Source organism: Actinomadura violacea (genome assembly GCF_017573465.1).
GTDB lineage: Bacteria > Actinomycetota > Actinomycetes > Streptosporangiales > Streptosporangiaceae > Spirillospora > Spirillospora violacea.
On sequence record NZ_JAGEPF010000041.1, the window covers coordinates 1 to 90,005 of the forward strand.

Genomic DNA, 90,005 nt, shown 5'->3' on the forward strand with positions numbered 1-90,005 from the left:
GTTGATCGAGTTCGTGGTAGCTGTCGGCGGACTTGGTGATCAGCAGTGCGATGCCGGCGGGTTTGAGGGTGCGGGCGATCTCGGCGATGGCATGGGCGGGCTGGACGGAGTGGTAGAGGCAGAAGATCGCGGTGGCGGCGCCCAGCGTGCGGTCGGCGAGGGGGAGGCGGTGAAAGTCGCCCTGGAGGAACAGCGGCCTGTTGACGTGCGGTCGGGTGGTGGTGAGGTGACTACGGGCTTCGGCGAGCATGGCGGCTGAGGCGTCGACGGCCAGGACCCGCAGGTGCGGGAAGCGGTCGAGGAGCGTGCGGGTGGGGCGTCCGTTGCCGCAGCCGATGTCGCCCAGCACGGGCGTGAGGTCACCGCGGCCCGTGGCGAAGGCGGGCGCGGCGGAGAGGAGCAGGTCCGCGGCTGTGTGAGCGACGTGCGACCCGTGAATTTTGGCGCTCAGTAGTGCGTTGCTGCGCCGGTCGACGCGGTTCCGGTCGGCGTACAGGGACGGGACCACGGCTGGGTCGGTGAACGGTCGTTCGGGGTGTTCGTGCGGCCGGGGCATCAGGCCACCGTCCGTCGGCCGGTCAGCGGGCGGCGCGTTCCAGTTCGTCGGCGATCCGGTTGGCTTGGCGGCGGGACTTGGCGATGAGGATCCGGGCGTCGGCGCCGTGCTCGGCGAGCAGCGCCCTGACGCGGGGTGCCATGCTCTTGCGATAGCCCCAGACGTACTTGATGAAGCCCCAGTTGATGGTGTCGTAGACCCCGTCGGCGTGCTGTCCGCCGCGGTAGCGCCATCGGCGCTGGAGGATGCCCCAGAGGCAGGTGGTGGCGGGCAGGTCGAGGAAGACGACGTGGGTGGCGCGATGCAGGCGGATGGGCAGGGTGCCGGCGTAGTTGCCGTCGATCACCCAGCGGTCTGCGGCGACGAGGTCGTGTTGGAGCTGGGCGAACTTGTCCTGGGGCAGCTTGTTCCACTCGTCGTCGTAGTAGACCGCGTCCAGGTGCGTGATGGAGGTGCCGAGGGCATCGGCGATGCGGCGGCCGACGGTGGTCTTGCCGCTGCCGCCGCAGCCGATGATCGCTACGCGCTCGACGGGTTCGTTGAGGGTCACGTGCATCGAAGGTAGCGACTGTCGAGGGATGCGGCGGCCATATGCGCCTCTCGTTGCGGACACGTCCAGGGCGAGGCGATGCCGTGATGCGGGCACCGCGGGGTGGGGTGGTCATAGCGGGCACCGCCGCTTCCACGGAGGCACGGTTGCCTGGTTGAGAAGCCGGTCCAGTGTGCGGAGTTGCTTTGAGAGGCGGAACGGGTCCAGGCGGGTGATGCAGCGGTCGATGAGGTCGATGTGCCAGCCCTTGCCGGTATCCGCGAGCAGGGCGGAGAGCACGTCGGCGGCGTGCTCGGCGTTGTCGATGATCAGTTCGCCGGGGACGGTCCGGTCCGCCGAACGCAGGTAGGAGGGAGCGAGGGGCAGGCAGCCGGCGAGGACGGCTTCGGGAAGCCTCTGGGTGAACTGTCCGCGGGCGGCGAGCCGGTCCGGGGCCAGCAGCACCGTGGCGAGCGATCGGCGATAGAGAGGCTGCACGGCGGCGAAGGGGATGCGGCCGGTGAAGTTCACCTTCGGCCAGCGTTCGGTGGCCGTCCATTTCCCTGCGACTTGATGGTCGAAGGACGGAGCGAGCGGCGCGAAGTACTGGTCGAAGGCTTCGTCACGGTCGTATTGGTTGCCGATGTAGACCAGCGGGAGATCTCGCTGTTCTGCGGCGAGGCCGAGGGGGTCGGCGGTATCGATGGCCTGGTCGGCGACTGGGAAGAGCAGGCTTTCGGCGCCGCGACGGGGGTGCAGGGCGGCCTCGCACACGGTGACGTGGGGAACCGCGCGGAGCGGATGCGCGGCGGGCAGTTGTAGATCCTTGTCCCACAGCAGCGTGGGCGTGTGCCGCCGGTAGGTGTAGTGGTTCAGCAGTTCGTGCTGGCGGTGCAGGTCGCAGGTGTGGCCGGGGGTGTTGCAGCTCGTGGTGTTCCGGCCGGGGATCGGCCACCGCCATTCGCAGAACAGCACGTCGATGCCGGGGAAGCCGGAGTTCCAGGAGTAGCGGCCGCCGAGGTCGTCGTCGGCCTCGTCCAGGTCGCGGTTGGTCTGCAGGAACACGACGTGGTGGCCTGCGTCGAGCAGGCCGTCGATGAGGGTGGCGCGGTGGCTGCGTCCGCCGTCGGGGGTGTCGGTGATGCCCGCGCCGAGGAAGCCCCAGAAGCTGTAGCCGATCTTCATGGTGTCGGCTCCGCTTTGACAGTCGGACGCACCACGGAGTTCTTGACGATCCACCAGTCCTCGATCAGCAGCGCGTCCAGGCCGGATTCGGTGAGGCAGTCCAGCGCGGCGTCCGGGGTACCGCAGATCGGCTTTCCCTTGATGTTGAGGCTGGTGTTGATCAGAACGGGGTGCCCGGTGATCGCGGCGAACGCGGCCAGGACTTCGGCCAGGAACGGGTTCTGCTCAGCGGTCACGGTCTGGACGCGTGCGGTGCCGTTGGCATGGACCACCGAGCCGAGCGTCCGGATCGTGCGGGCGGTGACGTTCGAGGCGATCGACATGAACGGCGAACTCTGCCCGAGGGTGAAGTACTCGGCGGCGTGATCGGCGAGCACGACGGGTGCGAACGGCCGGAACGGCTCGCGATACTTCACCGTCATGTTCAGCCGGTCCACCACTGTCGGCTTCAGCGGGGACGCCAGGATGGAGCGGTTGCCCAGTGCGCGAGGCCCGACCTCAAGGCGCCCTTGGAACACCCCGATGATCTGGCCCTCGGCCAGCCGCAGGGCGATCATCGCGGCGGGTGAGGCGATCTGGACGGCGGTCAGCCCGGGGCGGGGCCGGAAGGACATCTCGGATCTGGAGTACTCGGGGCCCAGGTAGCAGGCTCCGGCCCCGGAAGGAAGACGGCCGGTCAGACGATGCGCGACGGTGAGGGCGGCCCCGGCGGAGGTACCGGCGTCGCCGGGAGAGGGCGGGACCGTGACCTGTGCGAATCCGGCCTGCTGGCAGATGCGTCCGATCGCCACGCAGTTCATCGCGACGCCTCCTCCGAGCGCCAGATGCTTCGCTCCGGTCATCTCCCGTGCACGGCGGGCCAGATGCACCATCACCTGCTCGACGCGTTCTTGCAGCGCCGCTGCGAGGTCCTTGTGAACCTGCTCGATCAGGGTGCCGGCCAGCCGGGGCGGGCAGGTCGCGGCGATGAACTCGTCCGATACGCGCGGCCAGCGATGCGACAGCACCCGCAGCGGGAAGAGGCGGGTGTCGGTGCCGAACCCGTCGGCGTCGATCGGGATCGCACGGGCGAACAGGGGCCTGAACCGCGCGGGATCTCCGAGGGCGGCCAGCGCCATGACGGTGCCTTCCTCGTCGCCGCGCCGCCAGCCCAGGTGCTCGGTGACCGCGCCGTAGACGTAACCGAGCGAGGCCGGGTCGGTGATGTTGTGCACCCGTCTCAGCTCGACGCCGGTACGGCTGCGGTGGGCGCGCGAGATGCTGGTGGTCACTCGCTCGCCGAGGCTGTCGACCACCAGGACCGCGGTGTCGCCGGGGTTCTCGTCCTGGTCGTCGATTCCAGCGGCCAACGCGTACACGGCGTGGGCGAGGTGGTGTTCGACGTCGACCACCCGCGACATGGGGAACCGCTCGCGGAACTGCCGGAACCGAGCGCGGCCGTTGCGGTGGACGCGCGCGAACGAGTACGCCCGGGGCAGCGCCCGCCGGGCCGTGGACGGACGCAGCAAGTAGGGAAGTGCCTGAGCGGCGCCCGCCAGGTAGCGGCGCGGGCCGAAGTTGTAGGCCACGTGGGTCACCGCATCGGGCGTGAGCCCGGCCCGCTGCAGAAGCCAGTCGGCGGACTGCTCGGGATAGACGTTGGTGTGCTTGACGCCGTTGAGTCGCTCCTCCTCGACCATCCCGACGAGCTGGCCGTCGACGACGAGGGCGGCGGAGGAATCGTGGGTGCCCGAACACAGCCCGAGCACAACCGGCGAGGAGGTTCCGGTCCGGATCATCAGGCGGTTCCTCCCGTGCTTCCCGTCGTGTGCAGCAGGCCGGCCGCGCGGTCCAGGTGGGCGTACCAGGCCGTCAGAGCACGACCGAGCGGCCCGTCGATGCCCTGCGCGTGCGCGCGACCGTCGCTGGTGTCGCCGGACTTGTAGATGCGGTAGCTGCGCATCACCTCGGCCATCTCCGTCCAGCCCGGGTGCCCGCATTCGCGGCCGTGGATCACCGCCTGCAGAAGCTGGTCGAAGTCCTGCCAGGGCACGGCGAGCGGCGCCATGTCGGTGTGCGCGTCAGCCTGGGGAGGTGCCGCGGTGGCCAGGTCGCGGGCGTAGGGAAGGTGCTCGTCGTAGACGTGGAGCGAGCCGATGTGGTGGTGGTAGACGCCGAGTTCCGCACCGACCCAGCCGGCCACCAGCTCGTGCACGACCGTGTTGACGTAGAGGTCGTAGCAGAACCCCAGCCACAGGTCCTGGCTGCGCATCGTGGTGTGCATGTCGAGCCGGCCGCCGCGGAGGCTGAACCAGTACCCGAGCGTGCAGGGCACGTCTCGATGGCCCTGATGGTCGCGGGCCGGGTCCCACAACTGCACGACCGCGCGCCGCGTGGACGGGTCGGCGAGGAGTTCGCGCCGGACCAGGTCCAGCTGGTCCACCCCGCTCGCCCAGGAGCGCAGTCGGGGACCGTAGGCGCCGCGCAGGACGTGATCGTCGGCGAACTGCTGGAGCCGCTGGTTGTAGGTGTAGATCCAGTCGTCGTCGACTCCCGCCAGGATCCACACCGTCTCGGCCGCCGCGAACGCCGCGTTGATCACCCGCGTCGGAGGCGCGCACACCAGCCGCCGCCGGGGCCGGGCCAGCGACAGATGCGCATCGACGATCTCCCGGGTGCGCAGCCCGCGCGGTGCGTGCGGCGTGCCACTGCGGACCACGGCGTCGACGGCGGCCAGCCACAGCGTGGTGGCCGAATCGGCACTCACATTGATCATTGGTCTCCGCCTTTCTTCGGGCCGTCGTTCAGACCGCCGATGTCGACGCGTTGGTGCCAGAGCTCGGGCTGGGGTCGCTGGACATGTGCTGCCACATCCGCACCAGGCCCTCCCGCAGCCGGACCTGGGGGACGAAGCCGAGCACCCGGCCCGCGCGGGTCAGGTCCGCGCGGGTGCCTGCGGCGTCGCCGGCGCGTTCGCCGTAGGGCTCCAGCGCGACGCGTCGTCCGGTGATCTCCCCCACCAGGTCGGCGACCTGGATCAGCGACGCCTGGTCGGCACCGGCGACGTTGATCACTTCGGTCGAGCCCGCGTGCATGGGGACCTCGGCCGAGCGGATCACGGCGTCCACCAGGTCGCTGACGTAGGTCCAGGTGTGCAGCGCGTTGCCGTCGCCGAACAGCGGCATTGCCTGACCGGTGCGCGCCGCGTTGAACAGCCGCGGGACCACCATGGCCGGATTGCAGCCCGGCCCGAACGCGGTGAAGAAGCGCAGCGCTACCGCGCTGAGCGTCGAGCCGGGACGGCGGGCGTAGGCCAGCGCGAGGCGCTCGGCGGCGAGCTTCGACACCCCGTAGGGGGACGTCGGCTCCACCGGTTGGTCTTCGCGTGCGATTCCGCCGCAGGCGGGGCCGTACACGTGCGAGGACGACGCCACCACGACCCGCGGCACCCGCTGGCTCGCGCAGCCGTCCAGAAGCCGCTGCGTTTCCAGGACCGAGGTGGCGTGAGCCGAGAAGCCCGCTCCCCACGAGGCGGCCACGTCGGTGGCGGCGGCCAGGTGAACGACCGTGTCAACGCCGTACAAGGCGTTGGCGACCTCCGGGTCCGCCACCTTCGCCGTGAGGAGACGGAAACCGGAGTAGTCGTAGAGCCGGCGCAGCTGCCCGGAGGTGAGGGGGCAGGCGTTGACGGGCCTGGCGTCCACACCGACCACCGCGACACCTCGCTTCAGCAGCGCCAGCGCCAGATGCGATCCGATGAAGCCGCACACGCCCGTCACCAGCACCGTCCCGGGTAGCGGCGTGGTCAGGGGCTCGTCGACCCGCCGCCACGCGCTGGTGAGCGCGGCACCGTTCGAGGGGTTCGAAGAGGAGGCTGGTTGCGCAGGCATCGTGTCCGCTCTCTCTCGATGGGAGGTCCAGCGCGTCTCTGCGGTGGACCAGGAGGTCACGAACTCAGCGAACTACTTCGGCGTGTTCCTGACAGCAGTGCGTACAGTGCGGTGAAGAGCCGATGGTGCGGCCGGTAGCGGACCGGTGCGTATGTAGTCGGCGTGCAGCCGGTGGCCCTACTGTTCTTGACAGGCGGGATCCAGGAGGTGTCATGTCCGCCGCATCCCCGCTAGGCGAGCTGCTGGCAGTGTTCGGGCTGCGCACCGACCAGCTCGCGCGGCGCCTGAACGACATGGCCGAAGCCCTCGGCCGACCCGAACGGGTGCATACCAAGACGCCCTACAAGTGGCTTCGCGGCGAAGTGCCCCGATCGCCCTGGCGCTCCCTGACGGCGCTGCTCCTCGAACAGGAGCTCGGCCGTCCGATCAGCGTCGCCGACCTCGGATGGCCTCCGGACGACCTGGAGTGCGCCCCGGCGACCACGGGCCTGCAAACCGCATGGACGGCCGCCGGGACCTTGCGCGCGGTGCGCGCGGTCGCTGACGCTGGCTACATGGATCGCCGTAGCTTCCTCCTGCTGCTGGGGGCCTCACTCACCTCCCCAGCCCACGAGTGGCTCGTCGCCCACCCCACGACACAACTTGCCCGAGCCGGCGGGACGGCCGTTCCCGTCCATGTCGTCGACGACCTGGACGCCATCACGGCCCGGCTGCGCCACATGGACGACCAGCTCGGCGGCGGTCCCCTGCTCCGGCTGATCCACGAACACCTGCGCTACGTCACCACCCTGCTCTCCCACGGCCGCTACGACGACACCACCGGCAGGCGGCTCCACGCCACCGCCGCCGAGCTCCTCCGCCTCGCCGGATTCACCGCCTTCGACAGCGGCCAACACGGACTCGCACAGCGCTACTGGGTGGCCGGCCTGCACGCCGCCCACACCGCAGGCGACCGGGCCCTCGGCGCCAACATCATCGGATTCATGTCCTGCCAGGCCAAAGACCTCGACGGCGGACGCGAAGCCGTACTGCTCGCCCAAACCGCCCGCACCGGCTACCCCGGAGCCAGCGGCCGCGTCACCGCCATCCTGGAGCTGCGCGCCGCCGAAGCCCACGCCAACGACCAAACCGCCACGACCACCCGACGCGCGACCGACATCAACCGGGCGATCGACACCGCCTTCGAGGCACTCCAGGCCACCAGCCCAACATCGGGCGACCCCGGCTGGAGCTACTGGATGACCACCACTCACGCCCACGGCCAGGCCGGCTATTGCTACCTGCGCAGCGGCGACCACCAACGCGCCCGCCACCACCTACGCCGGGCCGTCCAGGACGACCCCGCATCACGCGAAGGCGCACTACGGCAGATCTTCCTCGCCACCACCTACATCCAGCAGCCGCAGCCGGAACTCGAACCCGCCCTCTCCTACGCGCACCAGGCACTCGGCACCCTCGCCGACCAGGTCGACTCCGCCCGCTGCCGCAATCACCTATCGCGCTTCGCCGAACAGCTGGCCCCCTACCAGCGCAACAACAACGTCCGAACCTTCCTCAGCCAAGTCAAAGAGACCAAGGCGCCCAACAGCCGCCAGCACGCGTGAGGCTTGGTGGGACAGCAGGGGATGATCTTCCTGCCGCCCATCTACCCACCAAGATCAATCTCCGCGCTAGGAGAGACACTTCTACTTCAGCGCGGAACGACCCGTAGGTTGCCGGGTGTGAGCGGTTATAACTTGATCGCGTACGCGGGGAACGCGGAGGACGCGGTGCTGATGCGCGCCTTCGCCGGCCGGCTGGGCGGGTTCTTCGTGGACGTCGGGGCCGGCGACCCCGTCAGCGGTTCGCTCACCAAGAACCTGGTGGACCGCCTGGGCTGGCGCGGGGTCAACATCGAGCCGTTGCCCGAGCGCCACGCGCGTCTCACGCGGGCCCGGCCGGATGACGTCTGCCTGCGGACGGCCGTTGGGGACGAGCCCGGCACCGCGAGATTCTTTCGGATCGTTCCAGGGCGGGGAAAGACGGGCGGCGGAGGCCTCAGCACGCTGCGCCGGGACGTGTTGGCAACCCACCTGGCGGACGGTTGGCGCTATGAGGAATTTGACGTCGAGGTCGTCACACTGGAGTCGGTGCTCAGCGCGCACGCGAAGCCGGGCTTCGACCTGCTGAAGGTCGACGTGGAAGGCGCCGAGGCAGCCGTGCTGCGGTCGACCGACCTGAGCAAGTGGCGGCCGCGGGCGATCGTGGTCGAGGCGACCTTCCCGCTGACGAGGCGGCCGAGTCATGAGGATTGGGAGCCGGGGGTTCTCGCCGCCGGGTACAGGCTGGCGCTGTTCGACGGCCTCAATCGCTTCTACGCGCGCGACGACGAGCCGGAGTTGCGCGAGCAGCTCGCCGTACCGGCCAACGTGTTGGACAACTACATCCCGTACGCGTGCGCCCGCCGGGCCGGGCTCATCGAGCCAGAGTGAGCAGGTCGGGGCGGTGGTCTCGCAGCCATCGCCTGATCCACGCGCCATCGGTCTCCGCGAGGCCGAGGGCCGGGGTATCGATGAGGCGGCGCAGCATCATCAGCGGCAGCAGCGCATCCAGGGATTCGGGGTCGACGGCGTCCTCGCCGTAGCCGTCGATGAGCGGGCCGGGTTCACCGCCGCGCGGCATGTCGACGGCCAGGGACCAGGCCAGGTCGAGCATCGGGGGTCCGGATTCGGTTGCCCCTGGGTCGAGTAGTCCGGTGAGGGTGTCGCCGTCGAACAGCGCGTTGTGGCAGACCGCGACGTCGCCGTGGATCGCGGTCATCGCAAGTCCTTCGCAGACCGCGCCGAAGTGTTCCGCGAGGGTCGTGTAGGCGGCCGGGGCGGCGGATCGGGCCCAGCCCAGCAGGACGCCCAGCGCGCCGGGATCGTCCAGTCGTAGCCCGTCACCAGGGGACCGGGAGTGCCAGAGCCTGAGCTGGTGGCCCAGTGCGCGCTGCCGTGCGGCTGTCGGACGGTCCGCGTGGGCGCCGTCGAGGCGCTCCAGGATGGCCCACCATGCCTCCCCGTTGGTCCCGGCGTCCAGCAGTCGGGGTGCGCGGAGACCGGTCGCGGCGCGTATGTCCTCGAAGTGGCGGACGGTCTCCAGCCGTTCGTGCAGCCGCCGGCGAACCTTGGCCACCGTCCGGACACCCGGCACGACGCCATCGGAGCCGAGCGTGGCGAGCGCGGCGGCGAGGTCGCGTGGGCCGTCGAACGCTGGACTGGCCAGCGCGGCCGCCACCGCGGTCTCCGCGAGCGCCTCAGGTACCCGGCCGGTCGTGATCAGGGCCCGGCGGTCACCGACGTCCAAGGGGCCGCAGACCGGTGCTTTCAGGCGGGCCAGCGCCGCGCGCCAGCGGTGCCGCGCGGAGTTCGGATCGTCCAGCCACTCGACGGCGCTGAAATCGGCGTCCAGCGCCGCCCATGACCGCGCCACCGGTTCCCAGACGGGAAGGCAGTCATCGCACAGGTTCTGTGCGGCGCGTGCGGCCTGGGCGGTCTGACCGGCGGAGGCGTCCAGGAGAACCTGCAACGCCTCGACGGGCAGTAGTTCACGCGTGGCCCCGAGGTCACTGAAACGGCGCGCCGCGGCCTCCAGAAGGCCGGCGGACTGGCGGCGTTCGCCGCGTAGTGCCCGCGCCATGGCTTCTGCCATGTCGCACTGGGCGAGGCCGATCGGCTCGCCGGCAGAGCCGTTGAGGTCACGCGCCCGACCCAGTAGCGACAGCGTCCGGTCGGGGTCGTACCACATCAGCGCCAGCAGCAGATGCCGCAGGGCCCGGGCCTCCCACAGCGGCGCGTTCGCAGCACGGGCCGCCTGCAGGGTCGACTCGAAGAACCCGGCCGCTTCGGCGAATCGCGCGTTCTGTAGGTAGGTGTGACCGAGCAGGTCGGCGGCCCGCACCTTGTCGGGTCCTGTCGGTGATGCGTCCTGCATCAGCCGGGCGACGGTCTTGTAGTCGCTGCGGCGCAGCGCGTTGTCGGCCAAGCCGAACCGGGCGCTCCCGCCGATGAGGGACGCGGCCTCGATCCCCGACAGGTGGTCGGCGGCCTGGTCGACCTGGCCGATGACGTGTGCGCGGCTGGCCAGCTCGTGCCGGTAGTAGTCGGCGAAGGGCCCGTCCGGCTCCCCGACCAGCTCGCGCAGCGCCCGGTAGCGATCCTCGGCGTTGACGTCTCCCCGCGCCGTGACGCGCGCGAACTCGGTCAGCCGATCCAGTTCCGGCGAGCCGGGCAGTTCGGGGAGAGACACCAGGACTTGCCAATGCCCAAGGACGGTGAGGCTGTAGGCGATGTCGCCGAGGGCCGACGGCACCAGACGATGCTCGTCCGCCGCGCGCAGGACCAGCAGGAACGCCGCCACGCATCGCCTGCTCCGCACCCCCAACGCCAGAGGGTGGTCGGCGTCGTCGTCCCAGACCTCCAGCGCGGTGGTCGTCAGTTGCGCAATCGCACGTTCGGCGTTGCGCCTCCGTTCGGCGTCCGTCCAGCCGTCGTCGATGTCGGCGTCGCATTCGATGACGCTGCGGCGCAGGTTCTCATGCAAGCGATACGGCGGCCAGACAGTCTCGTCCCGCCGGACGAACGGACGTTGCACGAACCTCTCGATCTGCCGCAGCCGCAGATGCGGCAGCACCGCGTGCAAGACGTCCTCGTCGAATGCCTCCAGCAGCGCGGCCGCCCGCAGCAGGTCGCGGTCGGTCGCCGACAGGTCCCGCATCGTCCGCAGCACCAGCTCGGGGAAACCGACCCCGAACATCTCAGCGAACGGAGTTTCGCCACGCGCGAGGTACTGCCCGAACAGCTCGGCGGACAGGTCGAGATAGAGCGGCGACCCGCCCGAACCCGCGATAATCCGTTCCCGGATCGCCGGCCCGATCGCCGGCGTCCCGTCCACCGTGAGACGGGTCGACAGGTACGCCTCGGCCGACACCCGGTCGAACCCGTCGAGGCCGAGCTGGTCACCGCCCGCCAGGCCCGGCCAGCGGCGCTCACCGCCGTAGGTCAGCGTGGCGGCCCGGCCCGGGTCGTGCCAGCGCAGCGCCAGCCGCCCGGCGGCCACGAACACCACGTTGGGCATCAGGTAGACCAGCCGCGACACCAGGTCCTCCAGGCCGCCCCGTTCAGCGGGCAGGCGCTGGACGTTCTCGAGGGTGTCCAGCACGCACAGCGCCAGCGCCGGACGTTTGCGGCGTGCCCGCTCCAGGTCGGCGGCCAGCAGGACCGGCATGTACCCCAGCATCCGATCCGGGTCCTGCTCGCTGAGGATCGGATCGAGCGCGGGCAGCCCGTTCCGAAGCCGCTTCAACCTCGTCTTCTGCGCGGCGGTCCGGCCCAGAAGGTTAAGCGCCCGGTACGCCACCGACAGCGCACCGAAACCGCCGAGGAGCTGGTCGACGGTGTCGCCGACCTGGTCGGCCACGCCCAGCGAATCGGCCGTGGACTCCTTGCGCAGGAACGTTGTCAGCGACTCGCCCGGATGCTTGCGCTGCCAGTACACGGCCAACGCCACATCGAACGCCGACCACGACCGCGCCAGCGGCGCGAGCGCCGCACGCATCCGCAGCAGGCCGGCCTCGAAGCTGGAACTGGCCGGGTCGGCGAAGTCGAGCACCGCGCGGGCGCCGCGCCGCGGCAGACCGTCCAGCTTCCCGGACACCGCCAGCTCCACGACGTGCCGGGTCAGCGTCGACTTGCCGATGCCGCCTTCACCGCACACGGCGATGAGGTTGGACGCCGGCCGTTGGAAGTCCAGCAGCTCATCCACGGTCCACGCCCGCCCGGCAGCCTCCGCGAACCGCTCCCGGAAGGCCCGAATCTGCGCTTCCCGGTTAGTGAACACGTGCTGTACTTCGAATGGAGCGCGCGGCCCGAAGCTGAAGAACTGGTCGACGTCCACCTCGACAGCCGATCACATCCGCCGGACCGTGACAACGCCGCTTCTGCCCTCAGGCGTTGCCCGATGCTCGCGCGGCACCGGCACATACGCATCTCGCGAACGCTCGCTCACGCCCTCAGCCCCGTTTCGACGGCCGCAGCAAGAAGTGAAAAAGCTGAGAGGTTTCCTCTTCGGCTTCGGCGTCGATGTCAAAGAGGCGGCCCTCGAGAAGTCCGTAGGTGCGGCGGATGGCGTCCGGACGGCCGAGGCGGGCTTGCAGCCGCATGATGTGGCGGTACAGGGGCTCTGCGAAGGCGTCGTGCTCGATGGCCCGTTCCAGCACGGCCAGCGCTCGTTCCGGATCGTCCTCTTGGATGATCCGGGCGAGGTTCGCAAGGGCTTCGCCGATGGTACGGCGGAGGTATTCGCGCTGGTTCTGGGCCCAGATACCGTCCAAGCCGCTGGCGAACTCGCCGGTGTAGAGGTCATCGACTCGGAAGAGCGCCTCGGTTCGGGCGTCGTCGTCGGTACCTGGCCCGGCGTCCGCGAGCGCAGCCATCAGCTCCCAAAGGTCGACGTCGAGGACGGCGGAGTCGATGCGGTAGCGGCCCGCGCTGTGGAGGATGTACTTGGGTTCTTCGAGACCGGTGGCGTTCCGAAGGACGCCACGGGCGTTGTTGACCGCGGTGTTGAACTGCGCAACGAGCCCGCCGGGGCTCTCGTCCGGCCAGAGGTCGGCGATGGCCTGGTCACGGGTGACGCCGTCCGGATGCAGGCTGAGATAGGCGAGCAGGTCGCGGGCGCGCTGACGGAGTCCGGTGTTGATCGGGCCGTCCGGGGTGTGCAGGCTGACGTGCCCGAGCACGTTGAGGCGGGCCGGGCGGCACCGCTCCTCTCCGGAGGGACGCGGAGGCGGCACCATGGCCGAGACGGGTTGTGCTTCGGGTTCCGGCGCGTCGTCCGTGCTCGCGGGCGGAGCCGGAAGGTCGGGTTCGTTGCCGGTGGCGGTGCGGAGGGTCCGCAGCAGGTCCGTGGCGTCGTCGGCGGTCAGGTGGAACATGCGGGTCCCGGTGAACCGTGCGGCGTCGGGGCCGTCGGCGTCGGTGACGGTCGCGTCCGCGGCGAGTTCCACGGTGGTGCCGGACGGCCAGGCGCCGAGCACCAGGACGCCGATGCAGTAGCGGCGGCCGAGGGCGGCGATGACGGACAGGACTTCGCTGCCCGGCGGTGCCGACGCGACCAGAAGGATGGTCTCCAGAGGTTCGCACTCGTCATAGGCGCGGAAGCCGGGCACGTCAGAGACTTCACTCGTGAGTATCAGGCGACCGCGCCGGAAAAATTCGGCCTCCGCGCGGTCGGTGGCCTCCCGCAGCGACGGCGTGACGATCAGCCCTTCGAGCTCCGTGCCCAAGCCGATGATGTCGTCGCCGGGGAAGAGCGTCTGCGCGTCGGCGCGCGGAATGATGACCTCGGCGCGGTAGCGGCGAGCCTGGGCCAGAAGTTCGGTGGTGATGGCGCGTGCGACGGCGTGGCCACCGTCACCGCTCAGACCGAGGTTCAGCCCGGCGAACGACACCGCGATGGCATTGCCATCGCGGGTTCCGAGGACGATCTGGTCCGGGTGTGCGGCCAGCATGTCCTTGTACGCGATGTCGGTGTCGGACGGGACAGGGGCGCCCCGGTCGGCGTGGGTCTTCAAGTGGGCTTGGTGGGCCTTGAGGACCGGGGCGGGAATCGGAGGCTCCTCGGCGGGGCGCGGCGGCGAGCCGGGGTCGAGGATCAGCGGGCGTCGACGGCGCCGGTGCAGGCGGGTCGCGGCCACGGCGACACTGAGCACTGCAGCGAGACCGAGACCGATGCGGGACCCGGACGGCAGGGAGATCTCCAGCGGCGAATGGTGGTCGTCCTGGTGGTGGTGCGGTGCCGCGGGCGCGACGCTACCGGAACGCTCGGCGGGCGGCGCCACGACCGGAGCCTGCACTTGGGGCGGCTTCGACGCGCTGGACGGTGAGCCTGTCGGGGCCGGCTGCCGAGCGCCGCTTGAGTGCCCGGCCTCGTGCTGTGAGCGTGTTCCCGTCTTCGATGAAGGTGCCTCATGCGTGCCGGGTCGGGGAAGCAGGACACGTTGGCCTGGGCGGACCAGGTCCGGGTCGGTGAGCTCGGGGAGCCCATGGGGCTGGTGGACGTCCTGGCTGGTCTTGAAGATCTTGGGATAGAGGGTCCCGGAACCGTAGGTGCGTCGGGCGAGATCCCAGAGTGTTTCGCCTCGCTTGACGATGTGCGTCCGCCAGGGGTGCGGGTCCGGCTCCGGCTCGCTGGGGGTCTCGTCGGCCAGCAGCGGCGTCCACTCGGACGCACCCGTCGCCGGTGCCGGCGTGCTCATTCCGGATGTCGAGTGCCCCTGCTTGCTCGGTGCGGGGTCGGCAGCGGCTTGGACACCGGTCGCTGTGTGCATGTGCGTCGCGGCGGAGGCGGACGAGGCGAGAGACGCAGCGGCGCTGAAGGTGAGCGTCGCCGTGGCGACCAGGTCACGGATCAGCTTCTGCATCGGCCACGCCGAACTCAGCATGGCGGGCTTGGAGCGCCCGCGGAGGTAGCGGACCAGTTCGGCGCAGACGGTGACGATGAACAGGCACCATGCGCCCCAGCCGATGAGCCGGATCGTGGCGATGAACACGGTCTGGTCGGTGTCCGGCCGCATCAGCGTCGTGCTGATCTCAGCCCAGGTCGGGAGCTTGTCCGGGAGGGGCGAGCCGAACATCTTGTACATCGCGACCGGGAATCCGACCAGGAGGAAGGCAAAGACCGCCAAGGCGCCGAGTCCGCGTACGAAGTCGGCGAGACGGCTGTGTCCGGTGTAGGTCACGGTTGGCGGGGTCCTTCCACTCCAGAGGTCAGGTTCGCGGTCGCTCCACCGTCCGCATGCAGGGTCGAGACGCCGATCAGCGATAGGAACCGCGCGGGTCGCGTGACGGAGACGTGGACACGGATGGAACGCCTCCCGGACCTGGTCACGGTGCCGGTGTAACCGCTGGTCCGCAGGTAGTAGCGGGCCGCCTGCATCGCGGACTGACGGTCCACGAGGAACTGTCCACGGTCATAGGCTCGGTCCCGGTCTACTTGTCCGGCGCCGGCGCGGGCGGCCTCTTGCGCGGCGGTGTTGGCGTCCTGTCGAGCTTCCAAGACCTGCTCGAAGTCGACTACGGCGCCGAAGAACACCACGACGACCAGCGTGATGATGACGGCGAAGACGCTCACGCTCCCGCGTTCAGGCCGTGCCCTATGAACGCGTCCCGGTGTCCTTCTCATTGAGCCGTCCGGTAGGGGTCGATCGGCGAGCGATGGGTCTTGGTGACGGTTCGGGCGCCTGGCATTCCCGGTAGCCCGACGTCGCGGAGCCGAACCGTGCAGGTCACTCGCGCGGAGACCGTGGCGGGTTGTCCGACTGGACGATTGAATCCGGACAGGTCGAGCCGGACGGACGGCGTGCAATGCAGTCCCCGGTCGTGCAAGGTGCGCATGGCGCTGGTGCTCGCGGCGGCTTGGGCTTGTCGGGCGGTCCGGGCGATGGAGGCTTGCCGTGCGGCGTCGGCGGCGGCTTGCGCGACCACGGCGCTGCCGTGAACAACCCGCATCACCACGAGCAGCCCGGCGAGGAACGTGATGAACACCGGCGCCAGGATCGCGGTCTCCACCACCGCGTTTCCCGCGTCCCGCGTCCGGCCCGGCGTCCGGTTGTTCCTTGGGTTCACGCCGGTCCCGGTGTCGTGAACCGTTCACGGGCGCCGCGTACGGTCCTGGACACGGTGATGTCGACGCCGGGCAGCAGCGACGGGGCGTGCCCGGTGACCCGGACGACGATGGTGTTCGTGCCGGACACGGTGACGGCGGGCGTTTGCAGGACGGGTTCTCGGCGGGCGAAGGACGCGGCGACGGCGCGTCCTCCGCTGAAGGTGCCCTGGCGGGCGCGGGCCACGCGGAGTCCTTCCTCGGCGGCCGCCTGTGCGACGTCGCGTGCGACCGACACCATCACTGCCTGCGCCAGCGCGAGGAACAGCAGCCCCACCGCCGGGAAGGTGATGGCGGTTGCGACCGTCGCCGATCCCGCATCCCTTCGCCGTTGTGGTCGTCGAGGCGTGTTCACGGGCCGGAGGCGCCGGGGATCTTGCCGATCCAGCCGTGCACCTTGCTGGACACGGCCATGTAGACGACGAACGCCAGCCCGGCGAAGCCGGCAACGATGATGATCGTCTCCACCACCCCCGAGCCCCGGTCGTCTCGCTCCCGCAGGGCGGTGGCGAGGCGGCGGCCTCGGTCGTGGACGGCGAGGGCTGCGCGGAGCATGGCGGCGTTGAGTGTGTTCATGGTCCCCCGATGAGCTGGTGCGTGAACGCTCCGGCGTGTCAGCCGGACGCCAGGAGTTTGGAGAAGAAGGGGAAGCCGACCAGGATCACGAAGCCGAGCATGAGCAGGCTGGTCGGCACCCACATGGCGGTGGTGCGGGAGTTGGCCTCGGCGCGTGCGGAGGCGGACGCCTCGTGACGCATGGAGGTGATCTTGGCGACCAGGACGTCGTGCATCTTGGCGCCCTCGCTGCCCGCGATCTCGGCGGTGTGGGCCAGGTCGATCAGGTCGCGGACGCCGATCTCCTCACCGAGCCGGGACAGGGCCCGCCAGGGCTGCTCCTGGCCGTTCCGGGCTCTGGTGAGCGCCTGGTGGACGTGCTGGAACGGCCACCCGTCGGTGATCTTCGCCGGGTTCTCCAGCGCGGCGTTGAGCGCGGCGCCGGCTTCGCGTTCCAGGACGACGAGCTGCAGGTAGGAGGTGAAGGCGTACCGGAAGTCACGGCGACGCTGACGAGCCTGGGACCGTACGTTCCAGTCCGGTACCAACCACAGGATCACAGCCAGGACAACCCCGGTGACGATGGGGAACGTCCAGGGCAGCGAGCCGCCCGTCAACGCGACCAGGCCGCCGAAAACCGGAGGCACGACGAGCCCGGTGACGAGCAGAACGAGCTTGTCGAGCATGAACCGCTCGGCCGGACGTCCGAGCAGTGCCAGGTCGGCTCGGGGTACGGCGAGCGTCCCGGCCGGACGTGCGACACGATCCGCCAGCCATCGGCCGAGGCGCTCGCCGGTCTTCAGGTCGTTGGTCGGGGGCGCGGGGAGCAGTGTGGGCTGGATCCGGGCCATAGCAGCGTCCAAGCGCGGAGGCGCCGGCCACACCCCACGAATGAACATGAGGATGCCCACAGCGCCCAAGACCCCGCTAAGGGCGGCGAGAACGATCACAGCTCGGCTCCTGGGACGGCGGATGTCGGGTGGGTGGTGTGCATGAATCTCGCTCCGGTCGACAGGACGACGAGGCGCCGCATCCACCACAGGCCGGCCCCGTAGATGGCCGCGACCACGGCGAGCACCGTCTGTCCGAGCGCGGTGCCGTAGGGGGCGGCGAGTGTCTGCGACGAGGCGAACAGCACGCTCAGGGCCATGACCGAGCCCACGATGACGATCAGCGTCGTGCGCAAACCGGCTCGTTCGGCCTCGACGTCCCGGCGGACGAGAACCTCCTGCTCGACGGCGTCAGCCAGCAGCCGCAACGCCTCACGCGTCCCCGGACCGCGCCGGCGGGCGGCCAGCACCAGCGCGCAGGCGATCAGATCGGCGATCGGGTCGTCCAGCTCGTCGGCGAACGCCCGCAGCGACTGCTCGGGATTTGCATGGTTGTTCAGTCTCCTGGCCAGCACGGTCACCGGCCCGCGGATCGCCTCGGGCGCGATACGGGCGCTGTCGGCCAGCGCCTGCTCCAGGCCCCGGCTCGCGCCGATCATCTCCGCCAACCGCCGCGACCACTGCGCCAACGCGTCCAGCCGCGCGATCCGGCTCTGCGGCCCACGTCCCGACAGCATCGGCGGAACCGCGTACACCCCGGCCCCAGCAGCAACGGCCGCGACCGGCCACCCCGACACCAGGAACACCGCCAGCGCCGCCACGGCACCGGCGACCAATCGATTACGACGCCCGGGCCAAGCCGACGAACGCACGAGCGTCCGCAGGCGCGAAGGCGGACGCCCCTGCCGCGTCGCGGGCTCGGTTCCCCGCAGCCCGGCCACGAGGCTGATGACCGCACCGGCGGCGCAAAGGCCGGCCAGCGCGGCGAGGACCACCATCACACCCACGCCTCCGCCCCGGTCCTGAGCAACTCGGGATCAAAACCTTGCACCACCAGGTCGTCGAGGAGTGCGGCGCTGATGTGCCCACCCGCAGGGGTCGCCCGGCCGTCCGGGCCGGGCCGGAAGACGAGGTTGCGGGTCGGTTCCACCGAGTCCCCCGGCGGGCCGATCTCCATCACCTGCGACACGAACCGCTCGTTGCTCGCCTGGTCGCGCTCCAGGTAGACCACCAGGGGCTCGGCCAGCCCGAACATCAGATGCACGTCATCGGCGCCCAAGCCGAGGTCGGCGCGGCGGCCGAGCTGGACGACACGGCTGAACACATGCTCGGGCCGGTGAACGTGAAGGGTGCACATCGAGCCGCGCGCCCCGGAGTACATCACCTCCAGCATCGGAGCCAGCTCCCCCTGCCGCGCCTCACCGACGATCACCCGGTCAGGGTTCAGCCGCAGGCACGCCGGCACCAGATCCTGCAGACGTACCTCGCCCGCGCCCTCTGCGTTTGCCTGACGTGCTTCCATCGCGACGACATCGTGGTGCCGGTGCGCCAGGCGCGGGTCGTCCAGGAACAACTCGAAGTCGCTCTCCAACGTGATGACCCGCTCCTGCGGCGGGATCTCGTTGGCCAGCGCGCGCACCAGTGTGGTCTTACCGGTGTTGACCTCACCGCAGACGATCACGTTCCGACGCGCCCGGATCGTCGCCTTCAGGAACGCCTCCAGCGGCTCGGTCAGGGTCCCGAGCTCGGTGAGCTGCCGCAGGGTCACGTCGACCAGGCGGTGAACGCGGATCGCCAGATGCGGGCGCCTCGACACCCAGCCCACCACGGCCAGCCGGACGCCGTCGGAGAGCGCGACGTCCAGGAGCGGCGACGCATGGGAGAACTCCCGGCCGCTGTTCCCGCGCCGCGCCAGCAGCTGCACCCACTCGACAAGGTCGTCGTCGGTTTCCGCCACCGACGGCCCCGGCCGCTTGCTGCCGTCGGTATAGCTGATCCAGGTCTGCCGGCACCCGTTGACGACGATGTTTTCCACATCGGAGCGTTCCAGGTAGGGCTGCAACGGACCGAGGCCGAAGCGGCGGTCGAACACTGACCGCGCGACCCTCTGCAACTCCTCGGCCGACATCACACGGCCGACCGCCAACTGGTCATCACCCCACGACCGCACCTGGGCATCGATCAACTGCCGCGCCCCTACGCGGTCGACACCGTCCCGCAGAACGTCCGCGAGCTGGACGGACACCGCGCGGACAGCCGCCCACAGATCCGCGTCGTCCGCGCCATCGTGCGACGACGCGGGTCCTACGGCACGTGCCCCGTCCGGCCCGGCGAACGTCCATCCCGGCGCGCTCACCACTCACCCCCAACGACGGCACCCGCACCCGACAGAACCGTCCCGCCCACGTCCCCGCCGACTTCGGACGCGGCGCGGTCGGTCGCGCGGAGTCGCCGCCCCATACATCTCAACGACCGCAGGAGCAGCGACGTCTTGAATGTCCTCCGAGCTGGAGCCCCATCCGAGAGCACGGACGCATCGTCAGGCGAGTACGGCAGTTCGGCCAGTACCGGTGTTCCGAGGACCCGCTCGACCTCCGCCGCACGATGCGGGCCGTGCGAGATCAGGCACAGGCCGATAGTCCCGCGGCCGCCCCTGAGGTCCTTCAAGGCGTCGATCCGCGCCCGGGCGGCGTCAACCTGCCTCAACGTCGGCTTCAGGACCATGACCAGGGTGTCCGCCGTCGCCAGCAGTTCAGTGGGGGTATCGCGTCCACCGATCCGGCCCAGGTCGGCGACCACGTCGCCTTCTCGCAAAGTCAGGGCCTCGGCCAGGCGACCCCACAACGTCCCGAGCCGCACCCCGTGCCGAGGATCGCGAACGCCGTGCAGCAGCTCCACGGTGCCCTCGCCGGGGACAGGAAGCACATAGTCGTCCAGCGGAAGCCGCGCGCGCGTCCCGGTCTCGGCGGTCATCGCGAGCCCGAGCAGCCCCGGCCCGGCGGATTCGCTGAGCCGATCCGCCATGAAGCCGGGCAGGATACCTCGCCCCATGGGATCGCATTCGGCCAGCAGCACCTTCGTCGGCCACGTGACCGCGAGCCCCAACGCGGTGGTGGTGACGCCCGGTGAACCGCCCGCCGAGACCACGCAGTACAGCGTCACGTTCCGTCCTGTCTTTCCGTGGCCACCAGGACGACCATCCCGGCCGCCGCCTGCCGCGCGACCTTGCCGCTGTCGGCATCGGGCACCATCAACGACACCGTCGTCGACCCGTCGGTGTCCGGCTCGTCCACCTGGTCGACCACCGCGGCGACCTCCCGAGGAACGATGGACTCGGCGCGGCTCTGCTGAGCGCCGTCCGCGGGTTCCTGGCCCTGGCCGCCGGCGGTGAACACCACGCGGACCTTCCACCCCGGAGCTAACCCGGGCGGCATCGCGCCGGGCTTCAACGACATGCCCACGAGCGTTCGCCCCGCCGGGGGACTCTGCTGCGTCGACAGTTGCGACACCGCGAGAAGTGTCCCTTGACGCAACGCCACCGCAGCCCGCCGCCCGACCACCTGGTCCAGCTGACGGGCGGGAATCACCGCCACACCAGGCTCCACTGCGACCCTGGCCCGCTCAAGATCAGCCTGCGTGATCTCGTGGTCCGCCGCGACGTCACGCGCCACCTTCACGACCGACACCCGCTCACCCGAGGAAACGAACAGGTAGACATTGGTCGCCACGGCGAACAGCACCAACATGGCCGCCCCGATGAGAAACCCCGGACGCCGCTGCCGCGGCAAAGGCTTGAACGCCCTGGAATCGACCCCACGCGCAGCCTTCGGCCCTGCCAGCACACTGTTACTCGACCTCATACCAACCCTCATCCGTAGAGCGCCTGCGCCTCGGCCACCCGCAACCGGAAACTCGTCGACCGGCTCAACGGCGGAAGCGCACCACCAGACCCATCCGAACCCCGCCACGTACCGCCCCACACCACCGTCACTCGCACCCGGTAGGCATGGCCGGGCTGATGAAGCGAAGACCGCCCGAACGTGTACGAGCAATCGGTGTGCTGTGCCGCGGCCGGCCGCGACTTGTCATAGGCAGTGCCAGGACCCGCGCATCGAACGACCGGCTCACCAGGCCCCGGCGCGATCGTCATGCTCTGTGGCCGAGCGGTCACCTCGACCCACACACTGCGAGCCGCGACGCGATCATTCAGCGGACGCCAGTTGGTCACCCAGAACCACTCCGGCAGCCCCACCAGCCCATCGCTCCGGCGAGGCGGTGCCGTCCGCACCACCGGCGCCGGAATCGGCATGGTCGCCCACCTGGTCAACGCCAACTCGGCTGGCGACACCTTCGGCGTCTTGCCGCCCTCGTGCACCGGCGGGCAGACCACCTGCACGTACTCGCTCAGTTCCTGGCAATTACGTGGCCCCGCCTTCTGCAACACGCTCGCGCGGTCACCCTGCGGCGCAGCAGCAGGAGCTCGCCCGCCCTTCGCCGGCGCCCCACCGTCATGAGCGCCGTAGTCGTAGGCGAACGAGTTCGTATTCGGCGGCATCGGATCCAGCGGAGGCGGTGCAGCAACGGATGAGGCGGCGGAGAGCAGCCCGGCAACGAGCGCAGGCCCAACGGTTGCCACCCCGTCAGCACCCTTCACCGATCGCAATGGATTTACTTACCCGCCACTGCCCATAAGCATCCTTAACCAGCAGAGCCTTCTTACTCCCCTGCCGAACCCCACGGATGAGCTTTTTCTGCGTAACAGAGTTCAGAAGCCCCGAGTCGCGCGAATCCTGACAGTCATGGACTGTAGCGCCACTAGCGGTAAGCTGAACGCTCTTCACGTGGACGATGATGTGACCGTAGGTCGCGATGTGATGCTTCTTCATCGCGTCGATGCGTTGGAGCACCCGCGAGAGTTGAGGATCGGCCATAACGGTCGCGAGTTGCTGCCTACGAGATTCCGCGGGGAGCGAATCTGCCCGCTCCAGCATCGCGACGAACTTCGCATAAGCCGTAGCCACAGCCTTCTCCTCCGCCGCCGTGGACGACGAAGGCGAAGACGCACTACCAGGCGCCGAAGGCAAGGCGACCGCCTTCGGCGCGCTGCCGCACGCGGAGAGGGCCAAGGCAGTACCTGCGAGGCTTAGCCAGTGGATCCCAACAGCTACCCGCCGACCAATACTCGCCAACTCTCCACCCTCACATGCTCGATCAAATGTTTCACTGCCACAGGCGCCGCGATTAGGACGTTGAGTGATCGTAGAGCAGGCGAAGCGACTCGTCTTCCCAACGCAATACCAAGGAAGGTAGATCTATCCACAACCGAAGGGCGCCAAATTCCGCTCATGCAGCGATCGAGTTCAAGCGAGCACACAACGGACCATCCGGGACGAAAGACTCAAATCGTAAAACCTAACTGGAAAGCGCGTCGGGTCGAACATCGAACCATCTGAACGCCCGTCACGCCGCCGGACCTGGAAGGTGACCAGAAGTCAAACCACGACCACAGACGGCGAGTCACACAGTGACCAATCAGCCGCTCCTGGTAGCCACAAGGCATGCCGTCCCCAGCCCCTGAAGCACACCCACCTCTGGAACCGCACGAGCCTTGGCGTGTTGCCCCTCGCCAGCGACGTCACCAGCGCCAGCACCGCCGCAGATGGCTGGTTTCCGCGGTCGCCGGCGTACTGGCCTCCTCCGTGGCAGCCCTCGCCTTGATTCTCACCGAGCACTCTCACACGACGCCGTCACCCACCGGCGACGCCACCACGAGCAGCGCGATCAAGCGCCCGCGGTCGAGTACATCCGCAGATCCCGCACACCCGGCGCCATCCCCGCCGCGCCACCAAGAACCGAGCCACGAGGCCCGAAGGCACCAACGGCTCGATGTGTCCCCCAGCCCGTTTACGGCCCAGACGCCAAGGCCAGCCCGCCGCAACGCCGCAAACCTGCGACGGGAAACGGGGAAATCCCGGCACGGAACCCACGGCCCCCACGCCCGGCCTCGCAAGGCAGCCCACAGCCGTAAGCCACCGGCCTGGATCGGTCGCGAGTGCCGCCGCCGCTTCCCACACGACCGCATTCGGCAGGCCGCCTGCATCGCAGCCCTCCACAGCTACTTCAGCAGATGACTCCCGCCGAAGCCCAGCGACGCAGCGACAAAGAGCGCTCGGGCGCCAACTTGATCAAGGCTGTGAGGTCCGGACTACCTCCATGGCCGTGGGGAGCACTCACCACCACCAGGGGCGCGATCCCCCACTCCTCAGCATCACACACAGCGTAGCCAGGCGCCAACCGCCGCGTCGAAGGCGCGGCTGGGCGCCGGGGGAGAATCCCGGCTGGATCAACATCCGACGGCCATGGCGTGACCTTCGCTGGTTACGATACGGCACCCCCGGGCGTGTCGGCTGAGCTCGCCCAGTACCGTCTCCTGTTTGTGGTCACTGGTAGACGGGCGGAGCGGATGCGACGTGGTGGACAACTCGACCTGCTCGAAGCGGATCGAGATCGGTTGACTCTGGCCGAACTGGAGGCACACCTCTGGGAGGCGGCCCAGATTCTGCGGGGTCCGGTGGATCAGGCCGACTTCAAGAGCTACATCTTCCCATTGCTGTTCTTCAAGCGGATCAGTGACGTGCACCGAGAGGAGACTCAAGCGGCTCTGAGGGTGTCCGGTGGAGACCCCACCTTTGCAAGGTTCCCGGAGAATCACCGCTTCCAGATTCCTGGTGAGAGCTTCTGGGAGGATGTGCGGGCCGCCGAGGAGAACGTCGGCTACCACCTGCAGGGCGCCCTGCAGCGTATCGAGACGGCAAACCCACGGGCGCTGCGCGGAATCTTCGGAGACACGCCTTGGACAAACAAGGAACGGGTCTCGGACGAGGTCATCACCGATCTCCTGGAACATTTCTCGAAGCGAAGACTCGGCAACGCTGACGTTGAGCCGGACGTGCTCGGCCAAGCCTACGAGTACTTGATTAAGAAGTTTGCGGACCTATCCAATCGTAAGGCTGGCGAGTTTTATACCCCTCGCATGGTCGTCAAGCTCCTCGTATCGATCCTCCAGCCGACGGATCGCGACATCGTTTACGACCCGGCCTGTGGGACGGGGGGCATGCTGATCGAAGCCGCACACCACGTGGTCATCAATGGCGGCAGCCTAGAGAAACTGTCAGGGAGACTGTTCGGTCAGGAGAAGAACCTCACTACCTCGGGCATCGCCCGAATGAACCTCTTTCTGCACGGTATCGAGGACTTCGAGATCGCCCACGGCGACACCTTGCGCCATCCCGCCTTCTACGATCACGACCGGCTGGCGACCTTCGACTGCATCCTGGCGAACCCACCGTTCTCCCTCAAGGGCTGGGGCGACGATATGTGGGCCGACGACCTTTTCAAGCGTTCCGAGACCGGGGTGCCGCCGTGGAACTCGGGCGACTTTGCCTGGGTGCAGCACATGATATCCTCGATGGAACTCGGCACCGGCCGCATCGGCGTAGTTCTGCCGCAGGGAGCGTTGTTCCGGGGCGACTCTGAGGGCGCGATCCGACAGAATATCCTTGCCTCCGGGAAGGTCGAGACGGTCATCTCGCTCGCCCCGAACCTCTTCTACGGAACCGGACTCGCGGCCTGCATCCTAATCCTCCGTGACCGCCCGGCGTACCCGGGGTACGTCCTGTTCATCGACGCGTCCGACCAGTTCCGCAAGGGTCGCTCCCAGAACACTTTGGAGTCCGAGCACGTTACGCGAATTCACAACTGGTATCGAGCGGCGGCCGACATCCGGGGCCGGTCGCGCCTGGTGAGCTTGGCCGAGATCGGCCGCAACGGGGACAGCCTCTATTGCCCGCTGTACCTAGAGTCCCGTGCCGTCGCAGAGCTACCCGAGATGTCGGACGCGCTCTCGAGGCTGCGGGCCGCCCGCGCGGAACTGTCGGAGGCCGAGGCCTCACTAGGGGAGAAACTTACGGAATGGGGACTGTGAACGAACAGCGACTCACCCAAGGCGAGCTGGAGAACTACCTGTGGGGCGCGGCGACGCTGCTGCGTGGTCTCGTCGATGCGGGCGACTACAAGCAGTTCATTTTTCCGCTGCTGTTCTTCAAGCGGATTAGCGACGTCTACGACGAGGAACAAGCAGCGGCGCTGGCGTTGTACGGAGAGGAGGAACTGGCGGCCAAACCCGAGAATCACCGGTTTCAGATCCCTGATGGCGCGCATTGGGAGGACGTCCGAAAAACTGCCGAGAATGTCGGAAAGGCAATCGCGGAGGCGATGACACAAATTGAGTCGACTAATTCTGGACGACTTGACGGAGTATTCGGCGACACTCAATGGACGAACAAGGAAAGGTTGCCGGACGCAACACTGAAAAATCTAATAGAGCACTTCTCGAGCCAGACCCTTTCAATCGCACGAGTGCCCGAGGACGGGCTCGGCCAGGCATATGAGTTCCTGGTGAAGAGTTTCGCTGACGATTCCGGGCACACCGCCCAGGAGTTCTACACCAATCGGACGCTGGTGCGGCTCATGACCCTCATGCTCAAGCCGCGCCCCGGGGAGAGCATATACGACCCGACCTGCGGCACGGGTGGCATGCTGGTCTCGGCCGTTGCACAGTTGCGCAGGGAGGGCTTGGAGCATAGAAACGTTCGTCTGTGCGGACAAGAGCGCAACGTGATGACCTCCGCGATCGCTCGAATGAACCTCTTCCTGCATGGCATCGAAGACTTCGAGATCGCCCGTGGCGACACTCTCGGGGCACCCGCTTTCCACACCGGTGATCGGCTGGCGAGATTTGACGTGATCCTCGCCAACCCCCCGTACTCGATCAAGCAGTGGAACCGCGCGGCATTCGCGAAGGACAAATGGGGCCGCAATCTCTGGGGAACGCCACCGCAGCCTCGCGCCGACTACGCCTTCTTCCAACACATCGCTGCCTCGCTCGACCCGGTGACCGGCCGCTGCGCTATCTTGTTCCCGCACGGCGTTCTGTTCCGTAACGACGAACGCGCTCTCCGCGAGAAGCTTGTCCGCTCTGGCCTCCTGGAGTGCGTGCTTGGCCTCGGCCCGGGCCTGTTCTACAACTCGCCGATGGAGGCCTGCGTCGTCGTCCTCCGCACGAACCGCTCCGCCGCACGCCACGACAAGGTTCTATTCATCAATGCAGTCGCCGAAGTCGAACGCGCCCGCCGTCAGACTTTTCTCAGTGACACCAACATCAGCCGTATCCACGCCGCCTTCGAGTCCTTTGAAGATCAGGAAGGTTTTGCGGCTGTCGTCAGCACTGACGATATCATTGCAAATAACTCCACGCTCTCAATACCGCAGTACGTGGTCAAGTCGTCCGCCGGCTACGAACGTGCCGATATCGGGGAACTTCTCGCGAACTGGCGGCAGACGGGAGCCGTGGCCCGGAGCTCTGTAAGGCGGCTGATGACTTCCATGGAGGACTCTTGAATATCGATCGCTTCAATTGGGGGACCGTCCGATTCGGCGACCTCGTCAAGCAGGCGACTAGCACAGGTAAGGGAAGGACGGGCGATCGTGTCGTGGGACTTGAGCACCTCGATTCCGACGCACTCGCCGTTAGGAGATCTGCGCCAGAGAAGACTGATCACGCGTTTACGCGTAGATTTCGGGCCGGGCAGGTTCTTTATGGCAAGCGCCGGGTCTACCAGCGCAAGGCGGGACGAGTTGGGTTCGACGGGGTCTGCTCGAACGACATTATAGTTATGGAGTCAGCCTCTGAAGCACTGCATGCCGACCTGTTGCCGATTATCATTCAGACTCAATCTTTCGTGGAGCATGCCCTTGCGACCTCGGTCGGTTCCCTCTCCCCTCGTACAAACTGGAAGAGCATCGCCGATTTTTGTTTCAATCTACCCACGATCGAAGACCAAGTAAGAATCGCAGATCTGGTGTGGGCTTCCGAAGAGGTAGCGGTCAGGGCGCAGGCTGCGGTTGATGCGGCGTGGGCGGTCGAGAAGCGTGCACTGGAGGATGCTTACAAGAGCTCAACCTGGCCCATTGTTCGACTGGATTCTGTTGGTGAAGTGCAACTCGGTCGGATGCAACATCGCAAGTATCAAACTGGTCGATTTTCCCGACCATATGTTCGGGTGGCAAATGTTCAGGATGACCACCTCGATCTAGCAGAAGTCTTCGAGATGGATTTCGACGATAAACATTATCCGAAATTTGCCCTCATGCCTGGCGACGTTCTGACTGTAGAGGGCAACGGCTCACTGGAAGAGATCGGTCGCTCGGCCATGTGGAGCGGCGAGATCGATGAATGCTGTTTTCAGAAAGCTCTTCTCCGTTTTCGGCCGGGCCCTGGGGTGGTACCGGAGTTCGCGTACGGGTGGCTGCGTCGAAAGTACTACCGTGGTGACCTTGCGAAGATGGCGACGCGCACGACCACGTTGGCGAACATCACTGCTGTCCGCTTTGCGGCAATGGACTTTCCGCTACCCGGGCTGGAGGTGCAGAATGAGGTGGTTCGCCGTGTCGCCGAGGCTCGGGAGGCTCGGCGCGCGTTGGAGGAGCATGCGCGTGCGTCCCGCAGGCTCGTGCGTGGGTTGATCGACCGGATATTCAGCGAGGACGTTCCCTCAGATGACCTTCAGCGAAGCCAACAGCGTCCGTGATCTGATTCGCGACCGGCTGGTAGAGGCCAGCAGCGGCTGGATGTTCACCGCAGGTCCGGCCCTACCCCGCAAAGATACAGATGTGCTGATCAAGCCGCTGTTGCGGGACGCGCTGTTGCGCCTGAACCCAATGCTGGCGGCTGAGCCACACCGGGCCGATGAGGTGATCTACGAACTGAGGGCGCTCACCCTCGCCGCTGGCAGCGTGGGTCTTGTGCGAGCCAACGAGGATTTCCGGCGATGGCTGCTCGGTGAGCATTCGCGGCCGTTCGGGCCCGAGCGACGCCACCAAACCGTCCGGTTGGTTGACTTCGAAGACCTGAGCCGTAACACCTATGTGTTGTCGACCGAGGTGACCTTCCGTGTCGGGCCGGTCGAGCGCAGGTTCGACCTGGTGCTGTGGGTCAACGGGATTCCGATGGTTGTCGGGGAGGCCAAGACTGCTACGCGGCCGGGAGTGAGCTGGCTCGACGGAGCCGTCCAGATCCACGAGGGATACGAAGGCGACGTACCCGACTTTTTCGTCCCGAACGCCTTTTCCTTCGCCACTGACGGGCGCGATCTACGGTACGGAGCGGTCCGGGCGCCCGACGAGTCCTGGTTCCCTTGGCGCAGTGAGGGCTGCGACGGGCCGCTCGACTCGGTCGGGCGGGCAGCTTGTGAGCTGCTGTCGCCCACGACGCTGCTAGACATCGTGAAGCACTTCACCGTCTACGGGACTGACGGCCGGCATCAGAAGATCAAGGTGATCTCCCGTCAGCCTCAGTATCGTGCCGGAAACAAGATCGTCGACCGCGTGCTGGCCGGCCGGCCACGCAAGGGCCTCATCTGGCACTTCCAGGGGTCGGGCAAGTCGCTACTGATGCTGTTCACCGCCCAGAAGTTACGCAATCATCCCTGGCTCGGCTCACCGACCGTGCTGATCGTGGTCGACCGGATCGATCTGGACACCCAGATCACCAGCACGTTCAATGCCTCAGACGTCCCCAATGTCGAAACCGCAACCAGCGGTGCGGAGTTGCGTGACTGGCTCGGCTCCGGCCAGCGGAAGATCATCATCACCACGGTCTTCAAGTTCGCCGATGCGGACCCGGAGCTCTCCGACCGCGATGACATCGTTTGCCTGGTGGACGAGGCCCACCGGACTCAGGAGGGCGACCTCGGTGACCGGATGCGTGCCTCCCTGCCCCATGCGTTCTTCTTCGGTATGACCGGGACTCCGATCAACCGCACCGACCGCAACACCTTTCGGAACTTCGGCGCTCAGGAGGACCCAGGTCGCTATCTCGACCGGTATCCCCAGTCGGAGTCGATCGCGGACGACGCCACGCTCCCGATCCACTTCGAGCCGCGGGGAACCGAGTTCACCCTCGATCCCGAGGAGATCGACCGCGAATTCGACCGGCTAGCCGGGACGTTGAATGAGGAAGAGACGAAGCTCCTGACGAAGCGGACCGTGCGCATGGAGCGGCTGTTCAAATCCTCCGAGCGAATCCGGCTCGTGTGCGCCGACGTCGTCAGGCACTTCACGGAGCACGTTGCGGCCAAGGGTTTCAAAGCCCAGGTGGTCGTCTACGACAAGGAAACCTGTGGCCTTTACAAGGCCGAGCTCGACCGGCTGATCGGTGAGGACGCCAGCGCCGTCGTCATCTCCAAAGGCCAGGGGACCCCGGGATCAGTGCAGCCACACCTGCGATCGAAGCTGGAGGAGGAACGGCTACTCGATCGGTTCCGCGATCCGGACGACCCGCTCCAGATCATTATCGTGACGGCGAAGCTCCTCACCGGCTTCGACGCGCCGATCCTGCAGACGATGTACCTGGACAAGGTCATGAAGGACCATACGCTGCTGCAGGCAATCTGCCGAACGAACCGGCCCTACACACTGGGCGACCAGGAGAAGACGCATGGCACGGTCGTCGACTACATCGGGGTCTTCAGGCATCTGGACAGGGCGCTCCAGTTCGACGAGGCCAAGATGCAGGAGACCCTCACCAGCATCCGGGCGCTGGCAGCGGAGCTACCAGCCGCACTCAATGCATGCCTAGCCTTCTTCCCTGGTGTCGACCGCAATGTAGAAGGCCACGACGGGTTGGTGGAGGCACAGCGACGCCTCAGTGACCTGACCGTCCGGGATCTGTTCGGGTTGGAGTACGTGAGGCTGCAGCGGTTGTGGGAGGCGTTGTCCCCGGATCCGGAGCTGGCCCCGTACCGCGACGACTACACCTGGCTGACCCAGGTTTATCAGTCGGTCAAGCCTCGAGACACGACAGGCCGCCGTGTCTGGAGAAGGTTGGGAGCGCAGACGCGAGCGCTGATCGACCAGCACCTCCACGTCGACGCGATCCGCGATGATCTGGAAACGCTAGTGCTGGACGCGGCTGTGGCGGAGGCCATGGAAGGAGCGCCCGAGCAGCACATCGACCGTGTCCAAGCAAGTATCGGGGCGCGGCTGCGGCTGCGGGCTGGCAATCCAAGATTCGCCTCGATCGGGGAGCGGCTTGAGGCCCTGCGCCGTGAGTACGAAAACGGACAGATCACCAGTCTCCTCTGCTTGAAGAGGCTACTCGACCTCGCCCGAGAAATTGTCACTCTCGAACGTACAATCGATAACGACGAGGCTGGGAAGGAGGCGCTCACCGCACTGTTCGAGCGGGTTCACCAAGATCGTTCGGCCCCGGAGCGTGTCGGGCGCATCGTCTGGGAGATCGATGACATCGTCCGTTCCGTGCGCTGGGAAAACTGGCAGCGCACAGGGCTCGGCGATCGGAGGGTCAGGCAGGCTCTGCGAGGCGTCCTACTCAAGTACAACCTGCATCGCGATGACGAACTGTTTGAGAAAGCCTACGACTACATCCGCCAGTACTACTGACCCCCAAGCGGAGAGTCACTAGTGAGAGAGAGTTAGGCGATGGCCTCACCCCGGTCGCTGCGCGGGCCGGCGCGTCCCCGAACGGCAACGCTTCGCGACGTACTGTCGGAGCTCGCCGAGGGCAACCTGCGGATCGACTCCGACAGGATGGGGACGCCGCCGTGGCCGCAGCATCGACGGCGGATGGTGGTGGACTCAGTGCTGAGAGGCTGGCCGATCGGCCCGGTATACGTCATCACGACAGGGCGGATCCCCAGGGTGATCGACGGGGCTCAGCGCCTCACAGCCCTCCTGGACTTCGTCAAAGGGGCCTTCGCGGTGGACGGGCTTCTGTCGCCGGTCGATCCCGTACTACGAGAACTGGACGGGGCGCACTACGCCCAGTTGAGCACCGGTATGCGGCAAGCCGTCGATGATTATCCGATCGTGGTGATCGAGCTGGACGGTATCCCACCCGAGCACTTGCGGCCGATTTTCGTCCGACTCAATGGTGTGGACTGGCTCACCCCTGAACAACGGCTCTTTATTGAGGCCGGAGGGCTCGGTGAGCAGGTCAGAGACCTGGTGAACCAGGCGGCGGACCGGGGCCTGGAGCCAGGACGGATCGGATTTTCCAACGTTGGCCTCGCCTATGACGAGGTCGTCATCAGGCTACTCGCCGCTACCGAGGCCCGGCAGGTTAGCGCGGCGGCGGATGAATTTGAGAAGCGGGCAAAGACGGGTGAACCCGTTGTTGACGAGGTCAAGCGAAGGGCTGCGGGCTCACTCGCCTCTCTGCTTCGTCTCCCGTCCGTGGACGGGGCGGGAATCAGATTCAGCAAGGCGACGCTGCTGTCCTGGTTGCTGCTCCTGGTTCAGGCGGACCAGCGATTCGGCCCTGCGTCGGCCCACCACATCGGCCGACTGCTGGAATGGTTCGAGCGGCAGCGACGCAGGATCTCCGCTGGTCTCAAGCTGAGTGACCCCCCGCCGGTCATCTCGGAGTACCCGGCCCTACCGTACCCGGAGCTTCTCAACCTGTTCAACGAGTACGCCGCCATCGATGCCCTTGGGGCCACGCAGATCCTGCACCGCGATGTCGTCCTGTGGCTCTTCCTACTGGCATGTGGTGGGTTGCCATCGGAATCTGTCAGCCCAGGGCCTCGACTGTTTCGGCTCTATGCGGCGCTCGCCGACGGGGCCGACCCGGACACGGCTGTCACCGAGGTCGTCAGCGAAGGCTGGGGCGCCTGGTGACCCGGCGAGCGGCACTGGCGAAGTGCCATGAGAGGCTGCGCTCGGGGCGACTGGGTTACCCGTTACGCCGAATAAGCATCGACGGCCACGAGTTGTTCGGCAAGATCGGGTTCGAGTTGGCTCCCCGGATCACAGTGCTCGTCGGACCCAGCGGCGCCGGCAAGACCCAACTGCTGACCGCCGTCCATGGCTGCCTCACGCAAGGAAACGACCCCACGATCACAGCCGAGGTAGATACCGGGAAGGCTGAGATCACTTGCAGGTTCGTTGACCCGGCCGAGGAGAGCTTCATCGTTCTGTCACACGTCCGATCGGTTGAGGGATTGGAAGCCAAACGTGACGCGGTAGAACGGTCGACCCTGGATCAGGCTTCGCTGAAGCAACTCGGTTACCTGCTCGGCCGCGACTACGAAAGAGCCGCGTTCGCCGAACTCGGCCGCGAGGACGGCGTGACCGGGCGATGGCGTTACTATGAGCTCACGCATCGAGGACGGACCTACGGCCCTGCCAATATGAGCATGGGAGAGCTGGTCGCATTCTCGATCATCATGGCACTGAAAGCGCTACGGCCGGGCCATGTGCTGCTGCTGGACGAACCCGAGAACTTCCTGTCCCCCCGAGCCCGTGCACGATTGGCCGACATCCTCATCGAGACCGCAGCCACCAAGAGCAAGGTGGTCTCCCTGGTCGTCGCTTCCCACTCGGCGGAGTTGGTCGAGCGGTTCCCGTCCCCCTACCTGCGGTTGCTCGGGCGGAACCCAGTCGCGGGGATCACCATTGAGGAGATCTCGCACACCACACCGGCACTGGAGCGGCTCGGACTTCGGCCTAAGCCAAAGGTGCTAACGGTCGTCGAAGACGTGCTCGCCAGCGCCATGCTCGCCGCGCTGTTGGCCTTGACAGCGCCTGAGTTGAGCACGGTGGTCCGCATCGTCCAGGTCGGCGGGGACGGCAATGTACCCAAATTCGTCGGTCCGCTGCAAAGCTGTGGTTTCGGACTGGAGGTCCTCGGCGTTCTCGACGGCGACTCCCGAGAAAAGGTCGCTAACGGAACCCTACAGTTCCCTGCGGGCCGGGTTGCCTTCCTACCAGGTCAGGTGCCGCCCGACGCGTTACTGATGAACATACTCTCTGAGGCGAGCAGCGAGGTGGCCCACCACCTCGGAGTAGAAGTCGATGCTGTCTCCCGAGCATTAGTTTCGGCCGAAGGGCTCGATCATCACGACCGGCTCGCTGCGGTGGCGGACGCGGTCGGCCTGCCGATCGGCCACGTTACACAGACCATCATACGTGCCCTGGCGAACCGAGACCAAGAACGTGCACAGATCACCGAACTCATATCGGTGATTAGGAGCTTGGCCCACACCGACGACTAAAGCGACGCGATCCGACAGCATCTGATCGGGAATCAGGACGAAATAATTCGGCGGATGCCGAAGGTGGGGGGAGCCGGTAGGCGGACATCCCCGTACAGGTGCCGCACCGGCGCAGATGGGCTGAGCATGCCGAACGTTTGCAGTCGATAGGCTGTCAGGCCGTCGTGGTCCTCGATAACATTTGACCTGTACGGTACAGGCCGGGGTATTGCAGCACAGGATCGTCGGTGGCTAACCTGCGACTGTGACGCGGTAGACGTCGCCGATCGGGGTTGCGGTCGATATGTGTAATTGTCTGTGGTCGTCCCAGCAACACGGCCCCGCGGTTAGGGGATCGTGAATCGGGACGGGATCGTCAGTTGGCAGCGGTGGGCGGTGGGGTTGTGCGTGCAGCCATGCGCGCGGTTCCCCGTAGGGGGTACAACGGGAACCGGCTCGACCGGTTCCGATCACCACATGCGCGACATCGCGCTGCATGTCGCATGAACGGGCGTGTGCCCGGGTCGTGCGGGCTCGGGCTCATCGGAGGCGGCCCCGGCGCACGCGCGACACGGCTCCGCACCGAGTACGTCGAAGACGTCCACTCGATCGCACGCCGCGAAGCCGCGGGCGCTCTCGACACCATGTCGGCCGAGGCCGCCGACGCGCCGGACGACCGCGGGCCCGCGCCGCGCACGTTCATCGTCTCCGCGATGCCCCGAGAGATTTCCTCCCGCTCGTGCAGCGTCAAATGCCCGGCGGCATGGCGCTGTAGTCCCGCACCACACCTCCGCGATCAAGATCATTGAAGGTGATGTGCCGCCCCTTGAGTCCAAGATCATTCCTCGACATGGCGAATCTCGAAATCGGGCGCGAACGCGTTCGGTATCGCCCCGGCTCTGCTCATGGGCCTGGTCGACGAATTCCTCTCCCGAACGGGCGTGCGCTGATCGACTTCCGTCGTGACCTGCACGCGCACCCGGAAGTGGGGTACAAGGAGCACCGCACGACCACGGCCCTCCTCGCCCGTCTGCGGGAGATCGGCCTTGACCCGCAGGTCCTGCCCGGTGGCACCGGCCTGATCTGCGACATCCGCGGGGGCGAAGGGCCGATGGTCGCGCTGCGCGCCGACATCGACGCTTTGCCTCAGCACGACACCAAGAACGTCGCCTACCGCTCGACGGTGGAAGGCGTGGCACACGCCTGCGGCCACGACGTGCACACCACCATGCTGCTCGGCGCGGGCCACTACCTGTCGATGCTCGCCGACAGCGGGTTCCCCGGCACGGTGCGGCTGATCTTCCAGCCCGCCGAGGAGGTCCCCGGTGGGGCGCGGGACGTGATCACCGCCGGCGGTCTGACCGGTGTGGAGCGCATCTTCGCGCTGCACTGCGACCCGGCGGAGGAGGTCGGATTCCTCGGTCTGCGGACCGGGGCGATCACGGCTTCCTACGACAAGATCCGGGTGGAGGTCACCGGGCCGGGCGGGCACACCGCACGGCCCTACCTGACCGCCGACCTGGTCACGGCCATCGCCGCCATGGCAAAGGACGTGCCGGCGGCGCTGGCCCGCGAGATCGACCCGCGTATCGGGCACGTGCTGGCCTTCGGCCACATCTCGGCGGGCACGGCGGCGAATTCCATCCCCACCACCGGGCTCCTTGAGGGATCACTTCGCCTCCTGGACCTGGCGGAAGTGCCGTCCGTCATCGAGAAGCTGCGGAGGCTGGTCGCCGCGGTGGCCGCGACGTACAAGGTCGAGGCGACGCTGCTCACTTCGGTGGGCCTGCCGCCCACGGTCAACGAAGCGACGAGCGTGGAGATCTTCCGGGACTCCGGGATCCGAGCGCTCGGCGAGGTCAAGGACGGCTCCACCGGCCAGAGCTTGGGTGGAGAGGACTTCGGCTACTACACCGTAGAGACGAAGGGCGCCCTTGCGCGCTTCGGCGTGCGCACGCCCGGCATGCCGAAGTACGACCTCCACAAGGGCGGCTTCGACGTCGACGAGGACTGCATCGCGCTCGGCGTCCGGCTCTGGGTGGCCACGGCGCTGAGGGCCCTCCACTGGTGAGGGTCTGAAAGCCGATGCACTGACCGGCCGTGATCGGCCACTCGCCGGTCACGGCCAACGTGGGGCCCGGTCCGCACCGGGCCCCACCTGATGATCAACGCCAGGGGCCCGGTTCGCGCCGGGCCCCTCTTGATGCCCTTTACGCGGGGTTTGTGCACCTTGGTCGGTGCGTGCTCGTGCGAGTGGACCGAAGCCTGACGCCACGCCCTACTGGGGGCGTAGGCCGCTGAGGGTGTATTCGAGGAGCTGCGGGGTGTCGCGGACGTCGAGGGCGTCGGTGCCGAACAGGAGCCGGTAGTACACGACCGAATAGAGCATCTCGGTCATGACGCGGGTGGGGACGTCGGCGCGGAGCTGGCCGGCGGTGATCGCGGCGGCGAGCCGCTTCTCGCAGAGGCGGGTGCGGGGTTCGGTGATGCTCTCGCGGAGGGCGGCGCCGATGGCGGGGTCGCCCTGCGCGTCGGCGACGACGCCGCGGAAGACCGTCCCGATGGGGCCCTTGAGCAGGCGGGTGACCTCGTTGAGCTGCTGGACGAGGTCGGCGGCGATGTCGCCGGTGTCCGGGAAGTCGATCGCCTCGCCGACGAAGTCGTTGATCGCCTCCAGGGCGAGGGCGGCCTTGGAGGACCACCACCGGTAGATCGTCTGCTTGCTGACCCCGGCCCGGGCGGCGATGGCCTCGATGGTGACCTTCGCGTACCCGCGGTCACCGACCAGCGCGATCGTCGCGTCCAGGGTCGCGCGCCGGGAGCGTTCGTTGCGGCGTTCGGGGTTGGGTGCGGGCGTCATGCCTGCGAGCTTAACGGAACGAGACGTCTCGTGTTGACAGGTCGGCGCAGGTCGGCTTATGTTCCTCGACATCAAACGAGACGTCCCGTTCCGTCGGGACGTCCATCGATGGGGAGTGAATCTCATGAGCAGGCTCGTCGTGTGCACGTTCGTGTCCCTGGACGGCGTCATGCAGAGCCCCGGCGGGCCCGCCGAGGACGGCTCGGGCGGCTTCCGGCACGGCGGATGCTGAAGGGCGACGCGGCCCGGACCGTCGCCGACCTCAAGGCGGGAGGAGCCGGCGAGATCCTGGTGCAGGGCAGCAGCGACCTGATCCGCACGCTGCAGGAAGCCGGACTGATCGACGAGTACCGCCTGCTGACCTTCCCCGTCGTACTCGGCGACGGGAAGCGGCTGTTCGCCTCCGGTACCGTCCCCGCCGGGCTGAAGTTGACCGAGGTGACCAGCACCGCCGCCGGCGTCGTCCACAGCGTCTACGAACGCGCCGCCGTCCCCGCCTACGGCACCGTCGCCTGACCCACGTCTACAGAACGGAACGCAGGACATGACCGCACCGGCCAAGGGCAACCCCGCCAGCTACTTTCCCGCGATCGAGAAGAAGTACGGCCGCCCCGTCCAGGAGTGGATCGACCTCATCGGCTCCTCGCCCCTGACCAAGCACATGGAACTCGTCGGCTGGCTCAAGACCGAGCACGGCCTCGGGCATGGCCACGCCAACGCTCTGGTCGCCCACACCCTCGCCAACAGGGCATAGCGGCGCTTCGACGTCGTTCGTCGGTGGGCGGCTCTAGGGTGTGGCGGCATGGACGATCCCCCCGCCATTCCTGCCTTTCTCGTCGATCCGCCGTGGGCCAAGGCCGCGGAGAGCGACACCGCGCCCGTCGTCGTGCCGGGGCTGACGCCCCCGGAACCGGGGCCGCTCGCCTGGGAGGAGGGCGAGCAGGAGAGGTGGATCGAGAAGGCCAGCCTGATGGTGTTCGTGCACCGCGCGGACGACGATCCGTTCTGGGACGGCGCGCGGGAGCGGTTCCTGTCAGGGGAGCCCGAATTCACCTATCAGGCGAGAGAACTGGTGCACGGGCCCGAGCGGGTGTTCGCCGATCTGCTCCCGCTGTTCCTGGAGCGGGCCGAGGAGCCGTCGTGGCAGAGCATCAAGCTGCACGACCTCGGTGAGTACGAGCTCCAGCCGCTCGTGGGGCGCTACGGCATGCAGGTGCGGGACCTGGTGCTGCGGGCCGCCAAGCGGCGGCCCGTCGACTGCGGCGAGGCGCTGCTCCCCTACCTCGACGTCGAGGTCGCGCGGCTGATGGCGGACTGGTTCGTCCGGCTCAAGTCCGCCAAGGAGATCGGTCACAAGTGGCTGCTGCGGCACGGCGCGAACGCCGTCCCGTATCTCGTGCCGGACGCGCTCGGCAAGCGGCGCGCGGCGCGCGACAAGGCCGCGGCCGGGCTCCGGCTGATCGCGCAGGAGCTCGGACGGGACGCGGTCGCCGAGGCCGCCGCCGTCCACGGCGAGCGGGCCGCCGCGGCGGTGGCGGCGCTGGCCGGCGCCGGCGTCCCGGCCGTGCCGGTGAAGGCGCCGAAGATCCCGAACTGGCTGGACGTGGCGGCGCTGCCGCGTCCGGCGACGGCGGCGGGCGAGCTGGACGACACCGCGGCCGGCAACCTCGTCGGGGTCCTGATGCTGGCGGAGGAGCCGCCGCTGCCCGGGCGGGACGCGCTCCGGGCGGCGTGCACGGGGCTGCCGGAGTTCGCCTGGGCGGTCTTCGAGGCGTGGCGGGCGGCGGGCGAGCCGAACGGGCACGCCTGGGTGCTGACCCAGCTCGGCGAGCTGGGCGACGACGGGACGGTCCTGCGGGCGGCGCCGCTCGTGCGGGAGTGGGGCGCGGCGCGCAAGTTCGTGAAGGCCGGCCGGGTGGTCGAGGACGTGCTGGCGCGGATCGGCACCGACGCGGCCCTCACCCAGCTGAACCTCATGACGCGCCGGTCGTTCCCCGGCGGGTCGCGCGACGACGCGCGGCTGGCGCTGCTGGACGCGGCGCGGCGGCGCGGCCTCACCGAGGGGCAGCTCGCCGACCGGCTCGTGCCGGGCCTCGGCCTGGACGCGGACGGGACCCTCACCCTCGACTACGGCCCGCGGCGGTTCGTCGTCGGCTTCGACGAGCAGCTCAGGCCGTTCGTGACGGACGAGGACGGCAGACGCCGCAAGACACTCCCCAAGCCGGGTGTGAAGGACGATCCGGATCTGGCGCCGGCCGCCCACCGCGCCTTCACCGCGCTGAAGAAGGACGTCCGTGCCGTCGCCGCCGACCAGATCGTCCGGCTGGAGACGGCGATGGTCACGGGCCGCCGCTGGACGGCCGGGGAGTTCCGGACGTTCGTGGTGGCGCACCCGCTGCTGCGGCATCTGGCGCGGCGGCTGGTCTGGACGGCGGGCGCGGACGCGTTCCGGATCGCCGAGGACGGCTCGTTCGCCGGTGCCGACGACGCCGCGTACGTTCTGCCGGAGGACGCGTCGGTCGGCGTCGCGCACCCGCTGCACCTCGACGTCCCGGCCTGGTCGGAGGTGTTCGCCGATTACGAGATCCTGCAGCCGTTCCCGCAGCTCGCGCGTCCGGTGGCGGAGCTGGAGGAGGGGGAGCGCGGCGGCCGGCGGCTGGCGCGCCTCGAAGGCGGCAGGGTCCCGTTCGGTGCGGTGCTCGGGCTGGCGGGGCGGGGCTGGGAGCGGGCCTTCCCGCTGGACAGCGGGGTCGAGCCGGGCATCTACCGGTCCGCCGGCGAGAAGCTCCACATCGCCGTCGAGCTCGATCCGGGGCTCGTGGCGGGCGCTCCGGACAGCGCTCCCGAGCAGACGATCCGGCGCGTGCAGGTCGTCACCGACCTCTACTCCTGGTGGTGGGACGACCGGTACGCCGAGGACCCGGACGCGCCGTGCCTCGGCGACCTCGACCCGGTGCTCGTCTCCGAGGTGCTGGTCGACCTCGCCGCGCCGCGCTAGCCCCGGCTCGCCGCGCTACTTGAGGACGGCGACGCCGATGACGGCCTTCGCCGGCACCGTCCCGTGGCCGTCCTCGCCCTGGTGGGACCGGGAGTCCGCGGAGGACTCCCGGTTGTCGCCCATGACCCAGAGCCGGCCTTCGGGCACGATGACCTGCCCGAAGGCCGTCTCGGGGGTGCCGGGCGCGAGGTAGGGCTCGGGCAGCGCGGCGCCGTTCAGCAGCACCCGGTGGTCGGGCGAGCAGCAGGCGACCCGGTCGCCCGGGATCGCCACGACCCGCTTGACCTGCGGCCTGCCGCTCCCGCCGGTCCACGCCGGCTGGGTGAAGACGACGACGTCGCCGCGCTTCGGCCGGTAGTCGCCCGGATCGACCGGGCGCGCGTCGAAGGTCCCGCCCGCGTGGATGGTCGGTTCCATGGCCACGCTCGGGTCGCTGTACCGGTGGTATCCGTGCACCGCGGAACCCACCGCGCCCGAACCCGCCGCGCCGCAGCCCGCCACCAGCCAGGGAACCGCCGCCAGCGCGATCATCCGCCTCCGCATGGCGGCACATGCTACTGACGGAACCTCCGCACGCATGCCGAAAAGCCCGAATCGTTCCTCGCTTGCAGGGGCCGGTCCGTCAGCCGGCGGACATCCCGCAGTCGACCGCGATCGACTGGCCGGTGATGTGCCGGGACGCGTCGGAGCACAGGAACGCGAACGTCTCCGCGACGTCCGCCGGGTCGATCAGCACGCCGGTCGGGTGCAGCCCGGCCGCCTGCTCCTCGGTGAACATGCCGCCCTGGATCGCCTGGTCGAGCAGCGCCGTCCGGACGACCCCGGGGCAGACCGCGTTGATCCGGATGCCCTGCTTCACGTACTCGATCGCGGCGGTGCGGGTCATGGAGATGACGCCGCCCTTGGTCGCCGAGTAGTCCGAGATGCCGAGCGGCAGGCCCACCAGCCCGGCGACGGACGCCATGTTGACGATCGTCCCGCCGCCCTGCGCGAGCATCTGCCGGATCTCGTACTTCATCGACAGGAAGACGCCCTTGAGGTTCACCGCGACGAGCTTGTCCCACGCCTCCTCGGTGACCTCGTGCAGCGCCGAGCCCTGCTCCTCGATGCCCGCGTTGTTGACGGCGCAGTCGAGCCGGCCGTAGGCGCCCACCGTCGCGGCGACCGCCGCCTCGACGTCCGCCGCGGACGTGATGTCGGCCCGGACGAAGATCGCCTCGCCGCCGTCCCGCTCGATCGCGGCGACGGTCTCCTTGCCGCCCTCCTCGTTGACGTCGGCGACCACGACCTTCGCGCCGCGCGCGGCGAACAGCCGCGCCGTCGCGGCACCGATGCCCTGCGCGGCTCCGGTGATCAGCGCGGACCGGCCTTCGAGCACTTCACTCATATCGCTCTCCTTCTCAACGGGGGGATCCCGGGCGGCGGCTCGCCGCCCGTCCGGGACGCGCGGCAGGACGGGCCCGGCCGCGCGTGCTCTGCCAGGGGCGGCCCGGGGCTGCTCAGGGGCGGGCCGCTCAGGGGCGGGCCGCGGCCTGGGCCAGGACGTGCTCGACCACGGTGATCAGCACCCGCTTCGCCGACTCCCGGTCGCGCACGTCGCACATCAGCAGCGGGACGCGCTCCTCCAGGTCCAGCGCGATGCGGACGTCCTCGGGGTCCTTGCGCTCGGCGCCGTCGAAGCAGTTCACCGCGACCACGAAGGGGGTGCGGCGGTCCTCGAAGTAGTCGACCGCGGCGAAGCTGTCGCCGAGGCGCCGCACGTCGGCGAGCACCACCGCGCCGAGCGCGCCGAGCGCCAGCTCGTCCCACATGAACCAGAACCGCTGCTGGCCGGGCGTGCCGAACAGGTACAGCACGAGGTCGTCCGGCAGCGTGATGCGGCCGAAGTCCATCGCCACGGTCGTGCTGGTCTTCCCGTCGACGCCGCTGATGTCGTCGACGCCGACGCTGCGGTCGGTGAGGACCTCCTCGGTGCGCAGCGGCCGGATCTCGCTGATCGAGCCGACCATGGTGGTCTTGCCGACCCCGAAACCGCCCGCGACGAGGATCTTCGCGGCGACCAGCCGGCCGCCGCCGGACGCCGCGGCCGGGGCGCCGGCGGCCGCGTCAGAGTGCACGTAGTCCATTCAGCAGCTTCCTTAGTACGAGCTCGTCAGGGACGTCGCCGGTGCTGGTCGGGCGCAGCGCCCTGAGCAGGTTCTCCTCGCGCAGGTCGTCGACCAGGACGCGGACGACCCCGACGGGCAGGTCCACCTCCGAGGCCAGGTCGGCGAAGGTGATCGGCCGGCGGCACAGCGCCAGCAGGGTGCGGTGCTCGGGGTCGAGCCGCATCCGCCGCGACACCGGGACACCGGTCGCCTCCAGGACGGAGATCAGGTCGAGGCCGTCGTTGCGGAGCCGGGTCCGGCCCCGGGTGAGGGTGTAGGGCCGGACGACCGGCCCCGCGTCGCCGTCGAGCCAGCGGTCGTTGCTCACCGGGGTCTCACCTCGGGCCCGTGCCCGACAGGCGGGCGACCGCCGGCGGCCGCTCCGCGAGCCGCTCGGCGAGGTCGGCCATCTCGTAGGCGATCGCGCCGGCGTCCGCGTGCGGCTGGGCCACCAGGGCGAGGCACGTGTGCTCCCCGGCGGGCACCATGAACACCAGGAACGTGTCCATCTCGATGAACGTCTGCAGCAGCTCCCCGCCGCCGAACCGGCGGCACGCGCCGCGCGCGAGGCCCTGGACGCCCGCGACCAGCGCGGACAGGTGCTCGGAGCTCTCCCGGCCGAACCGGGTGGAGGCCGCCACCAGGAGGCCGTCGTTGGACAGGACGACCGCGCCGCGCACCGGACCCGCGCGCAGCACCATGTCGTCGAGCAGCCGTTGCAGTTCCCGCTCCGTCATCGGTGCCGGACTCATCGGTTCCCTTCACCGTCCTCGGGTCTCCCGGGCTGGCCGGGCGCGGACGACTCGCCCCGGCCGCGCCGCCATCCGCTCTGCATCGATGTCATGACCGAACGGGCCCGCTCCGGCGAGCGGCCGGTGCCGCGTCCCGGCGGGCGCTGCTCGCCGCTGTCCCGGCTGGACGGGGGCGCGTCGCGCAGCTGCGGCGCGAGGTTGGCGCGGCGGACGCGGCGCGGCATGCCGGCGTGGCTGCCGCCGGGGTGGCCGGCGCCGGGCTGGGCGCCCGGCTGCTGCGGCGCGGGCCCGGCGGGCGGGCCGCCCGCGGGCCCCGACGGGGCGGGCGGCGGCACGGACGGGGGTCCGGTCAGCGGCACGGACGGCGGCGGGGCGCCCGGCGTCGCGCCGAGCGGGTCCTCGGCGGACACGATCCGGTGCCGTCCGGTGGAGTCGTCCGCGTGGCCCGGCAGGTCCCGCCCGGTGACGGGCAGCGGACCGGTTCCCGTGACGGGCAGAGGCCCGGTTCCGGTGACGGGCAGCGGGCCGGTCCCGGAGGTCGGCAGCGGACCGGTTCCGGTGGCCGGCATCGGGCCGGTTCCGGTGACCGGCAGGGGGCCCGTCCCGCCCGGCGCCGGGTGGCCCGGGTCGCGCGGCCCGGGGTGGGCGCCCGCCATCGCGGGGGCGTTCGCCGGGGCGTTCGCGGCGGCGTGCTCCTCGGCGCGCGAGTCCGCGGCGCCGCCCTGCCCGATCCGGTCCGCCGGCACCACGAGGGAGTGCGGCAGCAGCACGATCGTCTTGATGCCGCCGTAGGCGTTCGGCTCCAGCACGACCCGGATCCCGTGCCGGTACGCCAGGCTGGTGACCACGAACAGGCCGAGCTGGTCGCCGTCGGCCAGGTCGAACTCCGGCGGCCGGGCGAGCCGGTGGTTGATCGCCGCGAGCTTCTCCGGCGCCATGCCGAGGCCGCGGTCCTGGATCTCCACCACGAAGCCCTGCCCGACGAGCCCGGCGTCGACCTCGACCGGCGTGTTCGGCGGCGAGAAGACGGCGGCGTTCTCGATCAGCTCGGCCATCAGGTGGATGACGTCCGCGACGGCGGCGCCGACGATCCCCTCCTGCGCGGAGGTCACCACGTCGACGCGGGAGTAGTCCTCGATCTCGCCGACGGCGCCGCGCAGCACGTCGACGATCCCGACGGGGTGCCGCCAGCCGCGGCCCGGCGCGGCGCCGGACAGGATGACCAGGCCCTCGGCCTGTCGCCGCATGCGGGTGGTGAGGTGGTCGATCGCGAACAGGTCGGCCAGCGCCTCCGGGTCGGACGCCTTGCGCTCCAGCGTGTCGAGCATCGCCAGCTGGCGGTGCAGCAGCGACTGGTTGCGCCGGGCCATGTTCTGGAACACCTGGTTGACGGCCTTGCGCAGGTCGGCCTGCCCGACGGCCGCGACGACCGCGGTGCGCTGGACGCTGGAGAACGCGTCCGCGACGTTCGCCACCTCGGCCGTCTTGCCGAGCCTCAGCGGCGGCGCCTCGGCCGCCACGTCGACCTCGTCGCCGCGGCTGAGCCGGCCGACCAGGCCCGGCAGCCGCTCCTCCGCCAGCGAGCGGGCGGCGCTCTGCAGGCCGAGCAGGTCGCGGCCGATGCGGCGGGCGAACCGGATCACCAGGACGAGGGTCAGCAGGACCGCGACGAGGCCGAGGCCGCCGACGAGGGCGAGCCGCCACAGCGTCCGGTCCGAGGTCTTCTTGGCGTCGCCGGCCAGCACGGTCCGGGACTTGAGCAGCGCGCCGTCCAGCGCGCCGATGAACCCCTTCGACTCCTGCTCCCAGACGGCGGGCGAGAGCGTCAGCCGGCCCTTGGGTCCGGCCGCGAGGATGCGGTCCTCCACGCTGGTGAAGGTGGTGGCGGGCGGGGAGCCGAGCGCCTGCCGGAAGGGGGCGCCGTTGGCGGGGGTGAAGTCGGAGAGGCTCGTCGTCTGCAGGTAGCGCCGCTCGTACACCAGCTGGTTGATCGCGGCGTACTCGGCGGGGCTCATCTTGCCGCCGCCGACGAGCACGCCGCCGACGAGCGTCGCCTCCCGGCCGCTCAGCTCGATGGCCCGCGACATGCCGGTCAGGTGGTACGCCTGCTGGTAGCCGTTGTCGGCGACCAGCAGGTAGATGAACCGGAAGTGGGACTCGATGATGTCGTTGTAGGCGTTGAACGCGTCGAGCTTGTTCAGCGCGCCGGAGTCGACCTCGTCGCGGACCTTCCCGATGGTGTTGAGCTTGCCGATCAGCACCGACAGCCGCTGCTTCATCTGCCCGGTCATCGTGTCGCGGAACCTGCCGGACTTGGCGGCCTGGTTCATCTGGACGATCGTGCCGTCGACCTTCTTGCGGACGGCGTCCAGCGAGGTGCGGGGCAGCCGCCCGCGGCCCGCGAGCCACACCACCGACTCCTGGCGCTCCTGCGCCACCGTCACCAGCATCGGCTGCACCGCGTTGCCGTAGACCTCGTTGGCGGTGTCGATGTTGCGCTGGTGGAGCGCCTCGGACGCGGTGCTCTGGGCGGCGAAGCCCCACAGCGTGATCAGGGAGACGACCGGGACGACGAGCATGCCGTACAGCGATAGCCGGAACGAGCGCCGGCGAGGGGTCCTCACTTGCCGAAACGGTGGTGAGCGGGGCGGACACAGCTGATCTGGTCGTTCATGTTCGTCTCTCTCAAGCTTCGATGTCGGGCTGGTCGGGACGAGGTCCGTGACACCTTAGCCAGGAACTTGATCATGTGCGGTGGTTTCGGGTCTTATTTCACACTCTGGCGGTATTGGCTGAGCGGGACCGCCGGCGGATGGCACGATGTCACCTCGTTTACCGTCCGGAGGAGAAGCCACATGACAGTGCGCGACGCGTCGACCGATCGGCTGGACTGGCTGATCGACGGGTTCGTCAAGCGCGTGCCCCAGGTGACCAGGGCCGTCGTGCAGTCGGCGGACGGCCTGCTCATCGGCGCCTCGTCCGGCATGACCTCCGACGACGCGGACCACCTGTCCGCGCTCGCGGCCGGCCTGCAGAGCCTCGCGCGGGGCGCCCGGCTCCAGTTCGGCGCGAACGAGGTGCATCAGACGATCATCGAGATGAGCGACGCCTTCCTGTTCGTCACCGCGGCGGGCGAGGGCGCGTCGCTGACGGTGCTGAGCACCGCCGACGTCGACCCCGCCCAGATCAGCTACGAGATGGCCCTGCTGGTCAACCAGGTCGGCGAGCACCTCTCGTCCCGCCCCCGCCTGCACTGACCCGGCACCCTCCGACCCAGGCCGCCGGGTCGGCGGGGCGTTCGCGCGGTCTCCGAGGTTCACGGGCTTTTGGTGCGTCTCTGGCGCTGAGGTGATCAGCGCCGGGGAAGTGCACCGATACCCGACGAACCCTGATTCGAGGAGAGATCGTGAACGCCATGCCGTCGCTGGAGGACCGGGCCGATTTCGAGAACGCGGACAAGGGGTTCGTCGGCACGGCGTCGCAGCCGGAGATCAAGGACGGGTCGGGCCGGGTCGTGTGGGACCTGGACGCCTACGGCTTCCTCGACGCCGACTGCCCCGGCACCGCGAACCCGAGCCTGTGGCGGCAGTCGCAGCTCACCGCCAAGCACGGCCTCTACCAGGTCGCGGACGGCGTCTACCAGGTGCGCGGCTTCGACCTGTCGAACATCTCGTTCATCGAGGCCGACACCGGCGTCATCGTCGTCGACCCGCTGCTGTCGGTCGAATGCGCGGCGGCGGCGCTGGCGCTGTACCGGGAGCACCGCGGGGACCGTCCGGTGACCGCGGTGATCTACACCCATTCGCACGCCGACCACTTCGGCGGCGTCCGCGGCGTGGTGCCGGAGGGCGCGCGGATCCCGATCATCGCGCCGGCCGGGTTCCTGGAGCACGCCGTCGCCGAGAACGTCTACGCCGGCACCGCGATGAACCGGCGCGCGATCTTCATGTACGGGGCGATGCTGCCCCGCGACGCCACCGGGCAGATCGGCGCCGGGCTCGGCCCGACGACGTCCACCGGCACGATCTCGCTGATCGAGCCGAACCTGTCGGTCACCGAGACCGGGCAGGAGGAGGTGCTCGACGGCGTCCGGATCGTGTTCCAGCTGACGCCCGGCACCGAGGCGCCCGCGGAGATGAACTTCCACATCCCCGGACGGCGCGTCCTGTGCATGGCCGAGAACGCCACCCACAACCTGCACAACGTGCTGACGCTGCGCGGCGCGGTCGTCCGGGACCCGCGCGTGTGGGCGCACTACCTGACCGAGGCGATCGAGATGTTCGCCGCCGACTCCGACGTGCTGTTCGCCTCGCACCACTGGCCGACGTGGGGCACCCGCGAACTGACCGGGTTCCTGTCGCAGCAGCGGGACCTGTACGCCTACATCCACGACCAGACGCTGCGGATGCTGAACCAGGGCTACACCGGCACCGAGATCGCCGAGCGGATCCAGATGCCGCCCGCGCTGGAACGGGCCTGGCACACCCACGGCTACTACGGCTCGGTCTCCCACAACGTCAAGGCCGTCTACCAGCGGTACATGGGATGGTTCGACGGCAACCCCGCCCACCTGTGGGAACTGCCGCCCGAGGAGTCGGCGAAGAAGCACGTCGAGTTCATGGGCGGCGCGCGGAGCATCATCCCCAAGGCGCGGGCCGCGTTCGAGGACGGCGAGACGCGCTGGGCCGCGCAGGTCCTCAACTACGTCGTGTTCGCCGACCCGTCCGACACCGAGGCCCGCGAACTCCTCGCCCAGGTCTACGACGCCCTCGGGCACGGCAGCGAGAACGGCACCTGGCGCAACTTCTACCTCCAGGGCGCCGCCGAACTGCGCGGCCACAAGCCGACGAACGCCCTCGACACCTCGTCCGCGGACGTCCTCATGGCGCTCAGCGTCGAGCAGGTCTTCGACTCGCTGGCGATCCGCGTCGACGGCCCCCGCGCCTGGGAGACCCGGCTGACCATCGACTGCAACTTCACCGACCTCAAGGACGAGGTCCGGCTCAGCCTCGCCAACGGCGTCCTCACCCAGACCCGCGCGCACGACGGCACCGCCGCCGACCTCACACTGACGATGACCAAGCCGCAGCTGCTCCGGCTGGCCTCGACCGGGGACCTCGGCGACGTCCAGGCCGACGGCGACCGCCAGGCCCTCGCCACCCTCTTCGGCCTCCTGGACGACCCCGACCGCGACTTCGACATCGTCACGCCCTGACGCGCGGCCTTCGGGATCAGCGCGGGGGCCGGACGGCCTTGCTGATGATCTCGGCGATGTTGTAGCCGACGAGGCTCGCCACGTCGGCCAGCCCGGGGGTGCTGAGGATCGTGTTGGCCTGGCCGGCGTCGAGGCTGTGGTGCCAGCGCGTGTCGGCCTTGGGCTTGTCGTCGCTCCAGTAGGCCCGGGCGTGCTTCACGAACTCCTCGGCGTCCGCCCGCGCGCTCTCTGAGAGCCGTCCGATGGACTCGTTGATCTGGTCGATGCCCACGTACGGGACGAAGGAGCTCCAGTTGCCGCCGGCGTCGTGGAGCCGGGAGTTGTCGGGCTTGGCGTCCAGCGGCAGGTGCAGGAACGCGGCCAGGCGCTCCAGCGCGACCTCCCGGTCCGCCATGTAGTCCTCGTAGCGGACGACCATGTTCGGCAGCCCGTGCCCGTTGACGGTGCGGAGGGTGTCGACGTAGATGTCCCGCCAGATGTTGGCGCCCTGCCACAGCTGCTGACCGGTCCGGTGCTGGTGGCTGAACGCGAACGCGATCGGGTTCCGCGCCGTGATCACCACCTTCAGCTCCGCACGGTCGCCCGAGGCGGCGGGGGCTGCGGCGCGCTGCGCGAGGGCGCGCCGCAGCCAGCCGACGTACTTGCTGCCGTCGATGACCGCGGAGGCGCCCAGGGAGCGGGCGAGCCGGCCGTGCATGCCGAGGATGTCGTCGTAGGACGCGCTGTCCCGGAAGGCGTCGGTGAAGTGCGGGCAGCGCCTGCCGAGCAGGTCGCAGGGCCCGCAGCCGCGCCCGTACTCGTCGTCGCCGCTGAGCCCGGGGAGCTTGGTGTAGTTGTTCAGCTCGCCGACGTAGTGGGCCTTCGGGATCCGGGTGGTCATGTCGCGCCCGATCAGCGTCGAGCCCGAGAACGGGGTGCCGACGATGAAGACCGACGCCGGGGACCGGTCCTGCGCCTTCGGGAGTTTCGACCGGAGGCTCGTGAACCTTCCGGCGGGAACCTCTCGCGTCTCAGCGTCCATGTTCACGTCCACGGTGATGATGCAGGCGATCGCGGAGTCGCCCGTCCAGGGGTGGTGGTGCCGGGGCGGTGTCCGGAGCGGGGCCGGCACCGAGCGTGCCACCGGGTCCGGGTGGCCTTCCGTCCGGGATCACGGGATCGTCGCAGGTCACCTGCCGGACGAGAGGGTCACACCGGCGCCAGTTTCGCATATTTCGGGCGGCTGTGCCGCCCGCCGCCCGGACCAAGATCGTCGTTGGCCGGATCCGGCATCCGCGGCGGGTCAGTGATCGCCGTTCACGGCGGTCGGGGCGTGCTCGGCCCGCGCCGGCGGGAGGCGGTGCAGGATCGAGACGGTGCCGTCCGGCGGGCGGTGGTCGGGGGCGCCGTCCGGCGGGCGCGGGACGGCCGCGACGTTCTGCGCGTCGCCGGCCTGCTGCCGGCGGGTGATGAACTGGTCGATCCGCCAGCGGGCGCGCTCGGCCTCGCTGCGGGCGGCGTCCCGCTCGGCGATCAGCATCGCGGCCCGGGCCCGCAGCTCCTCGATGAGGCGGGCCTGCTCGTCCAGCTCGGCCTGCTGCTCGCCGAGCGACGCGCGGGTCTGGTCGAGGCGCTCGTGCGCGGAGCGCGTGCTCTCCAGCGCGCGGTCGCGCTGAAGGAGGGCGTCCTGGATCTGCTCGCGGGCGTCGCGGGCGTGCTGCTCGGTCTGGACGCGGGCGGCGTGCTCCGCGCGCGCTTCGCCGCGGGCCTGGTGCGCGTCCTGGAGGGCGCGGGCGCGTTCGGTGGAGACCTCCTCCAGCCGCAGCCGCTGCTGCCTCAGCTCGGCGGTCACCGTCGCGGCCTGCTCGCGGGCGGCCTTTTCGGCGCCCTGCGCGGTGACGAGGTCGGCGCGCAGCCGCTTGACCTCCTCCAGCGACGCCTGGAGCGTCCGGCTCAGCTCGGAGATCTGCTCGCCCTGCCGGGCCCGGTCGGCGCGGGCGGCGGCGAGCGCCGCGTTGACCTCCTCGGCGGTGCGGGCGAGCTGCTCGAAGCGGCGGACCGCCTGGTCGCGGCCGGCGGCGGCCTCGCTGAACCGGCCGCGCAGGTCCGCGGCGAGCGCCTCGGCCTCGTCGGCGCGGCGGCGCTGGGCGTCGGCGGCGGCGAGGGCCTCCTCGGCGCGGGTCCGCGCGGCGTCGGCCGTCCGGTGCGCCTCGGCCTCGACCGCCGCGGTCTCGGCGCGGAGCTGCGCCATCCGCGCCTCGACGCCGGCGACGGTGAGCTCGCCGTCCAGGGCGCCGGTGAGCAGGGCGGCCGTCGACTCCAGGCGTTCGACGAGGTCCCATGCGCGGGCGACGTGGCCGCCGAGGCCGGGCGCGGCGAGGCCGCGTTCGCGCTGCTCGGCGGCCGCCGCCTCGCACGCCGAGGGGCCGGGGCCGGTGACGCAGAACCGGCGGGGCGGCTGGCCCGGCGCCTGCGGGACGGGCCGCCGGCAGAACCCGCACGGCCGCGCGGCGGGCTGCATGGCGTGCGCGGGCGGGTGCTGCCGGACGGCGGGCGCGCGGTCGGCGTCGGCGCCCGGTGTGCTCTCGATGACGACCTCCAAGGACATGGGCCACTGGGCGGAGAACGGGGAATGGCGACGACGGTAGCCGCACGGCGCTTAGCACCGCGTCAGCAATGGCTCAACATTCCCTTAAGGACTCCGGGAATGGTGCGGCCGTTCAGTATTCGTAGACCTGGACGATCGTGGGGTGGTCGTTCCACGAGGCGATGACGGTGGAGCCGTGCGCGCCGTCGGTCAGTTCGACGCGAATCCAGGTCGTCTGCCGCCACACCTTCGTCTGGAAACCGTTGTCGGGCGCCGCCGACACCAGTTCCGCCGAACGCGGCGTGACCGCCAGGACGACCCGTCCGCACCGGACGTTGTAGGTGCGCCTCTTGCCGGCGAGCGCATCGGGTGCCATGCCGGGAGACGGGGGCTTGCGCGCCCGGGCCCGCTGGGACGGCCGCTTCGCCGAGGAGCGCGCGGGGGTGGGCCGTCCGGACGGCGCCGTGTCGGAGGCCGAGGTCGGCGGGGCCGGCGGGCGCCGTGTCGCCACCGGGATGCCGGCGGCGAGGTCGGGCGAGGCGAGCACGGTGCCGCGCAGGGCGTCGCCGACGCCCGCCCAGCTGACCGTGACGCTGGACGCGGTGACCGCGCCCCACACCAGCGCGAATTTGATCGACACCTTCATGCGCCGCATTTCTTCGACCCCGTTCTCGAACCGCCGCCGCGGAACAGGCATCGGACAACGATCCGAAGGCCGCCGGGAACGCTAACGGCATAATGGCGGGCGGCGCAAGCCGGCGGCCGTGCGCGTATCCGAGGGCGTTAAAGGTCGCCGATGCATCGCTTAAGAGCTTCTGAAGGACGTTCCGGGGCGCCCTTTCCGCAATTACTCTCTCGATCTCGCCGATGGCGTCCTCAGATGGGAGTCCGATGAACACCCGTGCCGCGCTGCTCAGACGCGCCTCGACCGCCACCGCCGCCGGGGCCGCCGCCCTGGCGGCGGTCGCCCTGACCGCGTCCCCCGCGCTCGCCCACGGCTCGATGCGGACGCCGGTGAGCCGCGTCCTCACCTGCTACCAGGAGAACCCCGAATCGCCCAGGACGGCGGCGTGCAAGGCGGCCGTCTCGGCGAGCGGGAAGCAGGCGTTCTACGACTGGAACGGCGTGCGGATCGGCGACGTGGCGGGCCGCCACCGCCAGCGCATCCCGAACGGGAAGCTGTGCAGCGCGGGCCAGGCGGCCTTCCGCGGCCTGGACCTGCCGCGCGCCGACTGGCCTGCGACGAGCCTGAAGTCGGGCGTGGCGTACACGTTCCGCTACCAGGTGACGGCCGTCCACCGGGGCCGGTTCCAGCTGTACATCACGAAGAACGGCTACGACCCGCGCAAGCCGCTGAAGTGGTCGGATCTGGAGAGCAAGCCGTTCCTGACCAAGAGCGACCCGACGATCAAGGACGGCGCGTACCAGCTGCCCGGCCGGGTCCCGGCGGGGAAGAAGGGCCGGCACCTGATCTACGCGATCTGGCAGCGCAGCGACAGCCCGGAGGCGTTCTACTCCTGCTCGGACGTGGTGTTCAGCGGGAAGGGCACCGTCGCGGCCCCGCCGAAGCCGAAGGCGTCGCCGACGCGGAAGGCCGCGGCCGCGTCGAAGCCGGCGGCGCCCAGGCTGCCGATCCCGACGGCGCCGCTCACCGGGCACGAGCACCAGCACGGCGGCGCGCCGGCCGGGGCCGTCAACGCCCGGCCCGCGGCGCAGACCTCGTCCGACGCCCCCGGGACCATCACCGGGACCGTGCTGATGACCGGCACCGCCGGGCTGGCCCTGGGCGGGATCGCGGGGCTGCTGCTGACCGGCCGCCGCCCCCGCCGCCCGCGTCGCCATACCTGAGGGTATGGTTCCGTACCATGGAGTACGGAGACGAGATCGTCCGCCGCGTCCGGGAGCTCGCGCCCGCCCTCGCCGAGCGCGCGCGGGAGACCGAGGACGCGCGGCGCCTGCCCGACCGGACCATCGAGGACCTCGCCGCCACCGGACTGTTCGGCATGCTCGTGCCGAAGCGGTTCGGCGGCGGCGAGCTCGGGTTCGCGCCGATGGCGGCGGCGTGCCGCGCGGCCGGCGCCGCCTGCGCGTCCACCGGCTGGCTGTCGGTCATCTACACGCTGCACAACTGGATGGTGGCGCTGTTCCCCGAGCGGGCGCAGGAGGAGGTCTGGGCCGACCGGCCGTACGGGCTGATCCCCTGCGTGCTCGCGCCGACCGGCACCGCCGAGCCGGTGGACGGCGGGCACCGGGTGACCGGCCGCTGGTCGTGGGGCAGCGGCGCCATGCACGCCGACCACGCGATGGTCATGGGCCTCGTCACCACCGACGGCGCGATCGAGCCGCGGCTGTTCCTGCTGCCGCGCGCGGACGTGACCGTCCACGACGTCTGGCACACCAGCGGGATGCGCGGAACCGGCAGCAACGACATCGAGGTCGCGGACGCCTTCGTCCCGGCGCACCGGTCGGTGCCGCTGACGGCGCTGACCGAGGGGCGCTCGCCCGGCTCGCACGTCCACCCGGCGCCGCTGTACCGGACCCCGCTCGTCCCGGTGTTCGCGCTGACCGCCGCGGCGCCCGTCCTCGGCGCCGCGGAGGGCGTGCTCGCGCTGTTCGCCGAGCGGATGCGGAGCCGGCGGATGTCCTACAGCGGCGAGCGGCAGCGCGACCTGATGAGCGGCCAGATCCGGCTCGCCACCGCCACCGCGGACCTGGCGGCGGCGCGGCTGCTGCTCGAGGACGCGCTGCGCGAGGTCGCCGAGGCCACCGTCCGGGGCGACGCCGCCGACCTGCACCGCCGCGCCCGCACCCGGCTGGTCTCCGCGCACGTCGCCGCCACCGCCCGCCGCGTCGTCAACGAGCTGTGCGGCGCGGCAGGCGCCAGCACCCAGTTCGCGGACTCGCCGTTCCAACGGGCGCAGCGCGATGTGAATACGATCAGCGGCCATGTGGTCTTCGACCCCGACGCGGCGTACGCGCTGTACGGCAGGATCGAGCTGGGCATGGACCCGGGACCGGTCGTGCTGGTGTAGCGGAGTGCAGGGAGCGCGATGACGGCCCGGACGAGGATGGCCAGGCGGGACTGGGTGGAGGCCGGCTACCAGGAGCTGGCCCGCACCGGCGAGCGCGGTGTCGCGATCACCTCGCTCGCCGCCCGGCTGGGCGTCACCAAGGGCAGCTTCTACTGGCACTTCAAGGACCGCGGCGAGCTGATGCGGGCGCTGCTCGACCGGTGGGCGCACGAGCGGACCGACGAGATGCTGGGCCTCGCGCTCGGCAGCACCGGCGACCCGCGCGAGCGGCTGCGCCGCATCCAGGCGCTCGGCCGCGAGATCGCGCCGGTCGACCGGGCGATGCGGCTGTGGGCGCAGCACGACCCGGCGGCCGAGGAGGCCGTCCGGCACGCCGACCGGGCGCTGCTCGGGCACATCGCCGGGTGCCTGGAGGGCCTCGGGTTCGGCGCGGACGACGCGCGGCTGCGGGCGCTGCTGATGCTGCGCGCGTGGGTCGGCGGCTACCTCGTCCCGGCCCCGCCGTCCGGGGAGGCGGGCGCCGACCCCGGCGAGCGCATGCTGGAGATCCTCACCGGCCCCTGATCAGCAGGTCTTCTCGTACGGGATGTCCGGCACGTACTGCTTCCATTCGGTCCGCGACAGCGCCCCGACCCGCTTGCAGAGGCCGGCCTTGAGCAGGTCCGGCGCGACGGTGTGCGTGACGAGCTTCCCGTCGTCGCCGCTCACGCTGTAGAGCCGGGTGCCGTCGGAGCTGAACGCCAGCGACTCGATCGTCGCGTCGATCGACGACGAGGTGTGGCCGGTGAGCGGCAGCCCGAGCCGCCGCTGCCCCCGCACGTCCCACAGGTCGATCTTGCCCTGCCTGTCCGCGGTGGCGAGCAGGCGGCCGTCCGGCGAGAGCGCCGCGATCGGCGTCTTGCCGTCCGGCGTCGCCACCGGCGTGCCGATCTGCTTGAGCGTCCGGACGTTCCAGAACGACATCGACCGCCGGTCGGAGCGGTCCTGCACGGTGACGAGCGTCCCCTGCCGGTCGGCGGCCTGCGCGGTCGTGGCCAGCGGGTTCGGCGGCGCGAGCACCTTCCCGGAGGGGAACGCGACCACGCCGAGGTCGTTGGCGGACACGACGCTCTTCCCGTCCGCACTCCAGACGATCTTCATGTTCGGCGAGCCGTCCGACTCGCCGGTCCGCTGCGCCGCCTGCGCCCGCCCGAGCGGCCGCCCGGACGAGGCGTCCCAGAACCGCAGCAGGCTCCTGCGCGGCTGGTCCTGGTTCGCGGGCGTCGCCGGGCCGCCGAGCGTGAGCGTGGCGATCGCCTTGCCGTCCGGCGAGAACGACGGCAGCGGACGCGACGACGGCATCGGCGGCGGCCCGAGGTCGATGGTGGTCCGCCTCGTGCGCGACCGCACGTCCCAGATCTCGACCGTCCGGTCCTTGCGGATCAGCGCGAGCAGCCGCCCGTCGCGCGACAGCGCCATCCGGTCGGCGTCGTAGCCCGCCGAATAGGTGATCGGGAGGGTGGTGCGGCGGGCCGCCTTCGCGGTGTCCCAGATCTGGACGGCGTTGGCGGGCGCCGGGTCCGCGGTGGCCAGCGTCGTCCCGTCCCCGCTGATCGCCGAGTCGCCGTACGGCCGCGCCACCTGCACCGGCCGGACGAACACCGACACGTCGATCGACACGACGCGCCCCTCGGAGTCCATGCAGCGCAGGCTCCGCCCGTCCGCGCTGAACCGGGTGTCGCTGCACATGTCGTCCGGCTTGTAGAACAGGTAGGGCGGCTCGGACGTGCCGGGTTCGGTGCTCCACAGCGCCATGCCGGACGCGATGAACGCGCCGTCCGGGCTGAAGGCGAAGTCATTGTCGAGGGTGTCGGCGCCCTTCGGCCGCTTCAGCCGCGTGCGCAGCTCACCGGTCTTGGCGTCCACCACCGTGATCTCGTTGTCAGAGCCCGCGACCTCGGTGGCCGCGAAGAACCGGCCGTCCGGACTGAACCCGATCTTCGCCGTCTCCGCGAGGTTCCGGACCTGCTCGGGCACCTTGATCCGCTTGAACGTCGCCAGGTCCCGCGCGACGAGCCGCCAGTGGCCGCCCTCCTTCACCACCCCGACCAGGGACCTCTCGTCCGGCGAGAAGATCGGGCCGGAGATGCTGAAGCTCTCCTTCGCGGTGAACCGCACCTGCCCGGAGGCCGTGTCGAGGATCTTGACGGTCCCGTGGTGCGTCGTGACGAGCCGCGCCCCGCTCGGGCTGAACCACAGCCCGTCCCCCATCGCGTGCTTGAACGGCAGCGGCGTCCGGACCCCCGTCCGCGTGTCCGCCATGGACAGCGTCCCGTCCCCCTGCAACATCAGCAGCCGGCCGCCGTCCAAGGTCAGGCCCGTGCCGACCACCGCCGCGCCCGGAACCTGCAGCGTCAGCGCCTTCCGCGTATCCGCATTGCCCAGGATGACGGTGTTGCCCTTGAACCACGTGTACGGTCCGGCCTTGTCCGGGCTCAGCGTGTTCCAGTCGGTGCCCGCGCCCGCCGGCCGGAACATCCCCTGCTCCCACTGCTCGGTCAACGTGAGCAGCGCGTCCCGCGTCTCGAACGTGTCACCGCCCAGCGCCGACGCGGCGACCGCGAGCCGCCGCGCCAGCGCCGGATCCGTCCGCCGCAGCTGCACGGCCCGCGTCGCGAGCTGCCGCCCGACCGCCGAGTCCCGCTGCCGCGCCACCGTCGCGTTCGTCAACCGCAGGCTGCGGCTCTGCACCGCGACCGCCGCCCCCGCCCCCAACGCCACGACCAGCAGCACCGCCAACGTCACCGTCACCGCCGTCCGCGTCCGCGCACGATCACGCGTCTGCCGCACCGACGCGTCCAGGAACGCCCGCTCCACCAGGTTCAACGTGAGCTGCCGCCGCCCGACCGATGCCCACGCCATCGCCCCGTCCAGCGCCGACCCCTGATGCAGGTCCGCCTGCTTGCGCCCGTTCGCGTTCCACAACCGCGCCGCGCCCGCCAGCGACTGGTGCGCCGCCAGCCCGTCGCTCTCCGCCCGCACCCACTCCGCGAGCCGCGGCCAGGCACGCAGCAGCGCGGGCGTCGCGATCGAGATCGTCACCCCGTCCCGCCTGAGCAGCCCGGCGCCGCAGAACCCGTCCAGCACCTCCTGCAACGCGCGCTCGCCCGACACCCCGTCCACGAGATCGCCCGCCGGCACCGGACGCAGCGCGCCCTGCGCGTCCGCCGGCGCCGCCACCATCCGCAGCAGCACCCGCGGCACCACCTGCTGCGCCTCCCCGCCGAGCCCCGCGTACACCTGCTCCGCGACGTCCCCGAGCGGCGGCCGCAACGTCACCGACGGCCGCTCCCCCTGCGCCGCCGCCCGCGTCCCCGCCTCCAGCGCGTCCCCGCCCACCCCGCTGAGCAGCCCGTCCAGCAGTTGCTGTGCGCTGGGCCGCGCCTCGGGGTCCTGGCTGAGCGCCGCCTCGACGAGCCCCCGCAACGGCTCCGCCAGCACGTCCGTCTTCGGTCGCACGTTCAAGATCTGATGGTGCAGGCTCGCCATCGTGTCGCCGTCGAACGGCGCCTTCCCCGCCGCCGCGTACAGCACCACCGCCGCCCACGCCCACACGTCCACCGCCGGCGTGGCCCGCTTCCCCTGGAACAGCTCCGGCGCCATCCACCGCGGCGTCCCCTTGAGCGCCCCCGTCGCACTGCGCGACATCTCGTCCGTCTTGGCGATCCCGAAGTCGATCACCCGCGGCCCGTCCGGCCCCAGCAGCACGTTCGCGGGCTTCAGGTCCCGATGAACGATCCCGGCCCGATGAATGGACGCCAGCGCCGTGGCGATCCCGATCGCCAGCCGATGCAGTTCGTCCGCCCCGTAAGCCCCCCGTTCGGCGACCCACCCCGCCAGATCGGGCCCCGGCACATACTCGCTGACAACGTAGGGCGGCACATGGTCGAGGTCCGCCGCAATGATCTTCGCCGTGCAGAACGACGCGACCCGCTGCAGCGTCGCGACCTCCTTGCGCAACCCGTCCCGCACCGCCTCATTGACGGTCTCCGCATGCAGCGCCTTGACGGCGACCCGGCGCCCTTCGGCGTCGTACCCCTCGTAAACGACCCCCTGGCCACCGGCGCCCAACCGCCCCGCCAGCCAATACCCACCCAGCTGCCGCAGGTCACCGACCAAAAGCGGACCGGACATGCAGGCGCTCCTCCACGACCACGGACGCCGCCCCACCCACCAACGCCCTCAGAACGCCCAAGCATATACAGACACCCATGTCCTTTTGGACGAACTGTGACACACCCCATCCCCAACACCGTCACCCCTCCGGAAACGAGAGCACCCGCCCATCGCCCAACTCCAACGTCCAGCGCCCCTCACCACCGCCCCTCAAGGCGAGATGCCAACCATTGGAGAAAACGATCCGGTGGTCACCACTATCAAAGATCACCCACGACAAAGGCCGCGTAGAGACCAACATAGAAAGCTCCTCCGCCGAGAAGCTTTCAATCCCCCGAACAGGATTATCTCCACCCCGCGGCCCCACCGTCTGCGATACAACCCCCGCAAACTCCAAACAGGCACCATTAGACAGCCGCAAAGAGAACCCGGCCTCCGCCCCAACCTCCAGAACCCGGCTGTCCCGAGCCCGAAGAGCCCTTCGCCCCTCGCCCCAAACAAACTCCACGCGCCACACTCCAGTCCAAATTCACCACTGCCTCGGCGACAGATGCCCCCACCGCACCCGACGCCCACCGCGCGGCTCGCACCGCGCCCGTCCCCGCCACAAGCCCCGCTCGTCAACCAACGCAGCGCCGGCGGCCATCAGACAGCCGCGCCAGAGTATGGCGCAATCGGCGGTGAAGTAGTAGAAACTTCACCATGACTGCGCCGGGTTCGGATGACTTCGACGGCAGCCTCCGCACCGCTGCGATGGCATGGCTGGACCGGAAGTCCACGCCCGACAGTCTCGTGGTGACGCGCCAGGACCTCCTCGATTTCACGTTCGAGGGGCAGCGCTTTCCGCTCATCGACAACCAACTAGGCATCCGCAAGCCTCAGGGATTCCGTGCAGCACTGTCGATCCTGACGACGTACACGTCGGACAGACAGCGGCCCCCTTACGAAGATGCAGTCGGACCTGACGGCTTCCTCAGGTACAAGTACCAGGGAGACGACCCGCAGCACTACACCAATCGCGGGCTACGGGAGGCGCACCGGCTCGGAGTCCCGCTCATCTGGTTCTTCGGCATCCGGCAGGGCCTTTTTCTGCCCTTCTACCCGGTCTGGATCGTCGCGGACGAGCCCCGGAACCTGCAGGTGGCCATCGCCCTCGACGAGGCGCAGTTGAACCTCGCCGACCACACGTCCCTGAGCCCTCTGGAGCGGCGGTACTCGGAGCGCATCACCAAGCAGCGCTTGCACCAGCCGGTGTTCCGGCAGCGGGTCATCCAAGCCTACGAAACCAGTTGCGCCATTTGCCGCCTCCGCCACGCATCGCTGCTCGATGCCGCGCACATCATTCCCGACCGGGACGACCGAGGAGTCCCGGCCATCTCCAACGGGCTCTCGCTCTGCAAGATCCACCATGCGGCATACGATGCGAACATCTTGGGAATCCGACCGGACCTGACCATCCAGGTCCGCACCGATATCTTGCACGAAGTCGACGGCCCGATGCTCAAGCACGGCCTTCAGGAGATGAACGGGGTCGCGCTCACCATGCCCCGAAGGCGACTCGACCGCCCCGACCCGGATGCCATCGAGCGGCGTTACGAGATCTTCCGCAAGGCCGGCTGACCATACGATCCTCCGCTAGTTCTCACACGAACTGACGAGGTGCTCGGCGATGTCGTGGAGGTCTGCCATAGGGCGGCGAATGCGCGAACCGTCGGACGTCGTGCAGGTGAGGTGAGCCGGTTCCACCCAGACGTTGATCTCCGTGCATGACGTCGGGACGGTGACCAGAGAGACGCCTCGGCCCTGGCGATGTTGGACGTTGCGGATGCCTTGCGCAGCGAGCGTCGCCGCGAGGTGCTGGGCGGCCAGAACGGGCGGAGCCGTCAGGTTCGGGTTCGGCCAGGGAGCGTTGAGGGGGAAGGCACACCAGACGGCCTTTCCAGGGTGACCGGCGCCGAGGCGCGAGCGGGAGCGGTGCGCTCCCCAGGCGGCGGCGAGGATGCCGACGATGCCGAGGCCCTTCCCATGTTCGTCGAGGAGCTCGCGCGGAGTCGTGTCGGGGAACGAGTCACGGCAGGCGTCGAACACCGAGACCACCAGTTGCGGCGAGGGTGTGACGCGAGCCCAGAGCCAGAGTTCCGGCGGCACGGACAGGCGGAGCGGATCGGGACGGAGTCCGTGGTTCAGGGCGTTGGTGACCAGTTCGCTTGCCGCGAGAGTGATGTCGTCGATCGCCTCGCGCTCGAGTCGGAGGTCCGTCAGAGCGATGGCGAGGAGCGAGCGGCTGACGGACGCACACGTCGCGTCCACCGGCAGGCGCCAGGCGCACATTCCACCGAGTGCTATTTCCGCCGCATGACCGATGGACATTTGCCCGAGCTGCTCTATTTGTGTCACTTTGACACCACCCTTGCAAGTCAGAGATTTCTTGCTTCCGCTCACAGGGTGCGCGCGCCGGATTACCTTTGTCAGAGTTGCTCGCAACTCCCGCAACTCCTTGAAAATGGGAGGACGAAGGTGAGTCATCGGCCGACCCCCGACCCGAAGTCTTCGATGTGGGGACTCATCGCCTACTACCTGCGCTTCTGCCGCCTCCAGCGCAAGCTCACAGGTGATCTCCTAGGTGAGATCCTCGGCTGTTCCAAGTCGACAGTTTCTCGACTGGAGACTGGCGCACTTCAACTCGAGGCGGACCAAGCTCGCCGCCTCGACCAGCACTGGGACACGGGTGGGATCTTCTCGTTCCTCGTCTGGTACGCCACGCTCGGCCACGACCCAGACTGGTTCAGGCAATACATCGACCTCGAGGTGAAGGCCTCTGTCATCAAGACCTGGCAGGTCGACCTCGTCCCGGGCCTGCTGCAGACTCCCGACTACGCGCGGGCCTGCCTTACAGCGGGGAACCTGAAGGACGTCGAGGGTGCGCTCGAGCAACGTCTTTCCCGCCAGGCACTCCTTGACCGGGACGATCCGCCGATGCTGTGGTTCCTGCTGTCGCAGACCTTGCTGGAACTACCGTGCGGTGGCGCGAAGACCATGAGGGCGCAACTCGCCCACATCATTGATCTTTCGCACCGTCCCAACATCGGCGTCCGCGTGGTCCCCAAGTCCATCGGCGCCCATCCCGGTTTGGACGGCTCCTTCATGCTGATGACACTCACCGGGCCGCCCATGGATGTCGCTTACATCGAAGCGCCGGGAGGAGGCCGGCTCGCCTCGGGCACCGCTGAAACTGCGGCATATGCACTACGTTATGACCAGATCGGACAGCACGCTCTTCCCGAAGGGCTGTCGCGAAACCTGATCGAGCAGGTCATGGAGGCAATGCAATGACGCCTGACTGGCGCAAGAGCAGCAGGAGCACGACGCAGGGTGGCGAGTGTGTCGAGGTCGCTGCGTTCCCCGGCACCATCGGGATGCGCGACAGCAAGGACCCCGAGGGTGGACACCTAGCGCTTGCTCCCGAACGGTTCGCGGCGCTCATCCGGCGTCTCAAGAACCTCACCTGATGAGAGTTGCGTGAGAGCAACTGATCGAGCAACTCATGGAGAGCTTCACATGACTGCCCCCACCTGGCGAAAGAGCAGTCGGTCGACTCAAGGGACCTCGGGAGAGTGCGTCGAGGTTGCTCTCCTTGACGATTCCATCGGTGTGCGGGACAGCAAGCTGCCGACCGGCACCCCTCTCAAACTCACACCCGCTCAGTTCGCCGCCGTGTTGCAGCACCTCAAGGACGTCAGATGACAATGGCCGTGTGGCGGAAGAGCAGCAGGAGCACTAACCAGGGTGGGGAGTGTGTCGAGGTCGCTGCGCTTTCCCACGTCATCGGGGTGCGGGACAGCAAGGACCCTGCGGGTGGGCACCTCGCGCTCGGCCCCGAGCGGTTTGCGGCGCTCGTCCGGCGTCTGAAGAACCTCGCCTGACGAGGATTGCGTCACAGCAACTGATCGAGCACCCGCGGAGGGCCTCGCATGACTCGACCCACCTGGCGCAAGAGCAGCCACTCGACAGAGGGCACGACCGCCCAGTGTGTCGAGGTCGCAGCGCTGGCCGACGTCATCCGGGGTACGGGACAGCGAGGACCCTGGGGGTGGGCACCTTGCGCTCGCTCCTGAGCGGTTTGCGGCGCTCGTCCGGCGCATCAAGCAGCTTCCCTGAGGCCGCGCAGCAACGAAGGCGCGTTGCCCTGGTCGGCGCAGGGACGTGATCTAGTTCGGCGTCCTACGCTCGGCAGGTGTGACCGATGATCCTGCAGCGGCCTTCACTCGCGCGCGTGCGGCGGCGGGGGTTCTGTTCTTTGATGCGCGCGGCCAGATCATGCTCGTCGATCCGTCGTACAAGGACTACCGCGAGGTCCCTGGCGGCTACGTCGAGCACGGCGAGACCCCCTATCAGGCCACTGTCCGCGAGGTCGACGAGGAACTCGGCATCCGGCCGGAGATCGGTCGGCTGCTGGTCGCCGACTGGGCGCCTGCCGCGGGCGAGGGCGACAAGATCCTTTTCCTCTTCGACGGAGGCGTGCTGGCTCCTGACCAGCTCGACGCCATCCGTCTCGACGTGGTCGAACTGGTCGGCTACCAGTTCTACGACATCGCGCAGATCCACGATCTGACCATCGGCCGGCTGGCCCGCCGTCTCGTCCACGGGCATGCCGCTCATCTCGACGGTACGACTCGCTACCTCGAGAACGGCGAGCGGATCTGAGCCAGGATTGGGGGTTTTGGGGGCGGGGTGGGGCCTTGCGGATCAGCATGGGGTGTGTTGGTTCGTGGGCGGTTGTCCGCCCTACCGGAGCGGGATGGTGATGTGGTGTGAGTGAGGGCGAGGAGCAGGGCGCGGGCGTGCCGGAGGCGCCGGTTAGTGAGGGGTCCTGGTTGGGGCGGGGCGTGGCGTTGTTCACGCCGGTTTTCGCTGTTGCGGCCGGGTGGCTGGCGGGGGTCGTCGCGCAGTGGGTGCCGGGCGCGCATCTGGACCAGACGCAGGTGACCTCTTTCATGGTGGCGGCGACCACGGCGGGGCTCGGGGCCGGTTGGAAGTGGTTGCAGGGGTGGCAGCAGCATGAGCGGCTCGTCGCCGAGGGGAAGGCGACGCCGGTCAAGAGGAGGGACGCGGGCAAATAGTCCTCGGCGGCGGCGGACCGGCTTCCTATGCTGGGTGCAGGTCGTCGGCCGGGAGGACGGTGGTCGGGGTGGTGTCGGTCGAGGAGTTGCGGGGGTTGCCGGCCGCGGAGCGGGCGGAGCTGCTGCGGGCCCTGATCGCTCTGGAGGACGAGGACCCGCTGGACCTGCCGCGGTATAGGCGTCGGCGGGGAGTGGTGCTCGTCTTCCTGGTGGCGTGCTGCGGGTGGCTGATTCCGTGGACGGTCGTCCTCGGGTACACGCTGCCGGACCACTACACGTCCAGGCAGTGGGGCGTGGCGTGGATCGGGTTCGACGTCGCGTTGACGGTGGCGTTCGCGTTCACGGCGTTCACGGTGTGGCGGCGGCTGCAGATGGCGATCCTGGGGCAGCTCGTCACGGGGACGTTGCTGCTGTGCGACGCGTGGTTCGACGTGATGCTGTCGTGGGGTTCCGGCGAGTTCGTGGTGAGCGTGGTGACGGCGCTGCTGGGCGAGGTGCCGCTGGCGGTGCTGTTCTTCGTCGGGGCGCGGACGCTGATCTGGACGACCGTCCGGGCGCTGTGGGTGCGGGAGGGCAGGTCGGGGCCGGTGCCGCGGCTGCGGGAGGTGCGGTTGTTCGCCGTCGAGGAGCGGCCCGGTTCTGTCGGTGGCGGCGGTTAGGGTCCGGGGGTGTGAGCGAGGAGACGGTCGTTTGGGGGGAACTGCGGGCCGGTGGGTTCCTGCACGGGGTGCGGGACGCGCACCGGGAGGCGACACTGGCCGTGTTCGGGGGGCTGAGCCGGGCGGCGGGGTTCACGGAGCGGTCGTACGGGGTGACGGCGTTCGACGTGTTCGCGACGTGGATCGACCGCGTCTTCGAGGATGACCAAAGGGTCGTCCGGGACGATCTGAACGGGTCGCCCGGGTGGCGGTACGGGAAGTACCGGGTGCTGTTGAAGCGGCACGAGTTCGGCGCCGTCCGCAAGATCAGGTGGGACCGGGACAGTCCCACCAAGCAGGCGGTGGCGCGGCAGGAGTACGCGGAGGACCGGCAGCTCGCGCTGGATCTGGGGATCGGCGGCGACACGCCCGGGGACGTGACGCTGGTGCTCGCGCACAGTGCGAGCGACGAGCCGCTGGAGATGGAGCTCTTCCTGGGACGTCCCCGGTGGAACGCCGACGGCGGGACGGCGTGGCACTGGGTCCGGGAGCTGGACGACGCGCTGGGGGGTGATCCACGCCGTAAGCTCGTCGAACGGACGATGCCGCTCTGGGACGACGAGGCCGACGTTCCCCTGCGGCTGCGCGGAGAGACGAGCACAGGAACGGCGTAGGGGACGATGAGCGGACGGGTCGCCGGAGCGCGGCTGCAGTTCGACTGCGAGCGGCTGACGCTGGCCCGGCGGCTCAGGGGGCTGCGCAAGAACCAGCTCGCGCAGGCCGTGGGAAGCACGCCGCGCGCGATCGGGCAGTACGAGGCCGGGGTGCAGCGGCCCGAGGACGCGGTGGTGTCGCGGCTGGCGATCGCGTTGGGCGTGCCGGTGGAGTTCTTCCGGGGCGGGCGCGGTGGCGTGTCGCTGGACGGGGCTCACTTCCGGTCGCTGAGGTCGACGAGCCAGGTCGAGCGCGACCAGGCCCTCGCGTACGGGCGGATCGCGGCGGACGTGGTGGCGGCGCTGGAGGAGCTCGTCGATCTGCCGGTGGTCGATCTGCCCGAGTACGTGGTGGCTCCGGACGAGATCGCGGGCAGCGGGCCGGTGGAGGCCGCACGGGTCGCGCGGAAGGCGCTGGTCGGCGGGCCGGGGCCGGTGCCGCACGTGGTGCGGACGCTCGAGGCGCGGGGCGTGGTGGTGCTCGTGCTGCCGGACGCGGCGGACCGGGTGGACGCGTTCAGCGTCGGCCTGCATCCGCGTCCGATGGTGTTCTTCAATCCGGCCAAGGCCGACCACTGGCGGAACCGGTTCGACGGCGCCCATGAGCTGGGGCATCTGGTGATGCACGCCGACGCGGAACCGGGCGGGAAGATCGTCGAGGACCAGGCGCACCGGTTCGCGGCGGAGTTCCTGATGCCCGCCGACGAGATCGCGGGCGAGCTCCCCCGGTCCGCCGACTGGGACCGGCTCGGCGAGCTGAAGGCGCAGTGGGGCGTCAGCATGGCGGCGCTGCTGTACCGCGCCCGCACGCTGCGGGTCATGGACGAGGGCGTCTACCGGAACGCGATGGGCACGCTCAGCTCGCGCGGGTGGCGGCGGCAGGAGCCGGGCCCGGCGCGCGCGCTGGAGCAGCCGACGATGCTGACGCGCGCGCTGGAACTGGTCGCGGCGGCGGGCCTGGACCGCGACGCCCTGGCCGAACGCGCCCGCGTCACCAGCGCCGACCTCGACCTCCTCGTCCCCCGCCGCTGACCGCACGCCCGCCCGGCGCCGCGAGGCGTAGGGTGGTGCGTGAACGAGAGGTTTTCGATGCGGGCGTCCATGCCCGCGTCCCCCTGGTTCCCCGATACCCGGTCTCCCGGCGAGGCCAGACAGGTACGGCGCCCATGACGCCGCAACATCGCCCCTCCCGCGCAGTGGCGGACGCCCGCGCCGCCTCGTCCGAGGCCGGGCTGACCCGCGAGCAGTACGCGGATCACACGTTCATCGCCCTCAGCGGCGAACTCGACATCGCGTCCGCGCCGTCGCTGCGGGAGCGGTTGCGCGTCGCGCTGATCGACGCCGGCCCGCACGTCGTCATCGACCTGTCCGGCGTCACGTTCTGCGACGTGTCCGGGCTGGCGCTGCTCATCGGCGCACGCCGCCGGACGGGGCCGGGCGGCACCCTGGTCCTCGCCGGGGCGCGCCCGCAGCTGGTCAGGTTGCTGCACGTCACCGGGCTCGACCGGGCGTTCGCCGTCCGCCGCGCCGGCATCGCGGCGCCGGCGGCGGACCGGTCCCGGTCGACGGCGGCCTGAGCCCGGCGGGCGGCACTGCCCGCCGGATGACGCCGCCCGCGCGGCCCGGCTCCGCGGAGGACGCCGCGCCGTCCGGGCAGGCGCCGACGACGTCCGTGCGCCCTCGCGCGTGCGGACGTGAAGGAGCGGCGCCGCGACCGAAAGGGCGGGCGCGCCTTGCTCAGGGCGTGGTTCCACGGCCGGTCGCCGTCCTGGTGATCTCAGGACCGCGGTGCGATGACCGCTGGCTTCGCGATATCGGCGCCGGGCGTGATCGGGTTTCGTGCGGGGTTGTCGGTCGGGGTGAAGGACGGGTCTCAGAGCTTGAAAAGCTTGGCGTACGGGGCGAGGATCCGGACCTTGCGGGTCCCGAAGTCGACCAGGACGGCGCGTCCGGGCTCGACCTCGAGGACGCGTCCGAGGCCGTACTTGTCGTGGGTGACCTGGTCTTCCGGCGCGAACTCCTTGGCGGGCGGGGCCGCGGGCGGAGGCGCGAACGGGCTGGTCGGCAGGTGTCGCCGCTTGGCGGGCTGGAAGGGTTTCATTTCTGCCAGTATGCGCCCGCGAGGAGGCTGGCGGGGACCCTCCCGGGCAGTTGAAGGGAAAATTCAGGGCGCCGGCACCGTCTGGCCTACCATGTGGTAGCCTTATGAGAGTTGCGGTTCCCATAGACATGTATGTGCGCCTGACGGTCCGTCCTCAGGCGCATTTTTTGTTGTTCTGGATCTTCCGGATGGGCCATCGCGGCGCCGTCCCGCGCAAGGTGTGCGGGACGGGACCGACCCAGAAGGAGAACGACCATGGCCACCGGCACCGTCAAGTGGTTCAACGCGGAAAAGGGCTTCGGCTTCATCGAGCAGGACGGCGGCGGCGCCGACGTCTTCGCCCACTACTCCAACATCGCCGCCCAGGGCTTCCGTGAGCTCCAGGAGGGCCAGAAGGTGTCGTTCGACGTCACGCAGGGCCAGAAGGGCCTGCAGGCGGAGAACATCGTCCCCGCCTGACCCGCGCCTGGAGCGTGAGCTCCAGCTGAGCGGAAGGCGCCGGCCGGCGTCACCCGCGGGGTCGCCCCGCAGTGACACCGGCCGGGGACCTGCGCGCCGGGCGCGCCCCTCGAGGCGAGCCCGGCGCTGCATCATGTTTCCAGGGGGTTCCGTCCCCCGTTTCACTGGTGCGCGGCACGACCGCGCCCGTCGGTTCGTTCTTGTTAGCTCTTCGCCGCGCAGGCGGAGCTCTTCCTCGGGACGCACCGCTTCCGAGGAAGGCCTCACCATGCCCAATGCCGACCGTCCCGCCGCCCGCGGCGGTTCGTCGCGATCACGCTCCGGCGCTCGCCGCCGCCCGTCCAACGCCGTGAAGGCGGCGCGGACACAGCGTCCGGACGCCGAGTTCGCGATGCCGGAGATGCGCACCCCGCCGCTGCCGCCCGTCGAGTCGTTCGGCGAGCTGGCCCTGCCGCCGCGCATGCTCGCCGAGCTCGCCGAGCAGGGCGTGACGGAGCCGTTCCCGATCCAGGCCGCGACGCTGCCGAACGCCCTCGCGGGACGGGACGTCCTCGGGCGCGGCCGCACCGGCTCCGGCAAGACCCTCGCGTTCGGCCTCGCGCTGCTCGCCCGCACCGCGGGCCGGCGGGCCGAGCCCCGCGCGCCCCTAGCGCTCGTCCTGGTCCCGACCCGTGAACTCGCCCAGCAGGTCACCGACGCCCTCGGCCCGTACGCGGACGCCGTCGGCCTGCGGACGGTCACCGTCGTCGGCGGCATGCCGATCTCCCGTCAGGCGAACGCGCTCCGGCGCGCCGCGGACGTCCTGATCGCGACGCCCGGACGCCTCGCCGACCTCATCGAGCGCGGCGACTGCCGGCTCGGCGACGTGCGGATCACCGTGCTGGACGAGGCCGACCAGATGACCGACATGGGGTTCCTCCCGCAGGTCACCCGGCTTCTCGAGCAGACGCCGCCCGGCGGGCAGCGGATGCTGTTCTCGGCGACCCTCGACCGCAACGTCGACAAGCTCGTCCGCGCGTTCCTCGACGACCCGGTCACCCGCTCGGTCGACCCGGCGGCCGGCGCGGTCACCGCGATGGAGCACCACGTCCTGCACGTCAGCGACACCGACAAGCAGGACACGACCGCTCATATCGCGGCACGCGAGGGCCGCGTGATCATGTTCGTCGGCAAGAAGCACGGCGCGGACCGGCTCGTCCGCAAGCTGGCCGCGCGCGGCATCCGCGCCGCCGCGCTGCACGGCGGCAAGACCCAGTCGCAGCGCAACCGCGCGCTGGAGGGCTTCCGCACCGAGGACGTCACCGTCCTGGTCGCCACCAACGTCGCCGCCCGCGGCATCCACATCGACGACCTCGACCTGGTCGTCAACGTCGACCCGCCCGCGGACCACAAGGACTACCTGCACCGCGGCGGGCGCACCGCCCGGGCCGGACGCGCCGGGACCGTGGTCACGCTCGTCCTGCCCGACCAGCGCCGCGAGATGGCCGACCTGATGGCCATGGCGGGCATCACCCCGCGCGTCACCGAGGTGCGCCCCGGCGACGGCGACCTGGCCCGCATCACCGGCGCCCGTCCCCCGTCGCGCCCCGCCCCCGCCGCGCAGAACCCTGCCCCGCAGCGCAACGCCGCGCCCCAGCGCAACGCCGGGCAGAGCCCGTCGCGGCGCAGCACCGCGCGCCAGAATGACGCCGCGCAGGACGGCCGCCGCGCCGAGGCCCCCGCGCCTCGCGACGCGCAGCGAACCACCACGGCGGACACCGCGCCCGGGCGCAACTCCCGTCGCGGCTCTGCCGCTCGCGAGCAGCGGAAGAACACGCAGGACGCCCCCGTGGCCCGCAAGTCCACGCCGGACGCCGCGGCCGGGCAGAAGGCCCGGCGAGGCGGCGGCGCGCAGGGCGGCACGTCGCAGCGCAAGCCGCGCCGCCGCGCGTCGTCCCTGAACACCTGACGTCTCGGCCCGGCGCGCTCTGCGCGGCGGGCGGGCTCAGGTCCGGTCGGCGGCGATCTCCGGTGAGAGGTCGTCGTCGCGTGCGGTCAAGGCCGGGCCGGTGGGCTCCGGGCGGTGTGGACGGCGCAGGGTCAGAGGGGTGAGCAGGAAGGCGGCGGCCGCGACGGGCATCGCGCCGCCGGCCAGGGCGGCGAGGCCGGGGACGGCGGGTTGCGCGACGCCCCAGGACGAGCCGAAGAACGCGAACCAGCGCGGCCGTTCGGGCTCCGGGGCGATCGACGCGATCAGGGCCTGCCAGCGGCCTTGGAGGACGCTGTCGGCGACCGCCCAGGCGATGTATGCGGCGACGGTGACGGGCACGGATCGTCCGATGGCCAGGACGACTGCCGCCCCGCCGAGGAGGCCGGTGCCGAGGGCGAGGACGCGTTCGTGGGGCAGCCGGTCCAGGGCGCGGCGGCCGAGGCGGCCGGTCAGTGGGGCGAGGACGGCGGCGCCGGTCAGTGCGAGACCGGGCAGCCAGGCGGGCGCGCCGCGCTGGAGCAGCACGAACGGCATGTACATGATGACGGCGAGGTAGCCGACGGCGAACGCGGTGCCGGCGAGCGTCAGCCGGACGAGCCGGCCGGACGGGCGCCAGGCCCCGTCGCGCACGGGCGGCCGGACGGGTTCGCGCGGCAGGAACGCCAGGGCGACGGCGGCCGCGGCGAGGCAGGTCGCCGCGTCCGCGACGGCGAGCCAGCGGGCACCGAGGGGCAGCAGGACGGCGGCGAGCAGCCCGCCGACCGCGCCGGCCGCGACCAGTGACGTGCCGAGCAGGCCGTAGACGTCGCCGTGCCGTCCGGCGGGGGCGGCGCGGGCGAGCGCCTCCTGGGTGGCGGGCTCGCAGATCTCGAAGGCGAGGCCGACCAGCGCGACCGCGCCGAGGGTCTGCGGCGGCCCGTGCGCGAGCGCGAGGACGAGCAGCGCGGCGCCGGTGGACGCGAGGCCGAGCACGACGGCGGTGCGGGGCGCCAGCCGGTCGAGGAGGACGCCGCCGAGCCACCGCGAGGCGAGCGCGGCGACGCCGAAGACCGCCAGCGCCGCGGACGCGAGCCCTGGCCCGGCGAGCACGGCGAGGAACGACATGACGTACGCGCCGAGCTGGTTGATCACGCGCACGCCGATGAGCGCCCTCACCGGGCGCGGCAGTCCCCCCGTCACGCACGCAGGCTATGCGGGGCGTCCGACATTCTCGTCCGCGAGCGGCTGTAAGCCGGGTGTAATCGCGTGTCCGTAGCGTCTGCGGACGTGAGACGTGGGTGTGCGATCAGGACCGTCGCCGCAGGCGGAGCGCTTGTGCTCGCGCTGGCGGGGTGCGGCGGAGGTGGGAAGGACAAGCCGGCGGGCAAGGCCCCTGTGAAGCCGGCGGCGAAGGCGTCGGCGCCGGCCGGGGGCTGGCCGCAGCCGGAGAACGGGCGGCTGACGGCGAAGATGTGCGGCCTGCTGACCGACGCCGACTACGCCAAGTACGGCCATCAGCGCATGCCGCAGGAGAACGCGGGCCCGGCGCAGGACGGCTCCAACACGGTCGGCTGCACCTACATGCTGGGCGACCAGCTGACGCTGAGCCTGCAGAAGAGCGCGCAGGGCGCGAAGATCACGTTCAAGCAGGGGCTGGACGACCACAAGGACCGGCTGAAGGGCAAGCCGTCGGTCCTGGCGCCGAACGTGGTGCAGGGCGCGGACGAGAGCTGGTTCGACTACTCGACGCTGGGCGGCGGCCCGTCGGAGTACGAGGTGGAGGCGCGGCGCGGCGCGCTGACCGTCGGGATCGTCCTGTCGGAGGTCCCGCAGCATCCGGACAAGGACCCGAAGGGGATGCTGGCGGCGCTCGCGGCGCTGGTGCTGCAGCGGATCCCGGACGTCGGGAAGGCCGACACGGGCATCGTCCACCAGGTCAAGTACGTGGTGTGGGGGTCGGGGCCGAAGGCCATGCAGATCGTCTACAGCGACCCGGTGAGCACGAAGTCGGTGACGTTGAAGAACGTGAAGCTGCCGTGGCACAAGGAGTTCCCGATGCCGGACGCCGGGAACCAGCCGACGGCGGCGCTTTCCATCAGCGGGGCCGGCGCGACGCCGATGGTCATGGTCGGCTGCGAGGTCTTCGTCGACGGGAAGTCCGTGCAGAAGAAGGTGCCGGACGGCGGCCTGGTCTTCTGCGACGCGGACTATCGCAACTGATCGAACATGTGTTTGACTCGCCGGGTACAGTGAGGCCATGTTCCAAGGCTCGCTGCTGGACCGCGCCGACGAGGCCGGCCCCCGCCCGCTGGGCGAGGCGCGGCGCACGCGGCTGGCCCACGGCGCATGGATCGACGTGCTGCCCGCCTGGATCCCGGGCGCGGACGCGCTGTTCGAGCGGCTCCACACGTCCGTCCCGTGGCGCGGTGAGAGCAGACGCATGTACGACCGGGTCGTGGACGTGCCGCGCCTGCTGTCCTTCTATAACGAGGGCGCCGAGCTGCCTGACCCCGTCCTGGACGAGGCCAAGGCCGCGCTCAACGCGCACTATGAGGAGGAGCTCGGCGAGCCGTTCCGGACGGCCGGGCTATGCCTCTACCGGGACGGCCGCGACAGCGTCGCCTGGCACGGCGACCGGATCGGACGCGGCGCGCGCGCGGACACGATGGTCGCGATCCTGTCCGTCGGCGCACCGCGCCCGCTGCTGCTGCGTCCGCGCGGTGGCGGACCCGCCATCAAGCGGGAGCTGGGCCACGGCGACCTGATCGTCATGGGCGGCAGCTGCCAGCGGACGTGGGACCACGCGATCCCGAAGAGCACCCGCGCGGTCGGCCCCCGGATCAGCATCCAGTTCCGCCCCCGCGGCGTCCGCTGACGGCAGGCCCATTCGGACCGCTGGACGCGCACCCCTCCCGCGCGTGATCATTTACGTATCCGTTCGGGGGAGGCGAAAGGCGTGACGATCTCGCTGGTCACCGGCGCGAACCGGGGCATCGGCCTGGAGGTGTGCCGGCAGCTCGCCGCACGCGGGCACGAGGTGCTGCTCGGGGCGCGCGATCCCGCCGCGGCCGAGCGCGCCGCGAAGGAGGCCGGCGCGACCCCGGTCGTGCTGGACGTGACGTCCGCCGCGGACGTCGAGCGCGTCGCCGCCGAGGTCGGCCGGCTGGACGTGCTGGTGAACAACGCCGCGATCACCTACGACACCTGGCAGCGACCCTCGACCGCGGACCTGGACGTCGTCCGGGACGCGGCGGAGACCAACCTGTACGGGCCGTGGCGGCTGACGCAGGCGCTGCTCCCGGCGCTGCGGCGCAGCGCGCACGGCCGCGTCGTCAACGTCTCCAGCGAGGCCGCGTCGCTGGCGGGGATGGGCTCCGGCACCCCCGCCTACACCGCGTCCAAGGTCGCCCTCAACGCGCTGACCAAGATGTTCGCCGCCGAACTGAGGCCCGACGGGATCCTGGTGAACGCGGTCTGCCCCGGCTGGGTCGCGACCGACATGGGCGGGCCCGGCGGGCGTCCCGTCGCCGACGGCGCGGCGAGCGTGGTGTGGGCCGCGACGCTGCCCGACGGCGGCCCGACCGGCGGCTTCTTCCGCGACGGCCGCCCCGTCCCCTGGTGAGAGGACCCCCATGACCCCCGTCGAACCGCTCGAGACGATCAGCGCGGCGACCCGCGACCTGCTCGCGTCCGCCGCCCGGCTGGACGAGGCGGACATGCGCGCGCCGTCGCTGCTGCCCGGCTGGACGCGCGGCCACGTGCTCACCCATGTCGCGCGCAACGCCGACGGCGGCACCCGGCTGCTGACCTGGGCACGCACCGGCGTCGAGGCGCGCGAGTACGCGAGCATGGAGGCCCGCGCCGCCGAGATCGAGGACGGCGCCGGACGCCCCGCCGCCGTCCTCGTCGCCGACGTCCGCGACAGCGCGGAGCGCTGGGCCGAGGCGTACGCGGCGATGCCGGACGACGCGTGGGAGCGCGTCGTCGAGTGGACGTCGGGCGCGCGGCATCCCGTCGCGCGGGCCACCGACGCCCGGCTCACCGAGGTGCTCACGCACCACGTCGACCTCGACGCCGGGTTCGGGCCCGCGGACTGGCCGGCGGACTACGTCGCCCGGAGGCTGCCGAACATCGTCGCGTCCTACGCCCGCCGCGACGGGGCGCCGCGCCTGCGCGTCCGCGCCACCGACACCGGCGCCGCCCACGGCGACGGCGAGACCCTGGTCACCGGGCCCGCGCCGGCACTGCTCGCGTGGCTGATGGGCCGGGCGGACGGCCGCGGCCTCACCGGCGCCGAGGGCGTCGAGCTGCCGTTCCTCTACTGAGGCACGGCCGGGCAGACCGTGCCGCGCGCGGGCACCTTCAGCGAGATCAGGTAGCCGTCGATCGCGTCCTGCATGCACGGGCCGCGGCCGTAGCTGCCGTGGCCGGATCCCGCGTAGGTGAGCAGCGTGGCCTTCGGCCCGATCTGGCGCGCGACGTTCCGCGCCCACGCGTACGGCGTGGCCGGGTCGTGGACCGCGTTCGCCAGCAGGATCGGCGCGGCGGTGCGGACCTTCAGCCGGTGCTGCGGGTTCGCGACGGGCTTCGGCCAGCCGAGGCAGGCGGTGACGGCCATGAGCGGACGGGCGCCGTGCATGTCCGGCGCTATGCGCTCGGTGCGCCGCGAGATCCGCGCGAACTCGTTGTAGTCGCGCACTGGAAGGTTCCAGTCGGAGCAGAACTGCGCGGTGAAGTTGTCGGTTCCGGTGCCCTCGGCGGGCGGCGCTGCAACGGGCGCAGCCTTGGCGGGCCGCACCGGCTTGCTCGCCTCCAGCGCGGACAGCAGCGACGCCAGCTTCGCCCAGTCGGGACCGTAGAACGTCTTGTACGTGACCACGAGCAGCTCGAACTCCGTCAGCGCCCGCCCCGGGGTCTGCGGATCGGCGAGCTCGCCGCGCGCGGCGCGTTCCCGCAGGTCGCGCAGGACGGCCCGGACGTCCCTGCCGTGCAGCGCGCAGCTCGCCGTCCGGTCGCACCATGCCGCGAACCGGTCGAAGGAGTCCTGCGCGGCCGCCATCTCCGACTCCAGGAACGGCTGCGCCGCCCGGATGCTGTGGTCGTCGACGCTCTCCAGCACCAGCGCGCGCACACGGCCCGGGTACGTCTCCGCGTACTCCTCGCCCAGGAGCGTCCCGTACGAGCTGCCGTGGAAGCTCAGCTTGGTCTCGCCTAGCGCGGCTCGTATGGCGTCCACGTCGCGGACGGTGCTCATCGTGTCGGCGTGGTCGTACAGCGGTCCGGTGCGCTTGCGGCAGTCGTCCCTGAGCTCGGCGTTGTAGGCGACGGTCGCGTCGAACTCCTTCCGGCTCTTGACGATGGGGTCGGGACGGGCGGCGAGGAGCGCGGCGGAGCACGTCACCGGGTTGCTGGCGCCGATCCCGCGCGGGTCGAAGCTGACGATGTCGAAGCGCTGCCGCAGCCGGTCGCTGAACCGGTCGATGCCGCCGTCGACCTTCGTGACCCGCTGGACGCCGGAGTCGCCCGGCCCGCCGGGGCCGAACACCAGCGTGCCGACGCGCGCCCCCGGGTCCAGGGCCTTGCGGCGCGCGATGGCCAGGCCGAACGTCGGACCGTCCGGGTGCGCCCAGTCGACGGGGAGCCGGAGGGTCGCGCACTGCGCCTGGCCGTCGTCGCCGCACGCCCTCCAGTCGACGGCGGGCGTGCGGGCCGCGCCGGGCGCCGCGTTCGCCGACGGCGCCGCGCTCGCCGACGGCGACGACAGCGGGACGGCCGCGCCGGCGAGCACGAGGCCCGCCGCCGCCGCGCTCCAGGCGATCCGCCTGTGCTTGCGCTGCATGGATGTCCTTCCGGGATGGACGTCGAGGGGGTCCGCCGAGCGGCGGAGAAGCGTCCGGAACGGCCGGGGCGCCCCCGGCGGCCCCGGACCGCAAGATCACGTTAGGCCGCGCTCCCGGCGCGCGGCAGGGTGACCAGGGACGGTTCAGGGTGCGCTCAGGGACGCCTCAGGGTCGGCCACCGGGTCCCGGTCCCGGTGTTGGCGGAATCCGCCGGTAAAGGGGTCCGCCGTTCGTGGCGGACGACAATTAACGCGAAACGCGGGGAGAATGGGTCGCGTGACTCAGCGGCCGTCCAGGCCGCCGTTCCGGATGGTACGCACGAGCGTGCGCCACTGTGCGGAATCGAGCGCGAGCATTCCGGCACCGGGGGCGCGGGAATCGCGGATCAGCACGGCCGGGCCGGACGCCGCGACCTCGACGCATTCGTTCGCGCCGGCGCTCCCACTGCCCTTGCGCCAGTTCAGCGCCTCCCCCCGCGAAGACCGATCGACCATCCAGCAACCCTCCATCCGGTGCCGGCGGTGCCGCCTCGTCGGCCGATCGGGCCGGGAGCACTCGCCGGCGAGAGCCAAGCAGGGCACGACGAACCACGACCTTGTGGAAATTTTCCCGATCACGAGTGTAAACGGTTCCAGTTATCCCGCCTACAAGGGAACACAAGATCACGCTGCGTGCCGTGGAGACCACTCGGTTAGGGGTAGGGCCGGAACGGCGTCACCTCCCGTCGCGGTCGATTCGCGCCACCGGAAAAGGGCGCCGGTCAGGCCATCAGGTCCTCGGCGGTCCGGCGGAGCAGCGCGATGGACTCCTCGGCGGAGAGCGCGTCGTCCAGCAGCAGCTCGAAGGTGTCGCGGTACTCGGTGATCCGGTCGTCCTCGCCGGTGATCAGGGCGCTGCTGCCCGACCGGCCCTCCAGGAACAGCACGTCGTCGAGGTCGCCGTCGAACTCCAGGAGGGTGAACGGCCCCTCCAGCCCGAGGTGCGCCCCCGCGCTGAACCCGATGATCCGGACGGTGAGCAGGTCGTCGGCCTCGGCCTGGTCGGCGATGTCGCGCAGCTGCGCGGGCATGATCCCGGGGTCGGTCTTGATGCCGACGTGGCGGCGGATGACCGCCTCGTCGATGATGTAGAGCTGCCGCGGCGGATGCTCGCGCTTGGCGAGCTCCTCCTTGCGCTGCATGCGCATCCTGACGCCGAGCGCGCGCGCCTGCTGCGACACCTTGCCGGTGGACAGGACCTCGGCGTACTCGCGGGTCTGCAGCAGGCCGGGGATCACCGAGCCGTGGAAGTGCCGGATGTAGGCGGCGCCGGTGGCGTACCCCACGTAGTTGAGGAAGTTCGGGTCGAAGTCGCCGCGGTAGGCGTTCCACCAGGCCGGCTCGCGCGCGCCGCGGGCCAGCGCCTGCAGCCGCTCCTGGCGCCCCTCCGAGGTCACGTCGTAGACGTTCAGGAGGGCCTGGAGGTCGGTGCGGGTGATGGCGTTCTTGCCGCCCTCGACCCGGATGAGCTTGGACGGCGACCACTCCAGCTCGCGGACCACCTGCTCCTGCGTCAGCCCCTTCTCCTTGCGGAGGCGGACGAGCTCGGTGCGCAGCAGCGCGCTCTGGACGATGGGCCCCTGATCACTGGTCATATGACGGCTCACTCTGCGTAGTTGTCGCCACCTCACCGCATGCTACCTGGCATTGCGCTAGATGTCAGGACGCATGTCAACACTCCGACACCTGCCCCGGCCGTCGATCGGCGCCGGCGAGATCCCTTCCCCGTGATGACCCGGAAACTCGGACGATCAGGAGGTTTCGGCGTGCTGTATGTCGGTAGACTATGTTGTAATGTGCTAGGTAGCAGAATAGCAGCAACCGTCCCGCAAGAGGGCGGCCTGCCACCTCAGAACAGACACGATCCTGACACAGGGTGAACACGCGGCGGGGGTACCGCGGTCCGTCCGGTGGACTGGAGCGAGAACGGAACGGCACGACCCGGCGGCGCGGGCAGCCGCCGCCGGGCGGGCGGTACGGGGAGGCGATCCGGAGAAGGCGCTTTTCGGCAATTCCAGAAGAAGAGAAAGAGTCGCCCCCGCCGTCGGACGATCACCGGTTGCGAGCCAAGACGATCGGCCGGAAGGCGGGAGGCGACTCCTCGGCACCGCCGGGCACCTCGCACCGGGTCTGCGGGCCCTCCTGCGCAGATGCGGGAACACCGTACTGACCTGGTGAAACGTGCTCTGCGGACGCCCCCAGTCTAACCGCGATCACGCGGCCTGGGCCAGAGCCGGACGCGACTTCGGCACGGCCCGTCCGCCGCCGGCGCCCCCCCGGCACGACGGACGCGATGGCACGGCGCGCCCCTGAGCGCGCTTCGAGGCATGGGGTTCTCCGACATGTCAAGACAGCAGAATCGTCCCCCGACCTTCGACCTTCCTCCTGTTCACCCCCACTCCCCCGATTCGCACCTGCACGACCCCGACGCGGCCGCGCTCTCCACGGCCGGCGCGGTCGGCGGGGCCGGCACCGCGGGCAGGGCCGGCGCCGCGGGCGCGGGCGGTACGGCCGTCCGGCCCGCGGGCGGCAAGGCAGCGGGCGCCGCGGGCCGTCCGGCGCGGCCCGGGTTCTGGGCCTCGCTCGCCCCGCTGGAGCAGGCCGCGTTCATCGCGGCCGCGCACGAGGCCGAGTACCCGCTCGGCGAGGTGCTGTGGCGCGAGGGCGACGCCGCCGACCACCTGCTCGTGATCCGCTCCGGCGCGGTGCGGATCTGCGTCGACCGCGACGGCGGCGAGCGGATCGTCGCGTTCCGCGGCCCCGGCGACATCATCGGCGAGCGTGCGGCGCTGCTGCTGCGGCGCCGGTCCGCGACCGTCGTCGCGGTCGACACCGTCCGCGCCTTGTGGATGACGACCCAGGAGTTCGCCGCCTACCTCACCGCGCACACACGGGTCGTCGCCGTGGTGGAGAAGGAGGTGTACGACCGGCTGACCGAGCGCGTGTTCCCGTCGCAGGAGCAGGCCCGCGCCACCGCGGCGCCCATCGACCCCTACGCAGCGCCCATCGATCCGTATACGGGGACGAGCGCCTACGCCGCGGTCACTCCGTACGACGACGACGGCGTCCTGTCCCCGTACGCCGCGCGCGCGGCGGAGCCCACCCTGCGGCTCACCCCGTCCTATGCGCAGCCCAAGGGCGCGCCTGGAGGCTCGTATGCCACCGCCCTGAAGGAGCCTCCAGCGCGACGGCCGTGGGCGGGCCACATCTGCTCCATCATGTTCGTCGACATAGCGTCCTTCAGCGCGCCGTACCGCAACGACATCGACCGGCTCGAGATGCGCCGGATCATGTACGAGTTGCTGTGGGAGGCGTTCGCGGAGTCCGGCGTCCCGTGGGACGAGTGCCACCGCGAGGACCGCGGCGACGGCGCCCTGATCGTCGTCCCGCCCGAGACCCCGGTCGCCGCCGTCGAGCCGGTCGTCGCGCGGCTCGCCGCGTCGCTGCGCCGCCACAACCAGGCCGCGCAGGAGGCCGTCCGCATCCAGCTGCGGATGGCGCTGCACGTCGGGCCGGTGACCACCGACCCGCAGGGCGTGTCCGGCTCGTCGGTGATCCACGCCGCCCGGCTGCTGGACGCCCGCCCGCTCCGCCAGCGCCTCGCCGAGACCCGCGCCGACCTCGGCTTCGTCGCGTCCGCGTTCGTCTACGAGTCGGTGCTCGCGCACGCGCCGGGCCACGATTCCGCGCGGTACGCGCCGTTCACGTGCCGGGTGAAGGAGTCGCGGCTCAAGGGCTGGATGCGGCTCGCGCCGGACGGCCGCGGCTGACCACGCCCCGGGCGGTCGCGGCCGATCAGGACTCGCGCGGGATGCGCAGGACGAACCGGGCGCCGCGGTCGCTGTCCTCGACCTTCAGCGTGCCGCCGTGCGCCTTGGCGATCTCGCGGGCGATCGGCAGGCCGAGGCCGGTGCCGTTGGCGTCGCGGGCCTTGCCGGCCTTGAGCCGCGCGAACCGCTGGAAGACGACCTCGCGCTCGTCCGCCGCGATGCCCGCGCCGTCGTCCAGCACCTCCAGGACGGCGGTTCCGTCCTCGTCGCGGACGGTGACGCTCACCTGCGATTCTGCGTGCCGCTCCGCGTTGTCCAGCAGGTTGGTGAACAGCCGGACGAGCCGCAGCCGGTCGCCGCGCAGCTGCACGCCCTCCTGCAGTCGCGTGACGATCCGCTTGCTGCGGTCCGAGCGGGCCAGCTCGATGGTGACCATGGCGGCCAGGTCGACGGTCTCGGTGTCCTGCCAGGCGCCCGCGTCCAGCCGGGCGAGCTGCAGCAGGTCGGTGACGATGGCCTGCAGCCGGTCCAGGGTCTGCAGGACGGTCCGGGCGGTGCGCGGCCAGTCGATGTCGTCGGCGTACAGCAGCGCCTCCTCCAGCTGTGTGCGCGCGGCGGCGATGGGGCTGCGCAGGTCGTGCGAGGCGTCGGAGGTGAAGCCGCGCTGCTTGGCGAGCGCCGCGTCCAGCCGGTCGAGGGTCGCGTTGACGGCCTCGGCGAGCCGCCTGATCTCGTCCCGGTTCTCCGGCACCGTGACCCGGCGGCCGGACTTGCTCGCGGTGATCTCGGTCAGCTCGCGGCGGATCTCGTCGACGGGCGCGAGCGTGCGGTCGACGGTCCGCCACGTCCGCAGGGCCACCAGCAGCACCAGCAGCAGGCCGACGCTGACCAGGAACGTCAGCAGGCCGCCGCTGACGTACCAGGGGATGCTCGGCGCGGCGGCGTAGACCTGCCACTCCCCGGCCGGCTGCCGGACGGTGAAGTCGATCACCCAGTGGCAGCCGCGCAGGCCGGCGGGCGGGCAGAGCACCTGGGCGTCCTTGAAGCCGGTCGCGGCGCCGGGCCGGAAGGTGGCCATCGGCGGCCCCTTCACCGCGCCCGGGGTACCGGCGATCACGGTGTCGTGGGCGTCCAGCACCTGGATGGCGATGCCGTGCGGCGCGCTGATCGCGCCGCGCACCGGCCGGGTCCGGAAGTCCTCGACGACCCGCAGCGCCTCGGAGAGCGCCTGGTTGCGCTTGTATTCGGTGACGCGGCCGCGCACCCCGATGACGATCAGGGTGACGAGGACGGCGCAGATCAGGGCGGCGACCGTCCCGGCAATCACGGTCATTCGCACCCGTATGGACCATGTTCGCCGTCCGTACACCCGACCTCCCGCAGGTGAGGTAATCACCCGCAGCACCGGATTCAGTCCTCGCGACGGGCGCCCGGCGTCCAAGAGAGGCCAAAGAAATGGTTGCCCATGACGCCCCGCTGACCTGCGAGGACGCTACGCTCGTCCGTTTCGGCCGTCCGGCCCGCGGGGCCGCGGTGCCACCGCCGCGACCGGCGCGTCAGGGACCGCGCGAGGGCTCCGCGCGCCCGCCGTACCGGGAGGTTCCACGCATCCGCCCCCGGCGGACGGCCCGAGTCGGCCAGAAGCTCCAGCGCTGGACGTTCCCGCTGTTAGCATCCCCGGTTATGGAGCTGCGCCAGCTGGAGTACTTCGTGGCGGTCACCGAAGAGGCCGGTTTCACCAAGGCGGCCGCGAAGCTGCACGTCGCGCAGCCCGGCGTCAGCGCGCAGATCCGGCAGCTCGAACGCGAGCTCGGGCAGCCGCTACTCGACCGCTCCGGGCGGACCGTCCGGCTCACCGAGGTCGGCGCCGCCGTGCTGCCCTACGCCCGCGCCGCGCTCGCCGCCGTCGAAGGCGCCCGGCTCTCGGTGGACGAGCTGACCGGCCTGCTGCGCGGCCACGTCACCATCGGCACCATCGACTGGATCGCCTCCCTCGACCTGCCCGGCCTGCTCGTCGGGTTCCACCGCGACCACCCGAACGTCGAGGTCACCGTCGTCCAGGACGACTCGGCGTCGCTCGCCGAGGGGCTGCTCGCCGGCCGCACCGACCTCGCCTTCCTCAGCCTCGGCGCCGAGCCGCCGCCCGGCATCGCCGTCCAGTCCGTCATCGAGCAGGACCTGTTCGCCTCGATGGCGCGCGACCACCCGCTCGCCGGGCGCTCGTCGGTCTCCCTGCGCACGCTCGCCGAGCACGACCTCGCCAGCCTGCCGAAGGGCACCGGGCTGCGGGCCGTCCTGGACGAGGCGTGCGCGGCCGCCGGCCTGCGCCCGCGGATCGCGTTCGAGGCCGGCGAGCCGCCCGTTCTCGCCCAGCTCGCCGCGCACGGGCTGGGCGTGGCGGTCCTGCCCGAGTCCGCCACCGCGATCCGGGCGGACGAGCTGGCGTCGATGCCGATCGTCCGGCCCCGGCTGCGCGGCCGGATCGCGCTCGCGTGGCGGGCGGAGGGCCCGCGCGGACCGGCCGCGCGGGCACTGATCGCCCGCGCGCGCGCCGCGCTGCCCTCCCTGCCCTAGGCGCTCGCCTTCAGCACGGTGTACAGGACGTCCGGCTTGTTGGTGATGATCCCGTCCACCCCGAGGTCGACCGCCTTGGCCATCTTGGTCTTGCTGTTGACCGTCCAGGTCAGCAGCCGCAGGTGCGCGGCGTGCACCTGCTTCACGTAGGACTTCGTCAGCTCGCCGTAGGACGGGTTGATCAGGTCCGCGTACGCCTTGAGCTTCTTCAGCTCCTTGGCCTTCGGCTTGCCGAGCAGGCCGGTCGGCACGCCGGGCAGGTCCTTGTGGAAGCGCTTGACCGACGCCCAGTCGAACGACTGCACCACCAGCCGCCGCTCGCTCGGCCGGCCCTTCGCGCCCAGCCAGTACGACCGGTGCCGCTTCAGCGCCGCGGCCACCCGGCCCTCGATCCCCGGATACAGCGCGGGGCTCTTCAGCTCCATCAGCATGCCGAGGCCGCTGCCGCTCGCCGCCTTCAGCGCCTCGTCCAGCGTCGGGACGCGCTGGCCCTTGTACTTCTTCGAGTACCAGGACCCCGCATCCAGCCTCTTGATCTGCTTGAGCGTGAGCTGCGAGACCTTCCAGGGCTTCTTCTTCGGGTAGACGTGCTCCACATTGGTCGTCCGGGCCAGCGTCGTGTCGTGCATGACGACCAGCTTGCGGTCCTTCGTCTGCTGGACGTCGAGCTCGACCATGTCCGCGTGCCGGGACTTCGCCAGCCGGAACGACGCGAGCGTGTTCTCCGGCGCGTACTCGGACGCGCCGCGATGCCCCACATCGAGGATCCGGTGCGCGGACGCCTGCTGCTGTTGGAGGAGCGGGACGAGCGACGGGAGCAGCGGATGCGGGTCCGCGGCGGCCGCCGTCGCGGAGCCGGTGCTCACCGCCGCGGTCAGGACGGCCGTGAACGCGAGACCATGCCGACGGGACATTGTCACCTCTCGGGGAGCCGGGGGTTGGCCGCCTCGACCCTCGAATCGTTCGATGACACCCTGGTTACGAGCCGGTAGCAGACCGTGTACACACGATGACATTACGCATCCGCGGCGTGCGTTACGAGCCGGACACGGCATCTTCCCCGGATCGACTCAGCCGTCCCCTTGCGGCCGTTCCTCCCCCGGACCGCCGCCGGCCCCGGCCTCGTCCGGCTTCGCGCTCCTGGCCGCCCTCGCCAGCACCAGCGCCCCGAGCAGCGCCCGCCGCCCGCGCCGCAGCGGACGCAGCGGACGCGGGAACCGCGCGCGCCGCGGCACCTGCGCGTCCGGCGCCGGCGCCGGCTCCGGCACCACCCCCGGCTTCGGCGGCCTCGGCGCGCCCAGCCGGGTCGGGCGGCTGCGCCCCCGCAGCGTCACCGACCTGCCGAACTCCCACTCGTCCGACTCCGCCAGATGCGCCAGCTCCACGACCGTCCCCGACGCCAGCGCCCGCCCCGGCGACGTCTTCGCCAGATCGCTCAGCCGCGCCGCCTCGTTCACCGGATCGCCGATCACCGTGTACTCGAACCGCTGCTCCGCGCCGATGTAGCCGGCCACCACCGGGCCCGCCGACACACCGATCCCCGCGTCCAGCATCGGCACCTCCGCGCGCAGCCGCACCGCCAGCTCCCGCGCCGCGCCGAGCGCCCCGCCCGCCGAGTCCTCCAGCTCCGTCGGCGCCCCGAAGATCGCCAGCGCCGCGTCCCCCTCGAACTTGTTGATCCACCCGCCGTGCCGCGCCACCACCGCCACCACCACGCCGAAGAACCGGTTCAGCAGCCCCACCACCTCGTCCGGGCCGCGGGTGTCCGCCAGCCGCGTCGACCCCGTCAGGTCGACGAACAGCACCGCCACCTGCCGCGTCTCGCCGCCGAGCTCGATGTCGCCGCGCTCCAGCGCCAGCCCCGCGACCTCCTCGCCGACATGTCGGCCGAACAGGTCCCGCAGCCGCTCGTTCTCCCGCAGCCCCGCCACCATGTGGTTGAAGCCCGCCTGCAGCTGCCCGACCTCGCTCGCGTCGTACACCGCCACCTCGGCGCCGAGGTCGCCCCGCTCCACCTGCGCCATCCCCGTCCGGACGGACTTGATCGGGTCCGCGATCGCCTGCGTCGCCATGTACGTCACGTACATGCCGACGACGATCGCCACCCCGCCCAGCCCGAGGATCGTGATCGCGAGCTGGGCGACGTCGATGTCCGGCGCCGCCAGCGCCGCGACCGCCACGCAGATCAGCCCGAACACCGGGATCGCCGTCCCGAGCGCCCACGCGAGCATCACCCGCGTCGTCACCCCCGGCAGCCGGAACCTGCGCGGCCGCTCCGCCGCCAGCACCAGCGCCGCCGCCGGCCGCAGCAGCCGCTCCGACAGCAGGTACACGATCGTGCAGGTCGTCGCCGCGCCGAGCAGGCACGTCAGGCCCGTCTTCACCGCGAGCCGGCCGGTGAACAGCACCACGTCCAGCCCCGCCCAGCCCGCCGCGCCGACCCCCCACAGCGCGCCGACCAGGAACGTCAGCCGGAGGGGCCCCAGCAGGACGGCCCGTCCCTCCGCCTGGTCGGGCATATGGCCGCCCCGCACCAGGCTCACCACCGGACGCCACAACCACAGCCCCGCGAGCAGCGCGATAGGGCCCGCCACCGCCGGATAGCCGAAGAACGCGATCGCGTTCACCAGGTGCACATGCTCCGGATCGTCCAGCGGCGGATCCGGCACCACGAACGTCGCGAACAGCAGCACCACCAGCCCGCCGCCGATGTTCGCGACCACCACCACGACCGCGAGCACCCACCGGACCCGCACCTCGAGCATCGTCCGGGGCACCCCGGGGAGCAGACCGCGCGCCACCGTCCTGGTCACCTGCGCCTCCGTCCCCGAGGTCCCACGGGAATCATCGCATCATGCGGTGGTGCTCTCCTCGGCGATCGCGGCATCCGACGGCGCCTCCCGCTGCGAACTGCGCCACACCAGCGGCCAGCCCGCGAGGACGAGCACGAGCCAGCCCGCCATCACGTACAGCGCGACCCGCGTGTCCGCCTCCCACGCGATCGTCACCGTGACGAACGCGAAGAACGCCAGCACCAGCCAGTTCGTGTACGGCGCCCACGGCATCCGGTACGGCGACCTGGGCAGCACACCGGCCGCCGCCTTCCGCCGGTACGCCATGTGCGCGACCAGGATGACGCTCCACACCAGGATCGCGCCACCCGTCGACACCGACGTGATGTACTCGAACGCCTTGTCCGGCACGACCGCGTTCACCACCACGCCCACGCCCATGACCAGCGCGGAGATGACGACGGTGAGCATCGGCACGCCACGCCCGTTCAGCCTCGCCAGCGCCCGCGGGCCGTCTCCGTTGACCCCGGCCGTCCGCAGCATCCGCGACGTCGAGTACAGGCCGCCCGCGTTGCACGAGGACAACGCCGCCGTCAGCACCACGAAGTTGACGATGTCCCCACCGCCCGGAATGCCGATCTTGTCGAACGCCAGCACGAACGGGCTCGCCCCGCCCTTGAACGCCGTCCACGGCACCACCGCCATGATCACCAGCAGCGACAGCAGGTAGAACAGCGCGAACCGCACCGGCAGCGCGTTGATCGCCCGCGGGATGTTCTTCTCCGGGTCCTTCGCCTCGCTCGCCGTCACGCCCACCAGCTCGACGCCCAGGTAGGCGAACATCACCATCTGCAGCGTCATCAGCGTCGGGCTGAACCCCTCGGGGAAGAACCCGCCCTGGTCCCACAGGTTCGAGACGCTCGCCGTCTTCCCGGCGTCGCTGAACCCGAAGACCAGCACCCCGATCCCCACCAGGATCATCATCACGATCGCCGCGACCTTGATCATCGCGAACCAGAACTCCAGCTCGCCGAAGAGCTTCACCGAGATCAGGTTCACCACGAACAGCACGACCAGCGCCACCAGCGCCGTCTGCCACTGCTCGACGCCCGGGAACCACTTCTGCACGTACTTCCCGGCCGCCGTCAGCTCGGCCATCCCGGTCGTCACCCAGATGATCCAGTACGTCCACGTCGTGGCGTACCCCCAGAACGGGCCCAGGAACTCACGGGCGTACCCGGCGAAACCCCCCTCCGCATGCCGGTAGGTGAGCAGCTCGCCGAGCGCCCTCATCACGAAGAACAACATCAATCCAGCGACGGCGTACGTCAGCACGAGACTCGGGCCGGCCTTGGCGATGTTCTCCCCGGCCCCGAGGAACAACCCCGTGCCGATGGTGCCGCCGATGGCCAGCATCTGAATCTGGCGGGTACCGAGCCCGCGCTGATAGCCGTCCGCTTGGTCTGGGAGCTTTGCGACCACGCGTTCTTTCCAGCCTCTCACGTCTGCGTCCGCCCCTCGGGGCGGCTCTGGCCCGGCCAGACTAGGAACCCGGCCCCCAAAAGCGAAACACACCCCCGCATCCACCCGATGACGCTCCGTGTCCCCCCGTCCTCCCCCATCCCGCCCGCCTCACTCCCGCCGTTAACGAGTTGGCGCCGTCCTCAGGAGTCGCGTATGCTCTCGGACGTCGCCAAGGACCGGCAGCCCGCCGGTCAGGCCACCGCCCCGAAGCCGCTAAGCTCGAGGCAAGCAAGGTCCTGTGGAGCAGCTAGGAGTGCTCGCCACCCTGTCAAGGTGGAGGCCGCGGGTTCAAATCCCGTCAGGACCGCCAGACGCGCCGACGCGCGTCCTGGGCAGGTAGCTCAGTCGGTACGAGCGTCCGCCTGAAAAGCGGAAGGTCGGCGGTTCGACCCCGCCCCTGCCCACACCTCGTGACCAGCCAAAAGGCCCGGAACCAGACCAGGTTCCGGGCCTTTTGACAGTAACGGCCCCAGTCGAGCACATCGTCGGCGCCGGGCGCCGGACACGCAAGCAAGCGAACCCGGCCCCAGCTCCCATGTCCGGAGAGTTTGACGGCTCTGAGCGTCTGTGCGGGTCTCTGCGAGGTCGGTTGAGCTCGTTGATACCAGGGAGCTCCCCCTGGACCGGAACACTCATTCGCGCGAATCGGTTCTACCCACACCGGTCCGTTCACGCAAATAGGCACTCCGGAGCGATGTACGCCTATGCAGGGAGTGCAGGACCGAGTTGCAACAAGAGAACCGCCGGGACTTGCGTCCCGGCGGTTGGCAGGCCATCAGGCCCCCTGCTTATCCAATGCTCGATAGCAAAGGACTTGTTCTGGCTTTCCCCGCCCGAAGGCAGTGAACTGGCCCACAGCCGACGATCTACTAATCGACTGCACTCAGGAGCGCACGATCACGCCCTCGGTGAACAGGTGCGACGGGATCAGTCCCGTCTTGTCGGCGTCTCCTCGGCGGCCTCGGCGGCCTCCGCGTCCAGCCGTGCGGTGATGGCGGATGTGGAGGTGACGATCCCGAAAGCCACCCACTGGACGGGACTCGGGTTCACCGTCGCGATGCCGAACAGGGCGAGGAGGACGGGGGCCAGTGCCACCGCCACCATCGGCTGGAGAGCCGGGGCCGTGGCGGCCCAGACACCCATGCCGCCCTTGGTCAGGTGGATGCCCGCTCGCGTCTGCATGACGGCGGCGAGAGCCGTTGCGAACAGCCCTGCCCCCAGCATCGCGACCAGTTCGGTGGGGCCCCATGTCCAGTTCCCGATCGGAGTTCCGAGGTAGTCGGCCAACGGGAAGCACACCGGGATGACGACCACCATGCAGATGACGTTGGCCTGTGCGACACCCTGGTCGCGCTTGTCGCCGAGCAGTTTGGCCTGGCTCGGCAGGTTGAAGGGATGCGTCGCCGCAGCGAGTGCGGCGATGATCCCCAGAAGGCTGATGCGCTGGTCGCCCAGGAGGGCGCCGGTCGCGATCAGCACGGCGAGGAAGATCGGAACCCGAAGGGCCCGACCCGTTCCCGTGGTCTTGGGAAGCCCGGCGAGAAGGCTCCCCAATGCGGTGATGCTGGCGTAGGGGCCCGCGCCGATGTGGGCGAACGCGATGGGCCCGCCGATCTTCATGAGGGAGCTGGTCAGCGCGTGCTGCAGCATCCCCCTCCGCTGACGCGGAGTCAGCTTGCGCGGGTCCAGTCCCTGGACGCCGTCTCGCGCGAGCGCGATCACGACGAGGATGCCACCACCGAAGACGGTCATCCCCAGGGTCCCCTGGAGAGGCGCCGACAGTACGCGGGTGCACACGAAGCCCACGCCGACGATCAACACTGAGCCCAGCATGAGGGCGGCCCCCATTTGGGAGCCCCTGAGTTTGGGCAAATTCACCGTTCTCATTTGTTTTCTCCTGTTCCTGGCTTAGCCGGGGACAGCCCATGGCCGACAAGGCCATGGACCTTACGGTTGCGTGGGTCCATGGCCGCTTGGCCACCTCTTTCAACAGTCCCCGGCAGCCCAGGATCGGCAATCAGCCGACGCGAGGAATTCCGGATCCACGCCCTCGTCGTCGTCGGGTCGTGGCCGGCTCGGAACACGGCGGCCTCTCCGTTGCAGGGTGTTACCGCGTGCGGGTGTGCCCCAGGGCTATTGCAAGGCCGATGAGCGTTGCACGCAGCGAGGAAGCCAAGGTCAGCGTGATGCTGGATGGGCCGACAGCGGGCCATCAACCAGGTTGATCAAGGACAGGGATGGTCACTCGCGGTACGCCGCGACGCCAGGTCAAGGGACCCGATTGGCTGTATCAGCGCTATTCCCAAGCCGGCAGCACCCGTTCGGTCTCCGATGCTGTGTGCCGAATGCGTGCCGAGATTCGAGGGCGCGAGAAGGAAACGGCAGGGCAGAGCGGCTCGACGCTGGACTGCAACCGCCGCACGGAGAGCACTGTCCAATGCTTGAGCGAGCGCGAAGCGGGGGTCTCGCTGCTCCCAGCTCCCCGCGGGCCGGAGGGCACGCCCGCGCGAAGCTGTCTGTCACACCGTCTCGCCGTTCGCGCGCGCGCACCTCCGGGACGGGTGTGGGTGCTAACGGCGGTGCTGACAACGGGGCCGGATGAGCGACGTGCGGGAGGTTGCGGCGGTGGCCAGGAGACAGGTGGGGACTTTCCTGGACGGCCTTGATCTTGCTTGTGGCCAGGTGGGGTGAGCGAGCCCGAACCAGAGGCTTCACAGCCCTCAGACCCCTGCGAGCCGGGGCGCGTGACGCCTGTGTGCTTTGGGTGCCGGCATTGAGCTACCTACAGCAACATGGACAAGCCGAACTCAGTTGACAACGGCCAGCTCGAATTCCCCACGTACGGCCAGTTGTTCAGTCACCCTCGGTGACGTCACCAGGTGCGGCCCGTGGGGGGTGTCAACGAGTGATCCGGTCCGGCTCCACGGGGGCGAAGCCTGTCAGAGCGTGGCTCCGTCGAAGGGGCCCAGGTCGCGGACGATCTGGGAGAGGGCCCGGATCATGTCGTTCTCGGCTTCGGTTTGCCATACCAACGCGAACGCAAGCGCATTCATGTCCAGAACGGGCAGGTACGTGACGTCGGGACGGCTCCAGTAGCGGCTGACGTGCTGAGGGAAGAGGGTGATGGCCTCCCCGGCGGTGACTGCGGAAAGGATCTCCTCGGCGGTATTCATGAGGAGACTGCGGTCGATCCGGTGGCCCGCAGGAGTCTGGGGCGGGCAGTAGCTTTCCCCCCAGTAGTCGGGCCTGGACGGAGCGTCCGAGTGCCGGAAGTCGGCGAGCATCTCCACCGATGCCGCGGTGTGCCGGGTGAGTTCGTGATCGGTGGCCACGGCCAGCACGCGCGGCTCGGTGAGCAGTAGCGGGCCTACGGTCAGATCGGCCTCCTCGACGGGCAGCCATGCGACCAGGACGTCGATGTCGCCCCGGCGCAGCCCGGCGAACGGATCAACGTAGGAAGCCATCCGGATCTGCAGTTTCCATTGCGGGTGATGGCTACGGAAGGTTTCCCAATAGCGATGCAGGTCGTAGGCGTTGTAGGGGATCATGCCCAGCCGCAGCACTCCGGTGATGCCTTGCGCGGCCAGCCTGGCTCGGCGCATGCCGTCCTGGAGCCCAGTGTAGATCGGCCACAGATCATCGCGCAGCTGCCGGCCGAGCGGGGTCAGCCGCACCCTGCGGGTGCTCCGCTCGAACAGCGGGGCACCGATCTGGCGTTCCTGCTTCTTGATCGCCTGGGTGACCCGTGCGGGGGTGACGTGCAGCCGGGTGGCGGTGCGGGCGAAGTGGAGTTCCTCCGCCAGGGTCAGGAAGATCTCGATGTCGCGTAGCTCCACGGCCCCCTCAACACTGTTAACGCTGGAGTTAGTCCACTCTTGAGAACTTTGTCGTTGTTCCGGCGATTCCGGGGATCCATCCTAAATGCCTGATCAGGCCAACGATCCTGGAGTGACGAGATGACGTACCTGACCGGCAAGGCCGCGCTGGTGACCGGCGCCTCGCGTGGCATCGGCCGGGCCATCGCGCGGCGGCTTGCGACCGGTGGCGCCCTGGTGGCCGTGCACTACGGCAGCAACGACAATGCGGCCGCCGAGACCGTACAGCTGATCGAGAAGGACGGCGGCCAGGCCTTCCCGGTACGGGCCGAACTGGGCGTGCCCGGAGACGTCGACGCCCTGTTCGCCGCGCTGGAGCAGGGCCTGGCCGCCAGGACCGGCCGGGCACGGCTGGACATCCTGGTCAACAACGCCGCCATCAACACCGGCGGGACGGTCCAGGACATCACCCCCGAGGCGTTCGACCGGCTCGTGGCGATCAACACCAAGGCACCGTTGTTCATCACCCAGCGAGCCCTGCCGCTGCTCAACGACAACGGCCGGATCATCAACGTGACCACCGCGGCGACCAGGATCGCGATGCCCGAGGCGCCGTACGCGATGACCAAGGCGCCCGTGGAGATCCTCAGCCGCTCCCTCGCCCACGTCATCGGCGCGCGAGGCATCACCGTCAACGCGGTGGCACCTGGCCCGACGGTCACCGACATGAACCCCTGGATGCTCGGCAACCCCGAGGTCCAGCAGATGGTCGGCACCGGCAACGCCATCCCCCGCGTCGGCCAGCCCGACGACATCGCCGACGTGGTCGCCTTCCTGTCCTCCGAAGCCGGCCGCTGGGTGACCGGACAGGTCATCGACGCCTCCGGTGGCTGCTTCCTCGGCCCCCGGATCTGATCTCCACCACCAACAGCAAGACCTCCCAGCTCCAACCCACTGCCGCCATGCCCCTCCGGAAGGGAATGGCACAGAGTGACGATCGCGGCCAGTTGGTTCCCCGCCAACTGGCCGCCAGTGGGGAATCGCAGCTGGCCACTAACACTCAGTGGGCAGGTCTGGCGGAATGGCGTGGGTCGGCGGGTCACCGTCGAGCAGGATCGGGCGGCCCTGGCTCGTCTCATCGACTACGACACCGCGCCGGTCAGCATGAGCGACGCGGTGGCCCACGAGTGACAGCAACGCTGACAGCAACAGCAGGCACCAGCGGCAGCCACGGGCGCACAGTGGCAGCCGCTCGGCCTCGGCCGATGCACGCGCGGCAGGGATGTCGCCCTAGCTGAAAGCGGAAGGTCGGCGGTTCGACCCCGCCCCTGCCCGCACCTCGTGACCAGCGAAAACGTTGACGACAACGGCCCCTCATGACGGCTGTCATGGGCCGAGCGGCCGGCCTCTCACGACGAAGTCCCTGTACTCGTAACCGAGCATCCCAAGGTTGACTCACCAGCGCGGATCGGCGCCCATCTCCCGCCCGGCCAGCGCCCGCTGTCTAGTCCCACGAGATGCTTGACGTTCTAGTCCCGGGACATGCTTGACGGATGTTCTAGGTTTCATGGGGCGGCCTTGCGGGGCCGGTGGGCTTTGATGCTGCGGACGGGCTGGGTGGTGGTTCG

80 protein-coding genes, 2 tRNA genes and 1 pseudogene are annotated in these 90,005 nt (G+C 70.1%); 41 read left to right on the top strand and 42 right to left on the bottom strand.

The genetic code is table 11. From position 1 onward, the window contains the following. The 6 genes from J4709_RS46385 to J4709_RS46410 form a co-directional block, all read right to left on the bottom strand. The coding region (locus J4709_RS46385; RefSeq protein ID WP_208251887.1) for a class I SAM-dependent methyltransferase at positions 1-556 on the bottom strand (556 nt) is incomplete at its 3' end. A gap of 22 nt (positions 557-578) precedes the next feature. Then, positions 579-1,106 carry a P-loop NTPase family protein gene (locus J4709_RS46390; protein WP_232385094.1) on the bottom strand — a complete coding sequence of 176 codons (528 nt, stop codon included), beginning with the start codon at positions 1,104-1,106 and terminating at the stop codon, positions 579-581. A gap of 111 nt (positions 1,107-1,217) precedes the next feature. Beyond that, positions 1,218-2,270 carry a hypothetical protein gene (locus tag J4709_RS46395; RefSeq protein WP_208251889.1) on the bottom strand — a complete coding sequence of 351 codons (1,053 nt, stop codon included), beginning with the start codon at positions 2,268-2,270 and terminating at the stop codon, positions 1,218-1,220. Further along, positions 2,267-4,048, bottom strand: a complete 1,782-nt coding sequence (locus J4709_RS46400; protein ID WP_232385095.1) for a carbamoyltransferase family protein — start codon at positions 4,046-4,048, stop codon at positions 2,267-2,269. Before J4709_RS46400 ends, J4709_RS46395 begins: the two co-directional genes overlap by 4 nt. Further along, positions 4,048-5,025, bottom strand: coding sequence for a thymidylate synthase (locus J4709_RS46405; RefSeq protein WP_208251890.1), 978 nt, complete (start codon positions 5,023-5,025; stop codon positions 4,048-4,050). The genes J4709_RS46400 and J4709_RS46405 overlap by 1 nt, the downstream gene beginning before the upstream one ends. A 28-nt stretch (positions 5,026-5,053) precedes the next feature. Further along, entirely contained in the window at positions 5,054-6,139 is a 1,086-nt protein-coding gene (locus J4709_RS46410; protein ID WP_208251891.1) for an NAD-dependent epimerase/dehydratase family protein, read from the bottom strand. Positions 6,140-6,351: 212 nt separating this feature from the next. On the opposite strand from J4709_RS46410, the gene J4709_RS46415 reads away from it, so the two are divergent. Next, on the top strand, positions 6,352-7,743 hold the full coding sequence (locus tag J4709_RS46415) for an NsdA family TPR-like regulatory protein (RefSeq protein WP_208251892.1): 1,392 nt from the start codon (positions 6,352-6,354) through the stop codon (positions 7,741-7,743). 117 nt (positions 7,744-7,860) lie between these two features. Beyond that, positions 7,861-8,610 carry an FkbM family methyltransferase gene (locus J4709_RS46420; RefSeq protein ID WP_208251893.1) on the top strand — a complete coding sequence of 250 codons (750 nt, stop codon included), beginning with the start codon at positions 7,861-7,863 and terminating at the stop codon, positions 8,608-8,610. Here the strand turns inward: J4709_RS46420 and J4709_RS46425 are convergent. From J4709_RS46425 to J4709_RS46485, 13 genes are all read right to left on the bottom strand, one after another. Then, positions 8,594-11,923 (bottom strand): protein kinase family protein, encoded by a 3,330-nt coding sequence (locus J4709_RS46425; protein ID WP_208251894.1) that lies wholly within the window; start codon positions 11,921-11,923, stop codon positions 8,594-8,596. The genes J4709_RS46420 and J4709_RS46425 overlap by 17 nt on opposite strands. A 247-nt stretch (positions 11,924-12,170) precedes the next feature. Further along, positions 12,171-14,900: a BTAD domain-containing putative transcriptional regulator gene (locus tag J4709_RS46430; protein WP_208251895.1), complete on the bottom strand. Its 2,730-nt coding sequence runs from the start codon at positions 14,898-14,900 to the stop codon at positions 12,171-12,173. Further along, the gene (locus J4709_RS46435; protein ID WP_208251896.1) at positions 14,897-15,292 is read right to left on the bottom strand and encodes a pilus assembly protein TadG-related protein; all 396 of its coding nucleotides are present in this window, start codon (positions 15,290-15,292) and stop codon (positions 14,897-14,899) included. Before J4709_RS46435 ends, J4709_RS46430 begins: the two co-directional genes overlap by 4 nt. A 47-nt stretch (positions 15,293-15,339) precedes the next feature. After that, a complete protein-coding gene (locus J4709_RS46440; protein ID WP_208251897.1) occupies positions 15,340-15,729 on the bottom strand; it encodes a TadE/TadG family type IV pilus assembly protein in 390 nt (129 codons plus the stop codon). Positions 15,730-15,782: 53 nt separating this feature from the next. Then, on the bottom strand, positions 15,783-16,100 hold the full coding sequence (locus J4709_RS46445) for a hypothetical protein (protein WP_208251898.1): 318 nt from the start codon (positions 16,098-16,100) through the stop codon (positions 15,783-15,785). A 74-nt stretch (positions 16,101-16,174) separates the two neighbouring features. Beyond that, positions 16,175-16,399: a hypothetical protein gene (locus J4709_RS46450; protein ID WP_208251899.1), complete on the bottom strand. Its 225-nt coding sequence runs from the start codon at positions 16,397-16,399 to the stop codon at positions 16,175-16,177. 38 nt (positions 16,400-16,437) lie between these two features. Further along, entirely contained in the window at positions 16,438-17,229 is a 792-nt protein-coding gene (locus J4709_RS46455; protein ID WP_208251900.1) for a type II secretion system F family protein, read from the bottom strand. A gap of 95 nt (positions 17,230-17,324) precedes the next feature. After that, the gene (locus tag J4709_RS46460; protein WP_208251901.1) at positions 17,325-18,044 is read right to left on the bottom strand and encodes a type II secretion system F family protein; all 720 of its coding nucleotides are present in this window, start codon (positions 18,042-18,044) and stop codon (positions 17,325-17,327) included. 161 nt (positions 18,045-18,205) lie between these two features. Further along, complete coding sequence (locus J4709_RS46465) at positions 18,206-19,564, bottom strand: TadA family conjugal transfer-associated ATPase (RefSeq protein ID WP_208251902.1); 1,359 nt, start codon at positions 19,562-19,564, stop codon at positions 18,206-18,208. Beyond that, positions 19,561-20,370 (bottom strand): CpaE/TadZ family protein, encoded by an 810-nt coding sequence (locus tag J4709_RS46470; RefSeq protein ID WP_208251903.1) that lies wholly within the window; start codon positions 20,368-20,370, stop codon positions 19,561-19,563. Before J4709_RS46470 ends, J4709_RS46465 begins: the two co-directional genes overlap by 4 nt. Next, positions 20,367-20,954 (bottom strand): SAF domain-containing protein, encoded by a 588-nt coding sequence (locus J4709_RS46475; RefSeq protein WP_208251904.1) that lies wholly within the window; start codon positions 20,952-20,954, stop codon positions 20,367-20,369. Before J4709_RS46475 ends, J4709_RS46470 begins: the two co-directional genes overlap by 4 nt. Positions 20,955-21,076: 122 nt before the next feature. After that, a complete protein-coding gene (locus J4709_RS46480; RefSeq protein WP_208251905.1) occupies positions 21,077-21,862 on the bottom strand; it encodes a hypothetical protein in 786 nt (261 codons plus the stop codon). After that, entirely contained in the window at positions 21,849-22,229 is a 381-nt protein-coding gene (locus tag J4709_RS46485; RefSeq protein ID WP_208251906.1) for a hypothetical protein, read from the bottom strand. Before J4709_RS46485 ends, J4709_RS46480 begins: the two co-directional genes overlap by 14 nt. A 1,343-nt stretch (positions 22,230-23,572) precedes the next feature. Between J4709_RS46485 and J4709_RS46490 the strand changes: the two genes are divergently transcribed. The 7 genes from J4709_RS46490 to J4709_RS46520 all read left to right on the top strand — a co-directional run bounded on the left by J4709_RS46490 (position 23,573) and on the right by J4709_RS46520 (position 35,391). Further along, complete coding sequence (locus J4709_RS46490; protein ID WP_307802100.1) at positions 23,573-25,192, top strand: type I restriction-modification system subunit M; 1,620 nt, start codon at positions 23,573-23,575, stop codon at positions 25,190-25,192. Beyond that, on the top strand, positions 25,180-26,667 hold the full coding sequence (locus J4709_RS46495; RefSeq protein WP_208251907.1) for a type I restriction-modification system subunit M: 1,488 nt from the start codon (positions 25,180-25,182) through the stop codon (positions 26,665-26,667). Before J4709_RS46490 ends, J4709_RS46495 begins: the two co-directional genes overlap by 13 nt. Then, positions 26,664-27,857, top strand: a complete 1,194-nt coding sequence (locus tag J4709_RS46500; RefSeq protein WP_208251908.1) for a restriction endonuclease subunit S — start codon at positions 26,664-26,666, stop codon at positions 27,855-27,857. The genes J4709_RS46495 and J4709_RS46500 overlap by 4 nt, the downstream gene beginning before the upstream one ends. Further along, the gene (locus J4709_RS46505) at positions 27,826-30,729 is read left to right on the top strand and encodes a type I restriction endonuclease subunit R (protein WP_208251909.1); all 2,904 of its coding nucleotides are present in this window, start codon (positions 27,826-27,828) and stop codon (positions 30,727-30,729) included. Before J4709_RS46500 ends, J4709_RS46505 begins: the two co-directional genes overlap by 32 nt. A 39-nt stretch (positions 30,730-30,768) precedes the next feature. Further along, positions 30,769-31,965: a DUF262 domain-containing protein gene (locus J4709_RS46510; RefSeq protein ID WP_208251910.1), complete on the top strand. Its 1,197-nt coding sequence runs from the start codon at positions 30,769-30,771 to the stop codon at positions 31,963-31,965. Between the two features lie 92 nt (positions 31,966-32,057). Then, positions 32,058-33,341: an ATP-dependent nuclease gene (locus J4709_RS46515; RefSeq protein WP_208251911.1), complete on the top strand. Its 1,284-nt coding sequence runs from the start codon at positions 32,058-32,060 to the stop codon at positions 33,339-33,341. Between the two features lie 964 nt (positions 33,342-34,305). Further along, positions 34,306-35,391, top strand: a complete 1,086-nt coding sequence (locus J4709_RS46520) for an amidohydrolase (RefSeq protein WP_307802101.1) — start codon at positions 34,306-34,308, stop codon at positions 35,389-35,391. Positions 35,392-35,598: 207 nt separating this feature from the next. On the opposite strand, the gene J4709_RS46525 is transcribed toward J4709_RS46520, so the two are convergent. Next, positions 35,599-36,180: a TetR/AcrR family transcriptional regulator gene (locus tag J4709_RS46525; protein WP_208251913.1), complete on the bottom strand. Its 582-nt coding sequence runs from the start codon at positions 36,178-36,180 to the stop codon at positions 35,599-35,601. Positions 36,181-36,405: 225 nt separating this feature from the next. On the opposite strand from J4709_RS46525, the gene J4709_RS46530 reads away from it, so the two are divergent. From J4709_RS46530 to J4709_RS46540, 3 genes are read left to right on the top strand one after another with little or no spacing between them, the layout of a single operon-like run. Then, positions 36,406-36,696, top strand: a complete 291-nt coding sequence (locus J4709_RS46530; protein WP_232385097.1) for a dihydrofolate reductase family protein — start codon at positions 36,406-36,408, stop codon at positions 36,694-36,696. A gap of 28 nt (positions 36,697-36,724) precedes the next feature. Further along, on the top strand, positions 36,725-36,934 hold the full coding sequence (locus tag J4709_RS46535) for a DUF4287 domain-containing protein (RefSeq protein ID WP_208251914.1): 210 nt from the start codon (positions 36,725-36,727) through the stop codon (positions 36,932-36,934). 48 nt (positions 36,935-36,982) lie between these two features. After that, positions 36,983-39,178, top strand: a complete 2,196-nt coding sequence (locus J4709_RS46540) for a DUF4132 domain-containing protein (RefSeq protein WP_208251915.1) — start codon at positions 36,983-36,985, stop codon at positions 39,176-39,178. 15 nt (positions 39,179-39,193) lie between these two features. On the opposite strand, the gene lepB is transcribed toward J4709_RS46540, so the two are convergent. The 6 genes from lepB to J4709_RS46570 all read right to left on the bottom strand — a co-directional run bounded on the left by lepB (position 39,194) and on the right by J4709_RS46570 (position 44,701). Next, a complete protein-coding gene (gene lepB, locus J4709_RS46545) occupies positions 39,194-39,721 on the bottom strand; it encodes a signal peptidase I (RefSeq protein WP_208251916.1) in 528 nt (175 codons plus the stop codon). Positions 39,722-39,800: 79 nt separating this feature from the next. Further along, positions 39,801-40,565: a glucose 1-dehydrogenase gene (locus J4709_RS46550; protein ID WP_208251917.1), complete on the bottom strand. Its 765-nt coding sequence runs from the start codon at positions 40,563-40,565 to the stop codon at positions 39,801-39,803. Between the two features lie 127 nt (positions 40,566-40,692). Beyond that, a complete protein-coding gene (locus J4709_RS46555; RefSeq protein WP_208251918.1) occupies positions 40,693-41,304 on the bottom strand; it encodes a GTP-binding protein in 612 nt (203 codons plus the stop codon). Beyond that, entirely contained in the window at positions 41,285-41,653 is a 369-nt protein-coding gene (locus J4709_RS46560; RefSeq protein ID WP_208251919.1) for a DUF742 domain-containing protein, read from the bottom strand. The genes J4709_RS46555 and J4709_RS46560 overlap by 20 nt, the downstream gene beginning before the upstream one ends. Positions 41,654-41,660: 7 nt before the next feature. Further along, positions 41,661-42,062 (bottom strand): roadblock/LC7 domain-containing protein, encoded by a 402-nt coding sequence (locus tag J4709_RS46565; protein WP_232385098.1) that lies wholly within the window; start codon positions 42,060-42,062, stop codon positions 41,661-41,663. A gap of 11 nt (positions 42,063-42,073) precedes the next feature. Next, entirely contained in the window at positions 42,074-44,701 is a 2,628-nt protein-coding gene (locus tag J4709_RS46570; RefSeq protein WP_208251921.1) for a sensor histidine kinase, read from the bottom strand. A 231-nt stretch (positions 44,702-44,932) separates the two neighbouring features. On the opposite strand from J4709_RS46570, the gene J4709_RS46575 reads away from it, so the two are divergent. Both J4709_RS46575 and J4709_RS46580 read left to right on the top strand, forming a co-directional pair. Then, positions 44,933-45,334 carry a roadblock/LC7 domain-containing protein gene (locus J4709_RS46575; protein ID WP_173098152.1) on the top strand — a complete coding sequence of 134 codons (402 nt, stop codon included), beginning with the start codon at positions 44,933-44,935 and terminating at the stop codon, positions 45,332-45,334. 158 nt (positions 45,335-45,492) lie between these two features. After that, positions 45,493-47,292: an alkyl/aryl-sulfatase gene (locus J4709_RS46580; RefSeq protein WP_208251959.1), complete on the top strand. Its 1,800-nt coding sequence runs from the start codon at positions 45,493-45,495 to the stop codon at positions 47,290-47,292. A 16-nt stretch (positions 47,293-47,308) separates the two neighbouring features. On the opposite strand, the gene J4709_RS46585 is transcribed toward J4709_RS46580, so the two are convergent. The 3 genes from J4709_RS46585 to J4709_RS46595 form a co-directional block, all read right to left on the bottom strand. After that, entirely contained in the window at positions 47,309-48,403 is a 1,095-nt protein-coding gene (locus J4709_RS46585) for a hypothetical protein (protein ID WP_208251922.1), read from the bottom strand. A gap of 171 nt (positions 48,404-48,574) precedes the next feature. Beyond that, on the bottom strand, positions 48,575-49,879 hold the full coding sequence (locus J4709_RS46590; RefSeq protein ID WP_208251923.1) for a coiled-coil domain-containing protein: 1,305 nt from the start codon (positions 49,877-49,879) through the stop codon (positions 48,575-48,577). A 112-nt stretch (positions 49,880-49,991) separates the two neighbouring features. After that, on the bottom strand, positions 49,992-50,555 hold the full coding sequence (locus tag J4709_RS46595; RefSeq protein ID WP_208251924.1) for a hypothetical protein: 564 nt from the start codon (positions 50,553-50,555) through the stop codon (positions 49,992-49,994). Between the two features lie 194 nt (positions 50,556-50,749). On the opposite strand from J4709_RS46595, the gene J4709_RS46600 reads away from it, so the two are divergent. From J4709_RS46600 to J4709_RS46610, 3 genes are read left to right on the top strand one after another with little or no spacing between them, the layout of a single operon-like run. Beyond that, entirely contained in the window at positions 50,750-51,706 is a 957-nt protein-coding gene (locus J4709_RS46600) for a lytic polysaccharide monooxygenase auxiliary activity family 9 protein (protein WP_208251925.1), read from the top strand. Positions 51,707-51,723: 17 nt separating this feature from the next. After that, entirely contained in the window at positions 51,724-52,890 is a 1,167-nt protein-coding gene (locus tag J4709_RS46605) for an acyl-CoA dehydrogenase family protein (RefSeq protein WP_208251926.1), read from the top strand. Between the two features lie 18 nt (positions 52,891-52,908). After that, the gene (locus tag J4709_RS46610) at positions 52,909-53,454 is read left to right on the top strand and encodes a TetR/AcrR family transcriptional regulator (protein ID WP_208251927.1); all 546 of its coding nucleotides are present in this window, start codon (positions 52,909-52,911) and stop codon (positions 53,452-53,454) included. Here J4709_RS46610 and J4709_RS46615 read toward each other — a convergent pair whose 3' ends face one another. After that, a complete protein-coding gene (locus tag J4709_RS46615; protein WP_208251928.1) occupies positions 53,455-57,063 on the bottom strand; it encodes a WD40 repeat domain-containing serine/threonine-protein kinase in 3,609 nt (1,202 codons plus the stop codon). Positions 57,064-57,747: 684 nt separating this feature from the next. Between J4709_RS46615 and J4709_RS46620 the strand changes: the two genes are divergently transcribed. Continuing rightward, on the top strand, positions 57,748-58,665 hold the full coding sequence (locus tag J4709_RS46620) for an HNH endonuclease (RefSeq protein ID WP_208251929.1): 918 nt from the start codon (positions 57,748-57,750) through the stop codon (positions 58,663-58,665). Between the two features lie 15 nt (positions 58,666-58,680). Here J4709_RS46620 and J4709_RS46625 read toward each other — a convergent pair whose 3' ends face one another. Continuing rightward, complete coding sequence (locus tag J4709_RS46625; RefSeq protein ID WP_208251930.1) at positions 58,681-59,415, bottom strand: ATP-binding protein; 735 nt, start codon at positions 59,413-59,415, stop codon at positions 58,681-58,683. Positions 59,416-59,562: 147 nt separating this feature from the next. Here J4709_RS46625 and J4709_RS46630 point away from each other — a divergent pair, with 147 nt between their 5' ends. The 12 genes and pseudogenes from J4709_RS46630 to J4709_RS46680 all read left to right on the top strand — a co-directional run bounded on the left by J4709_RS46630 (position 59,563) and on the right by J4709_RS46680 (position 65,093). Next, the gene (locus J4709_RS46630; protein WP_208251931.1) at positions 59,563-60,378 is read left to right on the top strand and encodes a helix-turn-helix domain-containing protein; all 816 of its coding nucleotides are present in this window, start codon (positions 59,563-59,565) and stop codon (positions 60,376-60,378) included. After that, positions 60,375-60,554, top strand: coding sequence for a DUF397 domain-containing protein (locus J4709_RS46635; protein ID WP_208251932.1), 180 nt, complete (start codon positions 60,375-60,377; stop codon positions 60,552-60,554). The genes J4709_RS46630 and J4709_RS46635 overlap by 4 nt, the downstream gene beginning before the upstream one ends. Before the next feature lie 49 nt (positions 60,555-60,603). Next, positions 60,604-60,789 carry a DUF397 domain-containing protein gene (locus J4709_RS46640; protein ID WP_208251933.1) on the top strand — a complete coding sequence of 62 codons (186 nt, stop codon included), beginning with the start codon at positions 60,604-60,606 and terminating at the stop codon, positions 60,787-60,789. Positions 60,790-60,791: 2 nt separating this feature from the next. Next, positions 60,792-60,968 carry a DUF397 domain-containing protein gene (locus J4709_RS46645; RefSeq protein ID WP_307802105.1) on the top strand — a complete coding sequence of 59 codons (177 nt, stop codon included), beginning with the start codon at positions 60,792-60,794 and terminating at the stop codon, positions 60,966-60,968. 48 nt (positions 60,969-61,016) lie between these two features. Further along, positions 61,017-61,067: pseudogene (locus tag J4709_RS56005) on the top strand (hypothetical protein); the annotation flags it as partial. Positions 61,068-61,074: 7 nt separating this feature from the next. Then, positions 61,075-61,203, top strand: a complete 129-nt coding sequence (locus tag J4709_RS46650; RefSeq protein ID WP_307802102.1) for a DUF397 domain-containing protein — start codon at positions 61,075-61,077, stop codon at positions 61,201-61,203. A gap of 78 nt (positions 61,204-61,281) precedes the next feature. Then, entirely contained in the window at positions 61,282-61,749 is a 468-nt protein-coding gene (locus tag J4709_RS46655) for an NUDIX domain-containing protein (protein ID WP_208251935.1), read from the top strand. A 107-nt stretch (positions 61,750-61,856) separates the two neighbouring features. After that, a complete protein-coding gene (locus tag J4709_RS46660) occupies positions 61,857-62,165 on the top strand; it encodes a hypothetical protein (protein ID WP_208251936.1) in 309 nt (102 codons plus the stop codon). A gap of 59 nt (positions 62,166-62,224) precedes the next feature. Next, the gene (locus tag J4709_RS46665; protein ID WP_208251937.1) at positions 62,225-62,824 is read left to right on the top strand and encodes a hypothetical protein; all 600 of its coding nucleotides are present in this window, start codon (positions 62,225-62,227) and stop codon (positions 62,822-62,824) included. 11 nt (positions 62,825-62,835) lie between these two features. After that, the gene (locus J4709_RS46670) at positions 62,836-63,477 is read left to right on the top strand and encodes a hypothetical protein (RefSeq protein ID WP_307802103.1); all 642 of its coding nucleotides are present in this window, start codon (positions 62,836-62,838) and stop codon (positions 63,475-63,477) included. Between the two features lie 6 nt (positions 63,478-63,483). Next, positions 63,484-64,548, top strand: a complete 1,065-nt coding sequence (locus J4709_RS46675) for an XRE family transcriptional regulator (protein WP_208251938.1) — start codon at positions 63,484-63,486, stop codon at positions 64,546-64,548. A 134-nt stretch (positions 64,549-64,682) separates the two neighbouring features. Then, on the top strand, positions 64,683-65,093 hold the full coding sequence (locus J4709_RS46680; RefSeq protein ID WP_208251939.1) for an STAS domain-containing protein: 411 nt from the start codon (positions 64,683-64,685) through the stop codon (positions 65,091-65,093). Positions 65,094-65,389: 296 nt separating this feature from the next. On the opposite strand, the gene J4709_RS46685 is transcribed toward J4709_RS46680, so the two are convergent. Then, a complete protein-coding gene (locus J4709_RS46685) occupies positions 65,390-65,617 on the bottom strand; it encodes a hypothetical protein (protein WP_173098136.1) in 228 nt (75 codons plus the stop codon). A 255-nt stretch (positions 65,618-65,872) separates the two neighbouring features. Here J4709_RS46685 and J4709_RS46690 point away from each other — a divergent pair, with 255 nt between their 5' ends. Both J4709_RS46690 and J4709_RS46695 read left to right on the top strand, forming a co-directional pair. Next, positions 65,873-66,076, top strand: a complete 204-nt coding sequence (locus J4709_RS46690; RefSeq protein WP_067460243.1) for a cold-shock protein — start codon at positions 65,873-65,875, stop codon at positions 66,074-66,076. A 268-nt stretch (positions 66,077-66,344) separates the two neighbouring features. Then, positions 66,345-68,024 carry a DEAD/DEAH box helicase gene (locus tag J4709_RS46695; protein WP_208251940.1) on the top strand — a complete coding sequence of 560 codons (1,680 nt, stop codon included), beginning with the start codon at positions 66,345-66,347 and terminating at the stop codon, positions 68,022-68,024. 36 nt (positions 68,025-68,060) lie between these two features. Here J4709_RS46695 and J4709_RS46700 read toward each other — a convergent pair whose 3' ends face one another. After that, positions 68,061-69,224 (bottom strand): MFS transporter, encoded by a 1,164-nt coding sequence (locus J4709_RS46700; protein ID WP_208251941.1) that lies wholly within the window; start codon positions 69,222-69,224, stop codon positions 68,061-68,063. Positions 69,225-69,359: 135 nt separating this feature from the next. Between J4709_RS46700 and J4709_RS46705 the strand changes: the two genes are divergently transcribed. From J4709_RS46705 to J4709_RS46720, 4 genes are all read left to right on the top strand, one after another. Then, on the top strand, positions 69,360-70,244 hold the full coding sequence (locus J4709_RS46705) for a DUF3558 family protein (RefSeq protein ID WP_208251942.1): 885 nt from the start codon (positions 69,360-69,362) through the stop codon (positions 70,242-70,244). 37 nt (positions 70,245-70,281) lie between these two features. Continuing rightward, the gene (locus J4709_RS46710) at positions 70,282-70,899 is read left to right on the top strand and encodes an alpha-ketoglutarate-dependent dioxygenase AlkB (protein WP_208251943.1); all 618 of its coding nucleotides are present in this window, start codon (positions 70,282-70,284) and stop codon (positions 70,897-70,899) included. A gap of 81 nt (positions 70,900-70,980) precedes the next feature. Next, on the top strand, positions 70,981-71,646 hold the full coding sequence (locus tag J4709_RS46715) for an SDR family NAD(P)-dependent oxidoreductase (protein WP_208251944.1): 666 nt from the start codon (positions 70,981-70,983) through the stop codon (positions 71,644-71,646). Between the two features lie 10 nt (positions 71,647-71,656). Next, complete coding sequence (locus J4709_RS46720) at positions 71,657-72,349, top strand: maleylpyruvate isomerase family mycothiol-dependent enzyme (RefSeq protein ID WP_208251945.1); 693 nt, start codon at positions 71,657-71,659, stop codon at positions 72,347-72,349. On the opposite strand, the gene J4709_RS46725 is transcribed toward J4709_RS46720, so the two are convergent. From J4709_RS46725 to J4709_RS46735, 3 genes are all read right to left on the bottom strand, one after another. Continuing rightward, the gene (locus tag J4709_RS46725) at positions 72,343-73,863 is read right to left on the bottom strand and encodes an alpha/beta hydrolase (RefSeq protein ID WP_208251946.1); all 1,521 of its coding nucleotides are present in this window, start codon (positions 73,861-73,863) and stop codon (positions 72,343-72,345) included. The two genes, J4709_RS46720 and J4709_RS46725, sit on opposite strands and share 7 nt — an antisense overlap. A gap of 282 nt (positions 73,864-74,145) precedes the next feature. Then, positions 74,146-74,358, bottom strand: coding sequence for a DUF397 domain-containing protein (locus tag J4709_RS46730; RefSeq protein ID WP_208251947.1), 213 nt, complete (start codon positions 74,356-74,358; stop codon positions 74,146-74,148). A gap of 266 nt (positions 74,359-74,624) precedes the next feature. Then, the gene (locus J4709_RS46735; protein ID WP_208251948.1) at positions 74,625-75,497 is read right to left on the bottom strand and encodes a helix-turn-helix domain-containing protein; all 873 of its coding nucleotides are present in this window, start codon (positions 75,495-75,497) and stop codon (positions 74,625-74,627) included. 747 nt (positions 75,498-76,244) lie between these two features. On the opposite strand from J4709_RS46735, the gene J4709_RS46740 reads away from it, so the two are divergent. After that, complete coding sequence (locus tag J4709_RS46740) at positions 76,245-77,672, top strand: cyclic nucleotide-binding domain-containing protein (protein ID WP_208251949.1); 1,428 nt, start codon at positions 76,245-76,247, stop codon at positions 77,670-77,672. 25 nt (positions 77,673-77,697) lie between these two features. On the opposite strand, the gene J4709_RS46745 is transcribed toward J4709_RS46740, so the two are convergent. Further along, positions 77,698-79,005, bottom strand: a complete 1,308-nt coding sequence (locus tag J4709_RS46745) for a sensor histidine kinase (protein ID WP_208251950.1) — start codon at positions 79,003-79,005, stop codon at positions 77,698-77,700. A 350-nt stretch (positions 79,006-79,355) separates the two neighbouring features. Between J4709_RS46745 and J4709_RS46750 the strand changes: the two genes are divergently transcribed. Then, positions 79,356-80,246 carry a LysR family transcriptional regulator gene (locus J4709_RS46750; RefSeq protein ID WP_208251951.1) on the top strand — a complete coding sequence of 297 codons (891 nt, stop codon included), beginning with the start codon at positions 79,356-79,358 and terminating at the stop codon, positions 80,244-80,246. Here J4709_RS46750 and J4709_RS46755 read toward each other — a convergent pair. The 3 genes from J4709_RS46755 to J4709_RS46765 all read right to left on the bottom strand — a co-directional run bounded on the left by J4709_RS46755 (position 80,243) and on the right by J4709_RS46765 (position 84,520). Then, positions 80,243-81,160, bottom strand: a complete 918-nt coding sequence (locus J4709_RS46755) for a glycerophosphodiester phosphodiesterase (protein ID WP_208251952.1) — start codon at positions 81,158-81,160, stop codon at positions 80,243-80,245. The two genes, J4709_RS46750 and J4709_RS46755, sit on opposite strands and share 4 nt — an antisense overlap. Positions 81,161-81,316: 156 nt before the next feature. Then, positions 81,317-83,059 (bottom strand): adenylate/guanylate cyclase domain-containing protein, encoded by a 1,743-nt coding sequence (locus J4709_RS55235; RefSeq protein ID WP_307802104.1) that lies wholly within the window; start codon positions 83,057-83,059, stop codon positions 81,317-81,319. 39 nt (positions 83,060-83,098) lie between these two features. Next, complete coding sequence (locus tag J4709_RS46765) at positions 83,099-84,520, bottom strand: amino acid permease (protein ID WP_208251953.1); 1,422 nt, start codon at positions 84,518-84,520, stop codon at positions 83,099-83,101. 274 nt (positions 84,521-84,794) lie between these two features. On the opposite strand from J4709_RS46765, the gene J4709_RS46770 reads away from it, so the two are divergent. Then, positions 84,795-84,872 (top strand) — tRNA-Asp (locus J4709_RS46770). Between the two features lie 20 nt (positions 84,873-84,892). After that, positions 84,893-84,966: transfer RNA gene (locus tag J4709_RS46775), tRNA-Phe, on the top strand. 523 nt (positions 84,967-85,489) lie between these two features. Here J4709_RS46775 and J4709_RS46780 read toward each other — a convergent pair. Next, positions 85,490-86,383, bottom strand: coding sequence for a hypothetical protein (locus J4709_RS46780; protein ID WP_208251954.1), 894 nt, complete (start codon positions 86,381-86,383; stop codon positions 85,490-85,492). Positions 86,384-87,501: 1,118 nt separating this feature from the next. After that, positions 87,502-88,398 (bottom strand): LysR family transcriptional regulator, encoded by an 897-nt coding sequence (locus J4709_RS46785; RefSeq protein WP_208251955.1) that lies wholly within the window; start codon positions 88,396-88,398, stop codon positions 87,502-87,504. A gap of 120 nt (positions 88,399-88,518) precedes the next feature. Here J4709_RS46785 and J4709_RS46790 point away from each other — a divergent pair, with 120 nt between their 5' ends. Further along, on the top strand, positions 88,519-89,292 hold the full coding sequence (locus tag J4709_RS46790) for an SDR family oxidoreductase (RefSeq protein ID WP_208251956.1): 774 nt from the start codon (positions 88,519-88,521) through the stop codon (positions 89,290-89,292). Positions 89,293-90,005: the final 713 nt, after the last annotated feature.

What these genes read in the sequence shown, in the direction of transcription:
- J4709_RS46600 (WP_208251925.1), top strand. Translation starts at nt 50,750, where the DNA reads ATGAACACCCGTGCCGCGCTGCTCAGACGCGCCTCGACCGCCACCGCC.
- J4709_RS46605 (WP_208251926.1), top strand. Translation starts at nt 51,724, where the DNA reads ATGGAGTACGGAGACGAGATCGTCCGCCGCGTCCGGGAGCTCGCGCCC.
- J4709_RS46735 (WP_208251948.1), bottom strand. Translation starts at nt 75,497, where the DNA reads ATGACCAGTGATCAGGGGCCCATCGTCCAGAGCGCGCTGCTGCGCACC.
- J4709_RS46525 (WP_208251913.1), bottom strand. Translation starts at nt 36,180, where the DNA reads ATGACGCCCGCACCCAACCCCGAACGCCGCAACGAACGCTCCCGGCGC.
- J4709_RS46415 (WP_208251892.1), top strand. Translation starts at nt 6,352, where the DNA reads ATGTCCGCCGCATCCCCGCTAGGCGAGCTGCTGGCAGTGTTCGGGCTG.
- J4709_RS46555 (WP_208251918.1), bottom strand. Translation starts at nt 41,304, where the DNA reads ATGGACTACGTGCACTCTGACGCGGCCGCCGGCGCCCCGGCCGCGGCG.
- J4709_RS46530 (WP_232385097.1), top strand. Translation starts at nt 36,406, where the DNA reads ATGCTGAAGGGCGACGCGGCCCGGACCGTCGCCGACCTCAAGGCGGGA.
- J4709_RS46730 (WP_208251947.1), bottom strand. Translation starts at nt 74,358, where the DNA reads ATGGTCGATCGGTCTTCGCGGGGGGAGGCGCTGAACTGGCGCAAGGGC.
- J4709_RS46750 (WP_208251951.1), top strand. Translation starts at nt 79,356, where the DNA reads ATGGAGCTGCGCCAGCTGGAGTACTTCGTGGCGGTCACCGAAGAGGCC.
- J4709_RS46410 (WP_208251891.1), bottom strand. Translation starts at nt 6,139, where the DNA reads ATGCCTGCGCAACCAGCCTCCTCTTCGAACCCCTCGAACGGTGCCGCG.
- J4709_RS46615 (WP_208251928.1), bottom strand. Translation starts at nt 57,063, where the DNA reads ATGTCCGGTCCGCTTTTGGTCGGTGACCTGCGGCAGCTGGGTGGGTAT.
- J4709_RS46535 (WP_208251914.1), top strand. Translation starts at nt 36,725, where the DNA reads ATGACCGCACCGGCCAAGGGCAACCCCGCCAGCTACTTTCCCGCGATC.
- J4709_RS46455 (WP_208251900.1), bottom strand. Translation starts at nt 17,229, where the DNA reads ATGGCCCGGATCCAGCCCACACTGCTCCCCGCGCCCCCGACCAACGAC.
- J4709_RS46640 (WP_208251933.1), top strand. Translation starts at nt 60,604, where the DNA reads ATGACTGCCCCCACCTGGCGAAAGAGCAGTCGGTCGACTCAAGGGACC.
- lepB (WP_208251916.1), bottom strand. Translation starts at nt 39,721, where the DNA reads ATGCGGAGGCGGATGATCGCGCTGGCGGCGGTTCCCTGGCTGGTGGCG.
- J4709_RS46610 (WP_208251927.1), top strand. Translation starts at nt 52,909, where the DNA reads ATGACGGCCCGGACGAGGATGGCCAGGCGGGACTGGGTGGAGGCCGGC.
- J4709_RS46395 (WP_208251889.1), bottom strand. Translation starts at nt 2,270, where the DNA reads ATGAAGATCGGCTACAGCTTCTGGGGCTTCCTCGGCGCGGGCATCACC.
- J4709_RS46590 (WP_208251923.1), bottom strand. Translation starts at nt 49,879, where the DNA reads ATGTCCTTGGAGGTCGTCATCGAGAGCACACCGGGCGCCGACGCCGAC.
- J4709_RS46575 (WP_173098152.1), top strand. Translation starts at nt 44,933, where the DNA reads ATGACAGTGCGCGACGCGTCGACCGATCGGCTGGACTGGCTGATCGAC.
- J4709_RS46685 (WP_173098136.1), bottom strand. Translation starts at nt 65,617, where the DNA reads ATGAAACCCTTCCAGCCCGCCAAGCGGCGACACCTGCCGACCAGCCCG.
- J4709_RS46635 (WP_208251932.1), top strand. Translation starts at nt 60,375, where the DNA reads ATGACGCCTGACTGGCGCAAGAGCAGCAGGAGCACGACGCAGGGTGGC.
- J4709_RS46475 (WP_208251904.1), bottom strand. Translation starts at nt 20,954, where the DNA reads ATGTTGGTGCTGTTCGCCGTGGCGACCAATGTCTACCTGTTCGTTTCC.
- J4709_RS46540 (WP_208251915.1), top strand. Translation starts at nt 36,983, where the DNA reads ATGGACGATCCCCCCGCCATTCCTGCCTTTCTCGTCGATCCGCCGTGG.
- J4709_RS46745 (WP_208251950.1), bottom strand. Translation starts at nt 79,005, where the DNA reads ATGACCGTGATTGCCGGGACGGTCGCCGCCCTGATCTGCGCCGTCCTC.
- J4709_RS46645 (WP_307802105.1), top strand. Translation starts at nt 60,792, where the DNA reads ATGGCCGTGTGGCGGAAGAGCAGCAGGAGCACTAACCAGGGTGGGGAG.
- J4709_RS46625 (WP_208251930.1), bottom strand. Translation starts at nt 59,415, where the DNA reads ATGTCCATCGGTCATGCGGCGGAAATAGCACTCGGTGGAATGTGCGCC.
- J4709_RS46405 (WP_208251890.1), bottom strand. Translation starts at nt 5,025, where the DNA reads ATGATCAATGTGAGTGCCGATTCGGCCACCACGCTGTGGCTGGCCGCC.
- J4709_RS46495 (WP_208251907.1), top strand. Translation starts at nt 25,180, where the DNA reads ATGGGGACTGTGAACGAACAGCGACTCACCCAAGGCGAGCTGGAGAAC.
- J4709_RS46690 (WP_067460243.1), top strand. Translation starts at nt 65,873, where the DNA reads ATGGCCACCGGCACCGTCAAGTGGTTCAACGCGGAAAAGGGCTTCGGC.
- J4709_RS46710 (WP_208251943.1), top strand. Translation starts at nt 70,282, where the DNA reads ATGTTCCAAGGCTCGCTGCTGGACCGCGCCGACGAGGCCGGCCCCCGC.
- J4709_RS46755 (WP_208251952.1), bottom strand. Translation starts at nt 81,160, where the DNA reads ATGTCCCGTCGGCATGGTCTCGCGTTCACGGCCGTCCTGACCGCGGCG.
- J4709_RS46695 (WP_208251940.1), top strand. Translation starts at nt 66,345, where the DNA reads ATGCCCAATGCCGACCGTCCCGCCGCCCGCGGCGGTTCGTCGCGATCA.
- J4709_RS46400 (WP_232385095.1), bottom strand. Translation starts at nt 4,048, where the DNA reads ATGATCCGGACCGGAACCTCCTCGCCGGTTGTGCTCGGGCTGTGTTCG.
- J4709_RS46505 (WP_208251909.1), top strand. Translation starts at nt 27,826, where the DNA reads ATGACCTTCAGCGAAGCCAACAGCGTCCGTGATCTGATTCGCGACCGG.
- J4709_RS46675 (WP_208251938.1), top strand. Translation starts at nt 63,484, where the DNA reads ATGAGCGGACGGGTCGCCGGAGCGCGGCTGCAGTTCGACTGCGAGCGG.
- J4709_RS46510 (WP_208251910.1), top strand. Translation starts at nt 30,769, where the DNA reads ATGGCCTCACCCCGGTCGCTGCGCGGGCCGGCGCGTCCCCGAACGGCA.
- J4709_RS46565 (WP_232385098.1), bottom strand. Translation starts at nt 42,062, where the DNA reads ATGACGGAGCGGGAACTGCAACGGCTGCTCGACGACATGGTGCTGCGC.
- J4709_RS46580 (WP_208251959.1), top strand. Translation starts at nt 45,493, where the DNA reads ATGCCGTCGCTGGAGGACCGGGCCGATTTCGAGAACGCGGACAAGGGG.
- J4709_RS46550 (WP_208251917.1), bottom strand. Translation starts at nt 40,565, where the DNA reads ATGAGTGAAGTGCTCGAAGGCCGGTCCGCGCTGATCACCGGAGCCGCG.
- J4709_RS46620 (WP_208251929.1), top strand. Translation starts at nt 57,748, where the DNA reads ATGACTGCGCCGGGTTCGGATGACTTCGACGGCAGCCTCCGCACCGCT.
- J4709_RS46790 (WP_208251956.1), top strand. Translation starts at nt 88,519, where the DNA reads ATGACGTACCTGACCGGCAAGGCCGCGCTGGTGACCGGCGCCTCGCGT.
- J4709_RS46725 (WP_208251946.1), bottom strand. Translation starts at nt 73,863, where the DNA reads ATGCAGCGCAAGCACAGGCGGATCGCCTGGAGCGCGGCGGCGGCGGGC.
- J4709_RS46450 (WP_208251899.1), bottom strand. Translation starts at nt 16,399, where the DNA reads ATGAACACACTCAACGCCGCCATGCTCCGCGCAGCCCTCGCCGTCCAC.
- J4709_RS46595 (WP_208251924.1), bottom strand. Translation starts at nt 50,555, where the DNA reads ATGCCTGTTCCGCGGCGGCGGTTCGAGAACGGGGTCGAAGAAATGCGG.
- J4709_RS46740 (WP_208251949.1), top strand. Translation starts at nt 76,245, where the DNA reads ATGTCAAGACAGCAGAATCGTCCCCCGACCTTCGACCTTCCTCCTGTT.
- J4709_RS46720 (WP_208251945.1), top strand. Translation starts at nt 71,657, where the DNA reads ATGACCCCCGTCGAACCGCTCGAGACGATCAGCGCGGCGACCCGCGAC.
- J4709_RS46680 (WP_208251939.1), top strand. Translation starts at nt 64,683, where the DNA reads ATGACGCCGCAACATCGCCCCTCCCGCGCAGTGGCGGACGCCCGCGCC.